General features: G+C 41.9%; 121 protein-coding genes, 2 tRNA genes, 3 pseudogenes and 1 riboswitch (1 of these 127 only partly in view). Of the genes and pseudogenes, 29 read left to right on the top strand and 97 right to left on the bottom strand.

The features are described from left to right. Nucleotides 1-9: 9 nt before the first annotated feature. The 4 genes and pseudogenes from pfkA to VZF35_RS22895 form a co-directional block, all read right to left on the bottom strand. Nucleotides 10-980: pseudogene (pfkA, locus tag VZF35_RS22910) on the bottom strand (6-phosphofructokinase). 4 nt (nucleotides 981-984) lie between these two features. Further along, the gene (locus VZF35_RS22905; protein ID WP_407308731.1) at nucleotides 985-1,962 is read right to left on the bottom strand and encodes a DnaA ATPase domain-containing protein; all 978 of its coding nucleotides are present in this window, start codon (nucleotides 1,960-1,962) and stop codon (nucleotides 985-987) included. 20 nt (nucleotides 1,963-1,982) lie between these two features. Further along, nucleotides 1,983-2,885 carry a selenium metabolism-associated LysR family transcriptional regulator gene (locus VZF35_RS22900; RefSeq protein WP_407308730.1) on the bottom strand — a complete coding sequence of 301 codons (903 nt, stop codon included), beginning with the start codon at nucleotides 2,883-2,885 and terminating at the stop codon, nucleotides 1,983-1,985. A gap of 86 nt (nucleotides 2,886-2,971) precedes the next feature. After that, on the bottom strand, nucleotides 2,972-3,484 hold the full coding sequence (locus VZF35_RS22895; protein WP_407308729.1) for a peptidylprolyl isomerase: 513 nt from the start codon (nucleotides 3,482-3,484) through the stop codon (nucleotides 2,972-2,974). Nucleotides 3,485-3,655: 171 nt separating this feature from the next. Here VZF35_RS22895 and VZF35_RS22890 point away from each other — a divergent pair, with 171 nt between their 5' ends. From VZF35_RS22890 to VZF35_RS22870, 5 genes are all read left to right on the top strand, one after another. Then, nucleotides 3,656-4,561: a metal ABC transporter substrate-binding protein gene (locus VZF35_RS22890; protein ID WP_407308728.1), complete on the top strand. Its 906-nt coding sequence runs from the start codon at nucleotides 3,656-3,658 to the stop codon at nucleotides 4,559-4,561. Nucleotides 4,562-4,588: 27 nt separating this feature from the next. Continuing rightward, nucleotides 4,589-5,059 (top strand): metal ABC transporter ATP-binding protein, encoded by a 471-nt coding sequence (locus VZF35_RS22885; protein WP_407308727.1) that lies wholly within the window; start codon nucleotides 4,589-4,591, stop codon nucleotides 5,057-5,059. 17 nt (nucleotides 5,060-5,076) lie between these two features. Continuing rightward, nucleotides 5,077-5,391 (top strand): hypothetical protein, encoded by a 315-nt coding sequence (locus tag VZF35_RS22880; RefSeq protein ID WP_407308726.1) that lies wholly within the window; start codon nucleotides 5,077-5,079, stop codon nucleotides 5,389-5,391. Further along, the gene (locus VZF35_RS22875) at nucleotides 5,376-6,215 is read left to right on the top strand and encodes a metal ABC transporter permease (RefSeq protein WP_407308725.1); all 840 of its coding nucleotides are present in this window, start codon (nucleotides 5,376-5,378) and stop codon (nucleotides 6,213-6,215) included. The genes VZF35_RS22880 and VZF35_RS22875 overlap by 16 nt, the downstream gene beginning before the upstream one ends. Nucleotides 6,216-6,371: 156 nt before the next feature. Next, entirely contained in the window at nucleotides 6,372-6,833 is a 462-nt protein-coding gene (locus tag VZF35_RS22870) for a Fur family transcriptional regulator (protein ID WP_407308724.1), read from the top strand. On the opposite strand, the gene VZF35_RS22865 is transcribed toward VZF35_RS22870, so the two are convergent. From VZF35_RS22865 to VZF35_RS22820, 10 genes are all read right to left on the bottom strand, one after another. Continuing rightward, nucleotides 6,822-7,436 (bottom strand): DedA family protein, encoded by a 615-nt coding sequence (locus VZF35_RS22865; protein WP_407314789.1) that lies wholly within the window; start codon nucleotides 7,434-7,436, stop codon nucleotides 6,822-6,824. The two genes, VZF35_RS22870 and VZF35_RS22865, sit on opposite strands and share 12 nt — an antisense overlap. Nucleotides 7,437-7,508: 72 nt before the next feature. After that, nucleotides 7,509-8,123, bottom strand: a complete 615-nt coding sequence (locus VZF35_RS22860) for a DedA family protein (RefSeq protein ID WP_407308723.1) — start codon at nucleotides 8,121-8,123, stop codon at nucleotides 7,509-7,511. A 178-nt stretch (nucleotides 8,124-8,301) separates the two neighbouring features. Further along, entirely contained in the window at nucleotides 8,302-9,783 is a 1,482-nt protein-coding gene (locus tag VZF35_RS22855) for a SpoVR family protein (RefSeq protein ID WP_407308722.1), read from the bottom strand. Nucleotides 9,784-9,852: 69 nt separating this feature from the next. Further along, nucleotides 9,853-10,989 carry a sporulation protein YhbH gene (gene yhbH, locus VZF35_RS22850; RefSeq protein WP_407308721.1) on the bottom strand — a complete coding sequence of 379 codons (1,137 nt, stop codon included), beginning with the start codon at nucleotides 10,987-10,989 and terminating at the stop codon, nucleotides 9,853-9,855. A gap of 20 nt (nucleotides 10,990-11,009) precedes the next feature. Continuing rightward, nucleotides 11,010-12,911 (bottom strand): PrkA family serine protein kinase, encoded by a 1,902-nt coding sequence (locus VZF35_RS22845; protein ID WP_407308720.1) that lies wholly within the window; start codon nucleotides 12,909-12,911, stop codon nucleotides 11,010-11,012. Nucleotides 12,912-13,075: 164 nt separating this feature from the next. Beyond that, entirely contained in the window at nucleotides 13,076-13,291 is a 216-nt protein-coding gene (locus tag VZF35_RS22840; protein ID WP_407308719.1) for a hypothetical protein, read from the bottom strand. 254 nt (nucleotides 13,292-13,545) lie between these two features. Continuing rightward, entirely contained in the window at nucleotides 13,546-14,874 is a 1,329-nt protein-coding gene (glnA, locus tag VZF35_RS22835; RefSeq protein WP_407308718.1) for a type I glutamate--ammonia ligase, read from the bottom strand. A gap of 240 nt (nucleotides 14,875-15,114) precedes the next feature. Continuing rightward, the gene (gene cobO, locus VZF35_RS22830; protein ID WP_407308717.1) at nucleotides 15,115-15,648 is read right to left on the bottom strand and encodes a cob(I)yrinic acid a,c-diamide adenosyltransferase; all 534 of its coding nucleotides are present in this window, start codon (nucleotides 15,646-15,648) and stop codon (nucleotides 15,115-15,117) included. Then, complete coding sequence (locus VZF35_RS22825) at nucleotides 15,648-16,178, bottom strand: hypothetical protein (protein ID WP_407308716.1); 531 nt, start codon at nucleotides 16,176-16,178, stop codon at nucleotides 15,648-15,650. The genes cobO and VZF35_RS22825 overlap by 1 nt, the downstream gene beginning before the upstream one ends. A gap of 103 nt (nucleotides 16,179-16,281) precedes the next feature. Further along, nucleotides 16,282-17,553, bottom strand: coding sequence for a tetratricopeptide repeat protein (locus VZF35_RS22820; protein WP_407308715.1), 1,272 nt, complete (start codon nucleotides 17,551-17,553; stop codon nucleotides 16,282-16,284). 567 nt (nucleotides 17,554-18,120) lie between these two features. On the opposite strand from VZF35_RS22820, the gene VZF35_RS22815 reads away from it, so the two are divergent. After that, nucleotides 18,121-18,924: a polysaccharide deacetylase family protein gene (locus VZF35_RS22815; RefSeq protein WP_407308714.1), complete on the top strand. Its 804-nt coding sequence runs from the start codon at nucleotides 18,121-18,123 to the stop codon at nucleotides 18,922-18,924. A 53-nt stretch (nucleotides 18,925-18,977) separates the two neighbouring features. On the opposite strand, the gene VZF35_RS22810 is transcribed toward VZF35_RS22815, so the two are convergent. Continuing rightward, nucleotides 18,978-19,847 (bottom strand): YitT family protein, encoded by an 870-nt coding sequence (locus tag VZF35_RS22810; protein ID WP_407308713.1) that lies wholly within the window; start codon nucleotides 19,845-19,847, stop codon nucleotides 18,978-18,980. A gap of 152 nt (nucleotides 19,848-19,999) precedes the next feature. Between VZF35_RS22810 and VZF35_RS22805 the strand changes: the two genes are divergently transcribed. Continuing rightward, nucleotides 20,000-20,075 (top strand) — tRNA-Arg (locus VZF35_RS22805). A gap of 167 nt (nucleotides 20,076-20,242) precedes the next feature. Here VZF35_RS22805 and VZF35_RS22800 read toward each other — a convergent pair. The 3 genes from VZF35_RS22800 to VZF35_RS22790 all read right to left on the bottom strand — a co-directional run bounded on the left by VZF35_RS22800 (nucleotide 20,243) and on the right by VZF35_RS22790 (nucleotide 22,722). Further along, on the bottom strand, nucleotides 20,243-20,929 hold the full coding sequence (locus VZF35_RS22800) for a dTMP kinase (RefSeq protein WP_407308712.1): 687 nt from the start codon (nucleotides 20,927-20,929) through the stop codon (nucleotides 20,243-20,245). A gap of 195 nt (nucleotides 20,930-21,124) precedes the next feature. After that, a complete protein-coding gene (spo0A, locus tag VZF35_RS22795) occupies nucleotides 21,125-21,922 on the bottom strand; it encodes a sporulation transcription factor Spo0A (RefSeq protein ID WP_407308711.1) in 798 nt (265 codons plus the stop codon). A 281-nt stretch (nucleotides 21,923-22,203) separates the two neighbouring features. Next, nucleotides 22,204-22,722 (bottom strand): GNAT family N-acetyltransferase, encoded by a 519-nt coding sequence (locus VZF35_RS22790; RefSeq protein ID WP_407308710.1) that lies wholly within the window; start codon nucleotides 22,720-22,722, stop codon nucleotides 22,204-22,206. 133 nt (nucleotides 22,723-22,855) lie between these two features. Between VZF35_RS22790 and VZF35_RS22785 the strand changes: the two genes are divergently transcribed. Continuing rightward, a complete protein-coding gene (locus tag VZF35_RS22785) occupies nucleotides 22,856-23,044 on the top strand; it encodes a ferredoxin (RefSeq protein ID WP_407308709.1) in 189 nt (62 codons plus the stop codon). Nucleotides 23,045-23,131: 87 nt separating this feature from the next. Here VZF35_RS22785 and VZF35_RS22780 read toward each other — a convergent pair whose 3' ends face one another. The 11 genes from VZF35_RS22780 to VZF35_RS22730 all read right to left on the bottom strand — a co-directional run bounded on the left by VZF35_RS22780 (nucleotide 23,132) and on the right by VZF35_RS22730 (nucleotide 35,089). Beyond that, a complete protein-coding gene (locus VZF35_RS22780) occupies nucleotides 23,132-24,016 on the bottom strand; it encodes a DUF1858 domain-containing protein (protein WP_407308708.1) in 885 nt (294 codons plus the stop codon). Between the two features lie 9 nt (nucleotides 24,017-24,025). Continuing rightward, nucleotides 24,026-24,172: a hypothetical protein gene (locus VZF35_RS22775; RefSeq protein ID WP_407308707.1), complete on the bottom strand. Its 147-nt coding sequence runs from the start codon at nucleotides 24,170-24,172 to the stop codon at nucleotides 24,026-24,028. A gap of 376 nt (nucleotides 24,173-24,548) precedes the next feature. After that, nucleotides 24,549-25,532: an ABC transporter ATP-binding protein gene (locus VZF35_RS22770; RefSeq protein WP_407308706.1), complete on the bottom strand. Its 984-nt coding sequence runs from the start codon at nucleotides 25,530-25,532 to the stop codon at nucleotides 24,549-24,551. Continuing rightward, nucleotides 25,529-26,551 carry an ABC transporter ATP-binding protein gene (locus tag VZF35_RS22765; protein WP_407308705.1) on the bottom strand — a complete coding sequence of 341 codons (1,023 nt, stop codon included), beginning with the start codon at nucleotides 26,549-26,551 and terminating at the stop codon, nucleotides 25,529-25,531. The genes VZF35_RS22770 and VZF35_RS22765 overlap by 4 nt, the downstream gene beginning before the upstream one ends. 12 nt (nucleotides 26,552-26,563) lie before the next feature. Further along, nucleotides 26,564-27,475 (bottom strand): ABC transporter permease, encoded by a 912-nt coding sequence (locus VZF35_RS22760; protein WP_407308704.1) that lies wholly within the window; start codon nucleotides 27,473-27,475, stop codon nucleotides 26,564-26,566. A 2-nt stretch (nucleotides 27,476-27,477) separates the two neighbouring features. Then, the gene (locus tag VZF35_RS22755) at nucleotides 27,478-28,410 is read right to left on the bottom strand and encodes an ABC transporter permease (protein WP_407308703.1); all 933 of its coding nucleotides are present in this window, start codon (nucleotides 28,408-28,410) and stop codon (nucleotides 27,478-27,480) included. Nucleotides 28,411-28,526: 116 nt separating this feature from the next. After that, nucleotides 28,527-30,149, bottom strand: a complete 1,623-nt coding sequence (locus tag VZF35_RS22750) for an ABC transporter substrate-binding protein (protein WP_407308702.1) — start codon at nucleotides 30,147-30,149, stop codon at nucleotides 28,527-28,529. Between the two features lie 333 nt (nucleotides 30,150-30,482). Then, nucleotides 30,483-30,941: a hypothetical protein gene (locus VZF35_RS22745; protein ID WP_407308701.1), complete on the bottom strand. Its 459-nt coding sequence runs from the start codon at nucleotides 30,939-30,941 to the stop codon at nucleotides 30,483-30,485. A 204-nt stretch (nucleotides 30,942-31,145) separates the two neighbouring features. Further along, on the bottom strand, nucleotides 31,146-31,496 hold the full coding sequence (locus VZF35_RS22740; protein WP_407308700.1) for a recombinase: 351 nt from the start codon (nucleotides 31,494-31,496) through the stop codon (nucleotides 31,146-31,148). A gap of 151 nt (nucleotides 31,497-31,647) precedes the next feature. Then, the gene (pssA, locus tag VZF35_RS22735) at nucleotides 31,648-32,187 is read right to left on the bottom strand and encodes a CDP-diacylglycerol--serine O-phosphatidyltransferase (RefSeq protein ID WP_407308699.1); all 540 of its coding nucleotides are present in this window, start codon (nucleotides 32,185-32,187) and stop codon (nucleotides 31,648-31,650) included. Nucleotides 32,188-32,311: 124 nt separating this feature from the next. Next, nucleotides 32,312-35,089, bottom strand: a complete 2,778-nt coding sequence (locus tag VZF35_RS22730) for a helicase C-terminal domain-containing protein (RefSeq protein ID WP_407308698.1) — start codon at nucleotides 35,087-35,089, stop codon at nucleotides 32,312-32,314. 291 nt (nucleotides 35,090-35,380) lie between these two features. Here VZF35_RS22730 and VZF35_RS22725 point away from each other — a divergent pair, with 291 nt between their 5' ends. The 3 genes from VZF35_RS22725 to VZF35_RS22715 all read left to right on the top strand — a co-directional run bounded on the left by VZF35_RS22725 (nucleotide 35,381) and on the right by VZF35_RS22715 (nucleotide 38,650). Continuing rightward, on the top strand, nucleotides 35,381-35,749 hold the full coding sequence (locus VZF35_RS22725; protein ID WP_407308697.1) for a hypothetical protein: 369 nt from the start codon (nucleotides 35,381-35,383) through the stop codon (nucleotides 35,747-35,749). Between the two features lie 65 nt (nucleotides 35,750-35,814). Next, complete coding sequence (pabB, locus tag VZF35_RS22720) at nucleotides 35,815-37,848, top strand: aminodeoxychorismate synthase component I (RefSeq protein ID WP_407308696.1); 2,034 nt, start codon at nucleotides 35,815-35,817, stop codon at nucleotides 37,846-37,848. Then, nucleotides 37,835-38,650 carry an aminotransferase class IV gene (locus tag VZF35_RS22715; RefSeq protein ID WP_407308695.1) on the top strand — a complete coding sequence of 272 codons (816 nt, stop codon included), beginning with the start codon at nucleotides 37,835-37,837 and terminating at the stop codon, nucleotides 38,648-38,650. The genes pabB and VZF35_RS22715 overlap by 14 nt, the downstream gene beginning before the upstream one ends. A 45-nt stretch (nucleotides 38,651-38,695) precedes the next feature. Here VZF35_RS22715 and VZF35_RS22710 read toward each other — a convergent pair whose 3' ends face one another. Further along, a complete protein-coding gene (locus VZF35_RS22710; protein WP_407308694.1) occupies nucleotides 38,696-38,959 on the bottom strand; it encodes an antibiotic biosynthesis monooxygenase in 264 nt (87 codons plus the stop codon). Nucleotides 38,960-39,208: 249 nt separating this feature from the next. Here VZF35_RS22710 and VZF35_RS22705 point away from each other — a divergent pair, with 249 nt between their 5' ends. Continuing rightward, nucleotides 39,209-39,523, top strand: a complete 315-nt coding sequence (locus tag VZF35_RS22705; protein WP_407308693.1) for a hypothetical protein — start codon at nucleotides 39,209-39,211, stop codon at nucleotides 39,521-39,523. Nucleotides 39,524-39,564: 41 nt separating this feature from the next. Here the strand turns inward: VZF35_RS22705 and VZF35_RS22700 are convergent, their stop codons facing one another. The 7 genes from VZF35_RS22700 to VZF35_RS22670 all read right to left on the bottom strand — a co-directional run bounded on the left by VZF35_RS22700 (nucleotide 39,565) and on the right by VZF35_RS22670 (nucleotide 44,234). Further along, nucleotides 39,565-40,002 carry a ferritin-like domain-containing protein gene (locus VZF35_RS22700; RefSeq protein WP_407308692.1) on the bottom strand — a complete coding sequence of 146 codons (438 nt, stop codon included), beginning with the start codon at nucleotides 40,000-40,002 and terminating at the stop codon, nucleotides 39,565-39,567. Between the two features lie 53 nt (nucleotides 40,003-40,055). After that, entirely contained in the window at nucleotides 40,056-40,346 is a 291-nt protein-coding gene (locus VZF35_RS22695) for an EscU/YscU/HrcU family type III secretion system export apparatus switch protein (protein WP_407308691.1), read from the bottom strand. Beyond that, entirely contained in the window at nucleotides 40,343-41,446 is a 1,104-nt protein-coding gene (locus VZF35_RS22690) for a hypothetical protein (RefSeq protein ID WP_407308690.1), read from the bottom strand. Before VZF35_RS22690 ends, VZF35_RS22695 begins: the two co-directional genes overlap by 4 nt. Nucleotides 41,447-41,545: 99 nt before the next feature. Next, nucleotides 41,546-42,121, bottom strand: coding sequence for a DUF2103 domain-containing protein (locus VZF35_RS22685; protein WP_407308689.1), 576 nt, complete (start codon nucleotides 42,119-42,121; stop codon nucleotides 41,546-41,548). Nucleotides 42,122-42,133: 12 nt separating this feature from the next. Then, complete coding sequence (locus tag VZF35_RS22680; RefSeq protein WP_407308688.1) at nucleotides 42,134-42,616, bottom strand: metallophosphoesterase family protein; 483 nt, start codon at nucleotides 42,614-42,616, stop codon at nucleotides 42,134-42,136. Nucleotides 42,617-42,636: 20 nt separating this feature from the next. Continuing rightward, nucleotides 42,637-43,743 (bottom strand): aminofutalosine synthase MqnE, encoded by a 1,107-nt coding sequence (mqnE, locus tag VZF35_RS22675; RefSeq protein WP_407308687.1) that lies wholly within the window; start codon nucleotides 43,741-43,743, stop codon nucleotides 42,637-42,639. A gap of 119 nt (nucleotides 43,744-43,862) precedes the next feature. Further along, nucleotides 43,863-44,234 carry a hypothetical protein gene (locus tag VZF35_RS22670; RefSeq protein WP_407308686.1) on the bottom strand — a complete coding sequence of 124 codons (372 nt, stop codon included), beginning with the start codon at nucleotides 44,232-44,234 and terminating at the stop codon, nucleotides 43,863-43,865. Nucleotides 44,235-44,371: 137 nt separating this feature from the next. Between VZF35_RS22670 and VZF35_RS22665 the strand changes: the two genes are divergently transcribed. Beyond that, on the top strand, nucleotides 44,372-44,815 hold the full coding sequence (locus tag VZF35_RS22665; protein ID WP_407308685.1) for a DMT family transporter: 444 nt from the start codon (nucleotides 44,372-44,374) through the stop codon (nucleotides 44,813-44,815). A gap of 6 nt (nucleotides 44,816-44,821) precedes the next feature. Here the strand turns inward: VZF35_RS22665 and VZF35_RS22660 are convergent, their stop codons facing one another. Further along, nucleotides 44,822-45,343 carry a hypothetical protein gene (locus VZF35_RS22660; protein ID WP_407308683.1) on the bottom strand — a complete coding sequence of 174 codons (522 nt, stop codon included), beginning with the start codon at nucleotides 45,341-45,343 and terminating at the stop codon, nucleotides 44,822-44,824. 95 nt (nucleotides 45,344-45,438) lie between these two features. On the opposite strand from VZF35_RS22660, the gene uvrC reads away from it, so the two are divergent. Next, complete coding sequence (gene uvrC, locus VZF35_RS22655; protein WP_407314787.1) at nucleotides 45,439-47,280, top strand: excinuclease ABC subunit UvrC; 1,842 nt, start codon at nucleotides 45,439-45,441, stop codon at nucleotides 47,278-47,280. 289 nt (nucleotides 47,281-47,569) lie between these two features. On the opposite strand, the gene VZF35_RS22650 is transcribed toward uvrC, so the two are convergent. From VZF35_RS22650 to VZF35_RS22625, 6 genes are all read right to left on the bottom strand, one after another. Continuing rightward, the gene (locus VZF35_RS22650; RefSeq protein WP_407314785.1) at nucleotides 47,570-48,256 is read right to left on the bottom strand and encodes a C40 family peptidase; all 687 of its coding nucleotides are present in this window, start codon (nucleotides 48,254-48,256) and stop codon (nucleotides 47,570-47,572) included. Between the two features lie 7 nt (nucleotides 48,257-48,263). Further along, nucleotides 48,264-48,396, bottom strand: a riboswitch (cyclic di-AMP (ydaO/yuaA leader). A gap of 869 nt (nucleotides 48,397-49,265) precedes the next feature. After that, nucleotides 49,266-50,633, bottom strand: coding sequence for a PFL family protein (locus VZF35_RS22645; protein WP_407308681.1), 1,368 nt, complete (start codon nucleotides 50,631-50,633; stop codon nucleotides 49,266-49,268). Nucleotides 50,634-50,680: 47 nt separating this feature from the next. Next, nucleotides 50,681-50,974 carry an ACT domain-containing protein gene (locus tag VZF35_RS22640; protein ID WP_407308679.1) on the bottom strand — a complete coding sequence of 98 codons (294 nt, stop codon included), beginning with the start codon at nucleotides 50,972-50,974 and terminating at the stop codon, nucleotides 50,681-50,683. 282 nt (nucleotides 50,975-51,256) lie between these two features. Then, nucleotides 51,257-51,580 (bottom strand): HesB/IscA family protein, encoded by a 324-nt coding sequence (locus VZF35_RS22635; RefSeq protein ID WP_407308677.1) that lies wholly within the window; start codon nucleotides 51,578-51,580, stop codon nucleotides 51,257-51,259. Nucleotides 51,581-51,683: 103 nt separating this feature from the next. Further along, nucleotides 51,684-51,923, bottom strand: coding sequence for a hypothetical protein (locus VZF35_RS22630; protein WP_407308675.1), 240 nt, complete (start codon nucleotides 51,921-51,923; stop codon nucleotides 51,684-51,686). A 59-nt stretch (nucleotides 51,924-51,982) separates the two neighbouring features. Continuing rightward, a complete protein-coding gene (locus VZF35_RS22625) occupies nucleotides 51,983-52,579 on the bottom strand; it encodes an HD domain-containing protein (RefSeq protein ID WP_407308673.1) in 597 nt (198 codons plus the stop codon). A gap of 218 nt (nucleotides 52,580-52,797) precedes the next feature. Here VZF35_RS22625 and VZF35_RS22620 point away from each other — a divergent pair, with 218 nt between their 5' ends. Beyond that, entirely contained in the window at nucleotides 52,798-53,523 is a 726-nt protein-coding gene (locus tag VZF35_RS22620) for a tetratricopeptide repeat protein (RefSeq protein WP_407308671.1), read from the top strand. 1 nt (nucleotide 53,524) lies between these two features. On the opposite strand, the gene pepF is transcribed toward VZF35_RS22620, so the two are convergent. The 7 genes from pepF to VZF35_RS22585 all read right to left on the bottom strand — a co-directional run bounded on the left by pepF (nucleotide 53,525) and on the right by VZF35_RS22585 (nucleotide 61,698). Beyond that, nucleotides 53,525-55,327, bottom strand: a complete 1,803-nt coding sequence (gene pepF / locus VZF35_RS22615) for an oligoendopeptidase F (protein ID WP_407308669.1) — start codon at nucleotides 55,325-55,327, stop codon at nucleotides 53,525-53,527. Between the two features lie 290 nt (nucleotides 55,328-55,617). Beyond that, nucleotides 55,618-56,349, bottom strand: a complete 732-nt coding sequence (locus tag VZF35_RS22610; RefSeq protein ID WP_407308667.1) for a GntR family transcriptional regulator — start codon at nucleotides 56,347-56,349, stop codon at nucleotides 55,618-55,620. A gap of 24 nt (nucleotides 56,350-56,373) precedes the next feature. Next, on the bottom strand, nucleotides 56,374-57,300 hold the full coding sequence (locus VZF35_RS22605; RefSeq protein WP_407308665.1) for an ABC transporter permease: 927 nt from the start codon (nucleotides 57,298-57,300) through the stop codon (nucleotides 56,374-56,376). Nucleotides 57,301-57,302: 2 nt separating this feature from the next. Beyond that, complete coding sequence (locus VZF35_RS22600) at nucleotides 57,303-58,364, bottom strand: ABC transporter permease (protein WP_407308663.1); 1,062 nt, start codon at nucleotides 58,362-58,364, stop codon at nucleotides 57,303-57,305. A 2-nt stretch (nucleotides 58,365-58,366) separates the two neighbouring features. Next, on the bottom strand, nucleotides 58,367-59,881 hold the full coding sequence (locus VZF35_RS22595; RefSeq protein WP_407308661.1) for an ABC transporter ATP-binding protein: 1,515 nt from the start codon (nucleotides 59,879-59,881) through the stop codon (nucleotides 58,367-58,369). A gap of 137 nt (nucleotides 59,882-60,018) precedes the next feature. Then, the gene (locus VZF35_RS22590) at nucleotides 60,019-61,059 is read right to left on the bottom strand and encodes a BMP family protein (RefSeq protein ID WP_407308658.1); all 1,041 of its coding nucleotides are present in this window, start codon (nucleotides 61,057-61,059) and stop codon (nucleotides 60,019-60,021) included. Between the two features lie 168 nt (nucleotides 61,060-61,227). Next, nucleotides 61,228-61,698: an adenylate cyclase gene (locus VZF35_RS22585; protein WP_407308657.1), complete on the bottom strand. Its 471-nt coding sequence runs from the start codon at nucleotides 61,696-61,698 to the stop codon at nucleotides 61,228-61,230. A gap of 415 nt (nucleotides 61,699-62,113) precedes the next feature. Between VZF35_RS22585 and pheA the strand changes: the two genes are divergently transcribed. Then, nucleotides 62,114-62,977: a prephenate dehydratase gene (gene pheA / locus VZF35_RS22580; RefSeq protein WP_407308655.1), complete on the top strand. Its 864-nt coding sequence runs from the start codon at nucleotides 62,114-62,116 to the stop codon at nucleotides 62,975-62,977. A 115-nt stretch (nucleotides 62,978-63,092) separates the two neighbouring features. On the opposite strand, the gene VZF35_RS22575 is transcribed toward pheA, so the two are convergent. Beyond that, nucleotides 63,093-63,299, bottom strand: a complete 207-nt coding sequence (locus VZF35_RS22575) for a hypothetical protein (protein ID WP_407308653.1) — start codon at nucleotides 63,297-63,299, stop codon at nucleotides 63,093-63,095. Then, nucleotides 63,300-64,771, bottom strand: a pseudogene (thrC, locus tag VZF35_RS22570) (threonine synthase). It abuts the gene before it with no gap. Between the two features lie 210 nt (nucleotides 64,772-64,981). Here thrC and VZF35_RS22565 point away from each other — a divergent pair. Next, nucleotides 64,982-66,370, top strand: a complete 1,389-nt coding sequence (locus tag VZF35_RS22565; RefSeq protein WP_407308651.1) for a uridine kinase — start codon at nucleotides 64,982-64,984, stop codon at nucleotides 66,368-66,370. Between the two features lie 125 nt (nucleotides 66,371-66,495). Here the strand turns inward: VZF35_RS22565 and VZF35_RS22560 are convergent, their stop codons facing one another. From VZF35_RS22560 to VZF35_RS22525, 8 genes are all read right to left on the bottom strand, one after another. Then, nucleotides 66,496-66,900, bottom strand: a complete 405-nt coding sequence (locus VZF35_RS22560; RefSeq protein ID WP_407308650.1) for a methylglyoxal synthase — start codon at nucleotides 66,898-66,900, stop codon at nucleotides 66,496-66,498. 91 nt (nucleotides 66,901-66,991) lie between these two features. Next, nucleotides 66,992-67,336, bottom strand: a complete 345-nt coding sequence (locus VZF35_RS22555) for a GIY-YIG nuclease family protein (RefSeq protein WP_407308648.1) — start codon at nucleotides 67,334-67,336, stop codon at nucleotides 66,992-66,994. 3 nt (nucleotides 67,337-67,339) lie between these two features. Further along, on the bottom strand, nucleotides 67,340-68,158 hold the full coding sequence (locus tag VZF35_RS22550) for a menaquinone biosynthetic enzyme MqnA/MqnD family protein (protein ID WP_407308646.1): 819 nt from the start codon (nucleotides 68,156-68,158) through the stop codon (nucleotides 67,340-67,342). Between the two features lie 63 nt (nucleotides 68,159-68,221). Next, nucleotides 68,222-68,983, bottom strand: a complete 762-nt coding sequence (locus tag VZF35_RS22545) for a fumarylacetoacetate hydrolase family protein (RefSeq protein ID WP_407308644.1) — start codon at nucleotides 68,981-68,983, stop codon at nucleotides 68,222-68,224. Between the two features lie 35 nt (nucleotides 68,984-69,018). Next, the gene (locus VZF35_RS22540; RefSeq protein WP_407308642.1) at nucleotides 69,019-69,615 is read right to left on the bottom strand and encodes an MFS transporter; all 597 of its coding nucleotides are present in this window, start codon (nucleotides 69,613-69,615) and stop codon (nucleotides 69,019-69,021) included. 107 nt (nucleotides 69,616-69,722) lie between these two features. Then, nucleotides 69,723-70,010 carry a hypothetical protein gene (locus VZF35_RS22535; protein WP_407308640.1) on the bottom strand — a complete coding sequence of 96 codons (288 nt, stop codon included), beginning with the start codon at nucleotides 70,008-70,010 and terminating at the stop codon, nucleotides 69,723-69,725. Nucleotides 70,011-70,299: 289 nt separating this feature from the next. Continuing rightward, nucleotides 70,300-70,959, bottom strand: coding sequence for an endonuclease III (nth, locus tag VZF35_RS22530; RefSeq protein ID WP_407308639.1), 660 nt, complete (start codon nucleotides 70,957-70,959; stop codon nucleotides 70,300-70,302). 20 nt (nucleotides 70,960-70,979) lie between these two features. Further along, entirely contained in the window at nucleotides 70,980-72,038 is a 1,059-nt protein-coding gene (locus VZF35_RS22525; RefSeq protein WP_407308637.1) for an HD-GYP domain-containing protein, read from the bottom strand. Nucleotides 72,039-72,163: 125 nt separating this feature from the next. Between VZF35_RS22525 and VZF35_RS22520 the strand changes: the two genes are divergently transcribed. Then, nucleotides 72,164-72,916, top strand: coding sequence for a TSUP family transporter (locus VZF35_RS22520; RefSeq protein WP_407308635.1), 753 nt, complete (start codon nucleotides 72,164-72,166; stop codon nucleotides 72,914-72,916). A gap of 165 nt (nucleotides 72,917-73,081) precedes the next feature. On the opposite strand, the gene VZF35_RS22515 is transcribed toward VZF35_RS22520, so the two are convergent. The 3 genes from VZF35_RS22515 to VZF35_RS22505 are packed head-to-tail and all read right to left on the bottom strand — an operon-like array spanning nucleotide 73,082 to nucleotide 75,950. Beyond that, nucleotides 73,082-74,200 (bottom strand): VanW family protein, encoded by a 1,119-nt coding sequence (locus VZF35_RS22515; protein WP_407308634.1) that lies wholly within the window; start codon nucleotides 74,198-74,200, stop codon nucleotides 73,082-73,084. Between the two features lie 15 nt (nucleotides 74,201-74,215). Further along, nucleotides 74,216-75,013 carry a PRC-barrel domain-containing protein gene (locus VZF35_RS22510; protein ID WP_407308632.1) on the bottom strand — a complete coding sequence of 266 codons (798 nt, stop codon included), beginning with the start codon at nucleotides 75,011-75,013 and terminating at the stop codon, nucleotides 74,216-74,218. Nucleotides 75,014-75,032: 19 nt separating this feature from the next. After that, on the bottom strand, nucleotides 75,033-75,950 hold the full coding sequence (locus VZF35_RS22505) for a hypothetical protein (protein WP_407308630.1): 918 nt from the start codon (nucleotides 75,948-75,950) through the stop codon (nucleotides 75,033-75,035). Nucleotides 75,951-76,129: 179 nt separating this feature from the next. Between VZF35_RS22505 and VZF35_RS22500 the strand changes: the two genes are divergently transcribed. Beyond that, a complete protein-coding gene (locus VZF35_RS22500) occupies nucleotides 76,130-77,179 on the top strand; it encodes a diguanylate cyclase (protein ID WP_407308628.1) in 1,050 nt (349 codons plus the stop codon). A 180-nt stretch (nucleotides 77,180-77,359) separates the two neighbouring features. On the opposite strand, the gene VZF35_RS22495 is transcribed toward VZF35_RS22500, so the two are convergent. From VZF35_RS22495 to VZF35_RS22440, 12 genes are all read right to left on the bottom strand, one after another. Next, nucleotides 77,360-77,974, bottom strand: a complete 615-nt coding sequence (locus VZF35_RS22495) for an IMPACT family protein (RefSeq protein ID WP_407308627.1) — start codon at nucleotides 77,972-77,974, stop codon at nucleotides 77,360-77,362. Nucleotides 77,975-77,976: 2 nt separating this feature from the next. Next, nucleotides 77,977-78,327 (bottom strand): thioesterase family protein, encoded by a 351-nt coding sequence (locus tag VZF35_RS22490; protein WP_407314783.1) that lies wholly within the window; start codon nucleotides 78,325-78,327, stop codon nucleotides 77,977-77,979. Nucleotides 78,328-78,478: 151 nt separating this feature from the next. Further along, nucleotides 78,479-78,604, bottom strand: a complete 126-nt coding sequence (locus VZF35_RS22485) for a hypothetical protein (RefSeq protein ID WP_407308625.1) — start codon at nucleotides 78,602-78,604, stop codon at nucleotides 78,479-78,481. A gap of 18 nt (nucleotides 78,605-78,622) precedes the next feature. Continuing rightward, nucleotides 78,623-79,054, bottom strand: a complete 432-nt coding sequence (locus VZF35_RS22480; RefSeq protein ID WP_407308623.1) for a CBS domain-containing protein — start codon at nucleotides 79,052-79,054, stop codon at nucleotides 78,623-78,625. A gap of 126 nt (nucleotides 79,055-79,180) precedes the next feature. Continuing rightward, nucleotides 79,181-79,906: a demethylmenaquinone methyltransferase gene (locus VZF35_RS22475; protein WP_407308621.1), complete on the bottom strand. Its 726-nt coding sequence runs from the start codon at nucleotides 79,904-79,906 to the stop codon at nucleotides 79,181-79,183. Between the two features lie 179 nt (nucleotides 79,907-80,085). Beyond that, complete coding sequence (locus VZF35_RS22470) at nucleotides 80,086-80,697, bottom strand: TetR/AcrR family transcriptional regulator (protein WP_407308619.1); 612 nt, start codon at nucleotides 80,695-80,697, stop codon at nucleotides 80,086-80,088. Nucleotides 80,698-80,786: 89 nt separating this feature from the next. Then, the gene (locus VZF35_RS22465; RefSeq protein ID WP_407308617.1) at nucleotides 80,787-81,083 is read right to left on the bottom strand and encodes a FeoC-like transcriptional regulator; all 297 of its coding nucleotides are present in this window, start codon (nucleotides 81,081-81,083) and stop codon (nucleotides 80,787-80,789) included. 21 nt (nucleotides 81,084-81,104) lie between these two features. Then, nucleotides 81,105-83,195, bottom strand: coding sequence for a ferrous iron transport protein B (gene feoB / locus VZF35_RS22460; RefSeq protein WP_407308615.1), 2,091 nt, complete (start codon nucleotides 83,193-83,195; stop codon nucleotides 81,105-81,107). Between the two features lie 77 nt (nucleotides 83,196-83,272). After that, nucleotides 83,273-83,539 carry a ferrous iron transport protein A gene (locus VZF35_RS22455; RefSeq protein ID WP_407308614.1) on the bottom strand — a complete coding sequence of 89 codons (267 nt, stop codon included), beginning with the start codon at nucleotides 83,537-83,539 and terminating at the stop codon, nucleotides 83,273-83,275. 201 nt (nucleotides 83,540-83,740) lie between these two features. Beyond that, nucleotides 83,741-84,874: an MFS transporter gene (locus VZF35_RS22450; RefSeq protein WP_407308613.1), complete on the bottom strand. Its 1,134-nt coding sequence runs from the start codon at nucleotides 84,872-84,874 to the stop codon at nucleotides 83,741-83,743. 16 nt (nucleotides 84,875-84,890) lie between these two features. Next, complete coding sequence (locus VZF35_RS22445; protein ID WP_407308612.1) at nucleotides 84,891-85,883, bottom strand: asparaginase; 993 nt, start codon at nucleotides 85,881-85,883, stop codon at nucleotides 84,891-84,893. Between the two features lie 2 nt (nucleotides 85,884-85,885). Continuing rightward, the gene (locus VZF35_RS22440) at nucleotides 85,886-86,377 is read right to left on the bottom strand and encodes an HD domain-containing protein (RefSeq protein WP_407308611.1); all 492 of its coding nucleotides are present in this window, start codon (nucleotides 86,375-86,377) and stop codon (nucleotides 85,886-85,888) included. Between the two features lie 107 nt (nucleotides 86,378-86,484). Between VZF35_RS22440 and VZF35_RS22435 the strand changes: the two genes are divergently transcribed. The 3 genes from VZF35_RS22435 (at nucleotide 86,485) to VZF35_RS22425 (ending at nucleotide 88,849) form a co-directional block, all read left to right on the top strand. Continuing rightward, nucleotides 86,485-87,465 carry a glycosyl hydrolase family 18 protein gene (locus VZF35_RS22435; RefSeq protein WP_407308610.1) on the top strand — a complete coding sequence of 327 codons (981 nt, stop codon included), beginning with the start codon at nucleotides 86,485-86,487 and terminating at the stop codon, nucleotides 87,463-87,465. A 109-nt stretch (nucleotides 87,466-87,574) separates the two neighbouring features. Beyond that, on the top strand, nucleotides 87,575-87,853 hold the full coding sequence (locus tag VZF35_RS22430) for a late competence development ComFB family protein (RefSeq protein WP_407308609.1): 279 nt from the start codon (nucleotides 87,575-87,577) through the stop codon (nucleotides 87,851-87,853). Nucleotides 87,854-88,174: 321 nt separating this feature from the next. After that, nucleotides 88,175-88,849 (top strand): Crp/Fnr family transcriptional regulator, encoded by a 675-nt coding sequence (locus VZF35_RS22425; RefSeq protein WP_407308608.1) that lies wholly within the window; start codon nucleotides 88,175-88,177, stop codon nucleotides 88,847-88,849. On the opposite strand, the gene VZF35_RS22420 is transcribed toward VZF35_RS22425, so the two are convergent. Beyond that, complete coding sequence (locus VZF35_RS22420; RefSeq protein WP_407308606.1) at nucleotides 88,846-89,700, bottom strand: hypothetical protein; 855 nt, start codon at nucleotides 89,698-89,700, stop codon at nucleotides 88,846-88,848. The two genes, VZF35_RS22425 and VZF35_RS22420, sit on opposite strands and share 4 nt — an antisense overlap. 138 nt (nucleotides 89,701-89,838) lie before the next feature. Between VZF35_RS22420 and VZF35_RS22415 the strand changes: the two are divergent. After that, a pseudogene (locus VZF35_RS22415) lies at nucleotides 89,839-92,087 on the top strand (DEAD/DEAH box helicase). Between the two features lie 192 nt (nucleotides 92,088-92,279). Here VZF35_RS22415 and rd read toward each other — a convergent pair. The 4 genes from rd to VZF35_RS22395 form a co-directional block, all read right to left on the bottom strand. Next, on the bottom strand, nucleotides 92,280-92,441 hold the full coding sequence (gene rd, locus VZF35_RS22410) for a rubredoxin (RefSeq protein ID WP_407308604.1): 162 nt from the start codon (nucleotides 92,439-92,441) through the stop codon (nucleotides 92,280-92,282). 88 nt (nucleotides 92,442-92,529) lie between these two features. Continuing rightward, a complete protein-coding gene (locus tag VZF35_RS22405; RefSeq protein ID WP_407308603.1) occupies nucleotides 92,530-92,979 on the bottom strand; it encodes a hypothetical protein in 450 nt (149 codons plus the stop codon). A gap of 476 nt (nucleotides 92,980-93,455) precedes the next feature. Beyond that, nucleotides 93,456-95,624, bottom strand: coding sequence for an L-lactate dehydrogenase (quinone) large subunit LdhH (ldhH, locus tag VZF35_RS22400; RefSeq protein ID WP_407308602.1), 2,169 nt, complete (start codon nucleotides 95,622-95,624; stop codon nucleotides 93,456-93,458). Further along, the gene (locus tag VZF35_RS22395; protein ID WP_407308600.1) at nucleotides 95,625-96,203 is read right to left on the bottom strand and encodes a lactate utilization protein C; all 579 of its coding nucleotides are present in this window, start codon (nucleotides 96,201-96,203) and stop codon (nucleotides 95,625-95,627) included. A gap of 453 nt (nucleotides 96,204-96,656) precedes the next feature. Between VZF35_RS22395 and VZF35_RS22390 the strand changes: the two genes are divergently transcribed. From VZF35_RS22390 to VZF35_RS22375, 4 genes are all read left to right on the top strand, one after another. Further along, nucleotides 96,657-96,732 (top strand) — tRNA-Ala (locus VZF35_RS22390). Between the two features lie 168 nt (nucleotides 96,733-96,900). Beyond that, nucleotides 96,901-97,152, top strand: coding sequence for a hypothetical protein (locus VZF35_RS22385; protein ID WP_407308599.1), 252 nt, complete (start codon nucleotides 96,901-96,903; stop codon nucleotides 97,150-97,152). 406 nt (nucleotides 97,153-97,558) lie between these two features. Further along, nucleotides 97,559-98,338, top strand: a complete 780-nt coding sequence (locus tag VZF35_RS22380; RefSeq protein WP_407308598.1) for a tetratricopeptide repeat protein — start codon at nucleotides 97,559-97,561, stop codon at nucleotides 98,336-98,338. 143 nt (nucleotides 98,339-98,481) lie between these two features. Beyond that, on the top strand, nucleotides 98,482-98,646 hold the full coding sequence (locus VZF35_RS22375; protein WP_407308597.1) for a hypothetical protein: 165 nt from the start codon (nucleotides 98,482-98,484) through the stop codon (nucleotides 98,644-98,646). A gap of 143 nt (nucleotides 98,647-98,789) precedes the next feature. Here the strand turns inward: VZF35_RS22375 and VZF35_RS22370 are convergent, their stop codons facing one another. Continuing rightward, nucleotides 98,790-99,242 carry an N-acetyltransferase gene (locus VZF35_RS22370; protein WP_407308596.1) on the bottom strand — a complete coding sequence of 151 codons (453 nt, stop codon included), beginning with the start codon at nucleotides 99,240-99,242 and terminating at the stop codon, nucleotides 98,790-98,792. Between the two features lie 275 nt (nucleotides 99,243-99,517). On the opposite strand from VZF35_RS22370, the gene VZF35_RS22365 reads away from it, so the two are divergent. Then, a complete protein-coding gene (locus VZF35_RS22365; protein WP_407308594.1) occupies nucleotides 99,518-100,933 on the top strand; it encodes a two-component system sensor histidine kinase NtrB in 1,416 nt (471 codons plus the stop codon). Here VZF35_RS22365 and VZF35_RS22360 read toward each other — a convergent pair. The 7 genes from VZF35_RS22360 to guaB all read right to left on the bottom strand — a co-directional run bounded on the left by VZF35_RS22360 (nucleotide 100,911) and on the right by guaB (nucleotide 108,070). Beyond that, a complete protein-coding gene (locus VZF35_RS22360; RefSeq protein ID WP_407308593.1) occupies nucleotides 100,911-102,155 on the bottom strand; it encodes a hypothetical protein in 1,245 nt (414 codons plus the stop codon). The two genes, VZF35_RS22365 and VZF35_RS22360, sit on opposite strands and share 23 nt — an antisense overlap. Nucleotides 102,156-102,273: 118 nt before the next feature. Continuing rightward, on the bottom strand, nucleotides 102,274-103,347 hold the full coding sequence (locus VZF35_RS22355) for a P1 family peptidase (protein ID WP_407308592.1): 1,074 nt from the start codon (nucleotides 103,345-103,347) through the stop codon (nucleotides 102,274-102,276). A gap of 82 nt (nucleotides 103,348-103,429) precedes the next feature. Then, on the bottom strand, nucleotides 103,430-104,212 hold the full coding sequence (gene uppP, locus VZF35_RS22350; RefSeq protein WP_407308591.1) for an undecaprenyl-diphosphatase UppP: 783 nt from the start codon (nucleotides 104,210-104,212) through the stop codon (nucleotides 103,430-103,432). Between the two features lie 72 nt (nucleotides 104,213-104,284). Then, nucleotides 104,285-104,866, bottom strand: a complete 582-nt coding sequence (locus VZF35_RS22345; RefSeq protein ID WP_407308590.1) for a TetR/AcrR family transcriptional regulator — start codon at nucleotides 104,864-104,866, stop codon at nucleotides 104,285-104,287. A 118-nt stretch (nucleotides 104,867-104,984) separates the two neighbouring features. Next, complete coding sequence (locus tag VZF35_RS22340) at nucleotides 104,985-106,139, bottom strand: glycerate kinase (protein ID WP_407308588.1); 1,155 nt, start codon at nucleotides 106,137-106,139, stop codon at nucleotides 104,985-104,987. A gap of 11 nt (nucleotides 106,140-106,150) precedes the next feature. Continuing rightward, nucleotides 106,151-106,486: a hypothetical protein gene (locus VZF35_RS22335; RefSeq protein WP_407308587.1), complete on the bottom strand. Its 336-nt coding sequence runs from the start codon at nucleotides 106,484-106,486 to the stop codon at nucleotides 106,151-106,153. A gap of 132 nt (nucleotides 106,487-106,618) precedes the next feature. Then, nucleotides 106,619-108,070, bottom strand: coding sequence for an IMP dehydrogenase (guaB, locus tag VZF35_RS22330; RefSeq protein ID WP_407308586.1), 1,452 nt, complete (start codon nucleotides 108,068-108,070; stop codon nucleotides 106,619-106,621). A gap of 229 nt (nucleotides 108,071-108,299) precedes the next feature. Here guaB and VZF35_RS22325 point away from each other — a divergent pair, with 229 nt between their 5' ends. Then, nucleotides 108,300-108,800: an HD domain-containing protein gene (locus VZF35_RS22325; RefSeq protein WP_407308585.1), complete on the top strand. Its 501-nt coding sequence runs from the start codon at nucleotides 108,300-108,302 to the stop codon at nucleotides 108,798-108,800. A 24-nt stretch (nucleotides 108,801-108,824) separates the two neighbouring features. Here VZF35_RS22325 and VZF35_RS22320 read toward each other — a convergent pair whose 3' ends face one another. From VZF35_RS22320 to VZF35_RS22285, 8 genes are all read right to left on the bottom strand, one after another. After that, nucleotides 108,825-109,091, bottom strand: a complete 267-nt coding sequence (locus tag VZF35_RS22320; protein ID WP_407308584.1) for a translation initiation factor 2 — start codon at nucleotides 109,089-109,091, stop codon at nucleotides 108,825-108,827. 83 nt (nucleotides 109,092-109,174) lie between these two features. After that, on the bottom strand, nucleotides 109,175-110,017 hold the full coding sequence (locus VZF35_RS22315; protein ID WP_407308583.1) for a PHP domain-containing protein: 843 nt from the start codon (nucleotides 110,015-110,017) through the stop codon (nucleotides 109,175-109,177). Nucleotides 110,018-110,054: 37 nt separating this feature from the next. Further along, nucleotides 110,055-111,008: a dipeptidase gene (locus VZF35_RS22310; RefSeq protein ID WP_407308582.1), complete on the bottom strand. Its 954-nt coding sequence runs from the start codon at nucleotides 111,006-111,008 to the stop codon at nucleotides 110,055-110,057. A gap of 95 nt (nucleotides 111,009-111,103) precedes the next feature. Further along, nucleotides 111,104-111,364, bottom strand: coding sequence for a stage V sporulation protein S (locus VZF35_RS22305; protein WP_047808313.1), 261 nt, complete (start codon nucleotides 111,362-111,364; stop codon nucleotides 111,104-111,106). A 124-nt stretch (nucleotides 111,365-111,488) separates the two neighbouring features. Beyond that, the gene (locus VZF35_RS22300) at nucleotides 111,489-112,271 is read right to left on the bottom strand and encodes a TIGR00282 family metallophosphoesterase (RefSeq protein WP_407308581.1); all 783 of its coding nucleotides are present in this window, start codon (nucleotides 112,269-112,271) and stop codon (nucleotides 111,489-111,491) included. Nucleotides 112,272-112,356: 85 nt separating this feature from the next. Further along, a complete protein-coding gene (locus tag VZF35_RS22295) occupies nucleotides 112,357-112,917 on the bottom strand; it encodes a hypothetical protein (RefSeq protein WP_407308580.1) in 561 nt (186 codons plus the stop codon). A 139-nt stretch (nucleotides 112,918-113,056) separates the two neighbouring features. Next, complete coding sequence (gene rny / locus VZF35_RS22290) at nucleotides 113,057-114,604, bottom strand: ribonuclease Y (RefSeq protein WP_407308579.1); 1,548 nt, start codon at nucleotides 114,602-114,604, stop codon at nucleotides 113,057-113,059. 307 nt (nucleotides 114,605-114,911) lie between these two features. Further along, on the bottom strand, nucleotides 114,912-115,343 hold the 3' portion of the coding sequence (locus tag VZF35_RS22285) for a regulatory protein RecX (RefSeq protein ID WP_407308578.1). Its footprint extends 114 nt past the window's final position; only the last 432 of its 546 coding nucleotides appear in the window; the start codon falls outside the window, past its right edge; it ends in the stop codon at nucleotides 114,912-114,914.

The following is a 115,343-nucleotide window of genomic DNA, read 5'->3' as shown; positions in this document are numbered from 1 at the left end:
ACGCATTGGCTAAATAGATAACTCATTGGCCAAATCATAGAGCTCTCGGTTAAGGGGACGACGGCTGCCATAAGCATCATCAAGCGGGCGGGAAATTACGTTTTGATCAATGTAGGCAGTCATTTTGTTCGTTTCTTGCGCTAAAATGATCTCGATTGCTTTTCCCCCCATGGCAGCGGCTATCACTGCGTCGAGAGCACTGGGGTTTCCCCGCGCTGTAAATGTCCAAGAACCGTAATCCTAGTCTCAAAACCTGAACGTGCGTGCAGCTCTTCACCGATTTTATATGCACTCCCTACCCCTTCTGCAACTAAGATAATGCTGTGGTTTTTACCACGTTGGTGGCCGCGTTTCAATTTATTGCTGATCTCATCTAAGTCATACGGAATCTCAGGTACCAGAATGGATTCTGCTCCACAGGCTAAGCCTGCCTGTAAGGCAATATTTCCGCAATTTCTGCCCATGACCTCCACAATAAATGTTCGATCGTGGGAAGAAGCAGTATCACGAATTTTACTAACGGCATCAACAACTGTATTCATAGCAGTATCAAATCCGATCGTCAAATCAGTTCCGGCGATATCATTGTCGATGGTGCCGGGAATTCCTACAATCCGAACCCCCTGAGCCGCAAGAGTTTGAGCACCTCGAAATGATCCGTCTCCTCCGATAACAACTAGGGCGTCAATGTTTAATTTTTGCAGTTGAGCTAAGGCTTTTTGTTGACCGGACAGAGTTCTCATTTCTTCTGAGCGGGCAGTTTTTAATACAGTTCCGCCCCGCAAGACAATATCTGCGACTGAACCAATACTCATCTCATGAATTTCGCCATGGATTAGCCCCTCATAACCTCTGCTAATCCCAAAAACGTTCAAACCATGAAAGATTCCTTTACGAACGACTGCTCGAACGGCGGCATTCATTCCAGGCGCATCTCCGCCACTCGTAAGTACTCCAATCCTTTGAATTGCCCCTGACATCGGATCACTCCTTCTCACTATCTTTAAATATACCTGCGATTTCTTGATAACGTTTATATAATTCTTGATCCTGGGCCAACTTTTCCTGCATTTTTTTATACGACATAAGGATACTTGAATGTCGGCGATTAAAATAAGACGCTATAGCAGGATATGAAATGTTACAAAGGGTTCGTATCGTATAAATTGCCAGTTGCCGGGCTTCATTGACCGTCGCTTTTTGAGTAGACCCGAGTAATTCCTCGATAGGGAGATTCATCGTTTGAGCTGTTGCATAAAGAATATTCATGGGGTTTATAATCTTATGTTGAGTTCTTGCTTTTTCTTGCCAATAGGACAGAAAACATTGCAGACTCAATTCGTCATTATGACGTTCGGCAAACTCGATGAATTGATGAATTGCCTTTTTGGCCTCAGTGAGGTTTTCAGTTCGCTGTGCAATGATCTCCGGAATCGAATGGTCCATGAAGAGCTTCAATTCACGAGAATATTCTGCCACAAAACGTTCAATTTCATGATTTTGCGGCTGAGATAGGGGCATAACGATTCCACTTAAAAAACGCGACGCTAATCGATCGCCTAAAAAATTCAAATTCAGCAAATCCGTTTCTAGTGTCGCTATCATCTTCCCTCCATTAAGAAGGATGTATTCGTAGGTATAATGGAGTTCCTCAATCGTTTGTTTTTTACCCGTCAGATATTGCAGATCATCCATCAACAACAATGGAGTCGTACGATAGCGCTGCCGGAACTGCGTGAGCTTGCCTTCTTGAGAGGCGTAAGCATATTGACGGGAAAAAGAGGCAGCATCCGTCATAATCCTCCCATCTTTTTGCCATTGTTGTCCAAGGTAATTCAAGAGAGAAGATTTTCCAACGCCAGGCGGCCCATAAATCAGGATCATGCTTGGAGCTTTTCCCATTCTATAACGTTTGACAAGTCGCCATGCCTTGATATTAAAATCGCTTAAAAACCAGTCCAAGCATGATTCTCCTTTTTCCTTTAAACAGTTATCTGATCCGGTTTCTGATTTGACAAATACCTATAGCACTCCTCAGCTATGCCGGAAAGAGATTTATTGCGGCGAGTTAAGAGGTAGAAACTGCGTTCGATCTTAAAATCATCAACGGTCAGTTCAACCAAACCAAGTTTTTCTCCATGCACAATGGCATGTCTGGATAAAAAAGAATATCCTAACCCAGAACGTACGGAGTTCTTAACTCCTTCTGTACTTCCAACTTCCAACACAACATTGAAATTGTTAAAATCTAAACCGCGTTTGACAAGTGCTTCCTCAAAAGCCCTGCGATGACCAGATCCAGTTTCTCTGAGAACCATCGGATATGCTTGGAGGGTGTGCAGATTCGTATTATGCTCTGAACTAAGCGGATGATCCTTGGCAACTAGTAAAGCCAGCTCATCCTTCAGCCAATATTCTGAGGTCAGTTTTTCCGTATCGAAGACCGCTCCTACCACAGCAAAATCCACCTCATGGGCTAAGACTTTTTCAGCGATCTCCAGACTATCCCCAATCGTCAACTTAAAGGTTATATCTGGGTATAAAACTCGAAAAGAAGCTAAGTATGTTGGCAGCAGGTATTCCCCAGGGATGTGGGAAGCTCCAATATGTATTTTTCCGCTCATAACTCGTTCGGAATTCCCAATTTCTTGTATTAGGTCAGACCAGGCATCCAGCATATGTTTTGTATGCCGATAGAAGATCTCCCCTTCTTGAGTTAAGGCAAAACCCTTTCCTTTACGATAAATCAGTTTAACACCTAGCTTTTCTTCGAGCGCTCGCATTTGATTAGAGACCGCCGGTTGACTGATCTCTAATTTGCGAGCAACGACTGTAAAACTCTGTTCTTCTACAACTTGAGCAAACAAACGCATCAGATCGAACATAACCCTGTCTCCTCTTAGAGGGAAAAAGAGGGCTGAGCCCTCCTTTTCCGCTATAGTGCAAATTACCTAACGGGAGAAAGAAGCCCTTAAAGGGTCACTTTTTTCATTCGTTGGTCTTCCATGGGTTTATCTGCGCGATCTCTCGCTACATTGACAATACGATCAACTTCTTCCATGCCCTCAATGACTTTTCCAAAGGAAGCATATTGTCCATCTAAATGACTTGCTGCTTTGACTACAATAAAAAACTGAGAACTGGCTGAATTAGGATTTGAAGTACGAGCCATGGAAATAACTCCACGATCATGTTTTAAATCGTTTTTAACCCCATTGCCCGTGAACTCTCCTCGAATCGTTTGTTTGCTTCCTCCCATCCCAGTTCCATTAGGATCTCCACCTTGAATCATAAAACCTGGAATAACTCTGTGGAAAATAAGGCCATCGTAGAAGCCCTCAGATACAAGAGTGACAAAGTTCTTGACCGTCTCTGGGGCCACGTTGGGATATAGTTCAATTTTAATGAGATTGCCGTTATCCATTTCAATGGTAACGATTGGATTCTTATTTTGGTCTAAGTCTTGTGTGCTTTCATTTGTCACGAGTGTGACCTCCTTTATGTTTTGGGTTATTTATCCTTTTAAATTATACCACCGCAGTTAACTTTCGCCTAATGCTTTGGGAATCACGCCTATTTTCTATCTATTTGACATTTACCAGTTCCTGTATTACACTCCTTATTGAAACATTATATCATTAAGGAGTGTGCCTCAATGTTCCCCAAACGTTATTATCTTTTATTTCTTCTGCTGCTTAGTTCTCTGGTTTTACTTAACGGATGCAGCTCTCAGGCTCCTGCTGCAACAGTCCAATCTAAAACCGTTATTACAAGTATCTCTCCCCTAGCAGATCTAATACGACAAGTGGGTGGCGATAAAATTAAAGTGATCAATCTCGTCCCTGCTGGAAGTGATCCTCATGAATTTGAACCTAAACCCTCTGATGTGCGTGAAGTTGCTGCTTCCAGCCTTTTTTTCGCCAATGGGGTTGGAGAAGAACTATATTTAGATAAAATTATCTCTAATGCTGCAAACCCTAATCTCCGTACCATTATCTTATCGGATGGCCTGCCCATATTAGGAAAAGATCAAGGAGGAGCGGGCAATCCCCATCTCTGGCTGGATGTTCAAAATGCCAAACATTATGTCGAAACGATTCGTGATCAACTATCCGAGACCTATCCTGAAGATAAGCAATACTTCACTCAAAATGCCGCAGCCTACCTCACAAAACTGACGGACTTAGATCAATGGATTAGAACCCAAATCTCAAGCCTTCCGCCTGAATCCCGCAAAATGGTCGTTTTGCACGATGCCTGGACTTATTATGCCAAACAATATGGGTTAGTTTTTGTACAGCCTTTGCTCCATACCGGTGAAGCAGAGCCTTCCGCCAAAGACTATGCCGACCTTATTAAACTAATTCGTGAGCAAAATATTCACGCCGTATTCAGTGAAGCAGGATTTAACCCTAAACTGGCTCAACAACTGGCTTCTGAAACCGGTGTGAAATTTATTGATTCTCTTCACGATGACACTCTTGGAGATACTTCAGAGTCAAATTCCTATATAGCGATGATGAAATCGAACACTGCCGCCATTGTTTCAGCCCTAAAATAATGAACAAAGAGAGTAGGTTCCAAGAACATGTCAGATAACCATGTCGTTGAATTTGACCATTTTTTCCTAAACTATGGCGAGCGTCAAATCCTGAATGATATTCACCTGCGAATTCCTGGTGGTTCCTGCATCGGAATTATCGGACCTAATGGATCCGGGAAAACCTCCCTCATCCGCAGTATCGTGGGGCTAAACAGACCCTCGCGTGGAACTGTTCGAGTCTTTGGGGAAAAGCCCCACCGATCGTGGCGTCGTCAACACCAAATAGGCTATGTTCCGCAGCTTAAATCCATCGATAAAGAATTTCCTATCTCAGTCTATGAAGTGGTCATGTTAGGTCGCGTGGGACGTCTTGGGGTATTGCATTTTCCCAAAAAGGAGGACCATCGTGTCGTTGAAGAATCTCTAAAGCGTGTGAAAATGATCGAAATGGCAGATCGGCCAATTGGTCAACTTTCAGGCGGACAACAGCAGCGAGTTTTATCGCCCGGGCCCTAGCTCAAGAATCAAAACTCTTGCTGCTTGATGAACCTGCAACAGGGCTGGATATTCCCACTCAACAAAGCATCTATGAACTTCTCGAACAGCTTCACGTAGATGGGATAACAACCTTAACAACCACCCATGATCTCTTAGCCTTAGATTTTCACCATTTTGGTCGAATCCTATGCCTAAATGAGCAAATTATTGCCTTTGGTCCGCCTGAGAAGGTGCTGACGCCGGAAATTTTAACGAAGACGTTTTCGGGACTTCCCTGGCCGCACCGTCTCGTTGAAGAAGATACCGTACCCGCAGTTAAGGAGGATTCTTGTTCATGCACTTGCTCTTAGATCCACTCCATTACGCCTTCATGCAGAATGCCTTGATCGGAACTGTGTCAATCGGTATCTTATGTGCCGTTATCGGAAGCTTTGTTGTCCTGCTTCGCCTAGCCTTTATCGGTGAAGGATTAGCCCACGGCTCTCTTGCAGGTCTAGCCATTGGTTATCTTTTGCAGTGGGATCTTTACCTTTCGGCCAATTTCTACACTATCGGCTTAGCGCTTCTGATTGGCTTAGTCCATGAAAAAGCCAAAGTCACTTTAGACACGGCCATAGGGATCTTATTTTCAACGTCTATGGCTTTAGGAATCGCTTTAATTAGCAGCATGAAATTTTATACAACGGATCTTACAGGCTATTTATTTGGGTCTGTTTTAGCAATCACGCCCTTTGACCTGAAGATTATCTTAGGAGCATCCGTTGTCATTTTATCAATGATTATTCTCTTCTACAAAGAATTTGTCTTTTATGCTTTTGATCCGGAAATGGCTGAAGTGGCAGGTTTATCACGCACAAAACTTCATTATGCCATGCTGATTATGACCGCTGTTACCGTAGTTATTGCCTCTCAAACCGTTGGAATTATCTTGGTTACCGCACTTCTGATTATTCCTGCGGCTGCTGCCCAACAATGGACGCGTTCCTTAAAAAGACTTCTCCTGCTGGCGATTCTTTTTGGCTTAACAAGTGCTGTCATTGGACTGTATATTTCCTACTACTTCAATGTCGCCTCAGGCGCAAGTATTGCTTTAACAGCAGCCGTATTCTTTTTTATAAGTTTTCTTTTTTCCTCTCAGCGTCAGCCACTGAGGCGAAGCTTTGGTCTTAAGTAAGTTATTTAAAAGTATAAGGAAAACTCGGCTGTGCCGAGCTCGCGAGAGCAGAAGCCTTAGTTGCCCTTATGCTGTTAAAAGTATTCAACGAAGTTATACTTTTGACAGTATAAAAATAAGCGGCCTTAACCACCGCCCCTTATAGGAGATAATATCATGAACTATGAAGAAATCCTTCAGTATATCCAACAGCGTGGGTATCGCCTCACATCGGCCCGAAAACACGTCGTTGAGGTGCTTTGTCAAAATTCCGCTTATCTTGGGGCCTATGATATTCATCACATCCTGGAGCAAGCTGACATTCACGTTGGCATTGTTTCTATCTATCGTGTCCTGGAAATGCTCAATAGCATTGGCCTGGTTCAGAAGGAAGAATTCGGGAGTGGAGGAGAGCGTTTTTGTCTCGTAAACTCTGCCAACCAACATGCCCACCAGCTTGTTTGTACAAAGTGCGGTCAAAGCAAAGAATTGGGTGACTGTCCAATAAGGAACTTAGCCCATGCCATCGAATCCCAAAGTGGTTACCGTATCCAGAATCACTGGCTTCGTTTTTTCGGCCTTTGTCCACACTGTCAGTCGGAGGAAGGCTTCAAAGAACATCCGCCTTCAGTTTTCTAAACCCGCTTTTCCACGTTTGATACTGTATAGATAAATCAAGAATACGATCAAAGCGAGAACAATTCCCCCTCTTGCCAGATAACGATGCAATATGAAGGTGATTTTCTCCCAATGCTCACCTAAAATTCGGCCAAGAGTAATAAAGGTAAAAGCCCAAAGGGTAGCACCAGTTGCCGCTAAGACGGAGTAACGGGCATAATTAAGTTTACTCATACCTGAAAAATAGGCCGTAAAATGACGGAATCCAGGAAAAAAATATCCGATTACGATCAGTCGATCCCCAAAGCGCTGAAACCAATGTTCAGCGCTTGTGATTTTTTTTGTGTTGAAGTGAAGAATCGGGGCAACTTTATGAAGAAAGGGGATTCCTAACGTTCTTCCAATCCAATAGCTTAAATTCATTCCCATAAAGCTCCCTAAAGAAGCGACTAAAAGGGTCTTTTCGAAGTTCATTCGTCCCAAGGTCGTTTGAAAGCCACTAAAGGTCATTAAAAATTCATCGGGAACTGGAATACCAACCATGCCACCCATAAGCAAGATAAATAAGCCGGCATAACGATAGTGAAAAATTATGCTCATTACATAGTGTTCTAATCCATGCATGCCTAGCCTACCTTCCTTTGCTTCCATTCCCAGCTGAATCCTTCAGATTCCTTTGAGCCATCGACCTTAGTCTTAGCGTTTTTTACTTGAGATGTGTTTCCATACAAAGTAAATTAGCACAATAATAATAGCTCCACCAATGATAATATCGGCACGATGAAACAGCGGTTTAAGGGTATTCCAATTCTCGCCTAATTTTTGACCGATAAAAACTAATAATGTACACCAAAGAAATGCCCCTATGGTTGTATAGGTAGCCATTTTAAACGGGCTCATCCGGGCAATCCCTGCAGGTAAGGAAATAAATGTGCGGATAACCGGCAAGACACGACCAATAAAGACCGTAATTTCTCCGTTACGCTCAAAAATACGTTCTGTCCAGGCTAATTCTTTAGCATTTATGAAAAAATACTTACCATAGCGTTTTAGAAAAGGTCGGCCTCCCCACACCCCCACGTAATAGGCTACTAACGCCCCGAAAAGGTTACCTAAGGTGGCAGCAATGGTTGCTTGCCAAAAGCCGAAATGGCCGCTAAAAACCATGTATCCCGTAAATGGAAGAATGATTTCGCTCGGTAAAGGTATACAAGCGCTTTCTATAGCCATTGCCAAAAATACTCCTGCATAACCGAAGGAAGAAATAATATGTACGACGAATCCTCCAAGTTGGGTAATAATTGTTTCCAAACTATACCTCCTGACATTCGTGACTATTCATCATACCGTGGGTATTTTACCATAGACTTTTGCTCTTTACCAGTTTCTTTAAAGATTTCTCTAGGTTGATCGTTCCAAGAAGAGACCAAAGCAGCTGAATTTCACAGATCTGCTTTGGTCACAACTTCGCCCTTATAAATCCAAAAACCTATTCTGCTTTACCTAACTGACGACGACTGACCAGTCCATCAGACGCTTCATAGATGATCTTCTTGCCATCAATCACCGTTTCTAAGGCAGCAGCCTTTCCCCAAAGAGACTGAACCAGGGAAAGGGTCTTTTCCAGGTAAACAACATCGAGGTCTGCTCCTTCATGACGATGCTTAAGATAGAGCCCGCCTTTACCTTCATAATCCCCTTCTAGAACTACAATCCGCGGATTTCCGCCGTTAACAAGTTGTTGGACCAAATTATTTCTGACTTTCTCCCAATCGTTTTCAGTCACCTGCCAATGGGCCCCTACTTTACGAAAATTAAACAGATTGAGCTCTTCCACCAAATCTTTGGTCAGGTGATTGCGAATAAAGGATAGATCGTTTTCTGTCTCTCGTAATTCGAAAAGTTCCTCTGGGGATCTTTTTTCAGCAATATTCTCCCATATCTTTACTCCAAGATAATAAGGATTTAACCCCATACGTGATGGTTGAACGACTTGACTGTGCATTAAAGAAAATTCAAGAGATTCACTCTCACTAAGATCCAGTTCACGCATTATTTTAGCATGCCAGAACGTTGCCCATCCTTCGTTAATTATTTTTGTTTCAATTTGTGGAGAAAAGTAGAGTGACTCTTCACGAACGATGCTTACAATATCCTTCTGCCATTCTTCCAATCCCGGCGAAAATTCTATCAGATAATACAGAAGATCCTCATACTCTTGTTGAGTTTCAAACTCAGATTCTTTGTCAGCTAACTCATCCCATAAGTCTTCATAGGGCTGTGACGTTCTTTTTTTTCTAATCGTTACTTTGGGCTCATTAATCATACTTGTGGTTTGTTGACAAGTTCCACAAGTTCCTTTTGAAGAACAAGCTTGGCTTTGACAATTCGACGTTTGACAGGAATGCTTTAAAGGCTGTTTATTTTGGGAATTTCCTTTGGCATGATTGTCGATTTTATAGTCTGGCCCGATATGGGAGCGAAAATCAACATGTTCTTGAATTGCCAGTACTGCATCAAGAGTAGCCTCAACCTTTTCCCGGCCATACAACGATTCGTATTCTCTAAGTTTTTCGGCATGAGCAGCCATTCGCTCCACCATATCTTTTGGAGTACGGGAGAAATAGTAATTATTCTTGAAGAAATCAACGTGAGCATAAACATGCCCTATCACCAATTTGTTCTGGGTTAAGCGATTTCCTTCAAGTAAAAAGGCATAGGCTGGATTCGTGTTAATCACAAGTTCATAAATCCTGCTCAAGTTTAGGTCGTACTGAGTTTTCATTCGATAAAATGCTTTGCCAAAACTCCAGTGCGTAAATCGTACGGGCATTCCATAGGCACCGAAGGTATACAAAGCCTCTGCCGGAACAACTTCAAAATTAACAGGATAAAAATCAAGCCCCATTCCTCGTGCCACGTGAGCAATTTCTTGGGCAAATGCAGTTAAGTCTCTGATCTCATTGTCCATGACTTCCCCCCTTTTATTAAGGTCTCAGGTGCTGAGCAGAAGTCGAGGTGGGTTAAAGGCTCCTTGATTTTAAGAGAAAACTGTCTTTAGAGCATCGTATACTTCGTTGCGATCTCGAATTGTCACTAACCTAAGCTTAGGATCCGTGATTCTTTTCAAAGTTGACATTAACGTACTTGAATAGTGAGTTCTTAAAATTTCTCCATATCCAACCACCCGACTAACGTCTACAAGATTTTTCATAAGCCCCATGGCTCGTGCATTATCCGAGCCAATATTGTCGCCATCCGTAAAATGAACGGGATAGATATTATAATGAGCTGGTGGATATTCTCGTTCAATTAAATCCAAAGCATATTTATACACCGAAGAACAACGCGTTCCACCGCTTTCTCCTCGAGTAAAGAACTCCTCTTCACTAACTTCTTTAGCCTCCGTATGATGAGCTAAAAAACGAATCTCCACATTTTCATATTTTAAGCGCAGAAACCGAACCATCCAGAAGAAAAACGTCCGCGAAATATACTTTTCGAATTGTCCCATGGAACCTGACGTATCCATCATGGCTAAGATAACAGCATTTGTCTCAAAATTTGGCCGTGTTTCCCAAGTCTTAAAGCGCAAATCTTCCGGGCTAATCCTTAAACGTTCCTCTTTATTATAATTCTCTTTTCTGGCCTGCCTTTTGATACTTTCTAATAACGTACGTTTTTTATCAACATTGGCCATAAGCCCAGTTTTACGAACATCATTGAATTCCGGTCGATCATGAGCAATTAGAGGACGTTTTTTATCATCCAGATTTGGAAGCTTTAATTCTGCAAACAAGATATTGGCCAGATCATCATAGGTGACTTCAGCGTCATAAATATCTTCACCAGGTTCTTCTCCTGCTCCGCTTCCTGAAGCTCCCTTACCTTTACCCTGCTCACGTCCCAAGATGTCCCCCGGCGACATCTTTTTCGTCCCCTGACCTGTATGATTTTTTTTATTAAAATCATATCGGAACCGAAACTCTTCAAGGGATCGCATGGGAATTTTTGTGCTTTTCTTACCATTTGATAATATGATACTTTCATCAACGATTAGGTCTCCCAATTGTTGTTTAATGGCTTCTTCAACTTTTTCTTTATGCCTTGTTTGATCCAAATACCCTTTGCGATGCAAACTCCAATCATCACGACTTACAATACTATCATCCGACACCTTCATCCCCCCTATTTTCTCTAGCGGTTAAGGAGGGCCCCTACATATTTGACAATCTCATTAGCACAGATCGGGCAATATCCATGCTCATTGACAAGACGGTCCATGACATTATTAATTCTCCTAAGTTGTTCTTGATCAGGATGTTCCACAGACGTGGTAATTTTAACAATGTCTTTAAGGTCTGCAAATAATTTTTTCTCGATCGCCTCTTTCAGACGCTCATGAGACTCATAGTTAAAGGTTTTCCCTTTACGGGCGTACATAGATATCCGAATTAAGATTTCCTCGCGAAACGTTTTCTTAGCATTCTCAGATACTCCAACATGCTCCTCAATACTGCGCATTAATTGCTCATCTGGAGGTAATTCCTCACCGGTGATAGGGTCCATCAGCTTGGTAGAATTGCAAAAGGCTTCGACGTTATCGAGATAATTATTCAAAAGAGATTTCGCTGATTCCTCATAAGCGTAAACGAAGGCCTTCTGAACCTCTTTCTTAGCCATTTCATCGTATTCACGACGTGCTACTGAGATTAGATTTAATAGATTTTCCTTTTCCTCCTTCATGATTGACGTATGCTGAGATAAACCGTCTTTAAGAGCTCTCAGGATATCTAAAGCGTTAATGCAAGCATGTTCATCGCGAATTAGAGCAGTAGAAATTCGATTAATCACATAGCGTGGATCAACCCCGCTCATCCCTTCACCTTGCTCTTCACCCTCAATCATTAACTCTTTTAAATCTTTTTGATTAAATCCTTCAACATCTTCCCCGTCATAAATTCTCATTTTCTTGACCAGGTCCATGCCTTGCTTTTTGGAAGGTTTTAAACGGGACAGAACTCCAAAAACTGAAGTGGCCCAGAGACTATGGGGGGCAATATGGACATTCCGAATATCACTCTGACTAATTAATTTTTCATAAATTTTAATTTCATCACTAACCCGGAGGTTATAGGGAACATGCATGACGATAATCCTTGATTGTAAGGCTTCATTTTTCTTGTTGGCGACAAAGGTCCGGTACTCATTCTCATTAGTATGAGCGATGACTAATTCATCGGCAGATATTAGAGCGAACCTCCCAGCTTTGAAATTTCCTTCTTGGGATAAACTTAAAAGATTCCAAAGAAATTTCTCGTCAGATTTCAGCATTTCTTGAAATTCCATTAAACCCCTATTCGCCTTATTTAGTTCACCGTCAAAACGATAGGCACGAGGATCAGATTCTGATCCATATTCTGTAATCGAGGAAAAGTCAATGCTTCCTGTCAAGTCAGCGATATCCTGTGATTTTGGATCTGAAGGAGTAAATGTTCCAATTCCTACTCTTTGTTCTTCAGAAAAGATAATTCGTTTTACAGGAAAACGCTCAACTTCTCCATAAAATTCTTCATCTAGACGTAAACGACAAACCGGACAGAGATTTCCTTCAATTCGAATACCATATTCCTTTTCAAATTGTGGCCGTAGCGACATCGGCAACAGATGCAGAGGGTCCTCATGCATTGGACACCCTTCAATAGCGTAAACCGCACCATCTTCAGTTCTCGTAAATTCCTCTAATCCGCGTTTCAATAAACTTACAATCGTTGACTTTCCACCACTTACAGGTCCCATTAATAAGAGAATCCGTTTACGAACATCTAACCGTTTCGCTGCACTATGGAAATATTCCTCAATGAGACGCTCCAACGTTTTATCTAGCCCGAAAAGTTCCTTGTCAAAGAAGTGATACTTTTTTTGGTCTCCGTTGGTTTCAACTCCGGCTGCTTTGATCATAGCATAAATTCGTGCATGAGCATGCAGAGCTAAATTCGGATTTTTAATAACCATTTGCAAATAATCTGCAAACGTTCCCTTCCATTCTAATGAAGCCTCTATTTCGCGATATTCGCGCAACCACTTGATGACTTCCATGATAGCCCTCCCTTCTCTACATCAGCCAGGTTTAACAAAGTATAGTTCTAGTATATGCCTTGTCGCCCTAGATAAGGCATATACTAAAATTTCTTTATGCCTGAAAATTAAAGAACACCCCTAAAGAGTGTTCTGCTGCAGACTATATTTGATTAACTTTAAACTTATTCAAGCTTATCCAGATCCCAAGGATCATAGGCAAATTCACCTGGTAAAATATCTAAACGGGCTACAATAAACTCTCCAACCTCATCTCGATCTATCCGAACAACCGTCCCCAAGCAACGATTGCTCGTCGTGACTCGATCCCCAACTTTAAACTTTTGTTGAGTTCGAAAGGAAGAGCCCAGTACGGAATCACGATTCAACGCAAATATCATGATATCCCCTCCTTTTATGTATATTGCTATTGTGTTAATTTATATTAACATAGTTCTGAGATTTAATCTAGGACAATTTAGAATATTGAAAATCTTATTTGGATACTTTATACTTCAGTATATTCTTTGTTATGTAAATTGTTTCACAAATGCATTGAGATTCTCTATCAGGATTATGAATCATGAAGGTACTATATTCTATAAGATCCGCACTACATCAAATGTAATGCGGACCTTTTCTTTACGGTAAAGTTTTAATAGAGCTCCAGATAACGATCTAATTCCCAGCGTGTAACTGTTACACGAAAACTATCCCATTCCTCCGTTTTGGCCTCAAGAAAGCGATGATAGATGTGATCTCCGAGCGCCTCCTGAATAACCGGCGCTTTTGCTAACTCATCCAAAGCCTCTTTTAAATTTCCGGGCAGCGAGGCAATATTATGTTTGGCACGTTCTTCATTCGTCATCGCGTAGATATTTAAGTCAACTGCAGGCGGAGGAGTGAGCTTATTCTTAATTCCATCTAAACCAGCTTTTAATTGAACCGCAAGAGCCAAGTATGGGTTACACGACGGGTCAGGACTCCTTAATTCAATACGGGTCGAAGAACCTCTTTTGGCAGGTATCCTAATCAGTGGGCTTCTGTTTCGTCCAGACCAAGCTATATAACAAGGTGCTTCGTATCCTGGAACTAATCGTTTATAAGAATTGATCGTCGGATTGGTAACTGCTGTAAAAGAATGAGCGTGTTTCATTAGGCCGGCGATATATTGATAAGCAATCTCTGAAAGCTCCAGAGGATCGCTCGGATCGTAAAACACATTTTTGCCTGCTCTAAAAAGGGATTGATTGCTGTGCATTCCTGAACCATTAATGCCGAAGATCGGTTTAGGCATAAATGTGGCATGCAGGCCATGATGCTGAGCTATCGTACGAACAACGAACCGGAATGTAGCAATTTTATCCGCAATATCCAAAGCATCAGAATATTTGAAGTCGATTTCGTGTTGTCCGGGAGCTACCTCATGATGTGAGGCTTCGATTTCATATCCCATTTGTTCCAGGGTTAAAACCATATCACGACGAGCGTTCTCTCCCAAATCGACAGGGGTTAAGTCGAAATAGCCGGCCTTGTCATGGGTAATTGTGGTCGGACGCCCTTCTGGATCTGTATGGAAAAGAAAAAATTCTAATTCCGGACCAACATTTAATGTGTAGCCAAGCTCAGCGGCTTCTTTCAAAACATTTTTCAGCGCGCTTCGCGGACACCCCCCAAAAGAAGTCCCATCGGGATTGTAAACATCACAAATAAGACGGGCAACTCCACCTTCTTTGGGACGCCAAGGAAACACCACAAAGGTATTAGGATCTGGCCTTAAATACATATCGGATTCTTCAATACGGGCAAATCCCTCAATCGAAGAACCATCAAACATTAGCTGACCATCTAAAGCTTTTTCCAATTGTTCAATAGTTATGGCAACATTTTTAAGTATTCCAAAGATGTCTGTAAATTGTAAACGAATAAACTTAACCCCTTTTTCCTGAGCTTCCCGGAGGACGTCATCTTTGGTCAACATCATAGCAAATCTCTCCTTTCAAGTTTCCGAAATAAAGAAAACTTGGCTGGCGCCAAGCCTTAGCGCAGGCGACTTCCTAGTTGCACTTATGCTGTAGAAAGTATTTAACGAAGTTATACTTTCTGACAGTACGATAAACGCCCATGCATTAACCCTATTTGGTTGTGCATGGACGACCTTGTCCTTAATCTTAAATTCTAGTATACTCAGTGTCCAGAGTATTTACAATGCTTTAGGGCTACTTTAATATTCAATCCCTTTTCGAGCCATGATTCCTTGTTCAAAGGGATGCTTTTTTTGAACCATTTCTGTCACCAAATCTGCTTTTTCTATGATTCGCTCTGAGGCATTGCGGCCCGTTAACACTAGCTCGACATGAGATGGTTTTGAATCCAGCAAGTCTAAGATGTCAGGTTCCGGTAAAAGCTCAAACCAAAGCGCATTGAGAATTTCATCGAGAATGACTATATCCCATTTCCCTGAGGTAATAATCTCTCGAGCCCGTTTAAAGGCCTTTTGGGCTTCAAGGATATGCTCTTCCTCTTGAAGACCTTTGTGAACCCACCCTTTACCCCCGTAGCTTTCGAGCTGACATTCAGGGAAGAGACGCTTTAGCCCCTCCAATTCTCCGTAATCAGCGCTGCCCTTCATGAATTGAATCATGTAGACCTTAAAACCATGACCGATGGCCCGAATTGTGAGCCCCAAAGCGGCAGTTGTTTTTCCTTTGCCATTTCCTGTATACACCTGAATTAATCCTTTGTCAATATTTGACATCATAACACCTTCCGTATCCATGTTTCGAGTTGTGGATGTACGTAGACAACATTAGGAGACTTGAGGATTTCCGGAAACCTCTCTAGGGTCTGCTGATTAAACGGAATAGAAAAAAATAATTTAATTGAGGACTTCTCGTCTGTGGCTCGCAATTCTACCTTATCCGGATAGAAATAGTAAGAGTAGCTTCCATCCCGCCATTTAACTTCAACATCCCCAAGTTTTACTCGTATAATACCAAACTCCTCGATTTTGACATAGTCGACACTAGCAAACGGCTGCCTCAAATATTCCGCTTCTAAAGCGACCTGTCCAACCTTAAACTGTGACTCCAAGAGTTGTTCAATGATTAATCGAGCTGGGATGGAAATGTCTTCGAAAACCCTTCGCTCACTTAGCAGCTCGTCAAAAAGCTGCTCAAATTTTCGGACGTGAATTGAGCGAACCTTTTGCACTTTCCTCAAGGCTTTTTCAAAGTTATGGTAAACATCTTCCAAACATTCGAGGAGTATCGAATCTTCCTCACGCATAGATTCCCCTCCATCCTATCTCGCTTATTAGTGAGAGTATTATACCTCTATTTTATCTGAACTGTCACAATTTATAAAGTCACTTTGCGAAATTTGGCAAGAATTAGTACACTGACCTTTTGCGACGAATGTGCTTCGATACTTTTTGAACCCTAGCTTCAATCCAACCTGTCGTAATTTGAGCATCACGTCCCATTTCCAAGACTCTCCAATAACACTCTAAAGCATTTCTATAGTTACGCCGTTCCTCATAGAATTCTGCCAACCTGATTAGGGCCTCTATAGGAAAACCCCCAAGCATTTTGGCCTGAGTTTCAATCTCTTCTTTACTTTCCCGAGACTCCTCACCGCTCTTCCGAGATTCTTTTAAAACAACCAAGGCTTCACAGACTTCCCCTATATGGAGCTCATCTCCCAAAGATTCATAAAGGCTCAATGCTTTTAGATAATATAGCTCTGCCTTCGAATAATCCATCGTGAGAAGTAATAAGTTTGCCATGCTTTGATAGCGCAGTGCCAACTCGATATCCTGTTCCGGATAAAATCGGATGGACAATTCTAAGTAATATTTCGCCTCCTCTAGTAAATCTAAGGACTGTTCGATTCTACTCAAGAAAAAACAGCTTTCACTGAGGACATGTTTCGTATCAAATTTTAAGCAGAGCGCGACAGCTCTTTGCTGACACTCAAAGGCGAGACGCATTTTATTTTGCTCAAAATACATTAAGGCGAGATATTGGAGGGCATTCGTTAAAGCAACAATATCCGAAATTCCAATAAATACCTGACAGGCTTGCTGTAAACTTTTAGTTGCTTCTTCCTTTTTCTTTTGCCGAAAACACAATTCTCCAATGAGTACATCCAATTCACCCTCACCTTTAAGGAAACCATTCGCGCGGCAAATTTTCTGAGCCTCTGAATAAGCATCCTGGGCTCTATTCCACTCAGCAAGTGTCGCGTAAACTTGACCGAGATCAGCATATAACATACCCAGCCTTAACGGTGGAGATGTCGTTGGATAAATAGTGATTGCTTGTTCATATTCATGACTGGCAACTTTGAACTTTCCCCTTTTCACTGAAACGCTGGCTAAACCGGCCCACGCTTCAGACATACCTTTAGCATTCTGGACTTCTTGACAAATAAGAAGAGCCGATTGAAACCCTTCTTCAGCTAATTCAAGATACCCTAAGCGAACTCTCACAGTCGCTAATAGTCGTAATGTAAACGCTGTAAGCTCAGGAACCGAAAATTGATGGGCTAAGAGAAGGGCCTGGGAATAATATTTTTCTGCGTTTCTATATTGTTCCTCTCCAAGGCATTGAGTACCATCTTCCATCAGGTTCCGCCAGATGGATAATTCTCTTTCGTACATATTATCCCCTCCATGTCTGTTCCATAATATGCACGATTCAATTTATTGGGTATCAAAGCGTAAGAATTAAGGCTCAAAGGAACTTTAGAACGAACAAGCTTGTAACCTAGACATAAAAGTCGAAATATGATAATCTCTATGTAGAAGGGGGTGTTTAGACCTTGAATACTTATCGCCCATCTCAGTCTTCTAATTACTGGACGGTTGCAATCAAGCTTCTCATACTCGTTCTAGGTCTCTTTCTTTCCGCGGTAATCTTGGGTAAAGTTTTTACATGGCTATTCGCTATCGCTTTTTTCCTAATACGTATTATGGTAATTATTACCACTTCCTTCATTGTACTCCATTTGTTTCTTAAATTGCTGTTTAAAATGGATTTGTTTCGAGCAGTATTTGGTACACGTTTATTTAAACGCTAGATAAGCGCTAAATAAAACGTGATAAATGCTATCGTTAATTAAAGAGTGAATTTTTTTATTAGAACGCCTACTTAAAGGCGTTTTTTTGTTTTTTACCTCATGATCTGGGTTTCAAACGAATATCTTTAACCCAAAGGAGGAATTCCAAATGCGAATAATAATTTTCAAACGTCCATCATGGCGTAACCTTGCCCTTTGGGGAATCCTACTGCTGGTCTTGATCAGCTACCGCGAGAATGTAACTTCTGTTTTCTCCGGCAAGCTAAAACCTATTTACTCGGCAACTGTTAACACACAAGCAATTGGTCTAACCTTTGATATCAGTTGGGGAGAAAAAACAGCAGAACCGATTCTAGATATTCTTAAACGCGAAGGAATTCATGCGACTTTTTTTCTTTCAAGTCCTTGGGCGGAAAAACATCAAGCCTTAGTTCAGCGAATGGTTAAAGAAGGCCATGAAATCGGCTCTCACGGAAACCGCCATATCGATCTCAACACCTTGGGAGCTGGCGAAATCGAGAATGAGATCTCCACATCTCAACAGGTTTTGGAGCGAGTCTCCGGCCAAAAAGTACGATTAATTCGCGCACCAAACGGAGCCTATGACAATAAGGTAATTTCTGTCGCTAATAAACTCGGATATCGTGTTATACAATGGAGCGTCGATTCTCTTGACTGGAAACGTCCTGGTCCTGATGCCGTGGTCAATAATGTCCTCAATGGAATACGCTCAGGAGGAGGGGCCAAAGCAGGAGACATCATTCTCTTCCATGCTTCAGACTCTGCACCGGACACGATTCAAGCTTTACCCACAGTTATTGAACGTCTTAAGCTTAAAGGATACACGCTTATGCCTGTGGGAAAACTACTATCCGAAGCCAGCGGAACTTGGCCTCCAGAAAGTAAACTTACGAACAACTCCGCTGTTCCATCTAGTAAGACCAGTAATTAAGTTCATGATCAACCATTTAAAACGATAGGGACATTAATTTAGCGCTTGTTAAATTAATGTCCCTTCCAATTTGAAAAGCCTTCCCCAACAACCTCGGGGACCTCGGAAATGGCTACAAAAGCCAAAGGATCTTGCACTCGGACAATCTCTTTGATCTGGGACAATTCTGTCCGGCTAATAACACAATAAACGACTTGTTTAGCATCTCCTGAATAAGCGCCGGTCGCCTGAAAAAGAGTCACCCCCCGTTCTAGCTTAGCCATAATCTCATTAGCAATTTCCTGAGGCCTTACGGTCACAACCATTACCGACTTTGAATGGCTCAAACCTTCCTGAACCAAATCGACAACTCGAGTTGCTATAAACATATAGATCATGGCATACATCGCCACTTCAGGCTTAAATAACAGAGCTGCTACTAGAAAAATAACCGCATCAATACCAAGCAAAATTTGTCCGACGCTAAAAGGAGTTGTTCTGGCAAACAGGACCGCTAAAATATCTGTCCCGCCGAGTGAACCTCTTGAGCGAAAGATAATACCCATCCCGATTCCGGAAAGAACTCCGCCGGAGATAGACGCCAGCAAGATATCGTGGGTTAAAGGCGGCAAATGTGAGGTTAATGAGAGAGTTGCCGAAAGAATTCCGACACCGAGGACACTAAACAACAAGAAATTGCGCCCAACCAACTTAAGACCTAAGATAAATAATGGTAAGTTTAATGCTATAATCATCCAGCTAACTGGCCATTTAAAAAGATAGTGCAGAATAATTGCGATACCTGTAACCCCACCGTCAGCAATTTGATTGGGGATAATTAATGTATTAATACTGATACTCACAATTGAGGAACCAAGTATTATTCCCAAGAGGTGTTTTAAAAACTGCCAAGAAAGCCTAGCCTTCAAATCTCGCCATTGCAAACGAATTCCCTCATTTCTCCATTGTATCCGAGTTGTTATCCTTGTTGCATTATACTGCAGAGTCTTCAAGGAGACAACTTGTGGTCATGCTGGATAATTTTAGCCTTGACAATCTATTACTAATTGAGTAAAGTAAAGAAGTGTCCTCTTATGCGCTCGTAGCTCAGTGGATAGAGTGACGGTTTCCGAAGCCGGAGGTCGCAGGTTCAAATCCCGCCGGGCGCACCAAATATGTATCTGGGAAGTCGATTGCGAATGCAGTTGGCTTCTTTTTGTTTTTAGTTTCACTTTGTGGAATACTTTTTTACCTGGGGTTCGTTTGCATCTCACACGAGCTAATAACTCAATACATATGTTAAGCCACAACAACAAAAGTTGTGGCTTTATCGTTTATATTATCGAGGCTTATCCTCAATTAACTTGATCACTGTTTTATAAATATCTGCATGAATTTCTTCTATACTTCTAAGTTGATCATTATGCACGCACTCGACGATCTTCCACCCGTTTTCTGTTCTGATCTCGCAGGCATTAATATAGGAACGCTCCAGATATTCATAGTTATTTTCATGGATATCCTTTTCTGAGCTCCCCGTTTTATTAAGGCGACTATTTATTAACGTTTGACTAAAGCTGGGATGCATATCAAGGAAAATAACACAGTCCGGAACCGGGAGCTTGAATTTTTCAAATTCCAAATCCGTAAGCCAATTTAGATAGGCTTTTCGCTCTTCTTTGTTGTTTATTTTGGCTGCCTGATGCACCATATTTGAAGTAGTATAGCGATCTGCCAAGATTATCCCGCCTTGTTGGTAAAAACTCTCCCATCCTTTCTTATAGGATGCATACCTATCCACAGTATAGAACGCAGAAGCAGCGTATGGATTAACATCAGCGGGATCTGTCCCAAAATCCCCATTTAAATACATCTTTATCAGGGCAGAGGAATCACTTTCATAATCGGGAAATTCGATTTTTTTCACATTATAATTCTCCGCCTTAAGTCTGTCGTAAAGCAATTTGGTTTGAGTTGCTTTTCCACAACCATCCCCTGCCTCTATAACGATAAGCTTCCCCCTCAAAGAAAAGCACCTCCTTCTTCTAAATTAGATCTTCACTCAACCTATATTACACTTCCTCGTCCCTAGGATTCAAGTAATAATGTTACAAAATTCTCCTCAAGTTCTATTATTAGACGAAATGCCTACAACTTCTCTAACGCTTAGAAAAGTTGTAGGCATTTCGAACATCCGTGCAGAGTTAAGTAAGTTATTTATTTAGCTGACTTTACTCATAACTCTTAATTTGTCGGCTAAAAGAGCAATGAACTCTGAGTTTGTTGGTTTCTGACGCTCTATGTTCATGGAATAACCGAAAATTCGTTTAAGAGTGTCCGTATGTCCGCGTTCCCAAGCTAATTCTATAGCATGGCGAATTCCTCGTTCCACCCGGCTAGGTGCTGTATCAAATTTTTTGGCGATTCCCGGGTAAAGTTCCTTGGTAACTGCCCCTAACAGAGAAACATCTTCGACAACCATTAAAATAGCGTCGCGAATATATTGATACCCTTTCACGTGAGCGGGAATACCAATTTGATGCATCATTGTGGTGACCTCTACGCTCAAATTAAGACCGCTGCCAACTGTGGTCACCACAGGAGAGGATGTGTTAAACTGGGCAGGAGCAGCAGTCGGCATATCTTGAGTCAGGGAACGAATTCGCTTACTCAAGATATCTAAATCAAAGGGTTTAAGAATAAAATAGTCTACTCCAAGCAGCATGGCCTGATGGGTTAGAGACTCTTGACCAAAGGCAGTCAACATAATGATCTTGGGGCGGACCATTGATGTTCGACTATTAACGCGCTCTAGAACCCCGAGCCCATCTAAATTAGGCATAACCAAGTCTAAAATAATCAAATCCGGTTCCTGAGTCTGAATAAGTTCCCAAGCTTCTAAACCGTTATTGGCAACACCAACAATAACTACATCTTCCTGACTCTGAAGATAGTTCTGTAGCATTTGACATAAATTACGGTTATCATCCGCGACAATTATTTTTATTTTCTTACCCATTCGACCATCATCCCGCCTTAAAAGTATTCCGGTTTAAACCTTTTGTCTGTGGAAACTCCGGTGCCCTTATTATACGTTATGGGCAATGTCGAAATCGCAAATAATAAGGCAACTTTATTAAGTAGTTCAAGTTGGAGAAAGGCTGATAGGCAAAGGATTTTTGGGTATTATTGGTATTTTTTTTGACGCAAAATATCCCTGTATTTTCCAAGAGAAGGAAATAACATCTTTCGAGAACGAAATAATGTGAACAATAGCGAGATTGCTCACATGAAATTGACTCAAACCTTCGTAATCGGACGTATAATTTTTTGAACGGATATAACATCGAGCCATTGCCCAAATTTAATTCCTACTTCGCGATAATGACCGACCTGTACAAATCCATGTTTCTCCGCTAAACATAAACTGGCTTTATTCGTACCTGTAATTAGACCTATCAAAGAATGATATTCCAATGTTTCGGCGCATTGGCAGAGATGTCTAAGGAGCAAATCCCCAATCCCCTTTCCCTGAAATTCAGGAGCAATGTAAATCGAGAATTCTCCTGTTGGACGATAAGCAGGTCTGGGATGAAACGGAGAAATACTCCCCCAACCTAAGACCATATCTTGATCCATAGCGACAAATAAGGGATAGATGGAACGTTGGTGATCAGTGAACCATTGTTCGTTCTGATCAATCGTCCGCTCTTCAAGGTCAAATGTTGCTACAGAGTTCAAAACAGCCCAATTATATATCCTCCTTAATCGTTCCAGATCCTGTCTTTCAGCCTTGCGTATTATAACTTTCGTACACACCTTTAAATGACTCCTCTCTTTAAATGAAATGCTTCGTGAAAACTACTAAGAAATTCTCTTTATTTAAATTATCGTGAATAGACAACTTTTACAAGGGCAGAATATCTTTAGATTAGGTGAAGGAGGGTACATAATGTTTGCTGAAGTCGATAAAGATACTTGCATTGGGTGTGGAGCTTGTCCTGAATTCTGTCCAGAAGTCTTCAAGATGGAAGATGATGGCCTAGCAACAGCTTATACTAACCCAGTTCCCAGTGAAGTAGAAGATGCCGCTAAAGAAGCTGAAGAAGGCTGTCCGGTCGATGCTATATCTGTAAAATAGCAGCATTATTGTAGGATTAAGTTTAAATGGTTTAAAGGCAAATAAGATAGTAAAAGCGGATGGTGAACATCCGCTTTTACTATCTTATCAAACTATTATTTGTTTTTCAGCGTATTCGCGAAGACCATCTAAACCTATTCGATCGAGTAGTCGGCCTATTCTCTCTTGAGGCTTCGCATTTTCCTTGTAGTAGTTGATTACAGCATCTACTGCCGGCATAATCTGTTCTCTTTGGAGGTTTTCTAAAAGGATGTTACCTTGTCTCGGTTTAACACCACCATTACCTCCAACATAGAGATGATAACCCTTACTTGTCCCCATCAGGCCAAGATCCACTGAAGCAGCATCTGTACACTTATTCGGACAGCCAGCAACCCCAATTTTAAATTTAGAAGGTAATTCTAAACCATGATAACGTTTATCAATTTCCATTCCTAAAGCTAAGGTTTCTTGCAGTCCACGTTTACAGAATGTATCACCCGGACAGACTTTCACACTCCTCACGCACAATCCAACAGCATGACCTGGGTCCATCCCCAGGTCTTCCCATACCTTGGGAACATCTTCCGGTTGTAAACCAACAATAGCTATCCGTTGCGCTGAAGTAACTTTTAAAGCTTGGGCATGATATTTTTCCGCGACATCGGCGATTTTGCGCAATATATCCGGGGTAACAACTCCAGCCGGAATATGAGGAGCTATTGAATACGTCTTCTTATCCATTTGGAGAATAGAACCCGCCGGTTGAGCTTTGGCCGCTGCCTCAGGAGAGATCTCTCCTTGTTCCACGGCATTAACTTTTTCTAACAATAGGTTAGGATCGAGTTGATGCATTTGAGCAGCATTGGCAAGGGTTTCATTGACTGAAAAAGCACAGCCTAGACAATGTAGCCCCAATTCCTGCATTGCCTCCGCAGTCTTCGGGTTAGCGGTCATAATATCTTTTAACTTCATATCGAGTGTAAAGCGCATATCCTTCTCCTAACCATGTATGAGCATTGGCAAGCAATGCGTACAAACATGCTTTTCTTCACCCTGATGGACATATGTCAAGATAGGCGTTAATTCACTGGTTGTTCCACACTGATCGCACTCAAGCTCTGGAGCTTGTTTTTTAACGTTTTCCATTATCATTGCCTCCTTCTTTATGATCCTAGTCTAACATGCTAACCTCGGGGGCAGTGTGACTTAACACACATTTTTCGTGTGCATTTCAGCACCCCTTAATCTGATCAATTAATCTTCAGTTTAAACGGATTGCATAGAAACTATTCAGCAACTAAAGAAACTCGGCTTGTGCCCGAAGACAATGTCTTCGCACTTGTTGGCTTGCGAGTTCAGAAGCCGTCAGTTGCACTGATACTGAACATTTAACGAAGTCAATTTTCTGACAATACTAAAAAAGAATACCAGACAATCATTGTCCGGTATTCTGACTCTATAGGCTTACTTCATATTTGACGCCTAGACGGCATCAATTCAGGCAATCCAAATTACCTCTAACTTATTTATTGCTATAAAGATGACAGGCTACAAAGTGCTCGTTGCCCATATCTACCATTTCCGGCGTCTGAGAAGCACAAATATCCATAGCCTTAGGGCAGCGCGTGCGGAAATAACAGCCGCTAGGCGGATCGATTGGGCTTGGTACACCACCTTGCAAAACAATACGCTGCCTGGTGCGTTCTACCTCAGGATCTGGGATTGGAATCGCGCTCAATAGGGCCTGAGTGTAAGGGTGCAAAGGTGACTCGTAAAGCTTAAAGCTCTCCGTGAGTTCCACTATTTTACCCAAATACATGACCGCAATACGGTGGGAGATATGCTTAACCATCGAAAGATCATGGGCGATAAAGAGATAGGTTAGACCCAATCGATCTTGTAAATCCTCAAGCATATTAACAATCTGAGCCTGGATAGAAACGTCCAAAGCAGAAATCGGCTCATCACAAATAATAATTTCCGGATCAACAGCAAGGGCTCTGGCAATACCGATACGTTGTCTTTGTCCCCCGGAAAATTCATGGGGGAAACGATTAGCGTGCTCGGAATTCAGACCCACTGTTTCTAACAATCCGTAAATTCGATCTGTACGTTTCTGCCCTTGGGCCAGATGATGAATATCCAATGGTTCACCGATAATGTCACCGACAGTCATACGAGGGTTTAAGGAGGCATAGGGATCCTGAAAGATCATCTGTATACGCCGACGCATTATCAGCATATCTTGACTATTCAACTCAAACAAATTCTTTCCACCAAGGATGGCCTTGCCTGAAGTGGGCTCATAAAGCCGCGTAATTGTTCTGCCAACCGTTGATTTACCGCAGCCGCTCTCACCAACTAACCCCAAGGTTTCCCCGCGTTTTAGCTTGAAAGAGATACCGTTGACAGCATGAACCTTAGAACTGTTGCGTGAAAAAAGCCCTTGCTGGATCGGGAAATGTTTGACTAGGTCTGAAACCTCAAGAATGACTTCATCCTTCATACAACTACCTCCTGTTGCGCACCCGAAACACGGGTCACCTTCGGAGCTCGCGGATCTTTTAACCAGCATGCAACTTTGTGACTTGTGGACTGTTCAGTATAAGCAGGTGGTTGTTCGAGGCAAATATTCATCGCGTGGGGACATCTGGCCGAAAAACCACAGCCTCGCGGAGGATTCAGCAAATCCGGCGGAGAACCTTTGATTGGAATTAATTTTCCACGGCTTTTAGCATCCAAACGCGGGACGCTGTTCAGCAAGCCCCAGGTATAGGGATGCTGTGGATTATTGAAGAGCTCTGAGACAAGTCCGCTTTCGACAACCTTGCCGCCATACATGACAACAATTCTTGAACAAAGACCGGCAACAACCCCTAGATCATGGGTTATCAAGATAATGGAAGTATTAATCTTCTCTTTGAGGTCTCTCATCAGTTCAAGGATCTGAGCCTGAATTGTAACATCCAAAGCCGTTGTTGGTTCATCCGCAATAAGCAACTTTGGGTTGCAAAGCAAGGACATAGCAATCATGACCCTTTGTCTCATACCTCCAGAAAACTCATGCGGATATTGATGAAGGCGTCGCCCAGCATTGGGAATTCCTACCATTTCCAAATATTTTTCAGAACGGGCTAAGGCTTCCTGTTTGCTAATTCCTTCGTGGCGCTGCAGGACTTCTGTCATTTGACGTCCAACCGTTAGGACAGGGTTAAGACTCGTCATGGGGTCTTGAAAGATCATACTAATTTCCTTACCCCGAATATTCTGCATCTCTTTTTCTGAAATCTTTACTAAATCTTTACCCATAAAATGGATATGCCCATTTTTTATTTTTCCGGGCGGGTTGGGAATCAGACGCATTATGGACTGAACAGTTACAGATTTGCCGCAGCCCGATTCACCGACTATACCTATTGCTTCTCCTTCATCTACATGAAAACTTACTCCGGAGACAGACTGTACTTCTCCGGCGTACGTAAAGAAAGAGGTGCTGAGGTTTTCTACTTCTAGTAAAGTTGCCACAGTAATTCCTCCTTACTTACGCATTTTCGGGTCGAAAGCATCTCGCAACCCGTCGCCGACAAAGTTAAATGCCAGCATTAATATAGCAATCAAAACTGCCGGGAAGAACAAAGCAAAGGGATAGGCCGGAATATCCACACGGCCTTCGGCAGCCATATAACCAAGGCTGACGAGTGGCGGCTGAATCCCTAATCCGATGAAACTTAGAAACGCTTCCATGAAGATTGCTGCCGGTACCTGTAAAGCGGCCACAACGATGATCTGACCAATACTATTAGGCAACAGATGCTTCATTAAAATCCTGCGGGTACTTGCTCCTAAAGTCCGAGCTGCCAGAACAAATTCTTGCTCTCTTAGAGCCAGAATTTGCCCTCTCACGATCCGAGCCATGGGTACCCAGTTCACTAAGCCAAGTACGATAAAAATATTTTTCAAGCCTGCGCCGAGGGTAACCATTAACAAGATAACATACAACAGATCAGGAATACTGAAGATGATGTCGATCAGCCTCTGCATAAAATTATCAATTCTGCCACCGAAATATCCAGAAATTCCTCCATAGAAGATCCCGATGGTAAGATTGATCAGCACCGAGCCAAAACCAATAACGAGAGAGATCCTTGTTCCATACATCGTTCTCGTCAAGATATCGCGACCTAATTCATCCGTACCAAAGGGGTGAGCCCAACTAGGTGGTATCAACGTTGCATGAAGATCGTTAGAGTAATAGTTAAAGTGGCTAAGGAACGGCCCAAGGAGAGCGTACAAGATGATCAGGATAAGCACAAACAACCCGCCCATAGCCAACGGATTCATGCGGAATCGGCGCCGGGCGTCTTGCCACAAGGTCGTACTTGGGCGGTTAATGACTTCAGCTTTGGCAGTTTGTTGTACTGGTGAAAAAGGCTCTGCTTGTATACTCATGTTCAGGCCCCCTTTTGTCCGGTAAGTTTGATGCGGGGGTCAACAATTGTATAGGCAATGTCTACCAGCAAATTGAAGACAACCAGCAGAGTGGCAAAGAGAATTGTCGTTCCCATGATCACGGGGTAATCACGAGCCGTAATACTGGAGACAAAGAATTGACCAATACCAGGAATATTGAAAACATATTCCACCACAAAATTACCAGTTAAGATATATGCAAAAAATGGCCCAAAAAATGTCAGTAAGGGAATCAAGGCGTTTCTCATGGCGTGACGAGTCACGATCAGATAACCAGGCAACCCTTTTGACTTAGCGGTCCTGATGTAATCCTGGTTCAGCACGTCCAGCATGCTTGTCCTAGTCAAGCGTGTGATCTGAGCCACCGGGTAAGCACTTAAGGCAATGGCCGGCAAGAAAACATTTTTAAGTTCACCCCAGCCAATGGGGGGGAAAAGGTGAAGTTTGAAACCGACGTAGTATTGCAAAAAAGTCGCAATCACAAAGCTCGGGACCGAAACTCCGATGGTCGCCAAAAATGTGGCAACATAATCGACAGCTTTATTTTGCCTTAAAGCAGCGGCAACACCCATACCAGTTCCGCAAACCAAAGCCAAAATTGTGGCCATCAAACCTAAGGTTGCAGTTCTTGGCAAACCTTCTTTGAACAAGTCATTAACAGTTCGCCCTTGATACCTAAACGTTGGGCCAAAATCAAAATGAGCAACATTTTTTAAATAATCTGTGTATTGTTTGATCAAAGGATCATTTAAGTGATAACGAGCATTAATATTCGCCATAACCTGCGGTGGCAAAACCTTTTCTGAAGAAAATGGGCCGCCAGGAATTGAGTGCATTAAAAAAAACGTCAGGGTAATAACCAGCCAGACTACAAAAATCGCCGCAATAATTCGCCCTAACAAATACCGTACCATAACCTTCCCCCTTAATTCGACCTAATAGAAAAATTTTAGCACAACATGCAGGCATAGTTAAGAGACAAGTTTTGGAAACTTGCCCCTTAACTTTCGTGCTTAAACTTTATGATTTTTTATTGTACTGTGGCATTCTTGAAGTCGAAGAAACCAAGCGGGGAAACTATGACACCTTTGATATTGTCTTTTAACACATAGTTTTGTACGTAGAAATAAATCGGCATAACAGGCATTTCAGTCATGAGGATTTTCTCAGCATCGTGCATAGCCTGCATACGTACAGTTTGATCAGCACTCTTCTTAGCTGTGTCGATATCTTTGTCATAAGCAGCGTTGGACCAACCAGTTTGGTTATTGCCGCCATTCGTTACAAACTCATCCAAAAAGGTCATCGGATCAACGTAGTCACCAATCCAGCCAGCACGAGCTATATCATACTGTAAACCTTGCTCACTTTGTTGATAAACCGCCCATTCTTGACCTTGGAGTTTAACAGTGATGCCAAGGTTCTTTTGCCAGTAATCCTGAATTGCTTGAGCAGGTAGTTGGTGAGTACCGTTGGTATTGTAAAGGATTGTTAAACTTGGGAAATTTTTACCATCAGGATAACCTGCATCGGCAAGAAGTTGTTTAGCCTTTGCAATGTCTTCCTTGAAGAAATTTCCTCCAGTAGTACGGAAATCTTTACCTGGGGTAGCGTCAGGAACCGCACCGGGTACGAAAGCGAAGGCCGGGGTTTGGCCGCCTTTAAAGACATTGTCAATAAGATCTTGACGATCTAGAGCTATAGCCAAAGCTTGGCGCACACGAGGATCATTAAGGGGTTTTTTGGTGGTATTGAAGCGATAGAAATAGGTACCCAGCATCGGAGCTTGTTTTAAGGTGCCATCTTTTTTGAAGCGTACGATATCTTCAGGAACGAGGTTATCGTGTCCGTCCAATTGTCCAGCTTCAAAGGCAGTGGTTGCTGCTTTGCCGTCTTCAACGAGATTGAAATCCAATTCGGTTAATTTTACGTTGGCAGCATCGTAATAGTTAGGGTTTTTCACCAAAACCATCTTGTCATTGTGGCTCCAGGTCTTCACCATGAACGGGCCGTTGCTGACAAAGGTTGCCGCATCTGTATTCCAGTTCTTATTCGCTTGGGCATTCTTTTGATCCACAGGGAAATATGTGGGGAAAGCCAAGAGGGATTTAAAATATGGACACGGAGCCTCCAAGGTGACTTCCAGTGTCTTCGGATCTACCGCATTAATGCCGACATCTTCGGCTTTAGCCTTTTTGGAGTTATAAGCTTCAGCATTTTTGATATAGTACAATTGGTAAGCATACTCAGCAGCAGCAGCCGGATCAAGGGCATGCATCCAAGAAGCTTTGAAATCAGATGCAGTCAGCGGATCTCCGTTGCTGAATTTTGTGTCTTTCAATTTGATCGTGTATTTCAAACCGTCGGGGGAAACCTCAACACTGTCAGCAACAGCCAACTGGGGGACATTATCTTTGTCCAGACGCATGATGCCTTCAAACATAGCCATTTCCATGATAGCCTCAGGAATACCATTTGACATTTGAGGATCGAGAGTTTTCGGTTCGCCGCCTGGGGCAAAACTCATTTTCATTTCCTTGGCAGCAGAAGTTCCTCCGCTACCACTGTTGCTGGCAGTGCCACAGCCCGTTAGGACTAACCCTAAAATAAGGGTTATAGCGACTACTGCCGTAAGACTTCTGTTTTTTCTCACTTTCCTTAGCCCTCCTTAATAATTTAGAGAATCCCGAATTAGCATTAGTATTCTACATTTTCATTAAATTACCTGCATGTATACAAAAAACTTTTACGCATTTTTGAATAGTTCTTCATTTTGTTTGATCCGTAATTTCCGAGGTATTCTATTAATAAGTTTAGTTAAAGAATCACAACGATGTGTTCTGGAAATTTCAGAATCGGTTTTTTCTGGTCGGAGAATTTTTCAGTCATCATGGCAAAAAAATAGAACACGCTACCCAAAGCTGGGAAAGACCGTGTTCTTAATCCATGCAATTTTCAAATTGGTAACCGATAACTTCTAGATTAGTCAAGAGGGCACCGCGGGATAATTTATTCTCTTAAATTGTTGAATACGCCACCCATTTTCAGTGGATTTTAAGCTCATTAAATACGTAACATTTTGTGCTTTTTGAATCGCTGATGACCAATAGACTCGCACAATGATTCCTTGGGTACTGGGCAGATCAGAATTCAAGAACTCAACTTTTTGCAAAGATAACAACGGGTCTTTATTCAGCGTAACCTCCCAGGCTTTGAACTCTTGATCATCCAAAGATCCCTCTGGTAACATCAGGAGTTCTTTGGCAAGATCAGTTTGACGCAAATCCATAAGCGACCAGAAATGCTGAATCGTTGTCCTTGAATCTTTTTGATAATGAGGATCTGCCATTGTTGTAATTACAGTTTGAGGAGTTTGAAAGGTAATAATGGTAACTAAACAAACGATCGATAAACCCAAGATCCATACATAACGACTGTGACGCATAGTTTCCCTCCCTTGCTTGTCTCTACTACCATTCTAGGAGGGAAATGTCCTTTTCATTCCACTTTAACCAAAAACTTTTCGTAATACATTAAGTACAAACTCTGGCAATCGTACATAGTAAATTCTCATTAAAGTTTCCTCCTCCATTTTTGATTCTAAACACACCTAATGGTAATGTATGCTTACAAGGCTGCGAATGCCAAGCTAAACCGCCTGGTAATTCTTGACTGCTTCTTCGAGTTGAGCGACCAGCTGACGTTCTTCCTCAGTATTCGCTGTGAAATATAGGCGGCCAATGATGCCGGTAATGACTTTGAGAACATCTTCTAATACTAAGGATTCTTTCATTGCCAATTGAGCGCTTGTTTCAATAAGGGCGATTCCAAATTGATGTCCTACCCCATCTTTCACCATCCGTGTGCAGCTTTTTCCAAGCAAACGCATGACCAAAGAAGCTTCTTGAACATCAAGCTGGCGTACTACATCGATCGTCGTCGTTAGACCTTGAACCATACGCAATCCCACATTATTCCAACTAACATGTTGACTATCCATTAAATGCTTCCTCCTTAGTGTTCACAGTCCTGTGCCATACTATATGCCAGACCCTCTTAAGGGGTGCAAAAACGAGCAGGAAAGGCTATTCTTTCCTGCTCGTTTTTGCAAATTATTTATAAAATTAAGCAATAATTCCGGAAGGCGAGCTCTATTTGCCAAGCTTAGGGACTTTAAACGTAGAAACCATTAGAAAAGCAAGAATCACCATACTCAATGGATAGACATACCACGGCAGCATGCTGCGCAGAAACATTAATAAGGCCATGAAACCCCCAGCAAACGTAATAGGAACTCCGACGAAATAGGTTGTGATGTTAAGCATATTAAAACGTGCTAAACGAACTGCTCCACATAAGGCAAAAACCACTGCAATCCCCAAGCCGATATACTTCATAGATTCAGGCTGAAGCGGTTGGAGAGTGGCTTGATACGTTAGGATAGCCGGAGCAACACCGAAAGAGACTAGGTCACTTAGCGAGTCAAGCTCTTTGCCGAAATCTGAACTTACTGAAAGTCTGCGAGCAACTTTACCATCTAAACTATCCATGAGTACAGAGAGTAAAATCATGGCTGAGGCTAAATCAAAATTTCCCTCCAGCACCCATACTAAGGCAAGAAAACCGAAGAGCAGATTTGCCAAAGTAAACATGCTCGGGATCATTCGAGCGGGAATCGGTCTTCCACTCATTCTTTACTCACTCTCCCTATAACCCAACCATCGCATGAAATGGGATATTGTTTCACCGAAAAAGTAACCTCCTCTCGATTTTCTCTAGTTTACCATTTTTATGACGATTATTAAAGCACCTATATCAGATCAATTCCCTAAACTTCCAATCATTAATTTTCTGGAAAAGTTGTCTATCATCCGCCCTATAATGAGTTTGGATGGGTAAAGAGCTTAGAAAATACCGACCGTAATATTTGCCTATGACCCGATCATCCAGCAAAATTACGAATCCTCGATCCTCTTTCGACCGGATTAGCCGCCCAAATCCTTGTTTGAAACGGATAACTGCTTCTGGCAAAAGAAACTCTCGGAAAGGATCACGCCCTTGAGATTTCAAGAATTCTGAACGAGCTTCGATTAAAGGGAGTGAAGGAGGCCAGAACGGTAATTTAACTAAAATAACACAGGACAGCGTCTCACCAGGAATGTCAATTCCCTCCCAAAAACTATTAGCTCCCAGTAAGACACTTTTAGGATTTCTTTTAAAAGCTTCCAGTAATGTAGTTCGTTCTCCTTGGACCCCTTGGGCTAACGTATCTATATTAATCTTTGTCAAGCGAGGCTTTAAATCCGCGTAGGTCTCTCGTAATAATTTGTGTGCTGTAAACAAGACCAAAGTGCGCCCTTGCATGCGCTCGGCAACGTTGAAGATCAATTCAGATAAAGCTCCGACTCTTTCCTCATCAGAACGGGCAGAGTTGATACCTTTGTTCAGGATAAAAAATCGCATCTGGGCATCAAAATTAAAGGGAGAATCTACCACGGCCGTTTTTGTTGTTAATGGCAAGCCGATATCTTGAAGAAAATGGTTAAATGAATTGGCAATACTTAACGTTGCAGAGGTTAAAATGACCGTATTAAGGCGTGAAAATATTTTTTCCTTTAAAATTTCATTCACTTCAAGGGGAGAAGATTTCAAGTAAAGCCGCGAACTTCGTTCTAACCAAGTTACTTGTTTGGGATCAGTAACGTTAATCGCCAGGACAAGAGTATCTTGAATTTCTTGCAGTTCTCTTTGATGAGTGTTGATAACATACCTTAGCTCTTCAACTTCATCAGCCTCTTCTCCGCTTAAAGCACTCGTTAAGCTTTGTAAGACGGTGACTAGGGATTTAAGGCGTCCTAATAAATTTTCAAATTGAATAACAAGTGGTCCCCACCAAGGAAGATTTGTATGACTGGCAACAAAACGGAAGGTACGATCTAATCCTAGAAGATCCTCTAATAACTGAAACAGTTCTTTCGCTTGTTCTAATACTTTAAGACACAGCTCCGGAATATTATCCAGACGCTGAGCGAATGTGTCCCAGGGGACTGCGGGAACACTAAAGCGAAGCGGCTCTACTCGAAGTTTTGTTGTTCCGTAAAAGTTTGCTCCGGACTGCCGATAAATAGTATCAATAGTCCGCGAGAGCGCCTCGAAACATAGTTCGGAGCCTAAATTTTGAAGTGCCGTTTGGTATATCTGATGAGCCTCATCGATCACTAATTGATGATATTCCGGCAAAACATTATAATCTGTCTTCAGATCTGAAAACAATAACGAATGATTTACGATTAAGACATCTGCTTCTTCGGCCTTTTTACGTGCTCTAAGCAGAAAACAGACCCCTGATTTCGAACATTTGCTTGGATTGCACAACTCATTATCCGCACTTAAGCTCGGCCAGACCGCCATTAACCCCGGCACTTTGGAAAGCTCCTGGATATCCCCTGTTTGTGTTTCTCTCAGCCAGATCAAGGTACTTAAAACTGCAAGTTTTTGCTCTTGGCTGACAATTTCATGAGGATTCGTCAAGCAGCTAAGCCATCGTTTCAGACAACAATAATTACCTTTGCCTTTCAAAACTGAGGTGCGAAACGAAAAAGGAAGAGCTTTGTCAAGCATCGGGATATCTTTTTTCTGCAGCTGCTCTTGAAGAGGTATTGTGTGGGTGGCAACAACAACCTTTCGTCCAGTTTTTCGAGCATACCATAAACTTGGGATTAAATAGGCAAAGGACTTTCCCGTCCCTGTCCCAGCCTCAACAACAATATGCTGAGCAGATGTGAGACCTTCAGCAATAAGCTGAGCCATTTTTGTCTGACCACGGCGGCATTCATACCCTGGCAAGGATTGTTCAAGAATTCCTCCTTCAGAAAAGCTTTCGATGACCCAATTTATGGAATCCGGTATTTTCTGAGCTGAAGTTTGTCCCTGAACAAATAACCCTTCGGACAATGCTGAAAGAACGAGATCCGTCTGAATTCGGCGGTCCGGAAATTGACGTATTATTTCCCGGCGTAAATCATCAAAAAAACTTTTTCCCGACCAGCCTTCCAGAAAACCCTGAGCCTGATCGAAGAAACTAAGATCGAATCCCAAACCTTTGTTTTGACAAGCTTCGAAAAGCTTCCAGGTTAAGTAGGCTTTTCGCTCCGAGAGATGAACACTCGGTTCTTCCTCACCGACTAGATTAAGTTTCTCGGTCAAATAGGACAACTGATAATGATGCATCGTCGGAAATAAAATTTGAGCCAATTCCTGCGTATCCCAAGATGTATACCGAAAGGATGTACCTAATATTCTCTCTAATATTTGCAGATAGGATGCACCCTGATGACTAACCAAAACAGCATCCTCAAAAAAATCTAATATTTCTTGACGATGCTCTAAATACCGTAATGCACAAATTGAATCTTCGGCTAGTATACTGGAATGGGCTTCTATTTTGTAAGCTTGTTCTGGGCGTACAAGAAAGAAACATGATTTTTGAAATTGTCCATCATGTATTCGCAGGGCGGCGAATTCTAAGATATCTTCCTCCTTGCCCTCAAGAAACGTCGTCACCATAGTTAAAAAAACGATGTCTTTGCGCAATACCGTTGACCCCTCTCTTGAGCCATTGTACCCAATCCTGAGGAAGGAAGCAACGAAAAAGCAGGATTTATGGATTGAGCAGCGAATAATAGTATTGAGAAATCAGAAGATATGTGTAGACAATCTTGTTTAAGGAAGAAGGCTACCCCATTGTTGTTGAGACGAACATTTTCAACATTGGCACTCAGCTTAATTGTTTTATGCTCAAGTTTGTTCCTTGGCGGATGCTCTGATAAACCTTATCTAACACAAGACGGCTCCTACGTAATTCTTACTGTTTCCCCTTCCGGTATGACTCAATCTGAATTAGTTCAATTACCTTGGAATGCGAACATGGCTGTTATGCAAAAATTACTTTTAGAATCTTCCTTTGTTTTAAGTGATTTACACACCCCTAGCCCCCAAGAGTTAGCCAAGTCAGATCCACCACCAACAACAACTGTCAGTTTGCAAGCCAATTATCCCCAACCAAAACGAATGTCCTTTGTCGTCGATGGGCATGTTCTTACCCTTGATGTTCAATCACTCCAAATAGAAGTTGAAGGGGCTAATGTAGGACAAGTTACTATTAATCGTACCTTGGTCTTGCAAGGAATTAACGATCCTAACCTTCAACCAGCTTTTGAGGAACTCATCAAAATGCTACATAATTCCGATTAGCGGCTTATGATTCGTACAAGCTAGTCTGATCAGCGTAGTGAGGCTAAACTTAAGGGGAATTAACCATGATATTTATGTTGGACAACTACGATTCTTTTACGTATAACCTTTACCAATACTTTGGCGAACTAGGTGAAGATATCGTTGTCAAGCGCCAAGATACATGTACTTTGATTGAAATCGAAGAATTACATCCTGATCTCATTGTGATCTCTCCAGGTCCCTGCACCCCCTCGGAATCCCCGCTTTCTTTAGCTATCATCGATCATTTTAAAGGAAAAATACCTATTCTGGGAGTATGTCTTGGACATCAAGCCATTGGTCAACTTTTTGGCGGGAACATAGTACGGGCAAAGCGGCCGATTCATGGCAAAACTGAATCTATCCGCCATGATGGTCTTGGAGTCTTCACTGATTTGCCGAACCCACTAGTGGTAACAAGGTATCACTCTTTAATCATCGAACGATCATCCCTTCCTGAAGAATTGATCATAAGCGCCGAGACTGAGGACGGCGAAATCATGGGGGTCCGTCACGTAGGCATGCCGGTCGAAGGGATTCAGTTTCATCCTGAAGCAATCCTTACACATTCAGGCCGCCAACTTTTGAAAAATGCTCTTGATCAGGCAGTGATGTGGAAAACATTGAACCGGCCCTCAGAATGGATTGTAAAACCTTTAAGTATTTCTTTTCCACCTTCTGACTTGTTTCAAGCGTTTAAAGAAGAGCCCTCTCCCTTTTTTCTTGATAGCGGCAACGATTATGAAGAACTTGGCTGCTATTCTTTTATGGGGGCTTCCCCATTTTTAGAGGCCACAGCCTATCCTGATAAGCTTGAAATTTACCAGCCAAATCGCTTGCAAAAAGATATTAACCCTTCACAATCCTCTGGAAGTTTTGACTTTCTCGATAAATCGTTTTGCAAATACCATGTCTCTAATGCTCCTTTTCCCTTTTCCGGGGGAGCCGTCGGTTTTATTAGCTATGATCTTAAAAACGAAATCGAGCAGTTGCCGTACCTCTCAGAGGATGACTTAGGATTGCCTCTATGGCGTTTTGCTTGGTACGATGGAATTTTAGTTTATGATCACCGCCAAAAGAACTACTGGCTTGTCGCCTGCGGGATGGACGAAACTGGAACTTGCCAGGCTGATTTGGCCCACGCTCGTATTCGACATTTAGAACAGCTTCTCAACTCTTATATACTTCAGGCGCAGATAAAACTACCGGAACCCTTCCCTTTAGGAAGCCAAACCCCTTCCCTTATCCACCCTTCAGTCTCAAAAGAGAATTATATTCGAGATTTAAAACGGGTCATTGAGTACATTTACGCCGGGGATATTTACCAAGCTAACCTCACCCAACGATTTTCCATGGCTTGGGATGGCGATGCCTGGGAACTCTATACGAAATTACATCGTCAGAATCCTGCGCCTTTTGCCGCTTTTCTTCCTTATGATGACTTTCAAGTACTTTGCAGTTCCCCCGAACGATTCATTCGCATTAAGAAGAACGGCCACATTGAAACTCGACCAATAAAGGGAACTCGACCACGCGAAATGTCACCGATTGATGATGAATCTCAGGCTCTTGCCCTTCAGAACAGCCTAAAAGACCGTGCCGAATTGACTATGATTATTGATTTAGAGCGTAACGATTTGGGACGTATTTGTGAATTCGGAAGCGTTAAAGTTCCTGATCTAATATCCCTGGAAAAATATCCGACGGTTTGGCATCTCGCCTCGACCATCACCGGTCAGCTTCATAAAGGGCTTCTGCCCAGCGCTGTTTTACAAGCTGTTTTTCCAGGCGGATCTATTACAGGAGCTCCAAAAATTAGAGCTATGGAAATTATCGATGAATTGGAACCTTACCGCCGTGGAATTTACACAGGAAGTATTGGCTATATAGGTTTTGATGGTGCTTGGGATTTAAATATTGTGATTCGTACGATCATCTTGAAGCATGGAAAAGCTTTTGTTCATGCTGGCGGAGGTATCGTAGCGGATTCCTTACCTGAAGATGAGTACAAAGAGACACTTGATAAAGCAAAAGCCCTATTCAGGGTTTTGGAAGGAAAATTATATGATCCCCAGTAAATCAATATCCGCTCTTGATCGATTAGCCTTGTTTGGGTTTGGAATTTTCGAAACACTTTTGGTTCAGGAAACGGGACCCCTCTTTCTAGACCTTCATTGGGATCGCATGTGCCAAGGAGCGAAATTATTAAATCTCAAACTCCCTAAAAAAGACGAATGGATCGAGTCCCTACGAGAATTTCTTCGTCAAACTCCGGATTCCACCCCCTACGCTCTTCGAGTAACACTTAGCGGAGGATCTCCAACAATCAACCTTCCATCCCAACTCTTTTTTAATGTGAGACCCCTACCTTACTTTTCTGAACAATATCATACGGGAATCAATCTTCACCTTTTGCCCAACCCACGTAACGAACATTCTCCTCTAGTTTCCGTGAAATCTACTAATTATATAGAAAACATTTTAGCTAAAGAGGATGCTTCTAAGTTTGGGGCTGACGAAGGTATATGGCTTAATTCTCAGGGTTACCTTGCCGAAGGTACAATGAGCAATCTTTTTTTCATAAATAGAGGCAAACTTTTTACCCCGTCGCTCTCTAGCGGGTGTTTGCCCGGTACTCGCCGTCAGCTTATTTTAGAACTAGCTCATAAGCTCGACATCCCTGTTGAAGAAGGGTTTTACACCATATCAGACCTTCTGTCCGCTGCCGAAATTTTTATGACCAATGCCCTGATGGGGATTATGCCGGTGAGATCTGTAGATCACGCTGCTTTTGACGTTTCTTCCCCTGGTTCTGAAAATTCTGTGATGAGACGACTCGAAATATCCTTTAAGGAGCTAATTGCCTCCGAAACTCTTTAATTTGGGTAAAATTAAAGGTGTCAGGTTGCTCCTGACACCTACAGGCTAATATTTTTCTTCGAGAACCTCAAATATTTGTGGAGTTGAAGATTTAAAGGCTTTATTCTCTCCGACGGTGTTAGTCCAGTTTTCAAAGGCATTGCGGTTTTCCCATTTCGAAAAGAGCATAATTTCTGAGGTATCTTGCTGTTGATTGACTGATGCAAATTTAAACCCATCAATATCTTCGAAAGAGCGAATTCCTGATCGCACTTCTCCCAATATTCGATCAGTATCTGGGCCATCAAAGGTATGTATTACAGTGAGCATAAGTGTACCTCCATTGAACTTCTTTTTCTTTGGTAGTTTACCCGGAACAGTATTCCAGCATACTTCATATCTTAAGAACCTTTGCCCCAACGATAGCATATCTTAAAATGCAGAGAATTTGAGAAAGTTAACATTTTCATAGTTTTGAGTTTTGACATGATTCAAAGGTTTCGTTTTATTTCCCATTTCATGCTATACTTAATTGAACGTCAAGACTCAACTGAAAGTGCGCAAAGGGGGATAATTTGAATGAAGCTTACTTATATACGTACAGATTTCCCTAATGGCCGTTCACACATATTAATACGTGATTCCGAGTCGCCAAACCCAGAGCTCGTTCATTTTTTGCTAGTGCTAAGCAACAACGGGACCTTATGGGTCGATGTATTCTGGCCCTATGATGAAGAGTCTGAGCGAATTACCCGCCGCATATCTGAACAACAGTTTTGGCAGACTTTCCGAGAATGGAGACTGCAGGGAATTGTTCTCGGAGACAATGGAAGGGTTGCTAATATGTTGGCCCGCAAACGTTTGACTAAGAAACATCGAGAAAAGGATGCATGATCTTAAAAGCGGCTATGGCCGCTTTTTTTATTGTCCATAGCTCAGTGATAGTAGAGCCCTTCTTTAAGTTTTTGTAGCTGCTTCAAATGATCATGCTCGTCTGCGAAAATTGGTTCCAATACTTCTTTTTCGGCACTTGTTAAATTCTGTTCCGCGAACTGCACAGCTTGCACGAGCCCTTTGTTCTCGCCTGAATAAAGACGTTCAAGCATTTCGTCGGGCTTTTCCTTGCCAAAATTACCGACTCGATTTTTCAAATTCAGTATATCGATCAAGCCTGCTCCTTCTTGGACATGCCCTCCATTTGTTTGGATGTAATAAGCTATCCTTGTTGCGTGGTTTTTATGATCCGTAAGAATCGCTGTGAGATGGTTGCGGATCGGACCGTCCGAAAGGGTATCAATGCATGCTTGATATTGTTCGATTGCCATATGCTCGCCTTCTAAAATTCTATTTAAGACCTCAAAAGATCTATCCATATCCTAACCTCCCTGTTGATTAAGTCTGGATAGTTTGTGGAATAACCCTGAAATTATGTGTCTGAAGACGAAGAAGTCTCGCTGGCTTTTACTTTATCTAAGCGATAAATAAAGGCTAATAGTTCAGCAACGGCTCGATATAGTTGGGGTGGTATTTCCTTCGTTAAGTCAATTTGCATTAATGCATCAACGAGATCTTCATTTTTCTGGATAGGTATCCCTTCGGCCTCAGCAGTTTGGATCATTTTCTGCGCAACCACTCCCTTCCCCTTCGCTACGACTCGAGGTGCTCCAGTCTGGTCATATTTCAAGGCTGCCGCTTTATCCACAGATTTTTTATTCATCCCTCAATATCCACTCCACTTCTCCTAAATCCTTGAAGGAAGTTTTGAAATTCTATGTTTTGGTCTAGATCTCCTAAGCTTACCTTCATTACCTTAAATCCCAGCTTGGCAAATTGCGCCTTTGTTTCCGGTAAAACTTTCTCAAGTAATTTAGAAAGGCTTAAATGGTCATGAGCAAGGACGTTAATCGTCAATGAATCCTGATCAAAAAATGCATCCACCCCAATCACACCTAATCCTTTAGTCTCCAATTGTATAGCCACCCGGCAATGTCTCTCATCCATTTTGGAGCCTTTACGAGCACTTTCCATCCCAATTCTAATTGGCATAAATTCTTCTTGATCCACTATCGGTAAATCTAGTAACACGTACCCATTATTGAACGTTCCGGTTTTAAACCACAATTGCTGTCCTGTTATTTTCGCTAAAAGACGAGCAAACATTCCCGAAGAATCCCCATTAAGATTTTCTTCTCTTTGTTTCTGAACTGCTTCTAAAACAACAGACTTCAATGTATTTCTTAAGCTTTCTTTTTCTGCTTCTTTAGCTTTAGAATCCAGTTTATTCATTTGTTGAATGCGTTGTTCATAGTCTATGCCTAACTTACGCAAGCACTCGACAATCTTTTCCGCGCCGTTTTCTTCTAATAAGGATTCCAATTTTGGCAGGGATTTCCGTAAATTGATGATAAATTCCTCGGGCAGGCTTCCCTGAATCATTTCTAATAAGGAAGCTTCACTTCCACTTATGGGAAACTCCCGTACTAGAGTTAAGAGCTCTTGAGTTGATGGCAGCCCTCTTTCCGTAAGTTTCTGAAATTGCCCAGGATTCGCGGGAATATCCTGGACTTTTTCCGATTGAGGTTCTCGTATCAACAATAAGTAGCCTGCTTTTAACTCACCAACTTGCACCCAGAATTTATCTCCCACATGAGTCGAAGTCTCTAGAGCTGCCGATAAGACAACCCCTTTAACCTGTATCGTTCCTTCACTTTCACTGTTTTTTTGAATGACCTCAACCAGGAGCCGCTCCCCAGGTTGCCATTGCCTAGCTTTAAGATCATTCAGCAACCCTGATTTTAGAATAGCAGTGACTTCCATGAAAAGCCTCCTTATATTAAAATTCTTACAATTTTAACCATCTTAAAACTGATTGCTAAAACAGCTTAGGATAAGCTTCCTAAGCTGTTCTATTGTGCTCTAATAATTGGACTTTGGTTTTTTATTGTAGCTCTTAAGAGATTGTTTTAATAGGCTTAACTTTTTAAAGGTTGTACGATCTAGAACATCGGCAATTTTTGTTGCCTCTGGTTCAACATTTTCCAGAAAAGGTTTTAAAGTCATCATCTTTGAACGTTTCTTAGAAACTCCTTTCTGTGACTCATGTGAATGAACATGTCCGAATCGTTTCTCAGTTCTAACTGAAGTTTTGGAAAGTTTCTTTTTAGAGATCTCCATCCGTTTGGGAGGTTCTGTTTTGAGGTTAGCTTCAGAACTTTCGTAAGGAAATTCTTTGCTCACCCATGCTTGTACGACAGAAGGGTTTTTGGTAACTACGAAAACCTCTTGGATGGAACCATTGCTTTTGAGTAATAACTTACATCCCGTTTTGGTTTTATATTTATAAACAATTCCACGTTCTGGAGAATGATTAACGTCTATAACACCTGGTATAATATCGGTGACCTCTGCTAAGCAACTTAATTGTTCAAGCCAGTCTAATGCATTACGTATAATACCGTGTTCACGTTTGACTTTATTTTTGCGATATTTCATCTTCCACCGCTTTCAGAAATAACAATGCCTTGCATTGATCTGACCCGCTTGCACATCTAACCAGCCGAATGAATAGTGAGGTTCACGTCGTTTATCGGTTGGTGAACCTGGATTAAACATAAGTATTCCATTATACCATTCCAAGGTTGGAGTATGGCTATGTCCAAAGACAATCACATCGACAGGTTCCTTTTCGAAGGCATGAAACGCGCGTTCCAACGTGGTTTTTCCTTGGCCCTGATGTCCGTGAATTAAACCTATTTTAAAAGATTCACACTTAATCCACTCTTGATTAGGGAGGTTTACATCCCAACTGTCGCAATTTCCGCATACGGCTTTCACAGGAGCCATAAGTGCCAATTCCTCAATTAAACTAACATGAGTTAAGTCGCCTGCATGAAGGATGAGATCAGCCTCAAGCAACTGTTCCCATAAGAACTTGGATAAGGATCTTCCCTCTCTTAAATGGGTATCGGACAGCACGGCAATATGCATAGGACACACCTCTTGAATTTTTATACGTTGGCAGGATACCTATGGAGCACATTATAATTAGAATCTCTCTCAACTGCTTCCAGACCTGATTCATGGATCAGACGAATCAGTTGTTGTTCACTTTGCATTTGAGGACTATTTGAACCTGCAGTATGATAAATCTTCTCTTCACGTACGACTCCGTCCAGATCATTTGCCCCAAACGAAAGCGCCATTTGAGCTACTTGCGGGCTTGAAGAAACCCAATAAGCTTTTATATAGTTAAAATTATCCAACATTAAACGCGCCACAGCAATAATTTTTAGAGTACGTACCGCGCTTGCTGGCGATATATCTTCAAATTTCGTGTTTTTAGGATGAAAAGCGGTAGGTATGAGAGCATAGAAACCATTAGTTTCATCTTGCAGGTCTCGTAATGCCAGTAAATGATCAATCAGTTCTTCGTCCGTTTCAATGAGTCCATAGAGCATATTAGCATTTGTAGGGATATTAAGTAAATGCGCTTGACGATGTATCTCAAGCCACCTCTGACCGCTTAACTTTCCAGGGCAGATGATCTCCCTCACTCTTGAACTAAAATTTTCAGCTCCACCCCCAGGAATAAAGCTTAAACCTGCTTCTTTAAATGACTTTAAAATGTCAACAACTGAGCGATTTTCTATTTGTGAGAAATAATCATATTCTGCAGCTGTGAAAGCTTTAATCCTAACTTGAGGAGCTCTCTTTTTGACTTGTCTGACCATCTCCAAATAATAGGAAAATGGTAAATCAGGGTGTATTCCTCCTACTATATGAATTTCAGTAACTCCCTGATCAGCATAATGTCCAGCTTTATCCACTATTTCCTCAATAGTCATGGTATAGGATCCTTTTTCCCCGCTGTCTTTTGCGAAAGCGCAAAGTCCGCAACGAACTTTACAAACATTACTATAGTTAATATGAGCATTATTATTGAAGAATACCTGATTACTAGTCTTTACGCGTCTCTGCTCATTGGCAAGATAAGCTAACCCTAAGAGATTCGTTGTCTGCAAAAGTTTTAAACCATCTTGTTTGTCAAGTCGTTGATCAGATACTAATTTATGATAAACATGATCCAATCCATGATATATTGGCGTAAAATCCACTCCAGACCCTTCTTTCCTGAACTTGATTTATCGATATATTATAACATAATTCTCGAAATTGGAGAAAAGCTAAGAGCAGAAAAGGACTGCAAGGTTTCCCAAGCAATCCTCCATGGAATCTAATGGAAATAGTTCATAGAATAGCGTTGCCGTTTAATAGCTTTTCGAACCTCATTAGCAACACGCCAAGTTTCCGGCAGGTGGGGAGTGATTAACTCTAATTTTCCTGATCGCTTATCTATCAAAATATCGACGGTAGGTTTTCGGCCTTCTGCTTTCTCTCCCGGGTGTAAAATGTCAATCCCAATTTTATGTTCATCGTATTGAGGTGGAACAAGGTAATTTAAAACCTCTTCTGTAGCATCCATTAACTCTACCACTTGTTCTTGTGGATATCCTTCTCGCAAAAGTATATCCCGGACTTGAGTCAAAGGATGATCAAGGGTCAGCAGCATTTGGGCGCGTTGAATCAAGTTGTAATCGATATCCATGACGCACCTCCACTTTATTTTGATATCTTAGTTTGATATTTTCATTTTTCCCTCAACCGTTCTAATGAATACTGATTAGTTCTTTACGAATCTGGTGATATCTTACAGTTTAAAACTGAAATTATGAGGAGGTAACAATGTCAAAATTATTCTCTTTACCTTTTGTCGTTGCTGGAATATCCGGTATTATCATGGCTATCCAGGGCACCCTGAATTCTCTATTAAGTGAGAAGACTTCGTTATTGTCTGCTACTTTTATCGTGCACATCATTGGAACTCTAATTGCTTTGATCGCTCTTCTGGTATGCAGGATTCCAATATTAAAATATCATTGGCTGACAGTTCCTTGGTATCTTTATCTTGGAGGATTATTAAGTGTTCTTATCGTCGGGCTCGTGGCTGTAAGTATCCCTAAAGTAGGGGTATGCAATGCCACTACAGCAATCATTATTGGTCAAGTCAGTATGGCAGTACTCATCGACCATTTCGGTTGGTTTGGCGCCAATCGACTTCCATGGAACCCTTGGCAGTTTGCAGGAATATTCTTATTTGCTGCAGGGGCTAAACTCCTTTTTCGCTAATCATTGTCAAGAACTGGAACGGGCCCCGATAACGGCTAAATTGGTGATAATTGCATAAATTTCTTCACTGACAACTACTTTGCGTATTTGACCATTTGAGGCAAGGATTACTGTGTTTTTTCCCGCAGCATTTTGGTCATTTTCAATAAGCCGAACTAAGAAGGCATAAGCTTCACTACTTACAGGAAGTTGTTTGAATTCTCCATTGGCCACAAAAATAACCCAGTAACCCGAAGAAACTTCGCTTTTGGCATTATAGAGAGAATTTGTCACACTTGAAAAATCTTGACCAATAACGGTTTGCGGATTGCTTGCATCCGACGTTTGATCAGTCGTGTTATTTAATGTATAGTTATCATTTAAACTACTGGTTTGAGCTGCAGGATCTGATAAACGAGTGTAGATATCTTTAAAAAAATTAGGGAAAAGTATATAACCTACTACTCCAATAATTAGAATCCAAAGGGCTAAGGCTTGTAAATCCTGCCATAATTCATTTCGCGGTGGTCTCCCCCAGCTACCTGGCATAATCTCTCCCCCCAATCCTCTGTTCCCATCACTCATAAATGAGCTTACTTAAAGCATATATACGTTTGGATGAACGAAGATATGTATCGAGATACTTGCATCTTACGAACCCGAGTTCTAAAATAGGAACAGAGGTGGGAAAAATGGATCTGCTTCGACAGAAATTGACCTTGCTGCCTGAAAAACCAGGTGTTTATCTCATGAAAGACCACCAGGGTCAGATTATCTATGTCGGTAAAGCCAAGCAATTAAAACATAGAGTGAAATCCTATTTTACCGGGTCGCATGATGGTAAGACTGCACGTTTAGTTAGTCATATCACTGATTTTGAATATATCTTAACAGACTCTGAGGTTGAAGCCCTCGTTTTAGAATGCAATTTGATTAAAAAACATAACCCTAAGTACAATATACTATTAAGGGACGATAAAACTTACCCTTATTTAATGATTACCCATGAAAGGCATCCACGAATTATAGTGACGCGTCAAATTAAAAAAGGCTCCGGAAAATATTATGGTCCTTACCCCAATGCAACGGCCGCAAAAGAAGCAGCTCGTCTGCTTAATCGCCTTTTTCCTTTTCGAAAATGTCGTCAAATTCCAACTCGCTCTTGCCTTTATCATCATCTTGAGCAGTGTCTCGCACCCTGCGTTCGTGACATTTCTCCCAATGCCTATGAAGAAATCTCTAAGAATGCCTCTACGTTTCTAAACGGTGACCAAAGTCAGATCCTTAATCTATTGACGGAAAAAATGCAAAAGGCATCGGAATCCTTACAGTTCGAAAGGGCCAAAGAATATCGGGACTTGATCGAAGACTTAAAACGCCTTGGAGAGAAGCAAAACATTACCCTCAATGATTTTATCGACCGAGATGTTATAGGGTATGCTAAAACGACTGACCAACTGTGTATACAAGTCTTTTATCTGCGGCAAGGTAAATTACTTGCCCGGGATAATTTTGTTTTCCCTTACTTTGAAGATCCAGAAGAAGCTTTTATTTCTTTTATAGCTCAATTCTATCTGGAACGAAAAGTTTGGCCACAGGAGATCTTAGTTCCACCTTTAGAAGCCCAGGCTTTAACTAGTCTTTTCCCAATCTCAATTCCTCAGAAAGGCAAAAAGAGGGATTTAGTCCTTATGGCTATGTCCAATGCCCAAACCACACTCCATGAGCAGATTACTCTTGAAGTACGCCAACAATCGGAGAATCTCCAAGCTCTTACGACACTTGGAGATCTTTTGAAAATCCCTGTTCCTCGTCGAATCGAGGCTTTTGATATTTCGAATACCGCCGGTACTCATTCTGTGGCCGGTATGGTTCAGTTCATTGAGGGTAAGCCTCAGCGCAACGGATACCGTAAGTATAAAATTCAACCGATGGAGACTTCCGATGATACTGCTTCCATGGGGCAAGTTATTAGGCGCAGATATGCCCGCCTTGCTTCAGAAGACGGCCCTCTGCCCAACCTGATCCTAGTTGACGGCGGCAAAGGGCAAATACATGCAGCCTTGAAAGAATTAAACGAGCTTGGCCTAGCAATTCCCGTAGCCGGAATGGTTAAAAATGACCACCATCAGACCAATGAGCTTATGGATAGTACGGGTAATTCCCTTCCTCTGCCGAGAAATCATCCAACGTTCTTGTTGTTAGGCAGAATTCAAAACGAAGTTCACCGTTTCGCCATCACCTTTCACCGTCAACAACGTACTAAAAATATGACACTGTCTGCGTTGGACGGTATCACTGGAATTGGTCCTAAACGTAAGCAGCATCTATTACAGCATTATTCTTCGCTTGACGATATCCGACAGGCTTCCGTGGAGGAACTTCAGTCAACAGGACTCCCCCAAAGTAGTGCTCTGGCTATCTTCGAACATTTTCACCCGTCGCCTTCCCAAATTTCAGCGCAAGAGGAGAGGTCTATCCCATGATTTTAAATTACAGAGTGGAACTATGCCGGAAATGTTATTACAAACGTACCCAGCAATGTGTAATGACGGATTCGTATATTCATAATTCAAGGCCTTTCTCTACAAAGCCAAGCGGAGAATGTATTCAGTACAGGCCCATTCCTTGGCTGCCACGTTGTTAAGAGAAAGAAAACTTTCCAAAATTCGAAGCGGCTACAACAAACAAAACGGAAGCGTCTTTCTTTCACTGTGAAAGTGAAAGAAAGACGCTTCCGTTTTGTTGTAACCAAAGCCAATAAGATATTAAACTCTAATTGACTCGGCGAGCCCCTAGATAACGAGCCGAGTAATAACTATCACTCAGGCTCGTAATACGAACACCTGTATTCGAAGCATGAACAAAGCGTCCGCCGCCAATATAAATACCCACGTGGGAGGCCCCTTGAGCATACGTGGAAAAAAACACTAAGTCACCCGGTTGCAGCTGACCACGGCTGACAGATGATCCAACGTTGAATTGTTCTGAGGCAGTCCTTGGCAGAGAAGTATTAGATCCCATATAAACATATTGCGTAAACCCCGAACAATCAAAACCACTTCGGTTTGTTCCTCCAAACTGATAGGGAACACCCTGCAGGCTTAAAGCGTGATCAACTAATACTGAACTATCCGATCGTGAGATTTGTTTTGAGGACGTGGCTGCGACTTGAATGGGTCTAGGGCTATTGGCGACTGCCTGGGCTGTTGGTTGAGATTTCGCAAGTGATGTTGCAGGTGTTGAATCTATCTCCTCCAGAGAAGATAAGGAACTCGGTTTCCACTGTAATTGTGTGCGGACAGCTTTAGGATAGGATCTCGTTTTTACGAGAATCGAAGCCACGGATCTTGGGCTGGCTGAAGCAATTTGGGTTGTAGCGAAAGCTGGAAGGCTGCTCGCTAAAATCAAACCCGCCAAGACTCCACTTCCCAACCACATCCGTGTAGATGAGGCAATCAGCAAGAAGAAATCCACCTTTCATTAGCTTACGAGGTTAGTTGACGGATTCGGGCCAAGGTGTAAGCCCTACACGAAAGTTCGTGATTCACCCCAAAAGAATCCCCCGTTCCTAACAAGTTAGGATTCAGCTAGTTATATATTATATATATAGAGTCTATTCGCCATCATGTCTTAAAAATCCTGCAAAAAACCATGGAAATATCTCCCTTGAAAATTTTTTTTAAAAACAAACGCCTCTCAAATTTGAGAGGCGTGCTTTCCATTAGGCCTTAGGAAGCTAAAGAGTCAATATTGAGGCTTAGGTCAAGTAGGTTTTCCCACTGAGTTCCTTCGGTTTCCCGTCAGGCGATTTCTCCTTTTCCTCAGCCTGGAATGTCACCATCACCAGAACTTGATCACCACTTAGTCCCCACTTCAATCCCCATTAGTTGACGTTCTAGAAGTTTCCTTAACACTCCTAGACAATCTAGCCTCTTTTGCAGAAAAGCATTTCCGGCAGTCTGAAAAGTATCGGCCAACACAATCCAGACCTTTTTTAGCCTTCCCAACTTTTCCACCTCAAGGCAGGCTACGCTGCACTAAGTTCCTTCCTAATGCAGGTTCTACCCTAAGCCGTAGCTGTTGCAGCCACGCACTTAGGCCTCCACGGAAAAGGGTCACGCCCGCATGCCATTGCGGATCCCCCTCATCCTTAACTCCCAGCAGCAACCCTTGACTGGGCGTCGAAAGCCACCACCAGGAACTTCATCGGTATGCCCTCGGCGGATTATTAGGCCCGCCTTCGATTGCCAATCGTGCACTAGAATAACGCTCCATAACCTAAAGGAAAATTAATAATGAAATTACATTGCTTATTGTACCCGATTACTATGAGTTTGTAAAAATCCTTTTGGCTATCTATACGCTAGAGTAATTGAGTATAACCATTAATAACGGTTTTTTTGGCCTTAAAATCTAATTATTTTACTTTAAAATCCTTAAATTAACCATTTTGTAATCTTAAGGCTATTTAATTTGATAAACTTGTAATTGGAGCAGGAATTCGACCTCCACGCCGGACAAACATCCTGGATGAAAAGGGGTGAACATCCATGACTGGAGCTCCGCCCAGTAACCCTCCGAATTCTACACGCTCCCCAGCCTTTTTGCCGATAGCCGGGATAATTCGCACTGCGGTTGTCTTTTTATTGATCATGCCGATGGCAGCTTCATCTGCAATGATCGCTGAGATGGTTTCTGCACTCACGTCCCCTGGCAGAGCAATCATATCTAAACCAACTGAACAGACACATGTCATTGCTTCAAGTTTATCTAAGGTCAAGGCTCCAAGTTCCACCGCATTAACCATTCCAGCATCCTCCGACACCGGGATAAAAGCTCCGCTAAGCCCTCCAACGTGAGAAGAAGCCATAGCCCCTCCTTTTTTAACCGCATCATTCAGTAAGGCCAAAGCGGCGGTTGTACCATGAGTTCCACACCGTTCAAGACCCATATTCTCAAGAATTTCCGCCACACTATCACCAATCGCCGGGGTTGGGGCCAACGACAAGTCAACAATCCCAAAAGGAACGTTCATAGCCTTTGAGGCCGCTCTGCCAATTAATTCCCCCATCCGAGTGATTTTAAAGGCTGTTTGTTTAATAAGATTGGACAGTTCACCAAAATCTGCATTTGGATATTCTTTAACAACTTTAGCCACAACCCCCGGGCCGCTAACTCCGACATTGATGACACATTCCGGCTCTCCAACCCCATGGAAAGCACCTGCCATGAAAGGGTTATCTTCCGGAGCATTACAAAAAACAACAAGTTTAGCTGCAGCTATACCATCCTGGTCAGCTGTTTTGAGCGCACTGTTAAGAATAACTTCTCCCATTTTCAGAACTGCATCCATATTGATTCCTGCTTTAGTCGTCCCAATGTTAACCGATGAGCAAACAAAATTTGTCTCACTTAAAGCCTGAGGAATAGCCTCGATAAGTGCCATATCTCCCGCTGTGAATCCCTTTTGTACCAATGCCGAAAAACCGCCAATGAAATTAATTCCCAGTTCACGAGCGGCTCGATCTAAAGCCTTGGCGACCCGGACCATTCCCTCTGAAGTCAAATGAGCTGCCGCAATGGCCACAGGAGTAACAGAAACGCGCTTGTTAATAATTGGAATCCCAAATCGCGACGATATTTGTTCACCCACCGTTACAAGCTGACTGGCATTCCTAACGATCTTATCATAAATTTTCTGTTCCAAACGGTTAATATCCTCTGCTATACAATCGAGCAGGCTAATTCCCATGGTGATCGTTCTTATATCAAGATTTTCCTCATGAATCATCTTGATAGTCTGTTGAACCTCTTCACGAGCAAAAGTAATCGTCATACCGTGATTTCCCTCCACAATTCCCTTCAAACATATTCTAGTATTACCTAAATGCGATGCATAAACGTAAAAATATCTTCGTGCTGAACTTTGACTTGTAAGCCTTTCTTAAGACCCTCTTGCTCAAGGGTATTCGCTAACTCGACGAGCTCCAAAGTCGCTGGTTCCATATCGACTACCATGATCATCGTAAAAAATTCATCGAGAATCGTTTGACTAATATCCAAAATGTTAACGTTATACTCAGCAAGGCGTGTCGAAACCCAAGCAATTATTCCTATTTGATCACGGCCTATTACAGTAATTATGGCCCGATTAGACTCTTCCCGAGGCAATGACATAGTTTTTCCTCCCTTAACAGACGTTTGTATTTAGATTATGGACCTTAGACTAACATATTTACTTTGTATACTCAAGTCTTTTCTCATGCTACATCTTTGTACGAACGTTGCCTAAAAATTTATGATTGTGCACTTGAATTTATACAACTTGAACAGGATATTCCATGTTTTAGCGATGCCGAGGATGGAAGGCCGGTGGTGCAAAGTATTCAACAAAGTTATACTTTCTGACAGTAAAATAAAAGAGAGCTCAAATGAGCTCTCCTTAGAAATTCTTTCTTATTAACAACTTCCGCCACAACTTCCGCCGCATCCACTGCCAGGATTTGCTGTTCGAATTTCAAATCCTCCGCCCTGCTTGGATTCGATAAAGTCAACGGTTGCGCCCTCTAAGTATGAGGAAAGTTTTTTGTCCGTCAATAAGGATACACCATATCCTTCATCCAAGATATCATCATCTGTCTTTGACTCATCCAGAGTCATGCCGAAATTCGGCCCACCTCAGCCAACGCCTACTAAATAAAGGCGAAGAAATGCGTTTTCTTTGTTTTGACTTTTAAGCACTTCTTTAACTTTTTGAGCTGCGAGTTCAGTTATTTCTACCAAAAATCTCACTCCTTTTCTTCTCGCTAATCTTTAATATACCATACTTTTTCCTTTTCGCAAGATAAATTCACTAAAACTAGAAACATTTACCCTTGATCTTAAATTAAACTTCTTGGCCGCTTCCATTGGATTGAAAATCCTTCAATAATTGACGCACTTCAACTTCTAAACTCGCGGGAAGATCCTGCGTCATACTTTGCCAATGTTTTACTTCAAAGTTAATTTTCTGGACCAAGTTCTGTCCCTCTGGCCAAGTAATAAAGGTTTTAGGTTCTGACAAAGTAAGAGTTTTTATTAAAAACAGAAACATTCCTAACAATAAAACACGCCAAAGCCAACGCATCTTGAGTCATCCTTCCCGAATAAGCTTATATAAAACTAGCTTACCCAGAAAGAGAGCTTTTAAATCGTTTCAGTATGTAACTCTTGCCAAAATTCCTCCATATAATGAAACAGTGGCTTAAAAAGGGTTAAAGCTGATTTTGTAAACAAATGCTCATGATACCCTCGAATTTTCTCTTGATAAAACGATTCACAGGAATTTTCTCCGATAAGAGGCCAGCCTTTTACCCCACCTAATGTAAATAAGCGACCTAAGCCAATAGCACCCACAAAGTCTAATTTATCGGCATCATAGAGTATTTTGGCCTCGAGAGTTTCTGGTTCGTACCCAGCTTCACGAGAATGGGCGATGATCGCTTTTTTAACTTTTATAATTATTTCCTCAGAATATCCTGCTTTGCGTAAAATATTGACAGCAAGCCCCGCACTGCTTTCCGCATGTGTTTTTTCAACAGCGCCCGAACGCCCAATGTCATGCAGCAAAGCGGCTAATTCAACCACAGTAACGTCTGCGCCTTCGGCCATGGCCAATTTTATGCCCCATTCTCTTACCCTTAAAGCATGTTCTAAATCATGCGCTCGATCTTTTCGTGCATAAAAACCCCTCGCTATGTGTACAACCTGCTGTAAGTGGTCTTGAGCTGTTTCAGAAACCATATGCCCACCTCCCATTCAGCATAACCTCGATAGTTTACATGTCCATAACTTTAATTCATCTTACTCCCCAAATTCTGGCCTTGTCAAGCTTGTCTCTTTCTGGGAACAGAACTAGTTGAACCTTCGGGAAATTCATTATTATATTCTGTTAAAATGATATAATGAAACAAAGTCTTAGATTTCAGTTGAAGCCACTTGCAGGTCAGAAAGGAGAGCCTATGCATAAAGGCAGTAAATTAAAGATCTTACTTATCGTAAGTCCTTTTCTAATTCTCTCTATAGCAACTGTTTTATACGCCCTGACGTGGAACAGATCATCCCCGACGATGCCACCAGTCGATAACTCAGTTCCTGCGTCGTCCTCCCTGTCCGAGAATCCTAAACCTGTAAATCAGCCCCAAACAAACTCCCAGACTTCAACCTCAAGGCCTGCTACAATTCATACGTCGAATTCTCGTGCCCTGGAACTCTACAAACGAGGGCTTGAACTTTATTATCAACGCCAATTTCCACAAGCACTTAAGCTTTTTAATGAGGCTCTAATGATTGACCCCCAATGTTACGAGGCTCTCAATGGCAAAGGCGCCACTCTTGCTTTTCAAGGAAATTATGATCAAGGGCTTGCCCTCATTCAACAAGCCCTTGAGATCAATCCTTTGTTTGTTTACGGAAATTTCAATCAGGGATTAGCCAATGAACTTGCAGGACGCTGGAATGCCGCTATAGAAGCATATCAAAAGGCCTTGCAATTGGATCAGCACGATACCTGGAGTTATTACGGTATTGCCAGTATCTACGGTCGCCTCGGGAATATTGACAAAGTTCTTGAATATTTACAACCAGCCATAGCTCTTAATCCTGATGTTAAAGAAGTTGCTCGTGAGGAAAAAGATTTCGCCCCCGTTCAAGAGAATCCACGTTTTCAAGCTCTAATCAAGCCTTAAGTTAACTCAGGAGATTTTCCAAACGTTCAACAAGTCCGACGAAAACTTGCAGAGCTTCACGAACAGGTACAGGTGTCTCCATATCAACACCAGCCTTACGTAACAATTCAATAGGATAATCTGAACTGCCTCCGCTTAGAAACTTAAGATAACGAGCTACAGCCGGTTCACCTTCTTTTAAAATTGCCCTCGCAAAGGCGATTGCTGCTGAAAAACCCGTTGCATATTTATAAACATAAAAAGAATTATAGAAATGCGGGATACGTGCCCATTCTAAGGCTATCTCCGGATCTAAAACAACCTCTTCTCCATAATAGGCAGAATTTAAGTCACGATAAATATCAGAAAACTGATCTGCTGTTAAGGCCCCGCCTTCTTCAACAATAGCATGGGTTTTCTTTTCAAATTCGGCAAACATTGTTTGCCGAAAGATTGTTCCTCTAAATTGCTCAAGATAATGATTTACCAAGTAGGCCAGTAATTTTGCGTCTTTAGTTTTTTCCAAGAGATGCTCCATCACAAGCGCTTCGTTTAAGGTAGAAGCGACTTCAGCCACGAATATCTTATAGCCTGCATAAAGATGAGGTTGTGTTCTATTGGAAAAATAAGTATGCAGCGAATGTCCCATTTCATGGGCGAGAGTAAACATGGAATCTAACGTATCTTGATGATTCAGCAGAACGTAAGGGTGTGAGCGGTACGTACCCCAAGAATATGCTCCACTTGTCTTACCTTCATTTTCATAGACATCAATCCAGCGTTTTTCAAATCCTTCCTGCAGAATCTTGAGATATTCTGTACCTAAGGGTTTCAAACCCTCAAGTACCATTGCTTTTGCTTCTTCATATGGGATCGTCATGGAGGTTTCGGGAACGATTGGTACATATATGTCGTACATATGTAATTCAGGAAGATTTAAGGCTTTCTTGCGCAGCCGTACATATCGATGCATCTGGGGAAGAAATTCATGAACTGTATCAATTAAGGAATCGTAAACTTTTAAGGGAACTCGGTCATCGTCTAAGGAAGCCGCGATAGCCGAAGAATATTTGTGCGCTTTGGCAAAAAAGACATCGGATTTAATACTGGAGTTGAGGGTAGCTGCCCAAGTATTACGTTGTTTTCCATAAGTGCTGTAGAGCGTCGTGAAAGCTGCTTTGCGGACGTTCTGCTTGGGGTTCTCCATGAACTGTATAAAGTTTCCTTTAGTCAGCTCAACCAATTGCCCGGTTTCATCTTCAATAGTTGGGAATTTCAGATCCGCATTATTAGCCATTGTAAATATGGCACTTGGTGCCTCCGCCAGTTCACCGACTCCTGCTAACAATTTTTCTTCATTGGAGCTTAGTATGTGCTCCTTTTTACGTAGGATATCTTCGAGTGCTTGATGATATAGTTTTAATTTTTCAGACGATGTACGAAACTCTTCCAATTTTCCATCGGGCATTGCCAACAATTCCGGAACAACAAAGGCCGTTGCACTGCTCACTTTGACAGCAAGCGCTCCAGCACGATCTGTTAATGCTTGATAATCAGCCTTTCTGTTGTCCTCATCTCGACGCATTCGAGCGTAAGAGTATACCTCTCCAATCCGTAAACTGAGATCGTCCATCCACTCAAAACATGAAATCAGGACGTCTAATGAATCTCCGAGATGTCCTTCAAATTTTCTGCCCTCATTTAAAAGTGTCTCTATTTGAGCGAACTCCCTTTCCCAGAGATCATTGTCGGCGAAAATATCTTCCAAGCGCCATTTCGTATCTTCAGGAAGCTCTTCTCTTGACTTTAGTCGTTGATGTTCCACAATTGTACCCTCCTTGCAATTATCCATCGTTATTATTATATACATGCTTATGAAAAATTACCATTTCTCAGTAAGTCTTACCATATTAGTATTAGAAAGGACTGTCTCAAGTATCATTTTTATGGGCGACGTAGCCTTTTTCTTTTAAAAAAGCAAAAAGATGAGTCCGAAGACCCACCTATTTAATTCTGCGAGCATATTCTACAAGCCGGTTCCTAGTCACTTTTGAATTTCCAAAAGTAGCTGCCCCTGAATAAGAGCAATTCATATCTTATCGCCGACACCAAGCTTTAGCGAGACCGTAAAACATGAAAAACAAAATAATCGGAACGGAAAAAGAGACGAGAGTAAAGAATCGGTTGATCTGATTTGTCAAAATGGACTTCATCGAGCAGAAGCAAAGGGCTTGCGGCAGATACTAATAATTTATCGGCTAATTCTTTGCCGGCAACAATAGGACGAATGTCTGTGGAAGCATAAGAAATACGAATGCCCTTAACTTCTTCCAAATAACTGAAAACGGATGATTTCATTTTTTCGACCTCAAGGTCACCGATCATCGGCGAAAACATATCAATACAATAAACCACCGGAATACCATCTGCTGTGCGTACTCTACGCATATGATTCACAAGAGTCCCTATATCGACCCCTAACTTTTCCGCTACTCGGGCATCGGCAGATGCTGTTTCAAAGGTTGCCTCACTTGTTCCTGGGCTCGAACCAAGTTCTAATATCGCATCCGTTACCCGGAACAACACCTCTAATCCCGGTTTAGCTTTAGGAGAAGACTCTCCACGGACAAACGTTCCCAAGCCTTGTTTTTTTTCTACAACTCCATTTGATTCCAAAACACGTAGCGCTTCGCGCAGAGTATTGCGACTAACACCGAGTTCTTTGGCTAATTGCTCTTCATTGGGAAGTCTGCTGTTAACTAGATACTTCCCTCGTCGGATTTCATCCAAAAGTTCTAAGCGGACAAGATCGGAGAGGGATTTTCCACTCTGATGTATACGTCCCATCGACGATGATCCCTCCTAATTTAGTTATTTGTTTGGGTTATAGGGAATTCCATCTGCCGCAGGGGCAGTGCTTCTTCCAACTAGCCCAGCTAAAGCCAGGATAGTCAAAGCATACGGAAGCATCTGGATAATATTCGAGGAAATCCCCCCACCCTGCAAAACCATGCTCAAAGCCATAGAAAAGCCAAACAACAAAGCTGCTCCCAATGAACCTAGTGGGGTCCATTTACCAAAAATCATAGCTGCGAGAGCGATGTACCCCCGACCACCACTCATATTTACTTCAAAACTATTCAAGAGACCAAGAGACAGATAAACTCCACCTAGACTGGAAAGCATCCCTCCAATAATTACCCCTAAATATCGTAAACTTCGCACATTTAACCCTGCAGTGTCTGCGGCTTGTGGGTTTTCCCCTACTGCTCTGATCCGCAGACCCAAATTCGTATGAAACAGGAAATAATGTGAACAGAAGACCAAGACTAACATTAGATAGACAAGCACATTTTGAGACCCAAAGATAGGTCCGACAATAGGAATATGGCTTAGTCCAGGCAATGTTAGATTGGGAAGCGCCGGGGTATCTCGCGGAGTCCCACCGTAACCAAATATCGTATTTAATAAAAACGCAGTTAATCCAGCGGCAAAAATGTTGATACCCATTCCCACAATCACTTGATCGGCACTCAGGTTTACCGTGACATAAGCGAAAAGGGCTGAGATTAAAGCGCCCATTAGCAATGCTCCCAACAATCCTAGCCAAGCACTATTTGTATAATGGGAAAACAAAACACCGAAAAATGCTCCAATTAGCATAATTCCTTCCATGGCAATGTTTACAACCCCACTACGTTCAGAAAAAGTTCCTCCCAGCGCGGGTAGAGCTATTGGCGTGGCCATTGCTAACGTCGCCGCCCAGAGGTCAGGTCTCATCAATGCAGCCCAAAGCATAGTTAAACCTCCTTACCCGGCACAAGTGTTTGATCCTTACGCCAGCGTTTTTGAACCATTTGGACAATATCCTTCGTCGCAACGAGAAAAATGATAATCCCGGAAATGACATCGGTTAAATTAGCCGGTACTCCGGAAACTAATTGCATAGATTGCCCACCAGAAGACAATGCCGCAAAGAAAATCGAAGCCAGAATAACTCCAAAGGGATTATTATTGGCCAAAAGAGCAACAACAATCGCCGTAAAACCATAGCCTGAGGAGAAACTGTCATACAACCGATGCTGTACTCCCAGCATTTGCACAGCACCAGCCAAACCGGCCAGCATCCCGCTAATGAATAAAGCTAAGATAAGATGCAAAGGAACATTGATCCCAGCATACTTGGCAGCCCGAGGATTCAGTCCCACGGTTCGCAAGCGATAACCCAAGGTTGTCTTATAGAGCATCCAATAGACAATTACACAAGCAAGTAAAGCAATCATGAGTCCCCATGACAATTGCGTACGCTCAACAATATTCCCTATCGTGGCAGAAGGTAAAATCACCGGAGATTGTGGCGTATACCCTTGTTGCATCATTGGGCCATTTTCGAGCATATAGTGGCTTAAAAAAATAGCAATATAACTCATCATCATTGTTGTAATAACTTCATGAGCGCCAACGAAAGCTTTAGCCAGACCGGGGATGATTCCGGCCCAAAGCCCTGCAGCCAACATGGCCATAAGAATAGAGAACGATATATGTATAACAGAGGGGAGTCCATGAACAGAGTACCCTATCCAGACGGCCACCATACTGCCAATCCAATATTGACCTTCTGCGCCGATGTTAAACAGTCCAGACTTAAAAGCAATGGCAACACCTAAACCTGAGAGGATTAGGGGAATTGCATTGGCTAAGGTATTTGAGAAATCTACAGTTGAACCAAATGCACCCGAAAATAGTGCTCCATAGGCCATAATTGGGTTATGCCCCGTTATTAACATAACACCCGCGCCAATGATCACTGCGATGAATATCGCAGCTAAAGGGGTAATCAGGCCTTCTATTGTTTTCTGCATTTTCACCCCTCCTTTTCCATGTCCACACCTGTCATAAGTAAGCCAAGTTGTTCACGAGTTGCCTGTCCGCCCGGCAAAATTGCCATTAGCCGTCCATCGTGAATAACCCCAATACGATCTGATAGGGACATGATCTCGTCTAATTCGAGAGAAACCAAAAGAATACCTTTTCCATTGGCACGCAGCTCTAAAAGTTTGTTATGTATAAACTGAATAGCCCCAACATCCAAGCCTCGCGTCGGTTGTGCTGCGATCAAAAATTCGGGATTTCGAGAGACTTCTCGGGCCAAAATAACTTTTTGTTGGTTCCCTCCGGAAAGATTTCTGGCCAAAGCATGAATTCTACGGGGTCGAACGTCAAAAGCCTCTGATAAACGTGAGGAATACTCTTCGATAGATTTCTTTTGTAATTGACCTAGTTTGGCATAGGGGGCTTTAAAGAAGTCACGAAGTACGAAATTCTCCGTGAGCTCGAAATCCATCACCAGACCATCTAATTGACGATCTTGGGGAATATAAGCAATGCCTGCCTTGGTCCGCTGACGCACAGTTGAAGACGTTATATCTTTTCCCAGAAATTGAATCCGCCCGCGCTTGCAGGCAATCAAACCGGTGATTGCTTCGATCAATTCGAATTGACCATTTCCATCAATTCCAGCTAAACCAAAAATTTCTCCGCGATGAACTTGGAAACTAACTCCTTTAACTTTCTCATTCCGTCCAACCGAGACAGCGACCTCTTCAACCTTCAAAATAGGTTCTCCAGGTTCTTGAGGTGGTTTTGAAACATGAAGAACGACTTCTCGTCCAACCATTAGATTGGCGAGTTCTTGAGCAGTGCTTGTCTTGGTCTGAACGGTATTTACCGTCTTTCCGGCCCTCATAACTGTTACACGATCAGAAATTCGCTTTACCTCATCAAGCTTATGGCTAATGAAGATAATGGGAATTCCCTGTGAACGAAGACGTTCCATAACTAAGATTAATTCTTCGACTTCTTGGGGAGTAAGCATTGCAGTTGGCTCATCAAGAATAAGCAGCTTCGCCTTGCGATAAAAGACTTTTAGGATTTCCACACGTTGTTGAAGTCCTACAGAAAGATCCTCTACCTTTGCACTAGGATCAATATCCATATGATATTGTTTGGCAAGTTGTCGCACCATCTCAATGTTTTCGTGACGACGATAATGAATCTTGCCAGGTTCCCCACCAAGGACGACATTCTCTGCGACCGTCAAAGCAGGAATCAGCATAAAATGCTGATGAACCATTCCGATTCCCGATTGTATCGCTTGACGAGGACTTGTGAAGTTGAGTTCTTGGTCGTAAAGCTTTATGCTCCCCGAATCCGGTTTGTAAAGTCCATAGATTATTTTCATCAGCGTGGATTTCCCTGCACCGTTTTCACCTAAAATAGCGTGGATCTCCCCATCTCGCACACTAAAATTCACGTGATCATTAGCGATTACCCCAGGAAATGATTTGGTAATGTCTCTAACTTCCAAACAAGTACGCATAGTCCCCTCCCTAAGAAAACTTAGCTAAAAAGTATTCAACGAAGTTATACTTTCTGACAGTATTAGAAAGGGATTGCTTCATACAGTCATGAAGCAATCCACTTGTCGTAACGCCCCTCAAGAACTCTGAATTCTAATTAGAACCCAGCCGGCATTTTGTTTGTTACCGTTATTTTCCCATCTTTTATTTGCTTGGCAGCATCATTCACCTTGTCAACGACGTCTTTAGGAACAACTTTTGTAGGCGAAGCAAAACCAACTCCATTATTACTTAAATCAAAGAGCACATCTCCGCTCTTAAAGTTTCCATCCATAGTATTCTTGATGATATCATAAGTAGCTACATCCATACCCTTAAGAGCACTGGTAATAACTGTATCCGGAGCCATGTAATTTTGATCGGCATCAACACCGATAGCGTAGACATTTTTCTCCTTAGCCGCATCGATAACGCCCGTACCAGTTCCGCCAGCGACAGGGAAAATAATATCAGCGCCACCGGCAATTTGAGAAAGTGCTGTTTGTTTCCCTAAAGCAGGATCATCAAATTTGTTCGTGTAAATTAGATTGATGTGCACATCGGAGTCTACACTTCTAGCCCCTTGGATAAATCCAGCAATATAGTCGTCAACAGGGGGAATTTTCATACCTCCGACTAACCCGACTGTATTCTTGCCAAGTGCATTTGGAATTCCAGGTGTCTTCTCCATCATTCCCGCTAACACACCTGCCAAATAACCACATTGTTCCGTTTTAAACATTGCTGAGGCAACATTAGGGCGATCAGTAATTGAGGAATCAATAATCATAAATTTGGTATCGGGGTAATCTTTAGAAACTTTTTCAACGGCATCTTGCATTAGGAAGCCAACAGCAATGACCAAGTTATATTTATCTTGAGCAAAGCGTGTTAAATTCGTTTCATAGTCCGTCATTTGTTTAGATTCTACAACACCCTTAGTGACACCCAGATCAGCTACGGCCTTTTCCAACCCTTTGTTGGCAAGGAAGTTAAAGCTGTGGTCATTAAGCCCTCCTACGTCCGTCACTAAGCCAACTTTGAATTCCTTCTTTGCGGATTCAGCGGGCTTGGACGACGTCGTGTTAGCGCAACCAACAAGAGCGACGGCCAATGTAAGTACGACAACCAGACTACTTAGAAACCTTGATTTTTTCATTCTTCATTTCCCCTCCATCTCTTTACCTAGTGACACTCTGATTCTGCAGGCTCTGTTCTCTTCTTCAGTCGTAGGACCTCGAACAGCTTATGTCATTAAGTTTAGCAAGTATTCAGAAATGGGTCAAGAATTTATTTTTTATATCAGCAACGTTTGATTTTCAAAGCCCTACCATTTAGAATATGGTTTTCTGCCCAAGTTTATATTAAAATACCTTGAATCTGCTGTAATTTCTTGTTCAAAATTAACCCAACTGGGGAAAATTAGGGGATAGCCAATCTCCGGGATTTCTACATCCACCGTAACTAATCCTAAATTTTCTTTTTGATAATTATCAATTTCCCAGATTAGCCCTTTGTAGGGGATACGATACCTTATTTTTTCAATGGGAGTCACAATGGATAATCGTTTCAAAGCCGCTCGTTCATCGGAAGTTGCTTTATGTTTTACTGTTTCAATTTCCATACGACTTCCATCACTGCGTACTTCCTTTATCGTTATCTTGATAGAAGCTCCGAGTATACGGTAGCGTACTGCCGGTTCTTCTGATAAATACCCTTGAATTATGTATTGCCCTCCCTTTAGTTCCGGTAAATCCTCTTGTCTGACTAAAAATTTCCGTTCAATTTCCAATCCCAAGACATCATCTCCCCTGCGTCCGAGTGAACTCGTTCAGCTTAAGCTAAATATCGGGACCTCGGTGAGGAACCCATAATGAAGGTCCCGAAGAATAGTGAAGCAGGCAGCGTACGTTCCACTGCCTGCTTCTTCACCTTGTCCACTGATCCCCTAGAAGGTTCCCCAACCTTCTAGATTAATTTTACTAAATTCTTAGCACCTACGCAAGTATCTTATGATAATCATGAAGATTTTTTGACCAACTTTTAAAGCACGTCTTGCTGGTATTATCTATCTGTATTATGATAGGAGATGATAAATTTCAAGTGTTAAGGACTTAACTGCAACAGCCATGAGATATTTCCCCTGAGGTTCTGTTTCGTTCGAAAATGAAGGCGAGACAGATCATTTTATTATAAAGGTAGGAGACAACGTTATGACAACGATGGGATATTTGGGCCCCAAAGGAAGTTTTTCTGAAGAGGCAATCCATCTTTTTTTAGCTAATCACCCTGAATTTAATCTTTCCCCGCCCCAGTTGATCCCTTTCCCCACGATCTCCCGTTTGCTTATCGCTTGTGATGAAAAAGAGATAGATTGGGCATTCGTTCCTTTAGAGAATTCAACGGAAGGACAAGTTGGCGTTACCATGGATCTTCTTGGACAGACCGAACATCTCTTTATCAGCGATGAGTTTATCCAGCCAATTGACCAATGTCTTTTGACACATGAGCCTATGCCCCTCGAACAAATCGAGCGTGTTTATTCACATGAACAAGCGATTGGACAATGTCGGGAGTTTCTCGAGAAATACCTTCCACACGTTGAACAGATCACTTGTCTTAGTACAGCCGATGCAGCTTTGAAAATTTCTTCGATTCGCGAAAATTGGGCTGCTATTGGACCAAAACGGGCTGCCGGCCTCTATAACCTTCATCTCCTTAAAGAACGTATTCAGGATGTTGTCCTGAATCCTACTAGGTTCATTCTTGTCGGTCATCGCCTGGCGGATATGTCCGATGGAGAGGATAAAACCTCACTGCTAATCGTCGCTAAAAATACCCCGGGGTCCCTGTACTCAATACTGGGGGAATTTTCCGAACGCCACATAAATCTCAGTCGGATTGAATCTCGCCCCTCGAAACGTAAACTCGGCGAGTATGTATTTTTTGTTGATGTTGATGGTTATGTTTTTGCTCCTCCAATCCAAGAAGTCCTCTGGGCACTCCAACAAGAAAACATCACGGTGAAACTATTAGGTTCCTATCCCAAAGCGCTTCCAGGTGAAACTGTATTTTAAGAAATTAGCACTATTGAAAAGTGATCCTTACCGAACCCTTTGTAAACCACTAATATGCAAGAGCCTTCCATGACATCAAACTTTTGACGCAGGAAGGCTCTTTGTTATCAACTGTTTAAACTAGAACAATTTCAATAAGCTCTCTATTTCTCCCAATATTGTCTCGCTTCAATTTGATTTCCCCGACTTCACCTGTAGTTCTGAGATGAGTTCCCCCACAGGAGACTCTTCCAAAATTCTCAATTTCCCAAAACCGTCTTTCCGATTCTTTATTGACATAATTTTTAAACCGTTCCGTTAGAATTGCATATAAAAAATACATTTAGGTAAATAATTTCAGTAATGCTTCTTCAATTCCGTCAGGGTGACACAAATCCACTGTTCTTGCTTTCTTTTTATTTAAGCCTTGTAAGCCTAAAGGAATTTGCCAGCCCGTTAACTGACTTAAATCCTCCAAGGCTTGCCATTCATCCCTTGGCTTCTCCAAAGGACCTTCTAGACCAATTAAAACATTCGGAGCAAATTTAAAGGGACTGGCAGTTGAAGCAATTATAGTAAATGTTTGGTCTTGGCTAGAAGCGTAATAATCCTCATAGACCTTCATTCCAACCGCAGTATGAGGATCAAATACATACTGATAAGTCTTAAAACTGCGAGAAATCGTATCGAGCGTCTCCTCTTCATTAGCCCAGCCTGCGTAGACGAGATCTTGACAGTTTTTAAGAGTTGCCGGATCAACTTTAAAGCTCCCTTGGTTTTTCTGATCATACCAATCCTTGATAGCGCCAGCGTTTCGGCCACTCATCTCATATAAGAATCGTTCAAAATTACTGGAAACCAGAATATCCATCGAGGGAGAAATCGTTTGGAAAAAATCACGTTGGCTTTGATATTCACCCGTGGCAAAAAAATTCGCCAGTACATTATTCTTATTAGAAGCACAAACTATTTTTGCTATCGGCAGACCCATTCGTTTAGCATAATAAGCTGCCAATAAATTTCCAAAATTCCCAGTAGGTACAACCACATTAACAGCGCTTCCTGAATTGACGTTACCCTGTTCTACAGCTTGTAAATAGGCCCAGAAATAATAAACAATCTGAGGCAGGAGCCTCCCCAATTAATGGAGTTAGCTGAAGAGAAAACCAGTTTATTTTCCCACAATCGAGCTTTTAGGGATTCCGAAGCAAATATTCTCTTGACAGCTGTCTGACATTGATCAAAATTACCTTTTACTGCCACAACATGGGTATTGGTCCCTTCAGTTGTCGTCATCTGGCGCTCCTGAACATGGCTGACACCACCTTCAGGATAGAACACGACGATATTCATGCCTTCTCTGTTTTTGAATCCTTCCAAAGCGGCTTTCCCTGTATCCCCAGAAGTTGCCACTAATATCAGGACCTCTGCGTCAAGTTCAATTTGTTTTAGACTGACTTTCAATAAGTCGGGTAATACTTGTAAAGCCATGTCCTTAAAAGCAGAAGTCGGGCCATGCCAAAGTTCAAGTACTCCAAAATTTCCTACGGAAACTAAAGGTGCCGGATTCGGTCCGTCAAAAGTCCCATCAGAATAAACATTCACAATTTCAGCAAGAGTTGACTCGGAAAAATCCGTTAAATAGGGCATCATGACACGTTTGGCTACCTCACGATACGAGAATCCTCGAAGTTCCTGCCAATCCAAGGTGGGAAACGTTGAAGGAACAAAGAGTCCTCCGCTTGGTACCATGCCTAATGCTATCGCTTGTGAAGCGCTTTGATCCGATAAATTACCGCGTGTGCTTTCGTACATTTCATTTCCCTCCTTGATCTTAATTTTTATTTATTTACAATCTATTCGCAGTATATTCGCTGTAAGCGATTAAATTCCTTCTTAAATTGACAACCCGACTCCCGTGATTTGCAAATTCCTAGTCATTCTCGCTATTTTTTCGGAGGAAAGTAGAGATATTATGTTGAATATCATAATTACAATCCTCATATCAAGAAAGGCGGTGCCTAAATGTCTGATTACTCGATTCGCAGATATCGTCAAAGTTTAATTCTTGGTCTTATTGGTGTGGTCAAAAAACTATTTCCGGATGAGCAGCTTAAAATTACTCACTCCATCCTTGATGGAGTTTATTGTGAGCTTGAGGACTCTTTGCTTTCATCACGGGAAGTCATCAAAATTGAAGAGGATTTGCAGCGCTGGGTTCTCGCAGATCAGACCATTTCCTACGAAACGAGACAAGATCGATTGTATCATTGCTATTTTGACAATCTTGAGATTAAAACCATTTATCCTCCTCTCGAACGTGCAGGTACTTTAAAGTACTTCCAACTGATCCATTTTCCTCCCGGGTTTATCTTACTCTTTCCTAATGCTAATCACCCTGAAACACTTGCCCCGTTTGTGCCTCCTGAGAAACTTTCGGCAACCTTTTCCGAAACTCAACGTTGGCTGGAAAACTTACATCTTGCTAAAGTTCAGGATGTAAACTCTATCATATCTGCTGATGGCTCACACGACCTTATATGCCTGGCTGAAGCCTTGCACGAAAAGAAGGTATCCTCCATCGCCGATCGAATTTTTGAACAGCGTCGCAATATCCGCATCATCCTAATATCTGGCCCATCTTCCTCTGGAAAAACGACCTTTGCACAACGATTATCTACCCAGCTTCGTGTCAATGGTTTACGTCCAATTGCCCTCTCACTCGACAACTACTTCCTTTCCAGGGAAGAAACTCCTCTTGATGCTAATGGTCAATATGATTTTGAGTCCTTAAATGCGTTAGACCTGCCTTTATTAGCTACTCATTTGAACGCACTGATTCGAGGAGAAAACGTTGAAACCCCAATCTTCGATTTTGTCTGTGGCCAGCGATCTCCCGTTGGAAAACCAATGCAACTGAGTTCTGACGAGATCCTGGTTATTGAAGGAATTCATGCCCTTAATCCCTGTTTGGTTCCCACGCTTGACCGCAACCAGATGTTTAAGATCTATGTCAGTGCTCTGTTTCAGCTCAACATTGATGACTATAATCGAGTCCCCACTACAGAAGTGAGACTCATACGCCGTTTGGTCAGAGATAACCAATTTCGCGGTATTAATCCTGAACGAACACTAGGTCAATGGGAGAGTGTTCGTCGTGGGGAAAACAACAATATTTTCCCCTATCAAGAAGAAGCCGATGTTATGTTCAACTCCAGCCTTTTATATGAATTAAATGCACTTCGCCCGCATGCTGAACAATTGCTGCTTTCGATAACTCCGGATTGCGCTCACTATAAAACAGCAACGCATCTTTTGACATTACTTTCTTTTTTTAGTCCCTTGGATGTTGCCACGATTCCTTTTACCTCCATTCTCAGAGAATTTTTGGGAGGCAGTGCTTATAAGGTCTAATGCCAATATTAGTCTGAGACTATCTTTACATCAGCACATTACATGGCACTCGACATAAAACTCCGCTCGTAAAAGCGGAGTTTTTGATTTATCAGCTATGTTTTTTGCAACTATGGCCCTTTAACTCAATTTATGGGATCAGAGTGATTTTCAGCCGCTTCTAGACAAAGTTTGACATAGGCCATTAATATTTCTGCGCTTTGCCGGTTCGTCGCTAACGGAACATTGTGAACATCACAAACTCTCAATAAAGCAGCAATGTCTGGTTCATGAGCTTGAGCAGTTAAAGGATCCCGTAAAAAAATAATCATATCGAGATTTTGGGTAGCTACAAGACTGCCAATTTGTTGATCTCCTCCAATAGGTCCTGACAAAAGGGCCGTCACAGGTAATCCCACGTGCTGCTGAATTAATTTCCCAGTTGTTCCCGTCGCAGTCAATTGACACTGAGCCAGAAGATCTTTATGAGTTTTGGCAAACTCAATCATTTCAGCCTTTTTTTCGTCATGTGCAACCAAGGCTATTTTCAAAGTCATCCACTCCTTTCTTAAAGCAGCATCTGTTAGCCATGCTCTCATGCCGCTAAAACTACATACTTAAGCTCTTATGGTTTGCCATAGGTTAATCATTCAATTGATGGAGTAATTCTTGAGTTGCTGAGGAAATAATAAACGTGAACTTTCGTCTCTCAGCAATTCGGTTAATATCCCAAGGTTCTTCAATTAAACGAACTTTCTCCGCTCGATGACATCTCTTGATCGCATACTCTAAACGCAGAGCATCACTCCACGAATCCACCTCCCAAGCCTGAGCCAAGGATACTGGAAGGTGAGACGCTGTGTACTTGGCACCTTGTCCTCGAGAGCCCACTCTGTTATGTTCCCGCACTCTCCGCTTGAGATCCGTAGTTGCACCAGTGTAGATCGTATTATCTCCGCAACGGGCAAGATACACCCAATATCCCATACTCTACTCCTTGGGCCAAAACCCGATAACTGGACGACTCGGCAGCAGATTCTGCTCATAACACAAATCCAAGTATTTTTGCAGCCCTGACATTAATGTCGCATCTAAATCATAATGAAACTGAGCGAAATAATCCTTCCAAAACTCTAGTGAGCTTCCAAGCATTATTTGGCAAGTATTAACGATATCCTCCATGTTATCGAGTGCCTTAGATTTAGCCTCTAATAGCAAATGATAGACAACCTTGAGCTCTTCAGACTGCCTAGTAAGCAACTTTTTGGGGAAGGCCCAAACTGCATAAGTCATAGAATGACCCGTTTGTTTCAACCACTCCGCGCCAAGATCATAAATAAAACAATCGGGGTGTTTTTGGGCTGCTTGGATAGCGGAATCAGCAATCAAGAGGGCCGCATCCGCCTTGGCGAACATTGCCTGTAAATTCGAAGTCATTGTTACGTACTTTGGAACAACTCCATAGAATTGATGCAGTAATATCTTCGTTAGGTTGACAGATGTCGCTGACATATCTGTCAGGGCAACGGTCAAGCCATCCAGGTTTTCTAAAGGAACTTTGGAAAATAAAAGGATAGACCCGACTCGCCCTTTAGTCGAGACTGATAAGTTCGGCAAGATAACATAATCTTGCCAATGCTCCCCATAGGAAAAAGCACTTATTGGAGCCATATCGATCCGCCCATCGGCCAACATGGCATTATGCCCGGTGGGTTCCGCCGTGATTGATTCTAAAAGAGGATGCTCCTTAGGCAAAAAATAAAACATCGGTAACATGTTTGTATTAGGGTTATGTCCAATGCGAATCATGCGAATACCCCCTATGAGTTATATCCATCTCATGGATATATACTTCTTAGTTATTGACCAGGCCTATAATGCAATGGTATTGTGCAGCTCTCCAATAGCCGGAATCTTTACCACAACCTCATCCCCTGGCTGCATCGGTCCAACTCCTTCAGGAGTACCAGTTAGTATCACATCTCCAGGGTAAAGCGTCATAACCTGAGAAATAAAACTGATAAGTTTAGGTATCGGCGTAATGAAATATTTCGTATTCGAAGACTGCTTAACAACACCATTCAGTAAAAGTTGAATATCCAAGGCGCTCGGATCAATATCCGAAACAACCCAAGGCCCGATCGGGCAAAAGGTATCGAAGGACTTAGCTCGAGTCCATTGACCATCCTTTTTTTGCAAATCTCTTGCGGTGACATCATTAGCACAAGTATAGCCAAAAATAGCTTTCGTCGCTTCCTCCTCTGTCACATCTTTAATCGTTCGGCCAATAATCACCGCAAGTTCAGCTTCAAAATCTACACGTTGACTGATTTTTGGGTGAATGATCGTTGCTTCAGGTCCGATCACGCTGGTTTGGGGTTTAATAAAGATAACTGGATCGTCAGGCAAGGAATGACCTAATTCTTCGATGTGCAATGCATAATTTAATCCAACACAGATCACTTTGCTTGGCTCAACAGGAGCCAGTAAACGAACCTCTTCAAGGTTTAAAACGCTATCGGTCGGTTGACTGTTAGGATCTAAGAAGGTTCTATCCAATAACTGAATTTTTTCCTCGTTGATTACTCCGAATCTGATTTCGTCGTTATGATTCAAAAAACGCACGAATTTCATGCTCATCGACCCTTTCTATTTTCTGATGGACTTGCCTATCCTATTCTCTTCAGACGGTAAATTTCCTTCTCGCGAGGATTAAACACTTTCCAATAATACAGGCTAGCCAGAAGATATAGTACTGACGTCAGAAAGTAGGGAACGCTATAATTGGTTACTTGCATAAGCCATCCTCCCAGGGCCGCGCTTACCGCCCGGCTTAAGTTTTGCGCCATACCAATGAGACTTGAAACAGTGGCTCTCTGTTCCGAGGGAGTGATTTCCATTGTGAACCCTGAACTGATAGGGCTGCTCATATTCATTAGCGCACTGCGGAGTAAAAAGGAAAGAATCACAATCCCCAGCGACTGAGGAAGTGCTATCATTAACAAGAAAGGAATTGAAGCTAATTGAGAAACTACTACAGCATTGACTTTCCCCAATTTTGCAATTAAAAACGGCGCGAGAAGGCCTGTCAGAGCCATTCCTATTTGCGAAGAGGACATAACGATTCCCACAATAGACGTTGGAGCTTTAAGTCGTTGGGTAAGAAAAACATTAAAAAAAGGAATGACAAGACCCGCTCCAAATCCAATCAGGGAATTGTAACAAAATACTTCTTTAATAAGAACTGATGTCCAAACAATTTTCAAATAGTTATTAAGAGTGCTGGCAAACTGCGGCGGTTTTGACTTGCGTTCCTCCTCTTCGATAGTCAGAGCAATGACAATTGCGATTACTTGAAGTAAAGCAAAACCAATTAAGACAAGATGAGCCGAAAAAAGATCCGGAGCTTTTCCGCGACTAAACTACCCAAGACCTGAGCAGCCATGGAGATAGAAAAGTTGAGGCTGAAAAGCTGTGTCCGATATTCCGGAAGACTCATTTCCATAAGCAAAGGCAGCGTTACTACTGCAAGCATAGCTTGCCCAATCCCAAAAATAATCGAGAACCCCAAGGTAAGATTCCCGAAAGGTAGAGCAGCTTGCCCTAATAAACCTAATCCTGTTAAACTAAGTGCCCATAGTAACGAATGTTTTTTCCCCACTGATCAGTTAAAATTCCCAAGGGTAAAGAAAATCCGCCTGTTGCAAGTAAACCGATAGCCAAAACCTCTCCAAGAAAGCTCTCATTACCTCCGGTGCCCAAGATTACAATTCCAAAAAGCATGTTAAAAGCATTTGTACTTAGAGATGTGACAAAAGTAATAAGTAAAAAGAGTTTAGCATTCCGAGGGCACTTCTCGAAAAATTGAACATAGGACAGCTCTGTCACCTTCTTCGTGTTTCGAAATATATTCTAACACGAATGGCCCTTGAAGAGAAGATCTTAATAAATTATGGTTCGGCAATATCTCCTTGAAACATCTTGCAAACCGATGCGACAGGGCATTCTGTACAGTTTGGTTTTCGGGCAGCACAGATTCTTCTGCCCAAAAAAATTAGAAGATGATGAATCGAAGACCAACGTTCCCGCGGAAAAACTTTCATTAACTGTTCTTCAACCTTTTCTGGGGTATTCCCTTCGGCTAATCCTAAACGGTGAGCCACTCGAAAAACATGGGTATCAACCGCTAAGGCCGGAATCCCGAAGGCATTACTCACTACAACATTCGCTGTTTTACGTCCAACACCGGGAAGTCTCCTTAATAATTCGACATCTTCCGGAACTTTCCCCGCATACTCTTTGACAAGGATTTGAGAGGCAAGGAAGATACTTTTTGCTTTATTACGGTATAGTCCCAACGAACGAATTTTGTTTTCAAGTTCCTTTAAGCCTAAAGCAATGATACCCTCGGGGGTATTCGCTTCCGAGAATAAGATTGCAGTAACCTGATTTACTCTCTCATCTTTACATTGAGCAGATAAAATTGTCGCAATTAGAAGTTCAAAAGGAGTTTGAAACTCAAGCTCGCAGTGGGCACCAGGGAACTCTTTCTGTAACGATTCATAAATAAACTCTGAATTTGAAGTATTGATCATTCTGTTTTTGTTCATTGATTCCTCCATCGTCGTACTTAGGAGATAACTTCCTCGATAAATATGGTTCGCTTTTCCACCATGTCATATTCCTTAGCGGCGTTCGAACCAAATTCCGATTCGTCAAAGACTCGAACAATCGGTCGAGCCGGCATGCTCAAATTCTGATCGACGACAACCCCAATTTCATCCGTATTTAATCTTACGGTGACTCCAGTTGGGTACGCTGCAATATTCTTAAGAAACAAGCGTACCATTTCCAGAGGATAGAGACTCCCTGCCAGTCCCATAAGGATCTCGCACGCTTCATGTGGCATCACGCGTTTTACACCGCTATTATCTGATGTAAACTTATCATAGAGATCAGCTATTCCCACAATTTGAGCCAGCGGATGGATCTCTCCTTCTTTGATATGCCTTGGATATCCTGTGCCATTCATATGTTCGTGATGCTGAAAGGCGATATGGGCTATGACTAAGTTGAGATCTTTGCGTTTCCTAAGATCGTCGAAGCCAAGAGTGGTATGCGTTTTAAGCAGCTCCACTTCTTCTGGGGTTAAAGGAGACTTTCCATTGATGAGTTTCGGGTCTAGCTGCACCTTGCCAATATCATGCAGAAGCGCACCAACAGCCAAAGATTCGAGTCTCTCTTGATCCAAGAACATGGCCTTCCCTAAAACCGTGGCAAGTACACAAACATTCACAGAATGAGCAAACATTTGATTGTCCAAACTGCGCATATCCATCATGTTCACAAGAATATCTTTTTTGAATAATATCTCTTGAACAATTTTATTGATCACTTTTTTCAATTCGAAACCATTTAGGTCTTTTCCTAAACGAACAGATCGGCTGCTTTTTTCTAGGACTTCCATCGCTTCACGGCGATGTTCTTCGGAGATAACGTCTTCAACAACCACATCATCAAAACGATCATCTTCAATATAAACTATGGAAATTCCCATATCTCTCAATTTAGCGATATACAAGGAGGTAAGCTTAACTCCTTTGCCTAAGAGAACTCTTCCTGAACTTGAATAAATGGTCTTACCTAAAATTTCACCAATCGTCAATGTTTTAACACTTACTTGCCGCACTTAGATATTGGCTCCCTTCTATAACATACAGAATCACTTGGAGTTATCAAAATATGATGACGAATTTATTTCATAGGGGTATACTTTAAGAGCACGAAGCAAAATGACATAAGTGAGGTATCAGTATGTGGTTCAATCTTTTAATTATCTGTGTTCTGGGTTTCTTAGCTGCGGCAATAGATGCTATTGCCGGAGGAGGCGGTCTCATAAGTCTTCCCGCATTGCTAATGATTGGTGTGCCTCCCCATCTTGCCTTGGGAACTAATAAATTTGCGGCTTCTATGGCTTCATTAAATAGCTCCATAACCTTCGCCCGTTCTGGAAAAGTCCATGTCCCTTTGGTAAAATGGCAAATCCCGTTTACCTTCATTGGAGCTGCCCTTGGCGTTTGGGCCGTTCTCAGCGTCAGCTCTGAATTTCTTAATAAAGCTGTCTTAGTCATGATTCTAATCGTTGGAATTTATACGATGCTTCACAAAAACTTAGGCATGGAAAATAAATTTCAGGGATTACATCCCCTAAATCTAAGTGCAGGCTGCTTTTTTGCCCTGGCCTTAGGATTTTATGATGGATTCTTTGGACCAGGAACAGGCTCTTTCTTAATTTTCTCCTTTATTGCTCTTTTCGGTTTTGATTTTGTTATAGCCTCGGCAAATTCTAAAGTGTTAAATTTCGGAAGTAATTTCATCTCGCTTTTGCTCTTTGCTTGGAATGGCAAAATTCTTTTCTCATACGGTATCCCAATGGCTCTCTTCATGATTCTCGGTTCCCTACTTGGGACAAAACTCGCAATTCATCGGGGAGCCGTCCTTGTAAAGCCAATCTTTATTACAATGTCACTCTTAGTCGCTGCCAAACTAATTTTTCAATACGTGTAAGCATTGAATCCATTATTCTAGTGTCTTTAGTATATACCAAGTTCTATGACTGGAAAATAGAGTGCTCCCCAGTCTAAGGCCTACATTACCTTTTCGACTAGGGAGCCTTGCTGAGATCCCAATCAATGTTTTTCTTAGAAGCTCAAAATCTGCAAGTATCGAAAACTACTTCAGATCTGCGTCTGAATCGCTAGGACGTATAGGATAACCATCCGGCACTGAAAGGACAGAGTGGGTAGCATCTGCCACCCCGAATAGTCGGACTCTCAACCAATTATCACCGGTGCGCGCGCTGATTAAAAGATAACCGCTCGTATTGTTTTGAAAGCGAAAATCAAGCATCCCATAAGCAACAGTCGCATCTTGCCCCTTTAACACATAGGATACAGGCAGAGAGTGACTATGTTTTTCTTCTACTTTCAGATTTGCCTGACGGACAGCTTGAAATAGTGTGCTGGAGTCTTGACAGATGCCTCCTCCATCCCCTTTGACTACTTCCTGATCCACAAAAATATACGCTGGTAAGTACCCTACGGCTTCCGTCCGTTCTCCCACAACATTGTTAAACGAAAAAACGTCACCAGGGGCAACCAAATGATTATTCAAGGCATTGGCTGCCAAACGCACATTTTTTGTCCGAGAACTATCTTGAGGATTAAAAAAAGTAGTATAATCCCCTAAGACATCCTTAACTTCTGTGATTTTCTTCGGATCAGGTTGGACTGGGATTACTTGAACCACTGCTTCAACTTTTTTGCTTAAATGTTCATTGGCGATCTTATGCCAAGTTGCTTCGACATCTAAACTTTGACCTTCTTGTCCCACCGTCTTATCTAAACTATGGTTCGAATAAGAAATTGTGGCTGGAAGCATTGGTTTATCAATCCGAGTACTTATTGTCTTTAATTGGGAAACAATGTCTTGTTGATCTAATTCTAGATCAGGTTTCAAAACAGTTTTACGAGTTAAACTTTGCAAAATATCCACAAACCAAATTCCTGAGGTACGTGGGAATATCGAGTCTAACGAGCTGTCGATTTTAGTATAAGATCGATCTAATTTTAAGGGAAAAACCTTCCCTTGGTATATGACAGCAGTTGGTATCTCCTCTTTTAATTTAGAGGCAACTTCGGCTCGATTTAAACCTGAAAAGTCTTGACCCCAAATTATTAAACCTGACGGCGCTCGATCATGTGTACTTACATAGGCTACAACGCTCCCTAGACTTAGGGTTACACAGAATTGAACCAATAACGCGGTCAGAATGAACCCAGCCTTTTTCATCTATTTTTTGGTTCCTTAATTTTTCTTTAAGTGAGATGTAATTTCCATCAGAGTGCTGCGCGTTTTAATAAAGGTTATCATTTCCGGAGTTATTCTTTCGCCTGCTCTTAAAACGTTCCCATTGTCGAGGGTTATATCTTTTTCGACCCCTTTGCCAACAAAATATTGCAATTGGCGTTGTTCAAAAAGGTTAAACCCCGAATCTATCTCAGTTTCTCTCGAAACAGCCTCTTCCTTCAGCTCTGGCTCAGGATCAGGTTCAAATTCAGGCTCAGGCTCAAAAGTTACCGTTTGCGAAGAAGAGTCTAATTCTACATTTTCCGGCTGCCTAATCTCTTCACCGCCGACTGCGGGGAAACCTTCCACAATGAGTAATTCTTTGCCCAAAGTAATTACTTGCTCAGCTTCTATTTCGAGCACTTCCCCATTAGCTTCGAAGATACATTCAGAGATTCGGCCTGTTTCCTCATCAATTAAAATTTCTGCAACTTCTCCAATCAGCTGCCCTTTTTTAGTTAACACTTTTGTCCCGATTACACGAGTGTTTAAATTCAATAACTTCTGGGCGTCGACATTTTGGGCAACATCTTGAATCACACCAGGGTGAGGAATAGTAATTGCGAATTCACCCAAACCCAAAATATCTGTAAAGGCGATGATCTTGGCGCCAAAATAATCTGTGGGCTGATCAACAATCATAAAATCTAAAGTTTTTCCTTGAGGGTTAAGAACAAAATCCTTCACGACACCTATTTGAGTACCATCTGAAATACTGATAATCCTTAACCCGATAATTTCTTTTGATGGTTTCATTTGTAAACCAGCCCCCTATTTATTTAAAATATTTGTCGAGATCTTCTTTCATTAGCCAGACCTCAAATTGACGTTGTAAATCCGCACTAAATTGCGGAAAGTATTTTTTAGCATAAACCATAATTCGAGGAAGCGCATCATTAGTTTCACCGATATTTTTCCAAAGCCAATGGCAATCTAAGATTAAGTAAAAGGCCATGTCTGGTCCCGGTTCCAAGGCTAAAGCGCGCATAAAATAAGTTGCCGCTTGAGCAAAATTCTCGGAATATTTCTCATTAAAACCTAACTCAAGGAGTTCATCCAGAGATAACACATCGGAAGAATCCTCAAAAACGCTTGATGCTAATTCCTCGTTTTCAGCTATCATGTGTAGTTCTTCAAACCTATCAATCGTCTGAAGTTCAGCATTATCTAACATATTAAGTTCAGCCTTATCTATCATCTCAGGAGACTCTAAAGCTCCCGTGGACTCTAGGTCAACAATTTCTGTCTCGATGACATTGTCTATAATCTCCGAATTTATCAAGTTTGATTTAATTTGTTCAGCTATGTGTTGGTTGTTCTTTGTTTCTGCATAGTTGTCTGTTTGGGAATATTTTTTATGGTTTATCATAACTTTCATGATACTCGGCCAGGAAGCGCCCGCAATAATCAGAATAGCTATTGAAATGAGCCACCAACTTACCCGCCCAGATTGAAGAGCTCTCGGGAAAACCATGACATCGCCACACAAAAAGAGGCCTATAAAAAAAGCACTCCGTTTGGTTAATCCCCAAATGGCAGCTCGCCAAATCATAAAGGCGATAAATGGAATACTCCCCAAAAAAACCATAATTTCATATGCCAGAATATGAGTACCCCCTTCATCCTGTACAATCTCTATTTTAAGATTCGACAGAAGTTTACTTTCTCCTTCTTCTAAGGCTATTGTTTGCACGGCAATCCTTAAGATGAAGACGACCATTGCGAAGGATTTTTGAAAGTTAAAGAGAATACTATAATACTATATTGAAATTATGTATTTTATAGAAAGAACTATTGTTGCCGTGAAATTTTATTCTTCGATCAATCGAGTAAGCGGCTTCTCGTTAGACCATTGGATTTGGGGGCGTCTTTATGTTAGAATCTCAACCAGCTGTTCAAGATGACGAAACTAGTCTAAAACAGAAGATTCAAAGTTTGGAGAACCAACTAGAAGAGATTCGTTTACAGACACATGTCTTATTAGACATTGCTCGTGCCTTGAACGCTTCCCTAGATACAAGAGTTATCGCAGCCAATATCATTAGCGCGATTGTCTCTCTAATAAGTATCGATCGAGCCAGCGTTTGTCTTTACAACGAAAAAAGTCAAGACTTCGAAGTTATCGGAGTCTTTGACTCTGGGACACTTTCGCCGATCATACCTTCTTATCTCGATTTTTCATTTCTCAAGCAAGTATTAGCAAACGGGCGCACGTTTTATCGTACACCACAAAACTCTCTGGAATGGGATTGGATATGCTGTCTTCCGCTACAAAATGCTCAACATAAAATTGGGAGCATCAACATTCATGCCATTCGTCAACCCGAAATTACTTCGGAACAAATGGAGTTTCTGGAAACAGTTGCTGGTCATGCTTCTTCTGCTCTGGGAAACGCCCTCCTTTATGCTATTGTCGAACGCGAATCAATTACGGATGGACTAACCCATATTTACGACCATCGTTATTTTCAAAAACGCTTACGAGAACACATCTCACTCTGTCAACGACGAAAACGTTCTGTGACCTTTGGTCTGCTTATTATTGATGTTGATAATTTTAAGCTATTTAATGACCGCTATGGTCATCAGTTTGGTGATACCGTACTCGTTTCTATTGTTCGGGAACTTCGCAAGAATTTACGAGAAGAAGACTTGATTGCTCGATATGGCGGGGAAGAATTTGTTGTACTTATACCAGAGGCGACTGAAAAAATTATGCTTCATATCAGTGAGAAAATTAGAGAAGTTGTTGAAAAAACACGAGTTCTTAATGTTCAGACGAATCAAGAAGTGTCGGTTACTGTAAGTATTGGTGTAACTTTATGGCATACTTCTGACTCACCAAATAGTATAATCGCCCGCGCTGATCACGCACTTTATAAAGCAAAAAAGACAGGGCGGAATCAGAGTGTTTATGAGTAATAGCAAGACTACCTCTCAAGGTTTCAAGGATTGATGTAATACCTCAGCTACACCGAATATCAAAGAAATCCGCTTAGAAGGCGGAGTTCAGAAGCAGGAAAAATGCAAGAAGGAAAGTGATAGTATTCACTTTCCCAAATTCTAACTCTTTTAAAATAATTTTTATTTTCGATATAATTCTTATCCCCAGGCCGTTCCGTTGTCTTCACATTTCACTTGCTTTCGGGTAAAATCTTCTATCCATTTTAGAAATAATTCAGCCTGAATTTTAGGGATAGAAATTGTAAGGTCTATTGTTTCACTAAATTCTTCATTTCGGATACTCCAACAACGCTGCTTAAATTGATATTTAAGCAATTCATACCATTCGTAAGGAACGCACAATCGGTATTGTCGAAAAAGAGTCAACTTCACTAATTCTACTTCGCTCAAAACTTGCCGAGCGGTACTGCCATAGGCCCTCGTTAAACCACCTGTACCCAGAAGTACCCCTCCAAAATACCTTACTACGACTAGTAAAACATTCCATACATTTTGATGTTGAAGGAAGTCTAAAACTGGGCGCCCACCCGTCCCTTGCGGTTCTCCATCATCCGAGGCTTTTTCTATAGTTCCATCATGCAAGCGATAAGCGTAAACATAATGACGCGCATTCGGAAAGTCCTGTTGAATGGCAATCATTGCAGAATTTATTTCCTCAATTGTTTGAACCGGCACACCAATGCCAATAAAACGAGATTTATCAATAGTTTGTTCTGCAATTATTTTCTGAGGGAGCGTAAAAAAACCTTCCACGGTTATGACCCCTTATTCCTATTCTGAGCCTTAGCCAAGAACGGTTCGATATCAACAATGAATCGTTCGTGTTTGCCAACTCCGATCTGTCCAGCTTCATCACATGCTTCCACTGAAAACACTAAATGTCTGCGGTCTATTTCTATAAGTTCTGCCGTTGCAGTTACTTTAATTCCGATAGGGGTCGCAGCAGTGTGTTTGATCGTTAAAGATGTCCCCACAGTTGATTGCTGTTCGGGTAATTCAAGGGCATTAACAGCTGCCTGTTCCATAAGCGCAACCATGGCAGGTGTAGCAAATACTTCCAAGTTCCCGCTCCCCATAACCTTAGCCGTATTTGATAGCGTTACCATTGTTTGAGCATGTCCTTTTGCGCCAATATGTATTGTCACTCCAAACACATCCTTAGCTAGATTTAAATTTATTCTATCACATAACAAAGTAGTGTGTGAACTAATCACAACACTACTTTAAACTCTATCAGAGATCTTTCGGTTGTCAAGATTACATTTTAGCTAGCCAAAAACCGATATAACCTACTACCACAATACCCACGACATGCAAGACCCACCAACCAGTTCGAAACGCTCCCCAAGTTCCTAAATCAATGCGATCACGCAATTCGGCCATTACGTATCACCCTTTCCTTTAGTTCCAGCTTTGGTGAGCACCTTGCGAAATATCGCTCAGGGCATCTCCTGCCTCATTAACGTGAATTCTTTCAACTGCCATATCACCTATAGCAAGAATTCCTACTAATTTGCCCTGATCAATAACAGGTAATCGTCTAACCTGATACTTTGACATTAAATCAGCCGCTTCATGGACATCTTGATCAGTAGAAACACTGACAACGTTCTTACTCATGATGTCTTGGGCCAAAGTATTTTTACAATCTTGTCCTGCTGCAATAACATTTAACACAATATCTCTATCCGTAATGATACCCATTACTTTATTGTCATCACAAATCGGAATTGATCCAACATCGTCTTTTTTCATCAGTTGAGCTACCTCAACAACCGAGGCTTTGGGTCCTACCCAATCAACAGTACTGGTCATGACATCACGAACTTTCATGCTAGTCCCTCCTAAACTTTTTTTGAACAATTTTATTATGTACATTCTTATCAAAACCATGCTTGGTTATTTAAGGAGTATTTTTAATCAAATAAAAAGAGCTGAATAACAGCTCAAAAAGAGTGGCTAACCATGTTTAGGCTTTGTCCCTGATACGATAGCTACAACACCACCTGCCAAATTTAAAAACCTTGTTTCACTGAGACCGCACTCGGAGAAGATCCTCACAAGTTCTTGCTGGGACGGAAATTCCACGGCAGAATCATGCAAGTATTGATAAGCACTTGCTTTTTTAGCCCAAATTTGGCCCATCAAGGGAACCAACTTCTCAAAGTATAACCAGTATACCTGTTTAAAACCTGGAAGGGTTGGTTTAGCCATATCTAACGAAACTACCTTTCCACCCGGCTTTACGACTCGTGTCATCTCTCGAATACCTCGCCGCAAATCCGGCAGATTACGCAGGCCCCAGCCTACGGTGACACCATCAAATGAATGATCGGGAAAGGGAAGTTCCATTGCATCCCCCTGGATAAATTGGATCGGCTTCTTTTCTTGGGATTGCTCCAGAGCATGTCGGGCCACATCAAGCATTTTTCGGGAGAAGTCTAAGCCAATCACGCTGCCTTCACTTCCTACCGCTTTACCTAGTTCTGTGGAAAGTTGACCTGTTCCGCAGCAAACATCAAGAATATTCATACCTCTTCGAGCACCTACTCGTTGAACTGCTATGCGCCGCCAACGTTTATCCATTCCCAAACTCATTAAGCTATTCATCAAATCGTAATGACCGGCAATCGTATTAAACGTCTCTCGAACATATGTAGCTTTATCTTTACCTGAAAAATCCATATGCTTTCTCCCTATCGTTTGATCATGTTCTCTATAGTATTAGACATTCCTATAAATAATACGCGATCATTTACCCATTGTCTAGGCCGCTTTGGCTTGTGCGATTAAACGAATGAAAGAGAAGGTAGGATATGCTCAGGCAGTCCTTCCTTCTCTTTCATTTTGCAATATCAAATTCATTATTTTATTAGGAGCTCAGCTTGTTGATCTTGGATCTTGAACGCACCGCACATAAGATCGAAAACAACGGCCTCCATTCCCTGCAAAGACCGTGGTTTTTTAGAAATAACCCAATCACTAATCATCGCATCGAGTGTTCCAAAAAACATCTGTCGTCCAACTTTCACATCGCTTAAAATCATGACACGCTGGTTAACACCTTCAGTTAAAACCTGTTCGATGATATGGAAATATTCCCGCAATGGCCCAGAAATAGCCTCTCTGATGTCCGGATTGGACTGCCTGAGCTCGATTTGAGTAAACATTGCTAAGGATCGATTTTCTTGCATATATCTTAAGTGAGTTCGGATAATGCACATTAATCGCTCCTGAGTAGTTTGACACTTGGCCGTTTCCTGATGAATCTCATTAATAAATTGCCCCATTCGTTCTTGAAAAAGGCTAATCAGAATGTCTTCCTTATTCTTGAAATATAAATAGATTGTTCCATCAGCAACGCCAGCTAATTTTGCAATCTTTGATATCTGACTGTTGAAAAAACCATATTCAGCGAATGCCTCTGTTGCAGCATCTAAAATCGCTTGATATTTTTCCTCACGGGGTCTACTCATTCAGAACCGGGCTCCCTTCTCACTCACAACAAACTCGCGCGACGGATACCAGTTAGATCATATCATATTTCTAAACTTTCTCAAATACTTCACTTTTGCCTGATATCAGCAAGAGATTCCCCGCGCTCGGTAAGTGCCCAGAAAGCGAATGTTTCAGAGGAAGCAAATCCACATCCTTCACAGTGACTGCCGGATTTGTTTGGACTGCAATTGTTGCCGCAGGACTGTCCATACGTCTCCCTGCGAACATAACCCATATGTTCCATTTGTTCTAACGCACTTTCAAGTTCTCTTGGCGAAGAATTCAGCTCATGCGCCAATTGAGTCATAGATAACGATTCTTTACGAGCTAAAACATTCAAGATGCTGGTCAGCAATGAACTCACCCTCCAGATGGTTTGAGTCGATTATCGAAATCCTAAAGCAAGACCTGCGTGAAAAACAATCCATCCCATAATAAAACTCAAAATCAAGTTATAAGCAACTCCAAAACCGGTCCAGCGCAGGCTTCCAGATTCTTTATACGTTGTTACTACCGATGCCAGACACGGAATGTAAAGCATGTACACTACCAGAAAAGTATAGGCCCTTAAAGGAGACATGGCCCCCGTCATCGCTTGGGCAATTGACTGCGAAGCATTGGCAGCGACACCATACAAGATCCCGAGGGTTGATAAGGTCGTTTCCTTTGCCGTAAAACCAAAAACAATGGCAACCATAATCCTCCAGTCAAAACCTAAAGGCCGCCCAATGAATGCTAACCAGCCTCCCATTTTACCGGCCCAGGTCAAGTCCATAGAAACCCCTTGGGGGAAAGAACTTAGCATCCAGACCACAATCGAAGCAGCTAAGATAAATGTCCAAGCTCTCTTAAGAAAGCTGTAAGTTTTATGCCAAGTTGGCCATAAAACATTGCGCAGAGTGGGCAGATGATATAAAGGCAACTCCATAACAAAAGCAGAACGTTCCTTTTGATTAACGACTCTTCTCATCAATAGCGCTGAGATCATAACGAGCAACATACTGATAAACAAAAGGCTTAACATGATTATTGCCCCACGAGTACCTGGAAAAAACGCTGCTACGACAGCGCTCATAACTCCTAAGCGAGGAACACAGGGGATCAAAGGATTTAAGAGCATAGTAACTAAGCGATCCTTAGGGTCTTCAAGGGTTCTTGTTGCCATGATACCCGGAACGTTACATCCAAAACTCGATACCAAAGAAAAGAAAGATTTCCCATGCAGGCCCATTAATTGCATCAGACGATCTCCTAAAAAAGCCGCCCGTGCTAAATAGCCGCTATCTTGTAAAAAAGAAAAGAAAGCAAAAAAGATGGCAATTTGAGGGACGAAAGCTAAAACTGCACCAACTCCTGCAAAGATCCCATCTCGTATTAAACTCAAAAGAAAATCAGGAGCATGGATCAATTGTAATACGTTCACTAAAAGGTCAGAGACCCAGGCCATACTTTGGGAAACAGCCTCACCTAGAGGGGCACTGGCGATAAAGGACGCCCAAAACACAAGGGCAAGAATAACGATCATGATTGGATAACCCCAGACCGGAGAAAGAATCCAACGATCTAAAGAATCCGTGCGGGTAGGTCTCTTAAGAGTTTCCTGGGTCATGAACTTTGGAAGAATCCTAGATATATAACGGTATTTAGCGTCTGCAAAAGCCATTTCGAAATGATCTTTAGTCCATCCTTCTTCCTCATATGCCTGAAGTAAGTCTTCTCCCGGAAGCTCTGTAACTTCTTGCAGTTCATACTTTAGAGCATCACCAGGATCGCAGCAAGATTCATGGTCCTTGCGACTTGAAGACTTAGCAGGAGCAATTGACTTCCACTCCTGTCCAACCTCAGGATCTCTCTCTAAGCGTTTAAGAGCCAGCCAACGCAAAGGATACCTTGAGGCCCAAGATGTTTTCTTCAACAGATCTTCCATTGCCTGAATCTTCTGTTCAAGTTCATCAGGATACGGCACTTCACTTGTTAAAGGATCATTCTCCAATGATCCAATTCTAATTGCTTCTGATAAAAACTCTTCGATGCCTATCCCTTTAGCCGCTACGATCTCTACCGCTGTTACATTTAAGGCTTTTGCCAATTCAGCGGTATGTATGATTATTCCTCCGGACTTCGCCAGATCCATCATATTAAGTCCGATAACTACACGAGGCGCTAGCTCAAGTAGCTGGAGCACCAGATAGAGATTGCGTTCAATATTGGAAGCATCGACCATGGCCATGACAACGTCCGGTTTTTCACGCAGAATATATTCCCGAGTTACAATTTCTTCTTGTGTATAAGCTGTTAAACTATAGGTTCCGGGAAGGTCAATTAATTCAATTTCACGATTGTCTCTATAAATAATCCCTGACTTACGTTCTACAGTTTTTCCTGCCCAGTTTCCAACCTGTTGATTAGACCCTGTCAGAGCATTAAAAACCGTACTCTTTCCGACATTCGGATTGCCCACAAGAGCAATTTTCATGGCAAGCCGCCTCCCCTTATAAAGCATTGATCAATATGTCTAAGCGGCAACGAGAATCAATTATCTATTTCAATCGATCAACGACTGGCTAAGGAATGTTCAATCCATTCCTGCTGTTTCTCTGAAACAATTATCTTAGCGCATTCCCCTCGGCGCATTGCTAAATAGTAGCCCTTAAGGCGAATCTGTAGTGGACCTCCCATAGGAGCACAACGGACAACCTCCAGTTCTACTCCCGGCACAATTCCCATATCCATCATCCGGCGGCGCAATGCCCCTCCACCATCAATACGCTCTACACATGCCCGTTCTCCGGGTTTTAGATCCCCAAGGTCGCGTTCCATTGTTTATCCCTCCCGACTGTTATTGATAATCATTATCAATAAAATCTTACACCTTAGTTGAGAATGTATCTCATTTGTTTATAGCATACTCCACTTTTCTGACCCTGTCAATATGGAATTAAGAGGAGCCTCCATCTATTGCCGAAGAAGGGTAAACTCTCCAAGGGCCACCTAGGCTGATACTGGACCTTGTAGGTCCATTTACTTTTTTTTCAAGAAGGTAAGCGCAATAATTACACCACCGACAGTGAGAAGAGCAGAAACTCTATATAACAAACCGATGTCACCCATTCCCAAAAGCCAACCTGCGCCTGAGGTTCCTACCATTGCACTAATTCCGAAACTAACGGCATTAAATGCTGATTGGGCGCTTCCTTGAAGATATGCCGGCAAAAGCAGATTTAAATACTCAACACCCGCTAAATAAAACAAAGCAAAACTAATACACTGAGATATTTGTAAGAGAACTATCCAGTGATAATCTTGAACGAAACTATAAAGTAGCCAGCGCAAAGCAAAAATGCATCCGGACACAACTATCAATTTTTGAGGTGGAAACCATGTCAACCAGGTATTCCCTTTACTGAATACCAGCATTTCGCTCAAGGCTGCAATCGTCCACCCTAAGCCAATCCAGAAACGGCTTGCCCCTAACGTCTGCATATGCCAGCCAAAAAAAGCCGAATAAGCGTTATACGGAATCATAAACATCATTGTAATGATCAAAAAGACAGCCAATCCGGGAGCTTTGGTGACACTGGTGAAAGGTGCAGGTTTACCGGATGCAATTGGAGTTATATCACGTGGATTGGGCAAATATTTTGCCCATAATAAACAACTCAAAAGAATAATACCTTCAATTGCCCCAAACCATGATAACTCAAAATAGGAAAAAATCAGTCCCCCCAGAGCAGCCGTTAAAGCAAAACCGAACGAACCCCAACGCCGAATTTTACCATAATCTCTGCGATCTTTTAACGTATTGAGGACTAAGGCATCTGAAAGCGGTGTAATTGGAGAGTTCGTAGCTGCATAGAAAAATAATAAACAGGCAAATGTGCTAAAATCTTTAGCTAAGGAAAATAAAAAACAAATTAGAGCTGTTAAAAATAATGCAAGCATGAGGTATTCCTTGCTGCGATGATATCGATCAGCTAATATCCCCCAAATCGTTTGAGCGAAAATACCAGCCAGTGGGCCAATTGACATTAGGCAGCCGAGCTGAAGAGTATTCATATGAGAATATGTTAAAAACAATGGTAAAAAGGGCAAATAGATACCTACTGCGGCAAAATAGAAGATATAATAACCTGCCATAACAGGATTACGTCGCATATAGTTACTCGAAGAATCAAACAAGATTAATGGCCCCATTTGTTAGAATATCTTTTAAGGTCTTTGGAGCCATTCCCTGACCTAGAGCAATACTTATGAATAAGCGAGCTTTTTCCGTCGATAAATCGGCTGAAAACCAGGCACCCACCCGTTCAAGATCTGCACCGCCACCAGGATATCCATAGATGGGAGAGGTTCGTCCAAATAAACAACGTGAGGTTATCACAACGGGAATACCCCTTTTTATCATCTCGGCCATCTCCGGCACAAGCTGGGGCGGCAAATTCCCTCGACCAAAAGCTTCAATAACTAAAGCTTCAGAGGCCTCTTGAGCTATAGCACGCAAAGTGCTTCCCGTCATACCTGTATAAACCTTACATATCCCAACCTTCGCCAGCTTTTCGGGAACTCCAAGTTTAATCGTTTGCTCCGGTTTACGATGCCATATAACCTCCCCGGTATCGATCGTTCCCAAAGCTCCTTTTTCACCAGAATTGAAAGCATCAACGTGATTGGTATGCAGTTTTCTGACATCACGAGCCGCATGAATTTCTTCATTAAGTGCAATAACGACGCCACGACCCACGGCACGAGGATCCAGAGCGATACGCATAGCGCTCCACAAATTACGGGGTCCGTCCGAATCAGTTTCTGACGCATCTCTCTGAGAAGCCGTTAAAATTACCGGTCTTGGATCTTTAATAGCGATATCTAAAAAGTAAGCAGTCTCTTCGAGAGTATCTGTGCCATGAGTAATGACAATTCCTCGTAACGATGAATCGTTGGAAAAACGCTGTTCGATGATTTTAGCTAGGTTTCTCATCTGAGCAGGGTTCATATTACAACTTGCAACATTGCTAAAGTCGCAGATATCCCACTCTGCTTGCTTCGTAAGCTCCGGAAGGCTTTCCAACAGTTCATGCCCACTTACTGCCGGAACTACCTTACCGGCTTCATCTTTTCTCATAGCAATAGTTCCGCCTGTGGCTATAAGAAGTACCTTATTCAACTCTACCCCTCCATTGATGACACTATTTTCAAGTCATAGAGAACTTTCTGAACCCGAGCAACATGAAACTTCTTGGTGATTGAATCTCCATACCAATAGCAATCCAATATATCCGCATCCTTCACCAGTTCCTCAAGAGGTGTTCCTATTTCTTCCTTTTTCGAATGATGAATAACTGCCTTAACGATCAGCTCCTGTATGTCACGTGGGAAGCTTTGTTTCTCTAGGAAGCGACGGGTTAGTTCCTCTCCTTTTGGAGCGTGATTTTCTTGTCTTCCAGTCACCCATCGTCCACTATCATGTAAGGCACACGCCAAAGCAGCCTGTTCGACATCAACCTGTCTTTTTTGCGCCAACATCCTGCCGATCTGAGCACAGCTTGTGGCATGCACTTTTTCCCAGATGATCGGGTAATCTCTCTCCATTGTTTGCAGTTCTATTTTATCCAAAATTTCATAAACATCCTGAAGTCTTTTGATAAATTCCCAGTTCAAATTATTCCATCTCCCTTCCCTTATTTTCCCACACAAAAAAGTAAGATTAATTTTCTTTTTCCTCATATCTTATCCTAAGAGTATTGCATCAAGAGGAGGAGGTCTATTTGAATCCAACTTGGACACCCATTGTGCGGCGGCTTATTGATAAGCGCGTATGGATTCTTGGCTATGTTTCTGACGATTTCCAAGGCGATTTAAGAGCCATTGACACACTCCGTCAGCAGGGATCTCACATCGACGTTTATGCCGACTTTGCCTTTCAGCTTCAGGCTGAGGGGCTGTTCACCGGTCAAATTAATAATCTCGCATTACAGGAGAGCTTAGCACAAGACATTGCTCCCCTGATACTTTTCCATAATTTTAATGGACGAATTTTCGATCCTATACCCTTACGTGCAGTCCTTTCTTCGCCAACCTCCCAGAAAAATTGCATTCATCAAATGATGAACTTACTTCCTCCCTCAGCAGCCGGTGTACACGTCGATTTCGAAGGAGTTGAAGCCTCTTACCGGATTCCCTTTTTATCATTTCTGGAATCCCTTAGAGCTACCTTACATGATAAAGGTTTGCTGTTAACCATTGCCATACCTGCTAAACGTTCCGAATGGGAGGCCCCTGGTTATGATTTCGCAGGGATAGGAAGGTTATGTGACGCAATCACCCTCATGACATATGATGAACATTTTTCAGGCGGGTCTCCTGGCGCAATTGCCAGCTTGCCGTGGATGACCCAGGCTCTTGATTATGCTATACGTTATCTTCCCCAGGAGAAAATTTTACTGGGGATACCTGCTTACGGTTACGATTGGTCCAATGAACCAACGCGCCTTGTTCCAATGCGTGATGTTCCTAATTTAGCAGCTAAAACGAATGCCCGTATTCTTTGGTCAGATACAGCTGTTGAACCTTATTTTTACTATTGGCATGGCCGAGCACGACACAGTGTGTGGTTTGAAAATGAGCTTTCCACAAAAATCCGTCTCGGCTTTGTCAAAAGTTATCGTTTGCGGGGCATTGCTATCTGGCGTCTCGGGTATGAAACGAGTCGGTTCTGGCAAGGAGTAACAAGCAAACTAAAAAAATAGAGCTTTGATCAATGGGGCATCCATTAGTGGGTGCTTCTTTTCCTCTTGTTCTTTTAGAGAATTACGCTTATTATTAAAAATGATTAGGGAAAATAAGGAGATGACAGCAATGTATGAGTTAAAGAATCATATGGAAATTGTCGTTCAACAAGCGCTCCAAGATTATTTGCGTCAAAATACAATAACTTGTTCTTGTGAACATTGTCAGGCAGATATTATGGCTTTAACGTTAAACCGATTACCAGCACGGTACTTCGTTTCTTTGCAAGGGGAGATCTTGACACAAATAGAATCTCAAGCACTTCCGGATCAAGCGCGTATCATGGCCGAAGTAGTCCGAGCTGCTCAGCAAGTTAGTGCCACTCCTTCGCACCCCAATAACCAATAAGCTTCAGCAACAATTAGCATAAGCCTTTGGAAAATAAGTTGCCTTACATTTATACCGAATTGATGATAATGATTACAACTAAGAATAAAATAACAAATAAGGTTACTACTCGAAAGGGAGTATTAACAACAGATCGAATACGAACGAGGGTAAATTCATTTCCGAGCATACGCATTCCTCCCATATCAGTGTATGCCCTTCTTTCGTTTTCAGTGATTCTTATTACATAGCGATTGAAAATCTCTCCTATATAATTATAACATGTTTGATTCTGTATCAGATAAACAAGTTCGGAGAGAACTGCTGAAATGAGGTCTTATCATGCTAACACCTGAAGAACTTCTGCGTTTTTCTCTGTTCTCATCTTTAAGTGCAGAAGATGTCACTCCTCTCCTCCCTCATTTCCAAGAACGACGTTATCGTCGGGGACAGCTCCTATTTGTTGAAGGAGAGATAGGATCATGTGTATATTTTGTGCATTCTGGTCAAGTCAAGCTCAGCAAGTCAACACCAGAAGGTGATGAACAAATTCTAGATTGGTATGGACCCTATGACAGCTTTGCTGAAGTTTTACTTTTAGAAGCCGGTCCTTACCCAGCAACAGCTGAAGTTCTCCAAGATAGTACTCTTTTTGTTTTACATAATGAGATCATGCCACGAATCCTTGAGGTAAGTCCCTCACTTTCTTTAGCCCTTATCCGGACACTAAGCCGCCGCTTAAGGCTTGCTCAAGAGTTCATACGTATATTAACCAACCGTTCTACAACAGGAATTCTAGCCGCGCTTTTTCTACGACTTGCCCAACCTGCACCCGGCCCTGGGAAACCTATTTATATTGATGCCTCTCTCACCCACCGTGACCTTGCAAGCATGATTGGTACAAGCCGAGAGTGCGTCAACCGGGCCATCAACGGTTGGAAGAAAGCAGGCATCATTAAACTGACAGATGATCGGTTGGAGATTCTTAAGCCTTATGAATTAGCCGACTGGCCCTAATCAATTCCTACGTCTTTCGAACTCTCAGATTCAAATTGGCTAATAATATGCCAACATTCAGCCCAGCTTATATTCAATTGACGGCGCCAAAAGATCATAGCGGCTCGTGTTTTTTCGTTTACTTTATCGCTGAGCATACTTTGATTGGGAATCTTACCTCCCCAGGCTTTAACCCATTCAAGGTAACATTGAATCAGTTCCGTAGATTGGCGCTTTAAATAGCGAATTGCATAGATACTGGAAAGCCAATGGATCGTCTCCTCATCAACTCCCCGTGTATATACTTGTCCATCGAGATCCACTCCGGCGATAATCAGAAGCAGGCAAAGAAAATGCAATCGAACTGCCTGACGCAATGATTCAGGATTCAATTGGAGGATTTCTGCTAACCTCCCTAAAGGTTTAAGGAAGAGTTTTACACATGGATCACGATAGGTACAAATCCCAAAAGCTGATAGAGAAATCGGAAAAATGTCTTCCAATCCGCTCTCTTGTAATTGATCCATTAATTCTCGTTGGGTCTGAACCAAGCGTTGTTCTCTAATCATCAGCTGGTCGGTTGTTTCTTTTAAGAAAGCTTCGGCATCCCTGGGGCGTTCAGGAAGTGAGTCTGACCATTCCCGCAAACGCGAACGCCTTGGCATCAAAAGATCAATCATTGATCCAGTTTCTTGATGTAATCGCTTAAATCCCTGACGCAGACTCTCAGGATCTCGGTATAACCCCCGCATCAACGTTTCAGCTGCACGGGGAATTTCTAAAGATTCCTCAAACTTGACAATCGCTGCTCCGTTTCGCTCAGGAAACTTGAGTCCCATAGTCTGCTCTATCTCTAATCTCAGCGAAGACACACCAATCCCTCCTTGCCTTGTCTCTTGTTTCATCATATGGATTCTGGTGCTAATTCAGACCATCCCTTGCTTAAAGTTGACCATCAATATCCCTTTTGTTAAAATAAGTAAAATTACATCAGAAACGAGCTGACTAACATGTCTGAGCGCACCTATCACGAATATACCCTTGACCCATTTCAAGAAGAGGCCTTAGAGGCTATTGATGCTGGAAAATCGGTTATTGTGGCAGCACCCACTGGCACCGGCAAAACGCTAGTGGCTGATTATCTCATCGAAAAAGCAATGAGCGAACATCTAAAAGTTATCTATACGGCTCCGATAAAAGCCTTGAGCAATCAAAAATATCGTGATTTTAAAGCTCAGTTTGGGGAAAACTCCGTAGGCATTATGACTGGGGATGTCGTATTAAATCCGACTGCCCCCCTTCTTATTATGACAACAGAAGTTTTTCGCAACCAGGTAATTACTGAAGACCCCAATCTTGAATATGTTTCACACATCGTCTTTGATGAAATTCACTGGCTTAACGACGAGGAACGTGGGACTGTCTGGGAAGAGTCGATTATTCTTGCTCCGTCAAAGATGAAGATTCTTGGTTTAAGTGCCACCATTGCTAATGCCCGGCATTTAGTTGATTGGATCGAATCTATTCGCCATGAAGAGGTCGCCTTAATAGAAGAAACCAAGCGGATCGTACCACTGGAGTATTTTTACTATACCAAAGACACCGGACTCGTCGACTATGATCACTTATGGCGTTATTATCGCCAACAATTAAAGAATAAAAAAAATGATGAAAACCCTTTCAGCGCTACAACTCATTTAGACCTCATCCGTACAATCCAGCGCAACAATCTCCCAGCACTTTTCTTTGTTTTCAGTCGTAAGCAATGTGCTTTAAAAGCGATGGAATTAGCTACCATAGCCAATTATCTGAAAGCTCCGGAACGGCGAATTGTTGAAGATAAATTCCTTCAGTACTTTGGTCCGGAATCCGATTGGTTTCCATCGACTCGACAACTAAAACGTTTATGTTCTAAGGGAATTGCCTATCATCACGCAGGCTTGCTTCCTTCTCAAAAAGTAGTTGTCGAAGAACTATTCTTAGAACGACTTATCAAAGTACTTTATTGCACCGAAACATTTAGTGTGGGAATTAATTATCCGGTTAAAGCTGTCTGTTTTGATTCTTTAAATAAGTATGATGGCCGCAATTTTCGGCCGTTAGCTAACCATGAATTTTTCCAAATGTCTGGACGTGCCGGACGTCGGGGCATTGATAAAAAAGGGTATTCATTTGCTATCGTGGACTTGGCTTTCATGGAAAAAAGCCCTCCCCCAAATTTCAGTTGAACAGACTTGAGCCATTAACAAGTCAGTTCCGCCTAACCTACAATACTGTATTAAATCTCACTTCGACTCTAACACCTGAACAAATTGAGACATATTTTCAAAAGAGTTTTGCCGCCTATAGTTACCGATTGAACTCTGATCAGCTTCACTCCGATTTGGCCCATATCGAACAACAACTCGAAGGGGCCAAAAAGAACTTATGTGAGGAAGTTGGATCATTTAAATGTCCCATTAAACATCTGCCCAAGCAAAAAGAGCTAGAGCGGCTTCGCAGAGCGTATAAAGCTTTAGGGCCTCGTAAACAAACCCGCTCCTATGGGCGAGAAATGGCCCGAAAGATTCGATCATGGGAGAAACTATTGTCTCAAAGCCCCAAAACTTGTCACTCTGAACAGCTTAATTATTGCAAAAACCAAAGCAAAACCTTCCTTGCTTTAAATCAACAACACAAAGAACTTTTGACTGCGCTGGAAGCCCTACCTGAAGAAAATGCTTTTCTGCATGAGTATGAATACAAAAAAAACCATCTTCGTCAAATTGGTTATCTGCGCGCCGATGAGTTATTGCCTCGAGGAGCATGCGCCAGCCGTATCTATGTCCAAGAACTCCTCGTGACTGAATTGATCTACTCCGAGGTTTTTACCCAGCTTGATGATGATCAGCTCAACGCCTTACTATCAAGCATTGATTTTGAAGCTCGGAAAAATGATTACTTTCAACGAACTACGGTCTTTGATTCCACACCTATTATGGAAATCATCGCTTACATTCAGAGTATATGCGGAGAAGATTCAGTGCGATATGATGCTCGCGTCTCAGGAATTACCTATGCTTGGAGTCAGGGCCAACCTTTTGCGGAAATTCAAACGATGTGCAATCTCGACGAAGGAGATATCATCAGTGTCTTCCGCCGGACAATTGACCTCTTGCGCCAAATGCGCGACGCTGTCAGCGATTCCGTTTTGAGATCCCGCCTTAAAACTTGCATGGACAAATTAGATCGAGATGAGGCCGCAATTATGGAACTGTAACCCGAACTAGGGAACAAATATGGCCTGAGAATAAAAACGGTGATTGCCTTAAAAGCAGTCACCTGTTTAACTTAGTGAATCAATAATATTAAATAATTGAGATTATAGAATAACAAGGGGATGGAATAAATAGCTTATTACATCCCCTTGTTGTGTATAGACCTTTTGACAAAGCTCGACTAAATTGTTACCTTAATCAGCAACTTCGAACTCACTTTTACTTACACCACAAAGTGGACATACCCAATCATCCGGAATATCCTCAAAGGCGGTTCCTGGCTCAATGCCGGAATCCGGATCTCCAACTTCGGGATCATAGACATAACCGCAAACGCTGCATACATACTTTTTCATTAAAATACCTCCAATTTTAGTCTTGTAAATAAACATTATCATTTTATCATTATTATTTAAAAATCGCTACTTAAGATAGGCCTTATAATTAAGTTAGGAACCCTCCGTCTAGATCTATATGATAGTTTTTAGAAACATAGTCTAAAAATTCCTCGACACAGTGACAAGGCTCATGATGATCGCAAAATCCTACCTCAAGTTTTCCAATTAAATGATGGTGCAAAATATGTACATTAACATATAAGTGACATACCCTTTCATTGACCGTTAGATAATGTTTTGCAGCAAAATAGAATAAAGCGAGAAGAGCCAGGCTTAATATCACTCCAATATTAGGTATCATCCAAGGAATGCTTATGATACCTGCCCCAATGATCAACAATATAAGCATTCCGATTACTTCTTGGATCTTAGCACTTTTCCATTCATAATAACGCCTAAGAAATTCATAGAATAGTTGAGCAATACGTGCCGAAGGTACCGGAAGATTTAGAGGTGATGTTGTTTTTGGGAATATAGGTTGGCAATGTATTCCCAAACTTATCCTCCCTTTCATGTATAATTCATGATTTTTAGTAAACCGGAATAGTAACTAATATTAATTATAAACGCTATTATTCTACTTTCTCCCTCAAATTCCTTCCGGGACTTAGAAGTTCCCCAAGATCAAATATGCTATACATACATAAAAAAAGCCCCTGAGAAATTTCTCCTCGGGGGCTTCAACCATAGCTCCCAGTAATTGCTATACGACTCACTCTGTTTTGCAGAGGTGCAATACTGAGATTTCTTTTCTCATATGCTGCAGCACTTGAGAAAAAGAATGACTTCCCTGGAAACATCGATCTAGGAACTGAAGTTATCTTTGTCCATGCGATTTCGCTCGCTTTCGAGGCTAATACCTAGCCTGCTTTTTCCGAACAAAGTATCCATTTCCAGATTATTACTTCGTGGTGCAGACGATAAAATCCTTGGAAGAAAAATATAACTTTTTCGCAAATACTGTTGAAGAAACTACTTCTTGCTCTTTTTAGGGGCTTTCTTTCGTTTTTCTAAGAGAAGCTCAGCTGTATGAATCACCTTAATGTCAGGATTGCGTTTATCTAAGCCACCCGAGATTTGCATTAAACATCCTGGGCAATCAACTGCAACAACGTCAGCTCCCGTAGCCTCAATGTTAACAAGCTTTCGTTCCAGAATAGGCCCAGAAAGCTCTGGAAACTTAATTGAGTATGATCCTGCAAACCCGCAACAACGATCTGACTCTTTCATTTCTACGAGTTGAATCCCAGCCGTGTCGCTTAAGAGTTTCCTCTGTTCAGCGTAAACTCCCATTTTTCGTTTTAAGTGACAGGAATCATGATATGTTACTTTAAGAGGAACGCCATCTCCCCCAGGATTCAGGCCGCCTAAATCCGAAAGCAGCTTAGAGAAATCACTCGATTTCCGGCTCAATTCTACAGCACGTTTGGCTAAGGCCGGGTCATCATGAACAAGCTCCTGAAAACTCTCTTTTAGTGCATGGGTACAAGTAGGGCAGGCACTAACCACGTAGTCAACATTCTCCGCTCCAAGGGCTTCAATGTTCATGATTGCCAGTTTTCGGGCATTATTCCGATCACCCATATAGGTCGCCGGAGCTCCACAGCAAGATTGTCCCTCTGGAAATACAACTTCATAGCCTTTTTCATTGAGAGCACTTATAACTCCTTCGCCAATCCTAGGATATACAAAGTCAATTAAACACCCTCCAAAAAAGGCAACCTTTCCTTTCGGTTTCTTAATATCCTGTTTAATAGTTTTAAACACATCACGAAATGGTATATCTGCAACCGCCGGTAAACTTTTCTTTTCAGTCATCCCCGATAAAAATAACGGCAAATGACGAATAACTGGCTGACCTTTAGAAAATGGTTTCTGTGCTTTGGATGCAACACGTAATAATGAATGGAACAAGCGCCGATTTGAGACAACATCTAGAGCGAATTTTTGAGTGAAAGGAAGCCCTTGTTTTTCCCCCATGCGATTGCGCAATTCCAAAATCATTTCAGGAATATCCAAGTTCCCTGGACAAACTTCAGCACATTTTCCACATTGGAGACAGAGGTTTTGAGGATTTTTGGCATCGTTTTCCGAGTTTAAAAAATTGGTCAAAATGGTGCCGATTCCGCCGGTATAGATATGCCCATAGACATGTCCGCCTACGAGTTGGAATGCAGGACAGACATTAAGACAGGAGGCGCAGCGTATACACTGAAATGTTTTTTTAAATTTAGGATCGTTATACATCTCGCGGCGCCCGTTATCCATAAGGATAATGTGGAACTCCTTATCCTTAACAGTTCCATCCGCATAGTATGCAGGAGTAGGGCCGGTAACCATAGATACATAACTTGTAATCTGTTGTGCCGTCGCACTTCTGGGCAAGGCCTGCAAAATATGCGTAGCATCTTCAAACTTAGGGACGAGTTTTTCTATACCCACAAGAAAAACATGAACCGGAGGCAATGTGGATGTAAGCCGCCCATTGCCCTCATTAGTAACCATCATTAAGGTACCCGTTTCGGCAATGGCCATGTTCGCCCCGGAAATCCCCATATCTGCTTCAAGAAATTTCTTGCGCAGTTCTTCCCGAGCTGTTTTAACAAGTTCAGTAATTACGGGCTGACTTAGCTTATGTAAGTGTCCCGAAAAAACATCAGCCACCTCTTCTTTTGTCATATGAATAGCAGGCATTACCATGTGTGATGGATGTTGCCCGGCTAGCTGAAGTATCCACTCACCCAGGTCAGTTTCCTGAACATCTATTCCTTGTGCCATGAGCGCTTTATTAAGCAAAATTTCTTCAGAGGCCATGGATTTTGATTTAACAATACGTTTAACACCTTGTCGTTTTGCTAATTCGCTAATATACTTTTTGGCGTCCTCACCTGTGGCAGCGCGATAAACTTTAGCTCCCCTGGCAGTGGCCGCTTTTTCAAATTGATCGATCATCTCATCAAGGTGACTCGCGGCATAAGATTTGACCTTAACAATATTTTCTCGAATGGACGGGAAATCATATCCCTCATACGCTTTTTCACGTGCAGCACTATAAGCATCTCCAAAACGACCCAAAGCCCCTCGGAGAACATCATTCCCGAGAGCATCAGAAATTTTCTTTTTGAATTGTTTATCTGCCATTTAGGCCACTCCCTCTCCCTGTTCATCAACAAAGACAACAATAAGCTGTTTAGCCCCATGAACTCCAATCGTTAAAACCCGTTCAATATCAGATGTTCTGCTAGGTCCTGTGATAAAACCCACAAATCCAGGAATTTTAGGAAGTGAATGAATTGTTGACATTGTTTCTGCTAAACTCGGCAGGAGTGTCGAAGTCCTAACCACAGCAACATGAATCGGGACGAGTGTAGAACATAAACGTTGGTCGACATTAGCATCTTCATCTGCCTGTACCAAAGTGCCCAATTCAGCAATCCCGTAAGAAACTTGAGTGATTCCAGCATGAGCATCCGGTGTAACTTCTCGAAAATGGTCGCACATAACCTTTATGTCCATAGACGTTAATTGCTGTATAAAATTCCCTTTTCTGGAGACTTCCCCTTCTAGAAGGGCGACATTCTGAACACCTTTTTGTTTTAAGACAGTTCCAATAAGTTTTCCCGCTTCCTTTTCCGTTTGCACGCGATAACATTCCCCAGACACCGCTTCTAGTTTTGCTTTAAATCTTTCATATAATTCAGCAGAACGAGCATTTGCCATAGAGGCATCCTCCTCAAAAATAATTTCAATTCTCTCTTAGCTTGATTTAGACAAAAAAGAAGAATTCGATGGTCAGACCATCATACCACTATTGTAAAATATCTGCCTTCAAAATACAATATGTACTGGTCAAAAATTGCAAATATTATGATTAAGATTGTTCTCATTCATTCTTATTAACTTTGCTAAGAAAACCTGATTAAACTAACGTATTTTTTTCCGTGGAAGATCAAATTTAAATCCTCTATTAAATTACACATTGATTTTCGACAAAGTTTGCGTTATGTTTAAACCAGTAAAGTCTAGTAGACTTCACTCTCTGGACCTTGCGCAGATGAGGATTTCTGGACGCGGAAATCCTCCGGCCAATTTTCAGATATTCAAAAAGTAATTTTGATATATGATCTAAAGTACTTGCATTTTTTAACCTTTGGATTATAATAAATAATTATTGGGGGTATAGCTCAGCTGGGAGAGCGCTAGATTCGCATTTTAGAGGCCAGCGGTTCGATCCCGCTTACCTCCACCAAAAAAGCCTTAATAGAAGCGGGTTTGAGAGAACACCGCTTCTATTTTTTCAGCAAGTATGTGTTATGGAAAATGCACAAAAAGTTTCTCACAAAATAGGCAAGGAAAGATGCATAACTACCCAACTCTAGCACATAATAAGTTCATCACATTTTAGGAGATGAGCTAAATGAAACGTGTCAAAGTTAGTATTGCACTTATAACAATGTTTGGTCTACTATTAGGAACAGCTGGTGTCGCCAGCGCTCAAACCGCTTCCCCAGTGCATCATGCCAAAATTTCACAAACCTCAACAAAAAGCACACATCATCAGGCTAAAAAATTGACTAAGAAGACGGTCCAGAAATCGGCTAAAACAGCCAAAGTTACTACAACTAAGTTACAGGCAAAGAAATCTACTGCTCATATAACACATACCTGATACATGAAAAGGCCCCCGGCAAATTGCAAATTGCCGAGGGCCTTTTCATGTACAAAAAAAAATCCCCTCGCTTAGAGAGGTATAAAAAAGGAAGGAGGAAAATGAAGAAAACACTTTTATGTAAACCGCTAAGCTAGCGAGAGTTATCCACTAAAATTATCATAAACTATATTCATTATCCAACCATGAACTTTGTGTGAAGAATATGTTAAACCTTATAATGGTAAAATTGGCCTGGTGTTATACCAGTTCAGAAAAGTATCAACTTCTGAAAAGTCTCATTGGGTAAGGATGCGAGACAAAAGTCTTAACTCAGGGAAATCATCCCTGGGTTATTTTCACCTTCTTTTGAGTGCATGGTCTATTTGTCTGAAGACTCTCGTAATATATAAAAAGGGGGGGTGGAATGCAAGGTGTACAAGTTGATTTAGAAGTACTTTACGTCCAAAAGATCTATTTCTTTATGTTCTTATCAACCTTAACACTATTTGGTTTTGTTTTCGCCCTCTGGAGATTCGGATTACGAATTGGGCTGCTCACACTGGCAAGTGGCCTTGTCACATCATATTTTGCGATGGTAAAGAAAAAAGCCTTTGCCCCTCCCGAGAAAAAAATCACCGCCCGGCGCATGGCCCATACCATTTCGCAAGACACCAGTCCGTTGTCCCTTTCTCGTTTTGCCAGCCAACTTTACTATTATTTTCACGAACCAACTCAGGCAATCTCACTACTTGAAAAATTTCTTCCATGTCACGACCCTTTGCTCTGCACTACCCTTTGTGACATTCTTCTTAAAGAAGGCAAAGCTAAACGAGCACTTTACATCATTCGAGATAACCCTCATTCACAAATAGACCCACTCATGCTTGCCACCCAAGGAATTGTCCTCCAAAAAATAGGTAAAGTCCCTGAAGCGATTAAAATGTTGGAACGCAGTTTGTGCTCTGCGAAACGAAACGGATTTCCGGACAATGGTGCCCACTGGTTTACAAAGAAATTATTAATATTCGGCTATACTGCCAGTATTCATCATGCTTTAGCTGATTGTTACATGATCATGGAAGACGCCTCAAAAGCAAAACGACATTACTGGGCGGGAAACCTATTGCTCTTTGATGTTTCACTATGGCGTTATTACCAACCCGAACCCATTGATTCTGCAAGAAACTACAATAATTCTCTTTAATTCTTCATTCTTTCTATTTAAATTCAGCATCCGGCTCCCAATTGCAACAGAATTTTTAAAAGTATTTTTTTATAATAAGATTGAGGTTGGACATTATGGCAAATTGAGACAATACTAATCAGGTTTCGAATGGAGGGTGAAAAATGTTGTCAACTCATGCAGATGATATTCTAGGATTTATACGCGAATTCGAAATTTCCTCCCGTGAATTTCTTCAGTCCAAAGGATTAAGTGAATATGAGATGACCAGCGCCTACCTAGACTTTCAGTGGAAATTCCTTCGAACGATACTCCAGCAACATTCTTAAATGGTCATCATCAACCTTAAAACTCCTTCAAAATCAGGCCAATTATAAATATAAAGAATAAACCCTATATCTAAAAAATCCATCGCTAATCAACTAGCGATGGATTTTAACGTTGTATTTGCCTAATTAGACTTAAGTGATTCTTACAACATATGACTAACAGCTATTTCGTCACAATTTGGGAATTTAATACAATTTATACATTCTGTCCAAACTTTTTGAGGCATCTGATCTTTACTAACCTCTTCATAACCACAGTATCTAAAGAATTCCCGTTGATAGGTTAAAGCAAATAGCCGAGAACAACCCAATTCTCTAGCCTCGTCTTCTAAGGCTTTTACAATCTTGGTCCCTATCCCCTTTCTTTTATGATTATTGGAAACAGCCAAGGCGCGTATCTCAGCTAAATCACTCCATAAAATATGAAGTGAGGCGATCCCTACTATTTGACCTTCTTCCTCCGCCAACATAAATTCACGAATATTCTCATAGAGCATATTCCTTGATCGCGGAAGCATCAGTCCTAGTTCAGCATTACTATTAATTAACGACATCATCTCTTCTACATCGGCTATCTTTGCCTTACGTAATTTCATGACTGTGTCTCCTTTCTCTCTCGCATAATTATACAACAAACATTATATTTTTTCATCTTAAAATTTAGCATAGACTAAAGCTGACTTAATAGTCGGCTGAATTTGTCGAATACTTTTTTCCTTACTTGTTCTAACTATGTTTGTATTCAGAGGGTTTTTGACACTTACCACCAAATTATATCAGAGAAGACGTCTACTTATTCTTACAATTTTCTACGCGTTATTATGATACACTATTTCAGGGTTGATTGTTAATTCTGGAAGGAGATTTGATTGTGTTTTCGCTTCAATTTCGCATACTCCATCGTCATAGCGCCTTACTAATCCTATCTTTCCTTCTTATACTAGACATCTTAATTATTTCCGCATTGACACTTAACATTATCTTTGATTCCATTCTTGTCATTCTGCCTTTTGTTGGAATCATTTTATGGTTTAATCTCTGGGCAACCGCCTGGGGTAAAGCCTGGATCTTAGCTACAACCCTTCTTTTAGGGTTTGCATTGGTTTATTATAAGGCTCCTTCGCTTCGACTATATTTAGTACATGTCTTTTTCTTAATTTTTATGCTTGCAATGATGTATCTCTATGATCGAAACCAAATTCAACAAAAAAGGCTCCACCAACGTCATCTTAAGGCAATACAAGTTTTACTCCATCAAAAAACTACGATAATTCCAACTGTAGACTACACACGCCAAGCCATCATGATCCTTGCTAATACAGGAATTATTCTAGAATCTAACCATCTTTCCAATCTTCTTTTAATGCTGCCCGAATCCTCATTAGTCGGTCATCCCATTTCGGAAATTTTAGGTATTCTTCCCAATGGTCAGTCGACCACCACCCGAGAGTATGGAGAATTCACCTGGAAAACTCCCCTCGACGATATTAAACACTTACGCTTTCAAACACAGCCTCTGCTTGATCATGACAGGCCATACGGAATTCTTTTAACTCTCTTCGATATCAGCGAAGAAAAAAAACGCTCGGAAGCGTCTGTACAATATGCTAAACTTTCTATTATTAATCAGGTATCCGCAGGCTTGGCACATGAAATCCGCAACCCTCTGACGACAATAAAAGGGTTCATGCAATTAATCACACCCGATCAATGGCCTGAATCGTTTCGCCCTTATCAACAATTATTACTTGATGAAATCCAGACCATCGATCAAATCCTCAATAAATTTGTTTTGACAACGAGTCCTTCAGCCCCTCAGCTAAAGCTCATAAATCTAACAGAAACCCTCCAAACTATTGCACAAACCATTGAACCATTCAGCCAAATTGAAAGAGTTACAGTTATTCTTGATCTCACCTTAGAACCGGTATATGTCCTGGGCGATCAAGAGCAACTTTCTGAAGCATTTCTTTCTTTGTTAAATAATGCTATTGAAGCTTCTCCTCAGGGTGGAATGGTGACCATCCGTCTTACTGTTTATGATCAATACGTTAGAGTCAGTGTTATTGACAATGGTCAAGGGATTCCAGAAGACCTTCGTCAGCGTGTACTTGATCCATTTTTCACCCAAAAAGAAGGGACTGGGCTTGGACTTACTATTGCTCAAAGGATCGTACTTGCGCATCACGGCAAGTTGCATTTTAAAGATTCTTCCCATCTATGTGGAACAGAGGTGATGATCGATTTACCTCGTTTAGAAGATTTCACAAATAGTCTTTCGGCGTAAGGGATTGATTGAATGGGGCACGACAGTTGATTTCGTAAATGCCCTTTTCTTTCCAATTTTCCGGTAAAGTCCAAATCGGAAAATTATCGATATTATTGATCCAACAATACCATCGCCTAAGCTCATCCTCCATACCAAGAGTTGTTAGCCAATGTATTCGACCGTCCCAAACTAATGAATTCCCAGATTCGTCCTTAGCATTCGTGAGCAAAAGACTTCGTTCCAATACGCTCGATAATATAATACTTCGGGCAGCCTTCATAAGCGGCTTTTCAAAAATCGGACAAACAACACTCAACTGTCCATTACCTTGAAAATAATACCACTGTTCTAACTCCAGCACTGAGTTTTCACACCGTTCTTTAGGAAGCCATGGCCAAGGCCAGGGACTTCCCCAAAGGGATTTTAAGACACCCTCGCCCTCATGAAGCCATAGAGCGAGCAGATCCTGTGAACGAAGTTTTCCTTCATTCTCGAGTGATTCTAGATGTTCTAAAATATTGTAGATGGCCATACAAAATTCGTTGTTTATAGATCCAGAGGCGTCTACCCATCCCTGCTTTTGCCACTTTGCAAGCAGGTTATGATCTTTTAACCACTTAAGCTTACTGCTTAGTTCGAATTTTTTGCCATTACGGCGAACTTCCGCTATCTCGAAATTTCCCCAAAGAAAGGCTATATGCTGTTGTTTAAATTCCACATGTATTCTTCGATAGCTTAATTCTGCGAAGAATTTATTAATAATCATTAGTTGTTGTCGTGCAACAGGGTTTAGCCCTTGACCCCATCGTACCCAGTCTGGACGCTCTTCACCTATGGAATATCGCGGCTGGATACTGTGACGTTCCTCTGGTATCAAATATAAACTGGGAGTGAGCCTTTCACGCCAGTAGACGGCCCTAGCAGAAATACTACCACCAATCTTAGAAATACTTTTTAAGAACGCCATTGAAAAATCAGGGGCAACATAATAAATAATTGTTTTGGCACCATTACTTAGCCTATTTCCCCATAATACCCCTGCAAGTAAAAATTCTTCTTCTCGTAAAATTGAAGAACTGGCAATAATGCCAACTCTTAACGTCGTCTCTCCACCCATAAAATAGGAGTATTGGGTTGGGAGACGATTTGCTTTCTTTTTGTCTTCAGGGCATTCCACCCAATTCTGTGCAATAAACACCTCTGGATGAGCTTCCCAGATCGTATGCCAGGTGATACTCACAATGAACCTCCCTTAGCTTTTCTCCCTTAGCATGTTTACGCACTGAAAACGAAATTCATGACAAATTCTTCGAATACTTATCTTGAATATATTCTATGGGAGCATTATTTCTCTAGGTCTAAACCCGACCACCTTTCCAGTTTCTGATAAGTTGCAGCGTTTTCTCGATCGGAAGAGCGTGGCGAATATTTCCTTTTCTTCCTTCCATGGTTTCAGCTAAAAATAGCGCATTCCAGATACTTTCAGCCGTTGCCTCAACGACCGCCCGAAAGAAGTCATCAAGCTGCCAATCGGATAGATAATGGTGATTTTCAAAAGGTGACGTAGAAACCATTAAACAAAAATCTCCGCTTCCAGTCATAGAGATAGACCCTGTGCGAGCCATTCCTAAGCTTGCTCGACGTGCAAGCTGCTTTAATTGCCACCTCGATAAAGGTGCATCAGTAATACCTATCAGAATTAAAGAACCGGGTATATATCCCACTGTTTGAACAGAAAGCAATTCCCCAACTGGAACACCGGAGATAATTAAGTCTCTCAATTGTCCGAAGTTCGCCAAGGCCAACATGCCAAGGGTATAAACCCCTCGTTGACATTTTATAAGACGGGAAGAACTTCCAATGCCGCCTTTCAATTGGTAGCAGGACATCCCAACCCCAGCGCCGACATTTCCCTGAGGTATAGGTCCACCTCCAGCGCGTTGCAGAGCAAGTAAGGCATCCCATGGTTTGACATGCCGCCCTCTTATATCATTTAAAAACGAATCATCACATTCCATAACGACCACATTTGACGTCCGCGCATCATTACCAATTTCAGGATTTTGCTGCAGCATAAATGTAACCACCCCATGGCCTACATCGCTTACACTCAAAGTATTTGTAAGTAAAATTGGACAGTTCAGAAACCCCATCTCTTGAATAAATGGAACACCCATTGATTTTCCATAACCATTGATAACTTCGATCCCAGCCCAACAGGGTTGAAGATATAAATTTTCCGGACGAGGGATGATCGCTGTTACACCTGTTCTTACCGGGCCTTCACCAGGAGGAACTAAGGGACCTGTTCCTTTGATAAGGGATACATTGCCTACTTTTACTCCCGGAACATCCGTAATATCATTAAACGTACCGACTGGCATCTGTCCCAGCCAAAGTCCTAAACTTCTCGGTGAGGCTCTTTTAGACATTAAAAATCCCTCCATGTTACACTATGGGCAACAACGGAAGGATATGAATGATTTACTGATTTAGTGGACCAAATGAGAACCTTCAATGTCCTGCTAATACTAATCCGATGACAATTACCCCAATCAAAAAACGATATCCTACAAAAAGCCCAAAGTTACTTGTTTTTAAATATTGAAGTAAAAATGAGATACTTATAATTCCAACGATGAAGGAGGAAATCACCCCTACAGCAAAAGGTAAATTTATGGCTGCCATTGTTAAATGTCTTAGTTTAAGCACTCCAGCTCCTAATATAATGGGTGTTGACATAAGGAAAGAGAATCGAGCGGCGTCCTCCCTTTTTATATCTAAAAAACGAGCAGTTGTCATCGTACTTCCAGAACGGGATACTCCGGGTATAATTGCTAAGGCTTGGGAAAGCCCGATCCAAAGAGCGTCAGCCATCGTCATCGTATCCATTTTACGAATTTGACGCTTTCTATCGGCTAAATAAAGAAGAATCCCCATCACAATCATCATGATGCCAATGAGCAGAGGAGAACGAAACGTAGTCTCTGCTTTTTTTTCTAACGCCAGTCCAAATAAGCCCCCTGGGATCGTTGCCACCACTAAGTACCAGAAAATTCTTTTCTCGTCCGAAGCCTTTCGTTGAAATACTGCCTGAATTAAGCGAAGCCAATCTTTCCAGAAATAAAGAACTACAGCTAAAAGAGTACCCATGTGAAGTGCAACATCGAAGGTTAAACCAGGATCTTCCCAGCCGAATAGCCAGGGGATAAGTACTAGGTGTGCCGAGCTGGAAATGGGAAGAAATTCACCCAGACCTTGAACAATACCTAAAACTAATGCATGAAAAACTGACACTGTACCCCCTCCATGTCTAAAAGTTGGTTTTACTATATCACATCACGCCGGGAATTCAAATGGTATACCCCATCATGCTTCCTGCTGCCTTTCTGAAAGTCCATCTAAGAAAACGCTAAGTGCCTTATTCACCTCTTCATGTAAAATTCCGCTGCCAGAAACAAACCAACGAATAAAGTGATGAATTACCATTCCTTCAAGACTTTCCGCTAAAAAGGCAGGATCAAAATCAAGATTGATCTCACCATTTTTTTGCCCAACAGCCAGGATGGCAAGTAGGGCATAATGCAAACTCATATCGTAATCCGCTCCGTCACGACTACGTATTGTTACCCAGGCAATTTCCCGATCTTGAACCATGAAATCAGTCCAATCGTGAAGAATACTTTCTAAACGTTGTCTTGTAGTTAGTCCAGGATTGCGACGCCCTGTGTCGACAAGGTCTTGGCAAGTTCGCCTGGAGAATTCCAGTACTACCGCTTCTTTTGTTGAAAAATAGTTATAAAAGGTTCCTTTTCCAACATCGGCATGTTGAGTAATCTGTTCAATAGACGTCGCTACAAACCCTTGCAGGCGAAAGAGTTTCATGGCATTCGAATAAATCTTCTCACGAGTCTCCTTTTTCTTTCGCTCTCTTCGAGACAAGTCAGCCACCATTATTCCCCCTTTATATTCGGATACAGCAAATCACTACTTTATAAGTACTCATTCGCCACATACCAAATATTTCCTCCTGAAAAAAGGGGGTTACACAGATAAATCTAATCAATTGTTATCGTTTCTTATTGGCAGCTGCAGCTCCTAATTTCCAAACTGTTAAAATCCTCCAAACTGCCCTCTCCAGTTGTTCTTCCCCTTTAGAAAACGCTTCTTCTAACGTTCCTGGTCCCTCTGAGACACTAAAAGAACAACTAACTCCATGTTCTGAGAGGAGATCTGGATAGCCCTCTACCGCACCAGAAATAACGAGCACCGGAACTTCGTATTTTCTGGCTAAGGCGGCAACCCCTACCGGTACTTTTCCATAGGCAGTCTGAAAGTCAGTCCTTCCTTCACCTGTCAGGACTAAATCAGCATGTCGAATTTTATTATCCGCATTCGCTACGTCAAGAATCATTTGTGACCCTGGTCGTAATTTTGCTCCTAAAAAGCCAACGAGACCTCCACCTAATCCACCTGCGGCTCCGCCACCCGGCAAATCTAAGAGGTTAACCCCAGAGAGAGCACTCAACTTTTCCCCAAAATTAAAGAGTGCGGCGTCTAAAACCCGAATATCCTCAGGATTAGCGCCCTTTTGAGGGCCATATACCGCACTTGCTCCTTCAGGACCGCATAATGGATTCTGGACATCGCAGGCAACCTCAAACTGTACCTCAGGGAGACGCGGATCAAGTTCTGAGAGGTCAATTTTTTTAAGATTCGCTAAAGCCGCTCCCCCCGGAGGCAACTCCTTTCCCTGGGCGTCCAATAATTTGGCTCCCAAGGCGACCGCTAAGCCTGCCCCGCCGTCGTTTGTGGCGCTGCCTCCAATACCAAGAAGAATCTTATTCACTCCCCGATCTAAGGCATCCCGAATTAGTTCTCCAGTTCCTTGAGTTGATGTGATTCGCGGATCTCTTTCCTCTACTCTTAGAAGAGGCAACCCAGAAGCCGCTGCCATTTCAATGATCGCAGTTTTATCCTGATCAATAAGCCCATAAGCTACTGATGTCAGACGTCCGAGCGGATCTTTTACCCTTACTTCTACTTTTCTCCCTTGCACAGCACTTAGAATAGCTTCCACAGTGCCCTCTCCTCCATCGGCCATGGGGATAAGATCCACGAAGCATTCCGGATAAACTTTACGAGCTCCTCTTTGCATAGCTAACGCGACATTAAAGGCATTCAAGCAACCTTTGAATGAGTCAGGGGCAATTACGATTCTCATGTTTCTCACTCCTAATCCTTAGATTGTGCACGTTTTCCGATGACAGCTCCTAGTTTAACAAATATTATGAAACTGCTGAAGTCCAGAATTACCATGATCCAACTTTCAATAGGAATTCCATAGATGTACGCAACATAATACGAGAAGGCATTAAAAAGAAAACCTGCGAGGTAGGCGATATAAAGATTTTCTTGCCGAGGACGATACCCTACTAAAAAGCCAAGAGGATAAAAAAGAGCAAAATTAAACGCCAATTGACTCAGTACACCGCTCGAAACAAAAAACTCGCTCCAAAAAAAGAAGAGCAAGCCTAAGAGGAGTAAGTATCGCCAGAAAGCAGTATTCATGGTTACCTCCCGTAAAACAAGGAGAGAGTCTGAAAGAAACTCTCTCCTACTAGTTTCATCTCGCTTTAAATGAATGTTGCCGTGATAATATCCCTTGAACTGTCTCGAGGATTTAAAGAAATTAGCGAAGGGCTAGCTATAATTTGGTGCTTCTTTCGTGATGGTCACATCGTGCGGATGACTCTCACGAAGTCCTGCTGCTGTTATGCGAATAAATTGAGTTTGCGTTCTCAAGGCTTCAATCGTTGCCGTTCCGCAATATCCCATTCCAGCACGCAAGCCACCAATCATCTGATAAATCGTTTCTGAAACAGGACCTTTGTAAGGGACTCGACCTTCAATACCTTCTGGAACAAGTTTCTGGTCTTTTTCTTGGAAATATCGATCACGGCTGCCTTCCTTCATAGCGCCAATTGATCCCATACCCCGATATACTTTGAAACTCCGTCCTTGAAAGATTTCCATGTCTCCAGGGCTCTCCTCTGTCCCAGCAAAAAGACTGCCTATCATAACAATACGAGCTCCGGCTGCTAAGGCTTTGACAATGTCACCTGAAAACTTGATTCCTCCATCAGCAATGACAGGTATACCATACTTATCCGCTTCTTCAGCACAATTCATAACAGCTGTAATTTGAGGAACACCAATCCCCGCCACCACTCTCGTTGTGCAGATGGACCCTGGGCCGATGCCTACTTTAATTGCATCCGCACCTGCTTCGATTAATTCACGAGTTGCTTCCGCTGTAGCGACATTCCCTGCGATTAACTGCGTATCCGGGAAACTTTGTCTTAGAGTTCTTACTGTTTCGATGACCCCTTTGGAGTGTCCATGTGCTGTATCGAGTACAATAACATCGACTCCTGCCTTAACTAAGGCCTCTGCGCGCTGCAGAGTATCGGCTGTCACTCCAACAGCAGCACCAACTCGCAATCGGCCTCTTTCATCTTTCGCTGAATTCGGATATTGCCTGGATTTTTCAATATCTTTAATCGTAATTAAGCCTTTAAGCATTCCTTCTGCATCAACGATTGGCAATTTCTCAATTTTATGTTGACCTAATAGTTCTTTAGCATGTTCAAGGGTAGTACCCGCAGGAGCCGTCACTAAATTTGTCTTCGTCATGACCTCTGATATTAGACGATCATAATTCTTCTCAAATCGCAAATCACGGTTCGTTAATATCCCGACTAATTTTCCCTCAACAGTAATAGGTACTCCAGAGATCCGATATCGTTCCATGAGTTTTAAGGCATCAATAATTTTATCATCCGGTTTCAAATAGATAGGATCTGTAATAACCCCGTGTTCTGATCGTTTGACTTTGTCAACTTCTAAAGCTTGTTGATCAATGCTCATATTTTTATGAATAATCCCTATGCCGCCTTCTCTAGCCACAGAAATTGCCATACGGGAATCCGTTACAGTATCCATTCCTGCGCTCATAAGCGGTATATTGAGTTTGATTTTCTTAGTGAGATAAGTGCTAACATCAACGTCCCGTGGGAGAATCTCTGACTTTGCGGGTACGACAAGAACATCATCAAACGTAAGGGCTTCTTGGATAATACGATTGGACTGCATGACTAGCTCCCTTTCCAAATAGTTTTCTAATTAGTATATCAGATATTCTATGATTAAAACAGCGTTTCCTCTAATATTTGTGCTTTCTATTCAGAGACAGGATACTATCATTGCGTCCTTGAAAATCAACGCCCTATCATGCATATATTTCCCATAAATCAAGGAAAATACTCCAGCGTGCTTGTCAACTAGATTCTAGTTCTTTATGATGGAGAAAGGAGGAATCAACATGTTCTATCGAGTCCATCAATTTGTTCAAGCATTTTTTCCCCGTATTCATCCTTCAGAAACCTTCGAAGCAATAAGATTTTTATCCCCTAAGGCCAAATCACTCTTTCTTCAACAATCTCCTGCCGAACAACGACACGCTCTCTCAGTTGCCCAAAGTCTGCTGGACTATCAAGATATTCTTTCTTCTTCTGATTATCTTGATCTAGTGACTGCTGCACTTCTGCATGATTGTGGCAAATCTCTCGTCACTATCCGGCTATGGCAGCGCGTATTTATAGTTCTGATGCAGCAAATGCCAAAATCCCTATGGATTCGTGTAGAAAATGGTCCGGCATTCTTGGCAGCTCCATTAAAAATAGCTAAGCATCATGCGCTTTGGGGCGGTAATTTAGCTCATAAAATCGGGCTAAATCCCAGAATATGCCTACTCATTCGCGAGCACCATACTCCAAGCACTAAACTCGGCCAGATGCTCCATAAGGCAGATAATGAACATTAAAAAGCATGAGAAGTATCTTTCGACTCATGCTTTTTGTATTGATGATTCAACTATTTCCTTAAGCTCAACGATTTCTTTGTTTTTCGAGAATATCCATTTGGCAAATCGTTTATTGTCCCGCTGCAATCGAACATTCTCTTTCTCTAGTTGATGAACTAGAGAAACCTTTTCGCGTTCAACTTTTTCTAATAAGTTCATCAAGACTCGCCGACTTACTCTTAAATGTTCAACACGTTGTTCCAATTCTCCAACACGTGCCCGTAGTAATCGTATTTCATCCGTAGAATCCACTGCCTAACGCCCCCCGACTTGTTCTTCAATAATATTCTATGCCGAGGGATCGTATTTTAACCCTGATGCTCTTTATTTAGCACTTAATTACGCTGCGCTAGGTCGAAGATTTGTAGAATTACTTCTTCATCGACTCCCCAATACCCAATTTTCACTCCAGGTTTACGAGCTTCACCGTGGAAATCTGATCCACCTGTCATGAGTAAGTTATACTCTTTCGCCAAAGTGCGATATCTCTGTTCATCTTCATGATTGTGTTCAGAATGCGAAACTTCAATCCCCTGCAGCCCAACATCAATCCAAGCTGGGATTCCATCTTCAAGGCGACGGACCCCTGGATGGGCCAAAACTGCAACCCCATGCGCTTCTCTAATTAGGCCGATCCCTTCTTCTGGAGTCAGTTTATAAAGAGGGACATAAGCCGGAGCACCTCTTCCAATAAAACGTTCAAAAGCTTCTTTAATACTGCTGACATAGCCGCGTTCTAAAAGTACTTGAGCAATATGAGGACGGCCAATTGATTCACCTAGAGCAAATTGCTGAACTTCCTGGAAGGTTATCTGAACACCTAAATGGTTAAAACGATCGAGAATTTCAAGCATTCTTTGTTCACGTGCCTTACGCAGACCTTTTAACTGTCTATTTAAATAATCCGACGAGCCATCAAGCTCATAACCAAGAATATGAACCTCTCGTCCCTTCCAATCAGTGTTTAATTCAATCCCCCTCACCAGCTTAATTTGATAGTTTCTTCCGGCTATTTCAGCTTCTTGCCAACCCTGAATTGTGTCATGGTCAGTAATGCCAATCCCTTTTAACCCCAACGCTGCGGCAGAGCGAATAACTTCAGTTGGTGATAGTAATCCGTCAGATGCCGTCGTATGGCAATGTAAATCAACATCGTAGAGATCAATTGCTGAATCCAATGCTTCTACCCCTTTTCCCAAACAATCGTAGCTTCATTCACTTTAGCACGTCTGATAATACTCGGATAAAATTCCCACCTGAAATCTGTTCTATTTCCTTGTTTGAAAATCCGATTTTTTCTAAATCCTCAATGAGATATGTGTAGTCACTAACATTTTCCAGACCTTTAGGTGTCGCATCGATTCCGTCAAAATCCGATCCAAAACCCACCGTCTCTACGCCGGCTACCTCAGCAATATGACTTATATGACGAACAACATCTTGTCGAGTCACAGGGCTGTTCCCTTTTAAGAATTCAGGATAAAAGTTCACTCCCACAATTCCCTTTTGCTTCGCTAAAGCGCGCAGTTGAGGATCTGTCAAATTGCGTGGATGGGGGCAAAGTGATTGTGCACAAGAATGAGTGGCCGCTACAGGATATTCTGTAAGGTCTAAAACATGCCAAAACCCTTCTTCATTCAAATGTGAAACGTCAATCAGCATACCTAATTGATTCATACGCTTGACGACTGCTTGACCCAAATGCGTCAATTTACTGTGGGTTTCTTTTTCCCCCACTCCATCTGCTAAAGCATTTCGTTGATTCCAAGTTAACCCCAAAGATCTTACTCCTAGTCTGAAAATCGTATCAACCATGAATAAATTTTCCCCGAGGATTTCTCCGCCTTCAACGCTTAACAAAACTCCAATCTTTGTTGGCTCGGGTATTCTATTTAAGTCCAATTTTTCCCGAATAAGAAAAACCTGATCTGAATGTGCCTCGACAAAACGATGAACTCCCTCGATAAGTTCTAAACCTCTCCAAGTCGCCTTTGACGGTTTATACTGAGTTTCTATAAAAGCCGCTAAAAACTGGAGAGATACATTAGCGTTTCTGGCTCTAGGAATATCCCAGTGACCGCCTTCCGTGGGCGCTGACAATGTCCTCTCATGGTTGACATAATGAGCGATACTATCACAATGTCCGTCAACTATAAAATAGTTCTCCAAAGTAGCACCTCTTCTCCTAATGTTTAAGGGGCTAAATTCAAATAAATAAGCACCTGTTTGCTCGTTAATCATGCAAACAGGTGCCTTTACACAACTTAGCGCGGCTGAACGATTAACTTAATCGCTGTTCTCTCTTCTCCATCAATCACAACATCTGTAAAAGCCGGAATGCAAACAAGATCAACGCCACCCGGCGCCACAAAACCGCGTGCAATAGCTACAGCTTTAACGGCTTGATTTAAGGCCCCAGCCCCAATAGCTTGTAACTCCGCTCCGCCACTTTCACGCAGAACTCCTGCGAGAGCTCCTGCAACAGCATTGGGACTTGATTTTGCTGAAACTTTTAATACATCCATAATTCATCCTCCTGCTCGATTCGTTTACAGGTATTACCACAACTATGAATATATGTATTCGAGAGTGAGCAGAAGAAATCCTCTTTTTCTAACTAAGTTTTCTGACTTTTATGGAAAAATTACTTTATACCTCGATGAAACGTTGAATCGGTTCAATCTTCAATGCCCTGCCTGATCCTTCATCAATTTCAATCGCTACAGCATTTATTTGAATTGGTCCATTCGCCAATTCAAATTTTGCAGGAAGCTGAGTTAAAAATCGATTGATTATAATTTCTTTCTTAATCCCCAAGACCGAATCTCTTGGTCCTGTCATTCCTACATCGGTAATATAAGCCGTTCCTTGAGGGAGAACTCTAGAATCAGCAGTTTGAATATGAGTATGAGTTCCAACGACTGCACTGACTTTTCCATCGAGAAACCATCCTAAGGCAACTTTTTCTGAAGTAGCTTCTGCATGAAAGTCGACAAGAACGATGGGGGTCTCCTGTTTAAGTTGGTTAATCCAGCGAATAGCGCCACTGAAAGGATCATCTAAAGGGTTCATAAATATCCGCCCTGATAGGTTTAAAACTCCAATCTTATAGCCCTTGGTTCGTATAAAGCCGTATCCTTGCCCAGGTGCCCCTATAGGATAATTGGCAGGGCGAATCATCCTTGTCTCACGATCTATGAAATTCAGAATATCGCGATTATCCCAGACATGATTCCCCATGGTGAAAAATTGGATTCCATAATCAAAAAGTTCTTCAGCTATTTCTTTGGTCAGCCCTTTTCCTGAAGCAGCATTCTCAGCATTCGCGATCGTCACATCAATATCATAGTCCAGCTGAAGTGGCTTTAAAAAACGTTTGATTCCTTCTCTTCCAGGCTTACCGACTATATCTCCGACAAAAAGTAAGCGCAACCCATAAACCTCCTTCTGCGAGTTCCAAACTACCGATCGATTCATCGATATTTTGATACTGTTCCCCCTTTGGAGCTCTCTTAAACTAATTATTAAAGACTAAAACACGGCCTTCGTCTCTCAAGGCAATGACGTTTCTTTGGATATCCATAAATTTAATAGAGGTTAGCATTTGACTTATTACTTCTTCCTGGAACGCTAATTCTTCGTCTGCCAGATTTGTTTCATCATATACTAACTGTTTTCCGAACTTACGTTTCAGGAGTTCTACAATCAGTCCTACTTCACGTTGGCTAACGCTTTCTAGATCACGTACTATTGTCAGAACACTAACGTTTTCTTCGTTTCGGCAAGTTATTTCCAAAACACGTATTTTCTGTCCTTCAAGATGATGGTAAAACTCCAGAGCAGGTCTAAGGATATCTTCTAAGGAAGCAAGGTCTATCTGCTGTTTGATCATAAATGTAAACTTTAGGGCATGTTGCTCATACCAATAATGAACAGCACCTAATTCAGAATATCTCATCAAAATTGAAGTCAACAAATCAACTCCATCGGAACCACGTCTTACATCGTTGGGTAGATTATTAAACACCGTTGTCAATCCTCTCTTTTGCTCTGTCCTATCAAGAGAATTATTCGGCAAAAGGGCACAATCTCCTGCAAAATTCTTTTTTCAATCACTTTTATGTTTAATATTTAGCCTTAGAGGCTCTGCGAGCGGAAGTCCATAAAGCAAAAATCAGGCGATCTTTCCGATCGCCTGATCAAAGATTCCATTATAATTACTTGGCAAAGTCAACCGCCCTAGTTTCACGTATAACAACGACTTTAATTTGTCCCGGATATTCAAGTTCTTCTTCAATACGTTTACTAATCTCCCGTGCCACTCGCGGAGCAAGCACGTCATCAATCTTGTCTGGCTTAACAATAATCCGAACTTCCCGTCCAGCCTGAATAGCAAAACATTTTTCTACTCCTTCAAAGCTTTCTGCAATATCTTCAAGTTTTTGCAAACGCTTGATATACGTTTCCAACGTTTCACGACGCGCACCGGGACGAGCTGCGGAAACTGCATCAGCCGCAGCAACTAAAACAGCTACTATACTTTTTGGCTCTACATCATTATGGTGAGCTTCAATAGCATGGATAACATCACTAGATTCCTTATATTTTCTCGCTAAGTCTACTCCGATTTGAACATGAGTTCCTTCTAGATCGTGATCAACCGCTTTACCGATATCATGCAGCAACCCTGCACGTTTTGCTAATTGAACGTCCACTCCTAACTCGGCTGCCATTAATCCGGCGAGGTGGGAAACCTCCGTCGAATGCTTCAAGACATTTTGGCCATAGCTAGTACGGAATTTTAAGCGTCCAAGCAAACGAATCAATTCAGGATGAAGTCCATGAACCCCAGTCTCAAAGGTAGCTTGCTCTCCTTCTTCGCGGATTTTTTGATCGACTTCTTTCTGAGCTTTTTCCACCATTTCCTCAATACGAGCTGGGTGGATACGGCCATCAGCAATCAATTTTTCCAAAGCAATACGAGCTACTTCGCGGCGGATGGGGTCAAAACCGGATAAAATTACCGCTTCAGGTGTATCATCAATAATAAGATCGATTCCGGTCAAAGTTTCCAAAGTTCGAATATTGCGTCCTTCGCGGCCAATAATCCGCCCTTTCATTTCATCACTGGGCAGGGCCACAACAGATACTGTCGTCTCAGCGACATGATCAGCGGCACACCGCTGGATAGCCAAAGAAATAACGTTCTTAGCTCTTTTTTCGGCTTCTTCTTTAGCGCGAGTCTCAATTTCTTTAATCATGATCGCTGACTCATAGCGAACTTCTTCCTCAACTCTTTTCAAAAGAAGCTGCTTGGCTTCTTCCGAGGTCATGCCGGATAAACGCTCTAGTTCAGCTTGTTCTTTGTCTACAAGCTGATTCAACTCATCTTTAAGAGAGTCCACTTCGGCTTCCTTACGATGCAAAGTCTCTTCTTTACGTTCAAGGGACTCAATTTTTCGGTCTAAACTTTCTTCTTTTTGTAATAGGCGTCGTTCCAGCCGCTGCAGTTCATTACGACGTTCCCGGGTTTCCTTTTCCACCTCATTGTGGATATGCATGACTTCTTCTTTTGCAGCGATAATTGATTCTCGTTTTTTGCTTTCTGCAGCAGACAGCGCATTTTCAACGATCCGTTTTGCTTCTTCTTCTGCGGTTCCGATAACCTTCTCTGCAGTATTTCTACGAATATGCCAGCCAACTAAGGCCCCTAGACCTAATCCCACTAATATGGCAACTAACCCTGTAATAAATATTGCGATCATACGTCACACCTCCTTGTTTGTAAAAATTCTAAATTTTATTCTTAAATAAAAAAAACTGGTTTCCAAAACCAGTCTCTTAAGCAAACCTTTAAGACGGAAGTCCTCTCCCGCTTCCTACAACTCTCGTTAGTCAAAAAACAATATAAAACTGACTATTCACGAAATCTATAAGAAAACCATTAAAGGCTAAATCTTAACAGAGACAGGTCTCTGTTAAGATTTTAATATCATTTGCAATTAATGTCAAGCTTGTCCTAAATGGGTAAATTCTATTCAGATTTTCTAAAGAAATCTACGGTTATTAAGACTAAAAATCTGTCATCTCATTGTTCCGAAGCGATTGAATTTCTGCAATTACGTCTCTAACCATATCTGAAGAATATCCCCGTTGCATAAGTTTCCGGGCAACTTTTTGCTGTACCCATAGTTTAACGGGAACAAATTTCCTATTAGTCTCTTTAGAAACCTTTTCCTCCCAATGCTGCTCCTCTTGTGCCCACCATTTTCGGGCAAGAGACAAACACTGTTGAGATTCCTCATCTCTAGAATAGACTTCCCCCAACACTTGCTCTATTAAGTGGGGAGCGATTCCTCGATTCTGCATATCTGCGATAACTCTTCGACGCGAATATCGTTTAAGGCGGCCTTTGGAATAGTTTAAAGCAAGCTCTTGGTCATTCAGGTAACCATAATTCTCCAGTTTATGCATCGCCTTATGAATTTCTTCTATTTCAAATCC

Source organism: Desulfosporosinus paludis (assembly GCF_045689965.1).
GTDB lineage: Bacteria > Bacillota > Desulfitobacteriia > Desulfitobacteriales > Desulfitobacteriaceae > Desulfosporosinus > Desulfosporosinus paludis.
Note: the sequence above shows the minus strand (reverse complement) of the source record. Positions and strands in the feature narration are given on the sequence as shown.

Excerpts from the sequence above, each read along its gene's own strand:
- VZF35_RS22780 (WP_407308708.1), bottom strand. The coding sequence starts at position 24,016 with ATGCGCTTTACACTCGATATGAAGTTAAAAGATATTATGACCGCTAAC.
- VZF35_RS22545 (WP_407308644.1), bottom strand. The coding sequence starts at position 68,983 with ATGAAATTCGTGCGTTTTTTGAATCATAACGACGAAATCAGATTCGGA.
- VZF35_RS22645 (WP_407308681.1), bottom strand. The coding sequence starts at position 50,633 with ATGACGATTACTTTTGCTCGTGAAGAGGTTCAACAGACTATCAAGATG.
- VZF35_RS22815 (WP_407308714.1), top strand. The coding sequence starts at position 18,121 with ATGCGAATAATAATTTTCAAACGTCCATCATGGCGTAACCTTGCCCTT.
- VZF35_RS22695 (WP_407308691.1), bottom strand. The coding sequence starts at position 40,346 with ATGAATAAAAAATCTGTGGATAAAGCGGCAGCCTTGAAATATGACCAG.
- VZF35_RS22335 (WP_407308587.1), bottom strand. The coding sequence starts at position 106,486 with ATGAATACTGCTTTCTGGCGATACTTACTCCTCTTAGGCTTGCTCTTC.
- VZF35_RS22660 (WP_407308683.1), bottom strand. The coding sequence starts at position 45,343 with ATGCCAGGTAGCTGGGGGAGACCACCGCGAAATGAATTATGGCAGGAT.
- VZF35_RS22555 (WP_407308648.1), bottom strand. The coding sequence starts at position 67,336 with ATGGGATATTGGGTGTATCTTGCCCGTTGCGGAGATAATACGATCTAC.
- glnA (WP_407308718.1), bottom strand. The coding sequence starts at position 14,874 with ATGATGTTGACCAAAGATGACGTCCTCCGGGAAGCTCAGGAAAAAGGG.
- VZF35_RS22740 (WP_407308700.1), bottom strand. The coding sequence starts at position 31,496 with ATGGATAGTCAACATGTTAGTTGGAATAATGTGGGATTGCGTATGGTT.
- VZF35_RS22875 (WP_407308725.1), top strand. The coding sequence starts at position 5,376 with ATGCACTTGCTCTTAGATCCACTCCATTACGCCTTCATGCAGAATGCC.
- VZF35_RS22610 (WP_407308667.1), bottom strand. The coding sequence starts at position 56,349 with ATGGGACGTATACATCAGAGTGGAAAATCCCTCTCCGATCTTGTCCGC.
- VZF35_RS22325 (WP_407308585.1), top strand. The coding sequence starts at position 108,300 with ATGTTCTATCGAGTCCATCAATTTGTTCAAGCATTTTTTCCCCGTATT.
- VZF35_RS22885 (WP_407308727.1), top strand. The coding sequence starts at position 4,589 with ATGTCAGATAACCATGTCGTTGAATTTGACCATTTTTTCCTAAACTAT.
- VZF35_RS22820 (WP_407308715.1), bottom strand. The coding sequence starts at position 17,553 with ATGTACGAAAGAGAATTATCCATCTGGCGGAACCTGATGGAAGATGGT.
- VZF35_RS22760 (WP_407308704.1), bottom strand. The coding sequence starts at position 27,475 with ATGAGTATACAAGCAGAGCCTTTTTCACCAGTACAACAAACTGCCAAA.
- VZF35_RS22395 (WP_407308600.1), bottom strand. The coding sequence starts at position 96,203 with ATGGCAAATGCTCGTTCTGCTGAATTATATGAAAGATTTAAAGCAAAA.
- VZF35_RS22515 (WP_407308634.1), bottom strand. The coding sequence starts at position 74,200 with ATGAAAAAGGCTGGGTTCATTCTGACCGCGTTATTGGTTCAATTCTGT.
- ldhH (WP_407308602.1), bottom strand. The coding sequence starts at position 95,624 with ATGGCAGATAAACAATTCAAAAAGAAAATTTCTGATGCTCTCGGGAAT.
- guaB (WP_407308586.1), bottom strand. The coding sequence starts at position 108,070 with ATGCAGTCCAATCGTATTATCCAAGAAGCCCTTACGTTTGATGATGTT.
- VZF35_RS22690 (WP_407308690.1), bottom strand. The coding sequence starts at position 41,446 with ATGGAAGTCACTGCTATTCTAAAATCAGGGTTGCTGAATGATCTTAAA.
- VZF35_RS22890 (WP_407308728.1), top strand. The coding sequence starts at position 3,656 with ATGTTCCCCAAACGTTATTATCTTTTATTTCTTCTGCTGCTTAGTTCT.
- VZF35_RS22680 (WP_407308688.1), bottom strand. The coding sequence starts at position 42,616 with ATGCATATTGCCGTGCTGTCCGATACCCATTTAAGAGAGGGAAGATCC.
- VZF35_RS22600 (WP_407308663.1), bottom strand. The coding sequence starts at position 58,364 with ATGCAGAAAACAATAGAAGGCCTGATTACCCCTTTAGCTGCGATATTC.
- VZF35_RS22745 (WP_407308701.1), bottom strand. The coding sequence starts at position 30,941 with ATGCGTCACAGTCGTTATGTATGGATCTTGGGTTTATCGATCGTTTGT.
- pheA (WP_407308655.1), top strand. The coding sequence starts at position 62,114 with ATGACAACGATGGGATATTTGGGCCCCAAAGGAAGTTTTTCTGAAGAG.
- VZF35_RS22855 (WP_407308722.1), bottom strand. The coding sequence starts at position 9,783 with ATGGACAATGAGATCAGAGACTTAACTGCATTTGCCCAAGAAATTGCT.
- spo0A (WP_407308711.1), bottom strand. The coding sequence starts at position 21,922 with ATGGGTAAGAAAATAAAAATAATTGTCGCGGATGATAACCGTAATTTA.
- pssA (WP_407308699.1), bottom strand. The coding sequence starts at position 32,187 with ATGAGTGGAAGACCGATTCCCGCTCGAATGATCCCGAGCATGTTTACT.
- VZF35_RS22370 (WP_407308596.1), bottom strand. The coding sequence starts at position 99,242 with ATGAAATTACGTAAGGCAAAGATAGCCGATGTAGAAGAGATGATGTCG.
- VZF35_RS22630 (WP_407308675.1), bottom strand. The coding sequence starts at position 51,923 with ATGCGTTGGCTTTGGCGTGTTTTATTGTTAGGAATGTTTCTGTTTTTA.
- VZF35_RS22755 (WP_407308703.1), bottom strand. The coding sequence starts at position 28,410 with ATGGTACGGTATTTGTTAGGGCGAATTATTGCGGCGATTTTTGTAGTC.
- VZF35_RS22480 (WP_407308623.1), bottom strand. The coding sequence starts at position 79,054 with ATGAAAGTTCGTGATGTCATGACCAGTACTGTTGATTGGGTAGGACCC.
- VZF35_RS22355 (WP_407308592.1), bottom strand. The coding sequence starts at position 103,347 with ATGTCTAAAAGAGCCTCACCGAGAAGTTTAGGACTTTGGCTGGGACAG.
- nth (WP_407308639.1), bottom strand. The coding sequence starts at position 70,959 with ATGAACAAAAACAGAATGATCAATACTTCAAATTCAGAGTTTATTTAT.
- VZF35_RS22665 (WP_407308685.1), top strand. The coding sequence starts at position 44,372 with ATGTCAAAATTATTCTCTTTACCTTTTGTCGTTGCTGGAATATCCGGT.
- VZF35_RS22900 (WP_407308730.1), bottom strand. The coding sequence starts at position 2,885 with ATGTTCGATCTGATGCGTTTGTTTGCTCAAGTTGTAGAAGAACAGAGT.
- VZF35_RS22470 (WP_407308619.1), bottom strand. The coding sequence starts at position 80,697 with ATGAGTAGACCCCGTGAGGAAAAATATCAAGCGATTTTAGATGCTGCA.
- VZF35_RS22490 (WP_407314783.1), bottom strand. The coding sequence starts at position 78,327 with ATGGTAACGCTATCAAATACGGCTAAGGTTATGGGGAGCGGGAACTTG.
- feoB (WP_407308615.1), bottom strand. The coding sequence starts at position 83,195 with ATGAAAATTGCTCTTGTGGGCAATCCGAATGTCGGAAAGAGTACGGTT.
- VZF35_RS22550 (WP_407308646.1), bottom strand. The coding sequence starts at position 68,158 with ATGATTCGCATTGGACATAACCCTAATACAAACATGTTACCGATGTTT.
- VZF35_RS22380 (WP_407308598.1), top strand. The coding sequence starts at position 97,559 with ATGCAAGGTGTACAAGTTGATTTAGAAGTACTTTACGTCCAAAAGATC.
- VZF35_RS22385 (WP_407308599.1), top strand. The coding sequence starts at position 96,901 with ATGAAACGTGTCAAAGTTAGTATTGCACTTATAACAATGTTTGGTCTA.
- VZF35_RS22840 (WP_407308719.1), bottom strand. The coding sequence starts at position 13,291 with ATGATATTTGCGTTGAATCGTGATTCCGTACTGGGCTCTTCCTTTCGA.
- VZF35_RS22870 (WP_407308724.1), top strand. The coding sequence starts at position 6,372 with ATGAACTATGAAGAAATCCTTCAGTATATCCAACAGCGTGGGTATCGC.
- VZF35_RS22430 (WP_407308609.1), top strand. The coding sequence starts at position 87,575 with ATGTATGAGTTAAAGAATCATATGGAAATTGTCGTTCAACAAGCGCTC.
- VZF35_RS22520 (WP_407308635.1), top strand. The coding sequence starts at position 72,164 with ATGTGGTTCAATCTTTTAATTATCTGTGTTCTGGGTTTCTTAGCTGCG.
- VZF35_RS22450 (WP_407308613.1), bottom strand. The coding sequence starts at position 84,874 with ATGCGACGTAATCCTGTTATGGCAGGTTATTATATCTTCTATTTTGCC.
- VZF35_RS22825 (WP_407308716.1), bottom strand. The coding sequence starts at position 16,178 with ATGCGTGAGGAAGATTCGATACTCCTCGAATGTTTGGAAGATGTTTAC.
- VZF35_RS22725 (WP_407308697.1), top strand. The coding sequence starts at position 35,381 with ATGACTCAATCTGAATTAGTTCAATTACCTTGGAATGCGAACATGGCT.
- VZF35_RS22775 (WP_407308707.1), bottom strand. The coding sequence starts at position 24,172 with ATGGAAAACGTTAAAAAACAAGCTCCAGAGCTTGAGTGCGATCAGTGT.
- VZF35_RS22770 (WP_407308706.1), bottom strand. The coding sequence starts at position 25,532 with ATGAAGGATGAAGTCATTCTTGAGGTTTCAGACCTAGTCAAACATTTC.
- VZF35_RS22715 (WP_407308695.1), top strand. The coding sequence starts at position 37,835 with ATGATCCCCAGTAAATCAATATCCGCTCTTGATCGATTAGCCTTGTTT.
- VZF35_RS22605 (WP_407308665.1), bottom strand. The coding sequence starts at position 57,300 with ATGCTTTGGGCTGCATTGATGAGACCTGACCTCTGGGCGGCGACGTTA.
- VZF35_RS22685 (WP_407308689.1), bottom strand. The coding sequence starts at position 42,121 with ATGAAATATCGCAAAAATAAAGTCAAACGTGAACACGGTATTATACGT.
- VZF35_RS22865 (WP_407314789.1), bottom strand. The coding sequence starts at position 7,436 with ATGCATGGATTAGAACACTATGTAATGAGCATAATTTTTCACTATCGT.
- VZF35_RS22710 (WP_407308694.1), bottom strand. The coding sequence starts at position 38,959 with ATGCTCACTGTAATACATACCTTTGATGGCCCAGATACTGATCGAATA.
- VZF35_RS22590 (WP_407308658.1), bottom strand. The coding sequence starts at position 61,059 with ATGAAAAAATCAAGGTTTCTAAGTAGTCTGGTTGTCGTACTTACATTG.
- VZF35_RS22475 (WP_407308621.1), bottom strand. The coding sequence starts at position 79,906 with ATGGATTTTTCAGGTAAAGATAAAGCTACATATGTTCGAGAGACGTTT.
- VZF35_RS22595 (WP_407308661.1), bottom strand. The coding sequence starts at position 59,881 with ATGCGTACTTGTTTGGAAGTTAGAGACATTACCAAATCATTTCCTGGG.
- VZF35_RS22670 (WP_407308686.1), bottom strand. The coding sequence starts at position 44,234 with ATGGATATCGATTACAACTTGATTCAACGCGCCCAAATGCTGCTGACC.
- VZF35_RS22340 (WP_407308588.1), bottom strand. The coding sequence starts at position 106,139 with ATGAGAATCGTAATTGCCCCTGACTCATTCAAAGGTTGCTTGAATGCC.
- VZF35_RS22845 (WP_407308720.1), bottom strand. The coding sequence starts at position 12,911 with ATGGAAGTCATCAAGTGGTTGCGCGAATATCGCGAAATAGAGGCTTCA.
- VZF35_RS22305 (WP_047808313.1), bottom strand. The coding sequence starts at position 111,364 with ATGGATGTATTAAAAGTTTCAGCAAAATCAAGTCCCAATGCTGTTGCA.
- VZF35_RS22425 (WP_407308608.1), top strand. The coding sequence starts at position 88,175 with ATGCTAACACCTGAAGAACTTCTGCGTTTTTCTCTGTTCTCATCTTTA.
- VZF35_RS22705 (WP_407308693.1), top strand. The coding sequence starts at position 39,209 with ATGAAGCTTACTTATATACGTACAGATTTCCCTAATGGCCGTTCACAC.
- VZF35_RS22575 (WP_407308653.1), bottom strand. The coding sequence starts at position 63,299 with ATGTATTTTTTATATGCAATTCTAACGGAACGGTTTAAAAATTATGTC.
- cobO (WP_407308717.1), bottom strand. The coding sequence starts at position 15,648 with ATGTCAAATATTGACAAAGGATTAATTCAGGTGTATACAGGAAATGGC.
- VZF35_RS22565 (WP_407308651.1), top strand. The coding sequence starts at position 64,982 with ATGTCTGATTACTCGATTCGCAGATATCGTCAAAGTTTAATTCTTGGT.
- pabB (WP_407308696.1), top strand. The coding sequence starts at position 35,815 with ATGATATTTATGTTGGACAACTACGATTCTTTTACGTATAACCTTTAC.
- VZF35_RS22625 (WP_407308673.1), bottom strand. The coding sequence starts at position 52,579 with ATGGTTTCTGAAACAGCTCAAGACCACTTACAGCAGGTTGTACACATA.
- VZF35_RS22700 (WP_407308692.1), bottom strand. The coding sequence starts at position 40,002 with ATGGATAGATCTTTTGAGGTCTTAAATAGAATTTTAGAAGGCGAGCAT.
- VZF35_RS22785 (WP_407308709.1), top strand. The coding sequence starts at position 22,856 with ATGTTTGCTGAAGTCGATAAAGATACTTGCATTGGGTGTGGAGCTTGT.
- VZF35_RS22620 (WP_407308671.1), top strand. The coding sequence starts at position 52,798 with ATGCATAAAGGCAGTAAATTAAAGATCTTACTTATCGTAAGTCCTTTT.
- VZF35_RS22455 (WP_407308614.1), bottom strand. The coding sequence starts at position 83,539 with ATGGAACGCGACCTTGGGGATCTAAAACCCGGAGAACGGGCATGTGTA.
- rny (WP_407308579.1), bottom strand. The coding sequence starts at position 114,604 with ATGATCGCAATATTTATTACAGGGTTAGTTGCCATATTAGTGGGATTA.
- VZF35_RS22500 (WP_407308628.1), top strand. The coding sequence starts at position 76,130 with ATGTTAGAATCTCAACCAGCTGTTCAAGATGACGAAACTAGTCTAAAA.
- VZF35_RS22510 (WP_407308632.1), bottom strand. The coding sequence starts at position 75,013 with ATGAAACCATCAAAAGAAATTATCGGGTTAAGGATTATCAGTATTTCA.
- VZF35_RS22640 (WP_407308679.1), bottom strand. The coding sequence starts at position 50,974 with ATGTCATTGCCTCGGGAAGAGTCTAATCGGGCCATAATTACTGTAATA.
- VZF35_RS22485 (WP_407308625.1), bottom strand. The coding sequence starts at position 78,604 with ATGGCCGAATTGCGTGATCGCATTGATTTAGGAACTTGGGGAGCGTTT.
- VZF35_RS22375 (WP_407308597.1), top strand. The coding sequence starts at position 98,482 with ATGTTGTCAACTCATGCAGATGATATTCTAGGATTTATACGCGAATTC.
- rd (WP_407308604.1), bottom strand. The coding sequence starts at position 92,441 with ATGAAAAAGTATGTATGCAGCGTTTGCGGTTATGTCTATGATCCCGAA.